The sequence below is a fragment of the Cohnella soli genome (assembly GCF_042655525.1).
Taxonomy (GTDB): Bacteria; Bacillota; Bacilli; order Paenibacillales; family Paenibacillaceae; genus Cohnella; species Cohnella soli.
Window position 1 is genome coordinate 1 of sequence record NZ_JBHSMI010000023.1, and the last position, 115,343, is coordinate 115,343.

95 protein-coding genes (1 of these 95 running past the window's edge) are annotated in these 115,343 nt (G+C 53.0%); 72 read left to right on the forward strand and 23 right to left on the reverse strand.

Annotation, left to right across the window (positions count from 1 at the left end):
- Together ACFPOF_RS10730 and ACFPOF_RS10735 are read left to right on the forward strand one after the other, a co-directional pair.
- Positions 1–204, forward strand: a 204-nt coding sequence (locus ACFPOF_RS10730; protein ID WP_378132349.1) for a hypothetical protein, incomplete at its 5' end; no start/stop codon positions are given.
- A gap of 159 nt (positions 205–363) precedes the next feature.
- Positions 364–2,727: a discoidin domain-containing protein gene (locus tag ACFPOF_RS10735; RefSeq protein WP_378132351.1), complete on the forward strand. Its 2,364-nt coding sequence runs from the start codon at positions 364–366 to the stop codon at positions 2,725–2,727.
- Positions 2,728–3,560: 833 nt separating this feature from the next.
- On the opposite strand, the gene ACFPOF_RS10740 is transcribed toward ACFPOF_RS10735, so the two are convergent.
- The 5 genes from ACFPOF_RS10740 to ACFPOF_RS10760 form a co-directional block, all read right to left on the reverse strand.
- Positions 3,561–4,559, reverse strand: a complete 999-nt coding sequence (locus ACFPOF_RS10740) for an SGNH/GDSL hydrolase family protein (protein WP_378132353.1) — start codon at positions 4,557–4,559, stop codon at positions 3,561–3,563.
- Positions 4,560–4,801: 242 nt separating this feature from the next.
- A complete protein-coding gene (locus ACFPOF_RS10745; protein ID WP_378132355.1) occupies positions 4,802–5,650 on the reverse strand; it encodes an AraC family transcriptional regulator in 849 nt (282 codons plus the stop codon).
- A gap of 26 nt (positions 5,651–5,676) precedes the next feature.
- On the reverse strand, positions 5,677–7,056 hold the full coding sequence (locus tag ACFPOF_RS10750; RefSeq protein WP_378132357.1) for an ADP-ribosylglycohydrolase family protein: 1,380 nt from the start codon (positions 7,054–7,056) through the stop codon (positions 5,677–5,679).
- A 162-nt stretch (positions 7,057–7,218) separates the two neighbouring features.
- Positions 7,219–7,641, reverse strand: a complete 423-nt coding sequence (locus tag ACFPOF_RS10755; RefSeq protein WP_378132359.1) for a nucleoside 2-deoxyribosyltransferase — start codon at positions 7,639–7,641, stop codon at positions 7,219–7,221.
- A gap of 96 nt (positions 7,642–7,737) precedes the next feature.
- Positions 7,738–8,232, reverse strand: a complete 495-nt coding sequence (locus tag ACFPOF_RS10760) for a hypothetical protein (protein ID WP_378132361.1) — start codon at positions 8,230–8,232, stop codon at positions 7,738–7,740.
- A gap of 149 nt (positions 8,233–8,381) precedes the next feature.
- Here ACFPOF_RS10760 and ACFPOF_RS10765 point away from each other — a divergent pair, with 149 nt between their 5' ends.
- A complete protein-coding gene (locus ACFPOF_RS10765; protein ID WP_378132363.1) occupies positions 8,382–8,960 on the forward strand; it encodes a GNAT family N-acetyltransferase in 579 nt (192 codons plus the stop codon).
- A 98-nt stretch (positions 8,961–9,058) separates the two neighbouring features.
- Here ACFPOF_RS10765 and ACFPOF_RS10770 read toward each other — a convergent pair whose 3' ends face one another.
- Positions 9,059–9,523 carry a winged helix-turn-helix transcriptional regulator gene (locus ACFPOF_RS10770; RefSeq protein WP_378132365.1) on the reverse strand — a complete coding sequence of 155 codons (465 nt, stop codon included), beginning with the start codon at positions 9,521–9,523 and terminating at the stop codon, positions 9,059–9,061.
- 130 nt (positions 9,524–9,653) lie between these two features.
- Between ACFPOF_RS10770 and ACFPOF_RS10775 the strand changes: the two genes are divergently transcribed.
- The 4 genes from ACFPOF_RS10775 (at position 9,654) to ACFPOF_RS10790 (ending at position 12,804) form a co-directional block, all read left to right on the forward strand.
- On the forward strand, positions 9,654–10,316 hold the full coding sequence (locus ACFPOF_RS10775) for a DUF899 domain-containing protein (protein WP_378132367.1): 663 nt from the start codon (positions 9,654–9,656) through the stop codon (positions 10,314–10,316).
- A gap of 22 nt (positions 10,317–10,338) precedes the next feature.
- Positions 10,339–11,241 (forward strand): NmrA family NAD(P)-binding protein, encoded by a 903-nt coding sequence (locus tag ACFPOF_RS10780; protein WP_378132369.1) that lies wholly within the window; start codon positions 10,339–10,341, stop codon positions 11,239–11,241.
- Between the two features lies 1 nt (position 11,242).
- Positions 11,243–11,632 (forward strand): DUF5360 family protein, encoded by a 390-nt coding sequence (locus ACFPOF_RS10785; RefSeq protein ID WP_378132371.1) that lies wholly within the window; start codon positions 11,243–11,245, stop codon positions 11,630–11,632.
- A gap of 122 nt (positions 11,633–11,754) precedes the next feature.
- Entirely contained in the window at positions 11,755–12,804 is a 1,050-nt protein-coding gene (locus ACFPOF_RS10790) for a helix-turn-helix transcriptional regulator (RefSeq protein ID WP_378132373.1), read from the forward strand.
- 48 nt (positions 12,805–12,852) lie between these two features.
- Here ACFPOF_RS10790 and ACFPOF_RS10795 read toward each other — a convergent pair whose 3' ends face one another.
- Positions 12,853–13,728, reverse strand: coding sequence for a LysR family transcriptional regulator (locus tag ACFPOF_RS10795; RefSeq protein ID WP_378132375.1), 876 nt, complete (start codon positions 13,726–13,728; stop codon positions 12,853–12,855).
- Between the two features lie 113 nt (positions 13,729–13,841).
- Here ACFPOF_RS10795 and ACFPOF_RS10800 point away from each other — a divergent pair, with 113 nt between their 5' ends.
- Together ACFPOF_RS10800 and ACFPOF_RS10805 are read left to right on the forward strand one after the other, a co-directional pair.
- Complete coding sequence (locus tag ACFPOF_RS10800; protein ID WP_378132377.1) at positions 13,842–15,239, forward strand: MFS transporter; 1,398 nt, start codon at positions 13,842–13,844, stop codon at positions 15,237–15,239.
- Positions 15,240–15,317: 78 nt separating this feature from the next.
- Positions 15,318–16,214: a LysR family transcriptional regulator gene (locus ACFPOF_RS10805; protein ID WP_378133120.1), complete on the forward strand. Its 897-nt coding sequence runs from the start codon at positions 15,318–15,320 to the stop codon at positions 16,212–16,214.
- On the opposite strand, the gene ACFPOF_RS10810 is transcribed toward ACFPOF_RS10805, so the two are convergent.
- Positions 16,202–18,292 carry a multicopper oxidase family protein gene (locus ACFPOF_RS10810; RefSeq protein ID WP_378132379.1) on the reverse strand — a complete coding sequence of 697 codons (2,091 nt, stop codon included), beginning with the start codon at positions 18,290–18,292 and terminating at the stop codon, positions 16,202–16,204. The genes ACFPOF_RS10805 and ACFPOF_RS10810 overlap by 13 nt on opposite strands.
- 290 nt (positions 18,293–18,582) lie before the next feature.
- On the opposite strand from ACFPOF_RS10810, the gene ACFPOF_RS10815 reads away from it, so the two are divergent.
- The 11 genes from ACFPOF_RS10815 (at position 18,583) to ACFPOF_RS10865 (ending at position 25,592) form a co-directional block, all read left to right on the forward strand.
- Positions 18,583–19,443 carry an AraC family transcriptional regulator gene (locus tag ACFPOF_RS10815; RefSeq protein WP_378132381.1) on the forward strand — a complete coding sequence of 287 codons (861 nt, stop codon included), beginning with the start codon at positions 18,583–18,585 and terminating at the stop codon, positions 19,441–19,443.
- Positions 19,444–19,616: 173 nt separating this feature from the next.
- Positions 19,617–20,057 (forward strand): SRPBCC family protein, encoded by a 441-nt coding sequence (locus ACFPOF_RS10820; RefSeq protein ID WP_378132383.1) that lies wholly within the window; start codon positions 19,617–19,619, stop codon positions 20,055–20,057.
- On the forward strand, positions 20,050–20,520 hold the full coding sequence (locus tag ACFPOF_RS10825; protein ID WP_378132385.1) for an EVE domain-containing protein: 471 nt from the start codon (positions 20,050–20,052) through the stop codon (positions 20,518–20,520). The genes ACFPOF_RS10820 and ACFPOF_RS10825 overlap by 8 nt, the downstream gene beginning before the upstream one ends.
- Positions 20,504–20,947, forward strand: a complete 444-nt coding sequence (locus tag ACFPOF_RS10830) for a MarR family winged helix-turn-helix transcriptional regulator (protein ID WP_378132387.1) — start codon at positions 20,504–20,506, stop codon at positions 20,945–20,947. The genes ACFPOF_RS10825 and ACFPOF_RS10830 overlap by 17 nt, the downstream gene beginning before the upstream one ends.
- Before the next feature lie 150 nt (positions 20,948–21,097).
- The gene (locus ACFPOF_RS10835) at positions 21,098–21,973 is read left to right on the forward strand and encodes an AraC family transcriptional regulator (protein WP_378132389.1); all 876 of its coding nucleotides are present in this window, start codon (positions 21,098–21,100) and stop codon (positions 21,971–21,973) included.
- A gap of 166 nt (positions 21,974–22,139) precedes the next feature.
- Positions 22,140–22,646, forward strand: coding sequence for a MerR family transcriptional regulator (locus ACFPOF_RS10840; RefSeq protein WP_378132391.1), 507 nt, complete (start codon positions 22,140–22,142; stop codon positions 22,644–22,646).
- Positions 22,643–23,092, forward strand: coding sequence for an SRPBCC family protein (locus tag ACFPOF_RS10845; protein ID WP_378132393.1), 450 nt, complete (start codon positions 22,643–22,645; stop codon positions 23,090–23,092). Before ACFPOF_RS10840 ends, ACFPOF_RS10845 begins: the two co-directional genes overlap by 4 nt.
- A complete protein-coding gene (locus tag ACFPOF_RS10850) occupies positions 23,089–23,526 on the forward strand; it encodes an SRPBCC family protein (RefSeq protein WP_378132395.1) in 438 nt (145 codons plus the stop codon). Before ACFPOF_RS10845 ends, ACFPOF_RS10850 begins: the two co-directional genes overlap by 4 nt.
- Positions 23,527–23,689: 163 nt before the next feature.
- Positions 23,690–24,241: a histidine phosphatase family protein gene (locus ACFPOF_RS10855; RefSeq protein WP_378132397.1), complete on the forward strand. Its 552-nt coding sequence runs from the start codon at positions 23,690–23,692 to the stop codon at positions 24,239–24,241.
- A 125-nt stretch (positions 24,242–24,366) separates the two neighbouring features.
- Positions 24,367–24,624: a hypothetical protein gene (locus ACFPOF_RS10860; protein ID WP_378132399.1), complete on the forward strand. Its 258-nt coding sequence runs from the start codon at positions 24,367–24,369 to the stop codon at positions 24,622–24,624.
- A gap of 68 nt (positions 24,625–24,692) precedes the next feature.
- On the forward strand, positions 24,693–25,592 hold the full coding sequence (locus tag ACFPOF_RS10865; RefSeq protein ID WP_378133122.1) for a pentapeptide repeat-containing protein: 900 nt from the start codon (positions 24,693–24,695) through the stop codon (positions 25,590–25,592).
- Between the two features lie 63 nt (positions 25,593–25,655).
- Here the strand turns inward: ACFPOF_RS10865 and ACFPOF_RS10870 are convergent, their stop codons facing one another.
- Positions 25,656–26,105 (reverse strand): LysM peptidoglycan-binding domain-containing protein, encoded by a 450-nt coding sequence (locus tag ACFPOF_RS10870; RefSeq protein ID WP_378132401.1) that lies wholly within the window; start codon positions 26,103–26,105, stop codon positions 25,656–25,658.
- Between the two features lie 140 nt (positions 26,106–26,245).
- On the opposite strand from ACFPOF_RS10870, the gene ACFPOF_RS10875 reads away from it, so the two are divergent.
- Together ACFPOF_RS10875 and ACFPOF_RS10880 are read left to right on the forward strand one after the other, a co-directional pair.
- Positions 26,246–26,950, forward strand: coding sequence for an RCC1 domain-containing protein (locus tag ACFPOF_RS10875; RefSeq protein ID WP_378132403.1), 705 nt, complete (start codon positions 26,246–26,248; stop codon positions 26,948–26,950).
- Positions 26,887–27,453: an RCC1 domain-containing protein gene (locus ACFPOF_RS10880; RefSeq protein ID WP_378132405.1), complete on the forward strand. Its 567-nt coding sequence runs from the start codon at positions 26,887–26,889 to the stop codon at positions 27,451–27,453. The genes ACFPOF_RS10875 and ACFPOF_RS10880 overlap by 64 nt, the downstream gene beginning before the upstream one ends.
- Positions 27,454–27,470: 17 nt before the next feature.
- On the opposite strand, the gene ACFPOF_RS10885 is transcribed toward ACFPOF_RS10880, so the two are convergent.
- Entirely contained in the window at positions 27,471–28,289 is an 819-nt protein-coding gene (locus ACFPOF_RS10885) for a GNAT family N-acetyltransferase (RefSeq protein WP_378132407.1), read from the reverse strand.
- Between the two features lie 323 nt (positions 28,290–28,612).
- On the opposite strand from ACFPOF_RS10885, the gene ACFPOF_RS10890 reads away from it, so the two are divergent.
- The 14 genes from ACFPOF_RS10890 (at position 28,613) to ACFPOF_RS10955 (ending at position 45,681) form a co-directional block, all read left to right on the forward strand.
- Complete coding sequence (locus tag ACFPOF_RS10890; RefSeq protein WP_465251466.1) at positions 28,613–29,470, forward strand: collagen-like protein; 858 nt, start codon at positions 28,613–28,615, stop codon at positions 29,468–29,470.
- A gap of 266 nt (positions 29,471–29,736) precedes the next feature.
- Positions 29,737–31,866 (forward strand): hypothetical protein, encoded by a 2,130-nt coding sequence (locus ACFPOF_RS10895; protein ID WP_378132411.1) that lies wholly within the window; start codon positions 29,737–29,739, stop codon positions 31,864–31,866.
- A gap of 243 nt (positions 31,867–32,109) precedes the next feature.
- Complete coding sequence (locus ACFPOF_RS10900; protein ID WP_378132413.1) at positions 32,110–33,339, forward strand: ROK family transcriptional regulator; 1,230 nt, start codon at positions 32,110–32,112, stop codon at positions 33,337–33,339.
- Between the two features lie 88 nt (positions 33,340–33,427).
- Positions 33,428–34,732: a beta-galactosidase gene (locus tag ACFPOF_RS10905; RefSeq protein ID WP_378132415.1), complete on the forward strand. Its 1,305-nt coding sequence runs from the start codon at positions 33,428–33,430 to the stop codon at positions 34,730–34,732.
- Positions 34,733–34,750: 18 nt separating this feature from the next.
- Complete coding sequence (locus ACFPOF_RS10910; protein WP_378132417.1) at positions 34,751–36,118, forward strand: ABC transporter substrate-binding protein; 1,368 nt, start codon at positions 34,751–34,753, stop codon at positions 36,116–36,118.
- A gap of 29 nt (positions 36,119–36,147) precedes the next feature.
- On the forward strand, positions 36,148–37,047 hold the full coding sequence (locus tag ACFPOF_RS10915; RefSeq protein ID WP_378132419.1) for a carbohydrate ABC transporter permease: 900 nt from the start codon (positions 36,148–36,150) through the stop codon (positions 37,045–37,047).
- Positions 37,048–37,179: 132 nt separating this feature from the next.
- On the forward strand, positions 37,180–38,127 hold the full coding sequence (locus ACFPOF_RS10920) for a hypothetical protein (protein ID WP_378132421.1): 948 nt from the start codon (positions 37,180–37,182) through the stop codon (positions 38,125–38,127).
- Between the two features lie 48 nt (positions 38,128–38,175).
- Positions 38,176–39,021: a carbohydrate ABC transporter permease gene (locus ACFPOF_RS10925; protein ID WP_378132425.1), complete on the forward strand. Its 846-nt coding sequence runs from the start codon at positions 38,176–38,178 to the stop codon at positions 39,019–39,021.
- A complete protein-coding gene (locus tag ACFPOF_RS10930; protein ID WP_378132427.1) occupies positions 39,018–40,349 on the forward strand; it encodes a beta-galactosidase in 1,332 nt (443 codons plus the stop codon). The genes ACFPOF_RS10925 and ACFPOF_RS10930 overlap by 4 nt, the downstream gene beginning before the upstream one ends.
- A gap of 42 nt (positions 40,350–40,391) precedes the next feature.
- A complete protein-coding gene (locus tag ACFPOF_RS10935; RefSeq protein ID WP_378132429.1) occupies positions 40,392–41,093 on the forward strand; it encodes a 3-keto-alpha-glucoside-1,2-lyase-like domain-containing protein in 702 nt (233 codons plus the stop codon).
- A 302-nt stretch (positions 41,094–41,395) separates the two neighbouring features.
- A complete protein-coding gene (tnpB, locus tag ACFPOF_RS10940; protein WP_378132431.1) occupies positions 41,396–42,505 on the forward strand; it encodes an IS200/IS605 family element RNA-guided endonuclease TnpB in 1,110 nt (369 codons plus the stop codon).
- 214 nt (positions 42,506–42,719) lie between these two features.
- Positions 42,720–43,088 (forward strand): VOC family protein, encoded by a 369-nt coding sequence (locus tag ACFPOF_RS10945; protein WP_378132433.1) that lies wholly within the window; start codon positions 42,720–42,722, stop codon positions 43,086–43,088.
- A gap of 763 nt (positions 43,089–43,851) precedes the next feature.
- The gene (locus ACFPOF_RS10950; RefSeq protein ID WP_378132435.1) at positions 43,852–44,592 is read left to right on the forward strand and encodes a spermidine synthase; all 741 of its coding nucleotides are present in this window, start codon (positions 43,852–43,854) and stop codon (positions 44,590–44,592) included.
- A 114-nt stretch (positions 44,593–44,706) separates the two neighbouring features.
- On the forward strand, positions 44,707–45,681 hold the full coding sequence (locus tag ACFPOF_RS10955; RefSeq protein ID WP_378132437.1) for an alpha/beta hydrolase: 975 nt from the start codon (positions 44,707–44,709) through the stop codon (positions 45,679–45,681).
- 77 nt (positions 45,682–45,758) lie between these two features.
- Here the strand turns inward: ACFPOF_RS10955 and ACFPOF_RS10960 are convergent, their stop codons facing one another.
- Positions 45,759–46,361 carry a TetR/AcrR family transcriptional regulator gene (locus tag ACFPOF_RS10960; protein ID WP_378132439.1) on the reverse strand — a complete coding sequence of 201 codons (603 nt, stop codon included), beginning with the start codon at positions 46,359–46,361 and terminating at the stop codon, positions 45,759–45,761.
- Positions 46,362–46,481: 120 nt separating this feature from the next.
- Between ACFPOF_RS10960 and ACFPOF_RS10965 the strand changes: the two genes are divergently transcribed.
- From ACFPOF_RS10965 to ACFPOF_RS10975, 3 genes are all read left to right on the forward strand, one after another.
- Positions 46,482–47,057 (forward strand): cysteine hydrolase family protein, encoded by a 576-nt coding sequence (locus ACFPOF_RS10965; RefSeq protein ID WP_378132441.1) that lies wholly within the window; start codon positions 46,482–46,484, stop codon positions 47,055–47,057.
- A 54-nt stretch (positions 47,058–47,111) separates the two neighbouring features.
- Positions 47,112–48,320: a multidrug efflux MFS transporter gene (locus tag ACFPOF_RS10970; protein ID WP_378132443.1), complete on the forward strand. Its 1,209-nt coding sequence runs from the start codon at positions 47,112–47,114 to the stop codon at positions 48,318–48,320.
- Positions 48,321–48,417: 97 nt separating this feature from the next.
- Positions 48,418–49,359, forward strand: a complete 942-nt coding sequence (locus ACFPOF_RS10975) for a LysR family transcriptional regulator (protein ID WP_378132445.1) — start codon at positions 48,418–48,420, stop codon at positions 49,357–49,359.
- Between the two features lie 35 nt (positions 49,360–49,394).
- Here the strand turns inward: ACFPOF_RS10975 and metE are convergent, their stop codons facing one another.
- Positions 49,395–51,665, reverse strand: a complete 2,271-nt coding sequence (gene metE / locus ACFPOF_RS10980) for a 5-methyltetrahydropteroyltriglutamate--homocysteine S-methyltransferase (protein ID WP_378132447.1) — start codon at positions 51,663–51,665, stop codon at positions 49,395–49,397.
- A 340-nt stretch (positions 51,666–52,005) separates the two neighbouring features.
- Here metE and ACFPOF_RS10985 point away from each other — a divergent pair, with 340 nt between their 5' ends.
- The gene (locus ACFPOF_RS10985; protein ID WP_378132449.1) at positions 52,006–52,959 is read left to right on the forward strand and encodes an alpha/beta hydrolase; all 954 of its coding nucleotides are present in this window, start codon (positions 52,006–52,008) and stop codon (positions 52,957–52,959) included.
- 71 nt (positions 52,960–53,030) lie between these two features.
- On the opposite strand, the gene ACFPOF_RS10990 is transcribed toward ACFPOF_RS10985, so the two are convergent.
- The 6 genes from ACFPOF_RS10990 to ACFPOF_RS11015 form a co-directional block, all read right to left on the reverse strand.
- On the reverse strand, positions 53,031–53,831 hold the full coding sequence (locus ACFPOF_RS10990) for an AraC family transcriptional regulator (protein WP_378132451.1): 801 nt from the start codon (positions 53,829–53,831) through the stop codon (positions 53,031–53,033).
- A 151-nt stretch (positions 53,832–53,982) separates the two neighbouring features.
- Positions 53,983–55,437 (reverse strand): aldehyde dehydrogenase, encoded by a 1,455-nt coding sequence (locus ACFPOF_RS10995; protein ID WP_378132452.1) that lies wholly within the window; start codon positions 55,435–55,437, stop codon positions 53,983–53,985.
- 15 nt (positions 55,438–55,452) lie between these two features.
- A complete protein-coding gene (locus ACFPOF_RS11000; protein ID WP_378132454.1) occupies positions 55,453–56,592 on the reverse strand; it encodes a glycerate kinase in 1,140 nt (379 codons plus the stop codon).
- 75 nt (positions 56,593–56,667) lie between these two features.
- Complete coding sequence (locus ACFPOF_RS11005) at positions 56,668–57,822, reverse strand: dihydrodipicolinate synthase family protein (protein WP_378132456.1); 1,155 nt, start codon at positions 57,820–57,822, stop codon at positions 56,668–56,670.
- A complete protein-coding gene (locus ACFPOF_RS11010; RefSeq protein ID WP_378132458.1) occupies positions 57,803–58,987 on the reverse strand; it encodes a Gfo/Idh/MocA family protein in 1,185 nt (394 codons plus the stop codon). The genes ACFPOF_RS11005 and ACFPOF_RS11010 overlap by 20 nt, the downstream gene beginning before the upstream one ends.
- Positions 58,988–59,035: 48 nt before the next feature.
- Entirely contained in the window at positions 59,036–59,854 is an 819-nt protein-coding gene (locus ACFPOF_RS11015; RefSeq protein ID WP_378132460.1) for a sugar phosphate isomerase/epimerase family protein, read from the reverse strand.
- A 294-nt stretch (positions 59,855–60,148) separates the two neighbouring features.
- Between ACFPOF_RS11015 and ACFPOF_RS11020 the strand changes: the two genes are divergently transcribed.
- The 25 genes from ACFPOF_RS11020 (at position 60,149) to ACFPOF_RS11140 (ending at position 99,700) form a co-directional block, all read left to right on the forward strand.
- On the forward strand, positions 60,149–61,006 hold the full coding sequence (locus tag ACFPOF_RS11020) for a class II fructose-bisphosphate aldolase (protein ID WP_378132462.1): 858 nt from the start codon (positions 60,149–60,151) through the stop codon (positions 61,004–61,006).
- Positions 61,007–61,456: 450 nt separating this feature from the next.
- Positions 61,457–63,241 carry a sensor histidine kinase gene (locus tag ACFPOF_RS11025; protein ID WP_378132464.1) on the forward strand — a complete coding sequence of 595 codons (1,785 nt, stop codon included), beginning with the start codon at positions 61,457–61,459 and terminating at the stop codon, positions 63,239–63,241.
- Entirely contained in the window at positions 63,216–64,880 is a 1,665-nt protein-coding gene (locus ACFPOF_RS11030; RefSeq protein WP_378132466.1) for a response regulator transcription factor, read from the forward strand. Before ACFPOF_RS11025 ends, ACFPOF_RS11030 begins: the two co-directional genes overlap by 26 nt.
- A gap of 116 nt (positions 64,881–64,996) precedes the next feature.
- Complete coding sequence (locus ACFPOF_RS11035) at positions 64,997–66,766, forward strand: extracellular solute-binding protein (RefSeq protein WP_378132468.1); 1,770 nt, start codon at positions 64,997–64,999, stop codon at positions 66,764–66,766.
- Between the two features lie 85 nt (positions 66,767–66,851).
- The gene (locus ACFPOF_RS11040) at positions 66,852–67,763 is read left to right on the forward strand and encodes an ABC transporter permease (protein WP_378132470.1); all 912 of its coding nucleotides are present in this window, start codon (positions 66,852–66,854) and stop codon (positions 67,761–67,763) included.
- A gap of 19 nt (positions 67,764–67,782) precedes the next feature.
- The gene (locus ACFPOF_RS11045) at positions 67,783–68,673 is read left to right on the forward strand and encodes a carbohydrate ABC transporter permease (protein ID WP_378133123.1); all 891 of its coding nucleotides are present in this window, start codon (positions 67,783–67,785) and stop codon (positions 68,671–68,673) included.
- A gap of 17 nt (positions 68,674–68,690) precedes the next feature.
- Positions 68,691–70,370 carry a right-handed parallel beta-helix repeat-containing protein gene (locus ACFPOF_RS11050; protein ID WP_378132472.1) on the forward strand — a complete coding sequence of 560 codons (1,680 nt, stop codon included), beginning with the start codon at positions 68,691–68,693 and terminating at the stop codon, positions 70,368–70,370.
- Positions 70,367–71,491, forward strand: a complete 1,125-nt coding sequence (locus ACFPOF_RS11055) for a GDSL-type esterase/lipase family protein (RefSeq protein ID WP_378132473.1) — start codon at positions 70,367–70,369, stop codon at positions 71,489–71,491. The genes ACFPOF_RS11050 and ACFPOF_RS11055 overlap by 4 nt, the downstream gene beginning before the upstream one ends.
- An 8-nt stretch (positions 71,492–71,499) precedes the next feature.
- Complete coding sequence (locus ACFPOF_RS11060; RefSeq protein WP_378132475.1) at positions 71,500–73,923, forward strand: GH116 family glycosyl hydrolase; 2,424 nt, start codon at positions 71,500–71,502, stop codon at positions 73,921–73,923.
- Positions 73,924–73,944: 21 nt separating this feature from the next.
- The gene (locus ACFPOF_RS11065; RefSeq protein WP_378132477.1) at positions 73,945–77,325 is read left to right on the forward strand and encodes a hypothetical protein; all 3,381 of its coding nucleotides are present in this window, start codon (positions 73,945–73,947) and stop codon (positions 77,323–77,325) included.
- A gap of 28 nt (positions 77,326–77,353) precedes the next feature.
- Positions 77,354–78,463 (forward strand): glycosyltransferase WbsX family protein, encoded by a 1,110-nt coding sequence (locus ACFPOF_RS11070; protein WP_378132479.1) that lies wholly within the window; start codon positions 77,354–77,356, stop codon positions 78,461–78,463.
- 5 nt (positions 78,464–78,468) lie between these two features.
- A complete protein-coding gene (locus ACFPOF_RS11075; RefSeq protein WP_378133153.1) occupies positions 78,469–78,621 on the forward strand; it encodes a hypothetical protein in 153 nt (50 codons plus the stop codon).
- A gap of 288 nt (positions 78,622–78,909) precedes the next feature.
- Complete coding sequence (locus tag ACFPOF_RS11080; protein WP_378132481.1) at positions 78,910–81,201, forward strand: AraC family transcriptional regulator; 2,292 nt, start codon at positions 78,910–78,912, stop codon at positions 81,199–81,201.
- A 200-nt stretch (positions 81,202–81,401) separates the two neighbouring features.
- Complete coding sequence (locus ACFPOF_RS11085) at positions 81,402–82,340, forward strand: ABC transporter permease (RefSeq protein ID WP_378132482.1); 939 nt, start codon at positions 81,402–81,404, stop codon at positions 82,338–82,340.
- Between the two features lie 27 nt (positions 82,341–82,367).
- The gene (locus ACFPOF_RS11090; RefSeq protein WP_378132484.1) at positions 82,368–83,252 is read left to right on the forward strand and encodes a carbohydrate ABC transporter permease; all 885 of its coding nucleotides are present in this window, start codon (positions 82,368–82,370) and stop codon (positions 83,250–83,252) included.
- Between the two features lie 155 nt (positions 83,253–83,407).
- Positions 83,408–84,979 (forward strand): extracellular solute-binding protein, encoded by a 1,572-nt coding sequence (locus ACFPOF_RS11095; RefSeq protein WP_378132486.1) that lies wholly within the window; start codon positions 83,408–83,410, stop codon positions 84,977–84,979.
- A 75-nt stretch (positions 84,980–85,054) separates the two neighbouring features.
- Positions 85,055–87,304 (forward strand): hypothetical protein, encoded by a 2,250-nt coding sequence (locus tag ACFPOF_RS11100; protein WP_378132488.1) that lies wholly within the window; start codon positions 85,055–85,057, stop codon positions 87,302–87,304.
- Positions 87,305–87,328: 24 nt separating this feature from the next.
- Entirely contained in the window at positions 87,329–91,027 is a 3,699-nt protein-coding gene (locus ACFPOF_RS11105; protein WP_378132490.1) for a carbohydrate-binding protein, read from the forward strand.
- A 133-nt stretch (positions 91,028–91,160) separates the two neighbouring features.
- Positions 91,161–92,885 carry a sensor histidine kinase gene (locus ACFPOF_RS11110; protein WP_378132492.1) on the forward strand — a complete coding sequence of 575 codons (1,725 nt, stop codon included), beginning with the start codon at positions 91,161–91,163 and terminating at the stop codon, positions 92,883–92,885.
- Positions 92,886–92,907: 22 nt separating this feature from the next.
- Complete coding sequence (locus ACFPOF_RS11115) at positions 92,908–94,494, forward strand: response regulator transcription factor (protein WP_378132493.1); 1,587 nt, start codon at positions 92,908–92,910, stop codon at positions 94,492–94,494.
- Between the two features lie 127 nt (positions 94,495–94,621).
- Positions 94,622–95,932: an ABC transporter substrate-binding protein gene (locus ACFPOF_RS11120; RefSeq protein ID WP_378132495.1), complete on the forward strand. Its 1,311-nt coding sequence runs from the start codon at positions 94,622–94,624 to the stop codon at positions 95,930–95,932.
- Positions 95,929–96,849 carry a carbohydrate ABC transporter permease gene (locus ACFPOF_RS11125; RefSeq protein ID WP_378132497.1) on the forward strand — a complete coding sequence of 307 codons (921 nt, stop codon included), beginning with the start codon at positions 95,929–95,931 and terminating at the stop codon, positions 96,847–96,849. Before ACFPOF_RS11120 ends, ACFPOF_RS11125 begins: the two co-directional genes overlap by 4 nt.
- Positions 96,839–97,675: a carbohydrate ABC transporter permease gene (locus tag ACFPOF_RS11130; RefSeq protein ID WP_378132499.1), complete on the forward strand. Its 837-nt coding sequence runs from the start codon at positions 96,839–96,841 to the stop codon at positions 97,673–97,675. Before ACFPOF_RS11125 ends, ACFPOF_RS11130 begins: the two co-directional genes overlap by 11 nt.
- Positions 97,676–97,709: 34 nt before the next feature.
- Complete coding sequence (locus ACFPOF_RS11135; RefSeq protein WP_378132501.1) at positions 97,710–98,609, forward strand: alpha/beta hydrolase; 900 nt, start codon at positions 97,710–97,712, stop codon at positions 98,607–98,609.
- Positions 98,606–99,700, forward strand: coding sequence for a serine hydrolase domain-containing protein (locus ACFPOF_RS11140; RefSeq protein WP_378132502.1), 1,095 nt, complete (start codon positions 98,606–98,608; stop codon positions 99,698–99,700). The genes ACFPOF_RS11135 and ACFPOF_RS11140 overlap by 4 nt, the downstream gene beginning before the upstream one ends.
- 388 nt (positions 99,701–100,088) lie before the next feature.
- Here the strand turns inward: ACFPOF_RS11140 and ACFPOF_RS11145 are convergent, their stop codons facing one another.
- Positions 100,089–100,793: a hypothetical protein gene (locus tag ACFPOF_RS11145; RefSeq protein ID WP_378132504.1), complete on the reverse strand. Its 705-nt coding sequence runs from the start codon at positions 100,791–100,793 to the stop codon at positions 100,089–100,091.
- A gap of 847 nt (positions 100,794–101,640) precedes the next feature.
- Complete coding sequence (gene bglX, locus ACFPOF_RS11150; protein ID WP_378132506.1) at positions 101,641–103,845, reverse strand: beta-glucosidase BglX; 2,205 nt, start codon at positions 103,843–103,845, stop codon at positions 101,641–101,643.
- A gap of 232 nt (positions 103,846–104,077) precedes the next feature.
- Between bglX and ACFPOF_RS11155 the strand changes: the two genes are divergently transcribed.
- Together ACFPOF_RS11155 and ACFPOF_RS11160 are read left to right on the forward strand one after the other, a co-directional pair.
- The gene (locus ACFPOF_RS11155; RefSeq protein ID WP_378132508.1) at positions 104,078–105,058 is read left to right on the forward strand and encodes a LacI family DNA-binding transcriptional regulator; all 981 of its coding nucleotides are present in this window, start codon (positions 104,078–104,080) and stop codon (positions 105,056–105,058) included.
- A 19-nt stretch (positions 105,059–105,077) separates the two neighbouring features.
- The gene (locus ACFPOF_RS11160; protein WP_378132510.1) at positions 105,078–107,882 is read left to right on the forward strand and encodes a glycoside hydrolase family 3 protein; all 2,805 of its coding nucleotides are present in this window, start codon (positions 105,078–105,080) and stop codon (positions 107,880–107,882) included.
- 113 nt (positions 107,883–107,995) lie between these two features.
- Here the strand turns inward: ACFPOF_RS11160 and ACFPOF_RS11165 are convergent, their stop codons facing one another.
- A complete protein-coding gene (locus ACFPOF_RS11165) occupies positions 107,996–108,415 on the reverse strand; it encodes a GNAT family N-acetyltransferase (RefSeq protein WP_378132511.1) in 420 nt (139 codons plus the stop codon).
- Positions 108,416–108,445: 30 nt separating this feature from the next.
- A complete protein-coding gene (locus ACFPOF_RS11170; RefSeq protein WP_378133125.1) occupies positions 108,446–109,429 on the reverse strand; it encodes a GNAT family N-acetyltransferase in 984 nt (327 codons plus the stop codon).
- Between the two features lie 162 nt (positions 109,430–109,591).
- Here ACFPOF_RS11170 and ACFPOF_RS11175 point away from each other — a divergent pair, with 162 nt between their 5' ends.
- Positions 109,592–109,852: a hypothetical protein gene (locus ACFPOF_RS11175; protein WP_378132513.1), complete on the forward strand. Its 261-nt coding sequence runs from the start codon at positions 109,592–109,594 to the stop codon at positions 109,850–109,852.
- Here the strand turns inward: ACFPOF_RS11175 and ACFPOF_RS11180 are convergent.
- Complete coding sequence (locus ACFPOF_RS11180) at positions 109,849–111,030, reverse strand: MFS transporter (RefSeq protein WP_378132515.1); 1,182 nt, start codon at positions 111,028–111,030, stop codon at positions 109,849–109,851. The genes ACFPOF_RS11175 and ACFPOF_RS11180 overlap by 4 nt on opposite strands.
- A gap of 64 nt (positions 111,031–111,094) precedes the next feature.
- Here ACFPOF_RS11180 and ACFPOF_RS11185 point away from each other — a divergent pair, with 64 nt between their 5' ends.
- The 4 genes from ACFPOF_RS11185 to ACFPOF_RS11200 all read left to right on the forward strand — a co-directional run.
- Positions 111,095–112,084 carry a helix-turn-helix transcriptional regulator gene (locus ACFPOF_RS11185; RefSeq protein ID WP_378133127.1) on the forward strand — a complete coding sequence of 330 codons (990 nt, stop codon included), beginning with the start codon at positions 111,095–111,097 and terminating at the stop codon, positions 112,082–112,084.
- Between the two features lie 96 nt (positions 112,085–112,180).
- Positions 112,181–113,674 carry a protein adenylyltransferase SelO gene (locus ACFPOF_RS11190; RefSeq protein WP_378132517.1) on the forward strand — a complete coding sequence of 498 codons (1,494 nt, stop codon included), beginning with the start codon at positions 112,181–112,183 and terminating at the stop codon, positions 113,672–113,674.
- A gap of 29 nt (positions 113,675–113,703) precedes the next feature.
- A complete protein-coding gene (locus ACFPOF_RS11195) occupies positions 113,704–114,453 on the forward strand; it encodes a GTP cyclohydrolase II (protein ID WP_378132519.1) in 750 nt (249 codons plus the stop codon).
- Positions 114,446–115,343: the 5' portion of an LLM class flavin-dependent oxidoreductase gene (locus ACFPOF_RS11200; RefSeq protein ID WP_378132520.1), read on the forward strand. 176 nt of this gene lie beyond the right edge of the window; the window shows 898 of its 1,074 coding nt (coding positions 1–898); the start codon lies at positions 114,446–114,448; its stop codon lies off the right edge, out of view. Before ACFPOF_RS11195 ends, ACFPOF_RS11200 begins: the two co-directional genes overlap by 8 nt.

Consider the following 115,343-nt stretch of genomic DNA (forward strand, 5'->3'; position numbering starts at 1 on the left):
ACCTTCTTCAATTCGGCTCTGCTCAATGTCACTGTCTCCTGTCTCATAGTGACATTATCTCAGAACAGTTATAGGGTGACATTATCACAGCACAACGACATCATTCTCACTTTTTCTCTTGACGGGATGAGATTCGGCGACTATGATAACGTGCCGGTCAACTCTGCCCGGGCAATCCCAGGGTTGTTTAGGCATGAAATGTAAAGAAGTGTATATCAAAGTAAACAACAATCTATATATTCCGCTTAAAATCGCCCCCTAGAATGAGTGGTGAAAGGGGCGTTTGGGATCGCTGGCCGGCCGGATCAAACCCATGTACCAGACTTGCGAATGTCATTCAAACCTAAGAAATGGGGATGAAAAATGAAACGGAGTCTGAAGTATCCAAGAGTAAGCTCGTTGGTGTTATCGTGTGTGCTCGTCTTTACAATTGTGTTTGCCGGTTATCCGTCAGTAGAGAAAGCATCCGCGGCGACGGGATATTTTCCGCCTAACACCGCAGCATCCGGAAACGTGAAGAATTTGGCTTTGCTGTATACCGGCTACTACGGCGGGAGAACGACATACGAGGGCAAAGAAATCGGCACGTACGACAAAAACACATTGCTGCCCTATGTTGCGCACTACAACAGCAGTAATGCGATGGACGATACTTTTTTCGACTCGTTTCTGTTCCTCGGCATCAACACGCCCGATTACCGGGACTTCGGCGACACGGCGGACCCTGCCAAATGGACGTACAAGGCGGATTGGGAATGGTATATGAATCGTCTTTTCACCGCCAACCAGCAGCTCGATGCCCTGAATCAGGCTACCCAACAAGTGGCAACGACGCTGAATCAAGCAAACTACAAGTCCAAAGTGTACATTATGGTGCCTTACCCCAACCATGAGATCACCAATTTCGGGGATGTCGATAACGACGGCATCAGCGAGAACCTGAATTCGACGCCAAGCAACTTGACCAAGGTAACCAAGTGGTATATCGACAAGGTAATAAGCAGATGGAACCAAGCCAATTACAGCAATCTCGAATTAAAAGGCTTCTATTGGTTCCACGAAGATATCGACACCGGCAATGCCGGCGAAGTGAATGCGATCAATAACTCCGGCAACTACCTCCATACGCTTGGCCTGAAATTTACGTGGATTCCGTATTTCGGCGCAGGGCAAAGCAACAACTGGAAAAACTATTCCTTCGATTTCGCCATCCAGCAGCCTAACCACTATTTTGTTCCGAGCACCGATTATTCCAGAATGACAATCACGAACGACCAAATCATCACGTACAACAAAGGCATCGAGATGGAATTCGACGAAAGGGCGATGTTCGACCCCGATTTCAGAACCCGGTTCGAGAATTACTTGAAAGCCGGCGCAGAATACGGGTATATGACAGGAGCGATCAAAGGCTGGTACCAGGATATTTTCGGGATATACAATTTCTATAAAAACAAGAACAATAGCGGCGTGAATGGGGTGTATGACGGTAGGCAGATGTACGAGGACATCTACAAATTCACGAAAGGAACGTACACGATTCCGGTGAATCTGGCGAGCGGTAAAACGGCGGCTTCCTCTTCCAACCAAAGTTCGTCCCTGACCGCTGCCAAAGCTGTCGATAATTTGCCTGGAACCCGGTGGTCGAGTCAGCAAAATTCCAACACGGAATGGATGTACGTCGATCTTGGGCAGCAGTATAATGTCAACCGTGTCAAGCTTACCTGGGAAAATGCGTACGGCAAAAGCTACAAAATCCAAGTGTCGAACGACGCAACCAATTGGACGGACATGTATTCAACAACGACAGGCGACGGCGGTGTGGATGATATCGGCATTGTGCCTACAACGGCAAGGTATGTAAGGATGTACGCAACGGAGAGGGGAACCGCGTATGGTTACTCCATTTATGAGCTACAGGTATACGGAGACAGCGTCGGGGCGGGGACGACAACGAATCTGGCGGTAAACAAGACCGCTACGTCGTCTTCCAATCAAGACGCTACCCTAACTCCGAACAATGCCATTGACGGCAACGCGACAACGAGATGGTCGAGCCAGTTTACGGACCCGCAATGGATGATGATCGATCTGGGGCAGTCGTATAACCTCAATCGGGTCATCCTGAATTGGGAGCTCGCTTACGGCAAAGGCTACAAAATTCAAGTGTCGAACGATGCGACCAATTGGACGGATGTGTATACGACAACGAATGGGGACGGGGGGATTGACGACATTTTCTTTAATTCCGTCAATGCGAGGTACGTCAGAATGTACGGCACGCAGAGAGCCTACTCGTTCTACGGCTACTCTCTCTATGAATTCCAGGTTTACGGCAAACCGAATCTGGCGTTAAGTAAAACGGCGACAGCCTCCTCCAATGAAACTTCCGCGCTCACGGCGGATAAAGCTGTGGATGGCAGTACAACGACCAGATGGTCCAGCCTGTATACGAATCCGCAATGGATCTATGTCGATCTCGGGCAGGAAACCCGCGTCAACAGCGTCAAGCTGAACTGGGAGTTCGCCTATGCCAAAAGCTATAAAATTCAAGTATCGAACGATGCAATCAACTGGACGGACGTTTACGCGACAACGACCGGAGACGGCGGCATCGACGGGATTTATTTTGAGCCGGTGAATGCGAGGTACGTAAGGATGTATGCGACAGAGCGGGGGACGATATACTGGTATTCCCTTTATGAATTTGAGGTTTACGGTAATTGATAGATAAAGGATAGGTGAGATGCCGAGGATGTTCTTAAGGCGGGGCTGTTCCATAGTGAAAGACTAAGGGGCAGCCCTTGTTTTGTGCTCACGATTTTAAGTTTGCGGAGATACATCTCTTTCTGGTTGCTGCTCCATACCGAGCGCGTAAGGCACCTCCAGCCCGGAGATACTGCGCCAAACGCATTAATTCGAGCGCGTAAGGCGCCTCCAGCCCGGAGATACTGCGCCAAACGCATTAATTCGAACGCATAAGGCACCTCCAGCCCGGAGATACTGCGCCAAACGCATTAATTCGAGCGCGTAAGGCACCTCTAGCCCGGAGATACTGCGCCAAACGCATTAATTCGAGCGCGTAAGGCACCTCCAGCCCGGAGATACTGCGCCAAACGCATTAATTCGAGCGTGTAAGGCACCTCCAGCCCGGAGATACACCGCCAAACGCATTAATTCGAGCGTGTAAGGCACCTCCAGCCAGGAGATACTGCGCCAAACGCATTAATTCGAGCGCGTAAGGCACCTCTAGCCCGGAGATACTGCGCCAAACGCATTAATTCGAGCGCGCAAGGCACCTCTAGCCCGGAGATACTGCGCCAAACGCATTAATTCGAACGCATAAGGCACCTCCAGCCAGGAGATACTGCGCCAAACGCATTAATTCGAACGCATAAGGCACCTCCAGCGAGGAGATACTGCTTTATTGCTTAAGACCTTAGACAGCCCCCAGGTTATCGGTAATGCCATCATGCGGCAAGCTCGCAAAAATGACCGTCAGGGACAAGGTGCCCCCTGACGGTCATTTTCTGCATGTCCAAAAGCGGTTTGCTTACGCATTAACCTTTCAGCATGCTCACGAACGATTTGCTGTAAATCCAGTGTCCGTAATCGTTTGGATGATTGATGTTGTTCAGAAGCAGACTTTCGTGCGTCTTGCCTGCCGCAAGCTCGGCGGTCCATTCTGCATGGGCGTCAGCGACACCGATTCCGAACTCTTCCCCAAGACGGCGGATGACGTCGGCATAGAGGGACGTCTTGCCGCTCGTATACTGCCAGTTCGGATTAGGTTCGCATGGCGTAACGAGAAGGATGTCGGTGTCCCCTGCCTTGCGGATCGAATCGATCATATACCGAAGATTTTGCTCGAACGCTTCCAACGAAGTCGTGTTGCCGACCGGCTGTTTGTTCTGGTCGTTCATCCCGTAGCCGATGGAGACCAGATCGGGCTGAAGAGGGACGACATCCTCGTTAACGCGGCTGGCGCCTCCGCTCGTGTCCTCGCCGCCGATCGACTTGTTCACGATCCGGATACGGGCTTCGGGGTAGATGCCGCTCAGCGTGTCCGCGAATCTTCCGAAATAGGCCAGACTCTCTTCGCTGGCTTCCCCGCCCGAGCTGATGCTGTCGCCGTAAACGACGTAGACGGCTTCTTCCCCCGCCGCGAGTTTGCTGGCAAGGCGTTTAAGCCATCCCGAACTCTCGATATCGCGGGCAGATAAGCTTTCGCCCTTCGTTTCGGATTCCGTCGCATAATCGACGTATACCGTGTAGATTTGATTGCTGAAATCCGGGTACTTGGTGTGGTCAAATTCGCTCACCCCGTACAGCGGATGCAGCGTCCCGTCGGGGATTCGGCTTCCCTCCGTACGGCGTATCGTCCCCTGGTCGTAATCGATGATGTAGTCCTTGCCTTCCTCATACTCGACCGAATCTCCGCTGACGGCTTTCGAACGATTGCGAGCGGAGACCGGCTCGCCGGCAATCGGTTTGTAGCGAAGGGGTAAAGCTTCCTCTTTCATGAACACGAATGCTTCCGCTTGCTGTTTGTTCGCCATCGAATGATATCTCTCCCGTTTACCGTGTTTATCCGATGATTTCTACGGTTGCCAGTTGCGAGTTCAGGATGATACCGAGGAAATCTTCGGGTTTGTCCATGCTCAAACGCCAGGCCTGCTCCGTATCTTCCGCCCGATATCCGTATGTGGCCAGGGGGCTTTTGCAGCCAGCCGTCGCGTATGCCTTCAAGGGTAGCATCGATTCGCGGCGTTGTCCATCCAGAAGAGCAGCGCAGCTTATTTCACGGGGCAAGCCCCATAGATTGCCGATAAACGATGGGAGAAATGCCGGCGATGTCCTTAAACGCGCGATAAAAGGTCGGCAAGCTTTGGAAGCCGCATTCGAACGCAATATCGGCAATCGCTTTGTCCGTTCCCGCCAACTCTCGTTTGGCGGCCTGAATGCGCAGGAGAGAGACGTAATCGGAGAAGCGGTAGCCTGTCGTTTCAAGAAATGCGCGGCTGATGCGCGATGCGCTGACACCTAGCTCATCCGCCAACACAGCCAAGCTCAGCGGCTCACGGAAGCGGCGTTCTACCAAGGCGGCCAACGACTGCGTTTGACGCACAGCCTGCACCATCGTCTTCCGCTCGTCATTGCTCAGCATCTCATTGTAATGGCGGAGCAGGCGGCCGCATAACTGGATCAGCGCGCTTTTGGCCATCGCCAAATAGCCGGGGGATTTGTCCCGCAGTTCCTGTGCGATTGCAAGCATCCAAGGCGTAAGCTCCTTCGCCAGTGGCGATCCGCCGGCAATATGGTTTCGGAAATGAGAAGAACGGTAAGAGAAGGGCAGCAACAAGCCGGGCTCCTCCGCGAGCAGCAGCGCCGGATCGAAGTTAATAAAAAGATATCGGCTTGGATCATCCGGGTCGGATTGCGCGATATGGCCTTCCTCGTTATTCACGATAAATATATCGCCGGGACAAACCGTATAGCTTTTGCTGCCGAAGTAGAAACAGCCTCTGCCCGATAGGCAGAGGCCGATTTCCAAACTGGAATGGATATGAGGCGATTGCCGATCGGTGGAAGGCGTCCACTCGAAAGCGTTGATCGGAATCGGATGATCGTAGGTGATATGCAATTTCATCTCATTCAGCGTCCCCTTAGCATACATCACTGATGCTTTCGGAAAACATTATAACTTCTGCGGGCGCATTCTGAAATAGAAATAGGGTGGAAGCCGCTGACGTCTGCGTACAAAGTATCGTTCAGGGGCTTGATCCAGGCATCGGGCAGCGCCGCCGCCCCAAGCGATGCGCCAAGTATGGAGCCGACGGTAGCGCCGTTGCAATCGGTATCCCAGCCGCCGAGCACAGCCGTCGTAATTCCTTTCTCAAAATCGCCGCCGGAATGAATAAGCGCTGCTGCGCACAGTGCGGCATTATTGTTGGTATGAACGCAGTGATAATGCTTAAAGGCATCCCAGATTTTCTCGACTAATTCGAGTTGATCCGTCGTGTTTTCTGCAATCCGGACAGCCAGTGCAATGTCTTCCGCCAGACGGCTGCGCTGCGGAATTTCGCTGAGTCCGATCTCGATGATTCGCTTCACGTCGCTCTCCACGAATGCGGCCGCAATCATAGCGGAGCAGAACATCGCGCCGTAAATTCCATTTTTCACGTGAGAGAAGGAGGCATCCCGCCAAGCAAGCTCAGCCGCAAGCTCGGGCCTGCCGGCAGCGCCGTAGGCATAACCGTCAACGCGAATTTGGGCGCCGATCCATTCGCGGTATGGGTTCAAATAGGAACGTCCCCAATGGACAAGCTCTTCCCAATTATCGGGTCGATCACCGCTAATATGCGAAGTGGTCCGGGCAAAATTCAGGTAGGCTTGCGCTTCGGCAGTGAACACTTGACCAAACGAAAGACGACGGTGCCACAACTTGCCGACGTCCCAGGAGTTAAATCCGAGCCCGCGCTCCTCAAGCATGAGCAGGCCAAGCACCGTGTAACGAATATCGTCGTCCGTTTCCATGAAGCGGATGTTCTCTCGGCAGCTGGCCAGAGAGCTCCAGCGTGCAATCTTCATGTCATATTGCGCTTCGGCGGTAGACTCCCCCGGTGTAAAGTGGCGAATCGGCCATTGTCCCGCGCCTTCGAACCAAAGTTTAATATTGTGCCAGCCGGGTCTGCCGCCCGAGCCCTGCATGAAGTCGTGAGCTTCCAGCGGCTTACCCAATGCGCAGCCGGCGGACCGGCCGAGCCAGGCGCCGTAAAACTTGTTCTGCCATTCGGCCTCGTCTAAGTTTGCGGTCATCTTGCGCGGCCCTTCCGGGCGTTCGGCGTGGATCGATTCCAAGTCCGACGGCTCGATATACTTAAAGTCTGCGCGTGGTTCAAGAGCCATTAATTCATGGTAGACCTCCATAATCGGAGCTTCGTCCGTGCCGGCCGCTCCCAGTCGTTCCGTGAAACCTGCCGTGTCGCAACCTTCCTCTCCTCGCTGCTGTATTTCATCCCGAACGATTTCCCGCAGTCCCAACCATTCCGCCATAAAGGTTTCCTCCCGCATAATGTTAAATCTTTAACCCTGATTATAGCGAGCATTGCCGTCTATGGCTTCTCAAAAGGTGGAGGCGATCTTCTCATTTTTTGCGTGCGGCACCAAATGAAAAAGCATGACCGGGAAGACGGCCATGCTCGTTCACCTTGTTCATTACAACATTTCGCCCGTATAGAAGGAGCTAGGCAGCTTATCGAAATTGTAAGTTTCCAGTTCTTCCAATGTGATGTTGGCGTGGGCACCTTCGTGGACCATCAGGTTGCTGTTCGTGCCAACATGAATAAGAATGACCGGCTTATCGGTTGCAAAAGCGTAACCTAACTCCCAAGCCGTCCCGCTGTCCGAGTAGTTGCCATGGTAAATGCCGACAACAATCTCAGACCACTTGATATATTTAATATCTTTCATGAAGGTTTCAATCGACCACTGGCGAGATCCGACCTCGACATTTTCAATGTTATTTCTAAGCGGCGAGAATACGTTCAAGCCTTTGTCGGCCAGAATCCGTTCGACCTGTTCGAGAGTAGCGAGCTCTTTCGCATTAAAAAACGGGCTGGCAAGATAAACTCTTTTCATGTGAGTTCGAACCTCCATTCATGACTGAGCTGATATTCCATATTCTCCATTAAACCTGCGATCCATGCAGATTTTTAAGTAGGTTCAAGTATTTACTTAGCGATAAGTAAAGGCATACAGAACCTCACCAGAGTTGGCATCAACGACGACATTGAATTCGTGATTTACGACCGGTTCTTGGCCGATAGAGGCATGGCCTTTTTTTGTGATCCCTTTGAAGGTTACGATGTAGACAGGAGTATCTTTCAGGAAACCCTCTTTCTGGAGTTGAGGATTCTTTTCCTTAGCTGCCTCCGAGAACAATGCAAAATGGTTGTTCGTCATGAGTTGGTACTCTGCGTTAATGTCGTTGGCTTCCTTTGCATATCCTGGCGCGTATTTCGAGGCAATCGAAATCGCTTGCTCGTTGGTGAGATTTGCAGCGGCATCCGGTTTTTTGAGCGTCACGCCATCCATTTGAAGCGCAGCCTGGTCATGAGCTGTTATCGGGGAGGAGGTATCCTGTCCTGCATTCGCCTTAAGGGCATAACTTGAAACAGTCGTCACAGCAGCGGCAAGTATAAGTACAGCAATCCCATTTTTTCTCTTCATATTCGGATCCCTCGTTCTTTCGGTTGTTGAAGGTGCCAAAGAACTAATTACAAATATATGGTACTTTAATAAGACAACTGCATTGCCGAAAATGTTGCATGGAGTTATTTGCTTTCAAATCCTACTGATTCAAAAGGGGTGTGTCGAGAATGGAAGTTTTGCCTGTAACGCTAACCGGTAGCAAAGTTGAATTAAGACCGATGGAAAAAGGTCATGCCGAAGGGTTGTATGAGGCTGGCTGCTACCCGGGGGTTTGGGAGCTCACCCAGGGGCAAATAGTTTCGCAGGAAGATGCGAGGGAATACGTACGTAAAGCTTTAGAGAGTGAACGTGCCCTGCCTTTTGTCATTATCGAACGGGAATCAGGCAAAATTGTGGGGAGCACTCGGTTTTTTGATATTTCGGTGCCGAACAGGAGTCTGGAGATTGGCTCTACTTGGCTGACACCGAGTAAGTGGAGAACGCCGCTTAACACGGAATGCAAGTATTTATTGTTGAAGCACTGCTTCGAAACGCTGCAAACGATCCGGGTGCAGCTCAAGACCGATTCCCGGAACGTGAGGTCCCAAAAAGCGATTGAACGTCTTGGCGCCAAGCAAGAAGGGATACTGCGAAACCATATGATCTTGCCTAGCGGATACATACGAGACTCGGTTTACTACAGCATTCTGGACAGGGAATGGCCGCATGTCAAAACACGGCTTGAAGGGTTTTTAGCGCAAGTTTAACAGGTGCTTGGGAGTGGATAGCCCGATTTTTCCGGGCTATTGGCCGTGAAAGCGGCCGGCCGGCGGAGCTTTTCGCTAAACCGAATCTCCCCGCCGAATTAAAAAGTCATTTCCAATTTAGCAATCACGCTGTTGGGACCGCAAAAGATGGAACCGTCGTCACGCACGGTATCTCGAATGAGCCGAATCATCGCTTCCCGATCGGCTTGTACGGCGTCGATCCACTTTCGAGGGGCATCGGTCTCCGAATCGTAATAAGCGCCCCAATGGGCCATATCGATCAGAATCGGAATTAAATTGAGCCCCTTGTCCGTAAGCGAATAAAGCTCTTTGCGCTTGTCCGCTTCATGGGGCTTCTTGACGAGAATGCCGTTCGACTCTAGCTGAGCAAGACGGCTGGCAAGAATGTTCGAAGAGATGCCTTCTTCCGACTCGAGGAACTCTCCGTATGTTTTTTTGCCGAAATAGACGATGTCACGGATGATCAGCAGTGACCAACTGTCTCCGAAAGTTTCCAATGCAAAATTAATCGGGCAATGTGACTTGTTGTTTGATCTTTTCATACACCCAACGTAACATACTTGCATGATGAAAGCAATTCAACTTGCATTATAAAAGTGAAATGACTATGCTAATGGTATTGCAACTCGCACAAAACTTTCCAATCCTCTCGCAGAAGGGACGAAATGACGAATGAGTATGGCTGCAATGACTCACATTGTGTCGGAAGAAGAATGGCGGATCGAGCGTCAAAAGTTGCTGGCCAAAGAGAAGGAGCTTACTCGGGCATTGGATGCGCTGGCCGCAGAACGCAGGAGATTGCCCATGGTTCGGGTTGATCGCGATTACGAGTTTGAAGGGGCTGACGGGAAGGCGAAATTGACCGACCTATTCGATGGGCGTCGTCAGTTGATCGTCTATCATTTTATGATGGAGCCGGGCTCCGGCCATCGTTGTCGGGGGTGCTCTTCGTTCATCGACAATATCGGCCATCTTGCCCATCTGCAGGCCCGGGACACCGCATTCGTGCTCGTATCGCCGGCACCGTTGTCGCAAATCGAACCTTACAAGAAGCGGATGGGATGGAACGTGCCTTGGTATTCGTCGAACGGGGACAGTTTCAACAACGACTTCGATGCGGGCAAGGGATTCGGTCTGAATGTGTTCCTGAGTAATGATGATGTCGTCTATCGCACCTACTTCACGACGTCGCGCGGCGTGGACAGAATTAGGGCCGATTTCAACCTGCTCGACCTAACGCCTTTTGGCCGTCAGGAGGAATGGGAGGATTCTCCCCCTGGATGGCCGCAGAGCCCGCCGTATACGTGGTGGCGTCTGCACGACGAATACGAATAATGCGGAGAAATGGAGGCGCGTGATGAAAACATTAATCGTGGGAGCAACAGGATTGCTTGGCCAGGAAATGCTTCGGGCCAGCAAGGAATACGGAAACGACGTACATGTGTTAGTAAGGCCTTCAACCGCACTTCATGCGAATAAAATGAAATCACTTCAAGCAGTCGGAGCAACGATCCATTTGGGCGATCTGGATGATTACGATAGTCTGCTGCGTGCGTGCAATTGTGTCGATAATGTCATATCGGCGGTCAATTGGCAATCCGGCGACGAAACGATCCTTGTCCGAGCCGCAAAAGACGCAGGGGTTAGACGGCTTGTCCCTTCCGTATTCGGCGTGAACCATGCCGCTGCTGCACCCGGATCTTGCTTGATTTTCGATAACTTCGCTTCCGTGTCTAAGGCCGTCTTCGATGCGGGAGTTTCGTACACGTTCATTCATACAGGCGGCTTCTTTACGTATTGGGTATCCACGTTAGGCGACATGACCAAACTTGGCGGCCACCTTCCGCCATCGGAGGTCGGCGTGTACGGGGATGGCAACGTGAAGGGCGCTTTCGCCAGCGAGTCCGATATTGCGTGTGTAACTGTTCATGCGTTGAACGATCCGGCAATGGCAAATAAAGAGATTCATGTGTCCGCGAATACAGTCACGCAGAACGAGTTGATTGGGCTTTGGGAGATGCTGAGCGGCAAAGCCGTCAAGCGAATACCCATCTCGCCCGACGACCTTGAGCAAATGATCGCGGACGCTGCGGCCTCTGATCAACGGGTCATGCAAAGCGTTGCCCAGCTTAAGAGAGCTTACTGGATTCGCGGCGAGTCCGTCATGCTTGCTCCGGGTACGATTGACGCGTCAGAGCATTACTCGCATCTGAAATTCCAAACCGTCAGAGAGGCAATGACACGATTGGAGAGGGATTGAATTGAAGTCGTTGAGATGGTTTTTCTGGTTTACGGACATCGCCTTCGTCTGTTACTGGCTGATTACCGCGTTGAAATGGATTCCGGAACAATATTTGTACCTGGACTATAAGAACCCGATTTTATACGCCTGGAATTGGTCGTTTTTCCCGCTTGATCTGTTCATTTCCTTGACCGGATTCTACAGCCTCCGCTTCATGCACAAAGGCGATAACGCATGGCAACGATGGGCGCTTGTCTCGCTGGTGCTGACATTCTGCTCCGGCCTTCAAGCGGTTGCCTATTGGACTGTCAGGCTCGAATTCGACTTGCAATGGTGGATTCCGAATTTGTACTTGCTCATTTACCCGCTGTTTTATATTCCTCGATTGCTGAGGTCGGCAACGTATTAAAACTCTTGTAGGATAGACTCAGGTAATTTGACGAAAATCAGCCGCCAACAAAACTACTGACCGTAACTGTCGGTAGTTTTATTGTATACTAGGCAAAAACGGCTTAGGGAGTGAAGCGAGACATGGCTAAAGCAGATAATATGCTGTCCATTCTCTGGCTGCTCCGTTCGGGCAAGAAGATGACGGCGCAACAGCTTGCAGATGAGTTGGAGATCCATGTGCGCACCGTGTATCGCTGCATGGACTCCTTAAGTGCGAGCGGAGCGCCGATTATTGCCGATTCCGGCCCGAATGGCGGTTACACGCTGCTTGGCGAATTCGTCGACTCCCCGCTGCTCTTCGATATCGAAGAACAGAAGGCGCTCGTTCATGCTTCCATCTTCGCCCGGGAAGCGGGGTATCCGTTCACGGACGCTCTTGCTCGTGCAGTTGACAAGCTGAAGCGTTATTCCAACGAAGACCAGCTTGAACGAATGAACAGGCATGGCAACGGGCTTGCTGTTATTCAGACGCCCACGGATGCAAAAGAGCTGGAATGGCTGAGACGGTTGGAAGAGGCTGCTGCCTTGGGAGAGTCGTTGAGTATGGTCTATGACAAGGGGACAGAGCTTGCGCCCAGTCATCGGATACTTGATCCGTATGGCATCGTCCACTGGAAAGGGATATGGTACGTCGTAGGATTTTGCCGCTTACGGCAGGAAGTTCGAAGCTTCCGCGTGGATCGCATTGTCCGGCTGGAAGCGACGGATACCCGTTTCGAACGTCCGGCCGCCTTCTCCGCGAGGGATTTCCTCTTACGTTCCTTGCTCCCGGATTCGCTCGATGCCGAGACATTAGTCCTCGTCCGCATTCAGGGACACGAACATGCACTGAACGAGCTCTGCAAACATTGGCTGTTCGGCCACGCACTGGTTGAACGTAGGAGGCCCGATGAAGCACTCTTTAAGCTGGGGGAGCACTCATTCCACACCTACGTGCCGTATTTTCTTCTTCCGTATGGAAAGTCTCTCGAGATTGTTGAGCCGCCGGCGCTGATCGACCGTATGGCAGAAGTCAGTCACGAAATGTATAAGCACTACGAGGCTATGCAAACCCAAATAAACCGTCCTCTAATCGCGGGTATCGAGCCGATCCGGCTTCGCCCAGTGGGCGGCAAAGGGTTGGACTCATAACGCGGATTAGCAGGATGAAGCAGCCGGAGTGCCGCTTCATCCTGCATTTCATTTCAATGACTTGAAGTATTCGATAACGAATTCGCGAAATTCCAGAGCAGCCCGCGAGATGTACCGTCGCTTGTTCCATAACAGAGCAATCTCCCGCACCGGCTCGTGCTTCTCTATGCGCAGATGATGAATCTGTTCCCGCGAGTTTCTTGCCGTACTTGGCATGAAGGCGATGCCAACCTCGGCTTCTACAAGCGAGCTAAGCCTCGCGGGTTCATCCCCTTCATACACATACTGAGGCTCGAATCCGGCAGAGCGGCATAAGGAATCCACGAAATCGCGAGCGCCGTAACCTTTGGCCACTCCAACGAACGATTCGTTTCTCAGTTCCTCTAGTGACACGCTGCTTTGGTTAGCTAGCCGATGCGTCTTCGGAACGGCAATGAGAATGGGGTCGACGTACACCGTCCGGCATTCGATGTCGTCCTCTTGAATAGGGGGAGACGATAGGCCGAAATCCACCTCTCCCTTATGAAGCAGCGTCGCCATATCGTTCGCGCTGACCATTTGTACATGATATTGAATAAGCGGCCGTTTCTTCCGGAATTCCCGAAGAAGATTCGGAAGTAGACTTGCGGTCGTTACCGCTAATTCAAGCGTGCCACTATCCCCGCTGGATAAGTCGCGAATCTCCTCTTTCCCTTGCTCCAATTCGTACAATGCCTTTTCCGCGCGGCGAAGGAACCGGTTCCCGAACTCGTTCAGGCGCAGATTCCTTCCCGTTCGATCGAAAAGAGGTACGCCCAGATCCTCCTCCAGGCGCTGGATCGTTTTGCTTAATGACGATTGGGTCACATGCAGACTGCGTGCAGCTTCCGTCACATGCTCCAGACGGGCGACTTCGAGAAAATATTGGAGTTGGAGAAGTTCCATTTGCGCACTCCTTTTTATTCCTTCTGATGAATGAAATCATAACATAGAATGCGTTGGAGTGAATGGAAGTTTTCCGGTACGCTATCATCAAAATACTTCAGGGGGAACGCAAAATGAATACCCGAAATAGGTGGTTGGTGATTTCGGTTGGTCTGGGGGTACTATTGAATCCCTTAAACTCCTCCATGATTTCCGTTGCTATCGCAAGGCTGCAGCAGGCGTACCGTCTCGACTTTACCGCCGTCTCCTGGATTATTTTCTCCTTTTACATCGCGAGTGCGATCGCTCAGCCGGTCATGGGCAAGATCAGCGACCTGTTCGGCCGCAGGAAAATATTCATGGCCGGACTCATCGTCTCGTTCGTATCCTTCGCGGCCTCGTGGCTGGCCTCCTTATCGCCAAACTTCGGTTGGTTGATCGTCGCCCGCGTTGTGCAGTCAATCGGTACAAGTATGCTCGTTGCGGTGGGGATGGCCATCGTAAGAGTGCATGTGACGGAAAAACAAGCTTCCGCGCTGTCCGTTATATCGATTTTCTTGTCCGGAGCGGCGGCCATCGGCCCGTTCGTCGGCGGGATTTTGCTTAAGTGGTGGGACTGGCCTTCGCTCTTCATCGCCAGTCTTCCCTTCGTGGCGGCAAGCTTTGTATTGGCCCGTAAGACGATTCCCAAGGATAAACCGGCTGTATCCGCAGCCCATCATCGGTCTCTACGTCAGTGGTTGATCTTGATTGATGCGTCGGGAATTGTACTGTTTACCGTCGGTCTAGTCGGCTTGCTGATTGGTTTACTGTCGATCAAATCAACGGGGCATGTCTCTTCCGGGAACATCATTATCGGTTTGATCGGACTCGCTGCGCTGGTCGCTTTCGTGCGGCAGGAGCTAAAGACGTCGTCGCCTTTTATCCCTTTGCGCACGTTCGCCCGGTATCCCGCCTTGGCCGGGGTGAATGTCCAGAATATGATCGTCAACCTGCTATTTTACGCGCTCTTCTTCGGGCTCCCGTCTTACTTGCAGTTGGTGCGCCATGTCAGCGAATTTCATACCGGGATGCTGATGCTGACGTTAGGCGCGTGCTCTCTCGTTGCTTCTCCAATTGCGGGACGATGGATCGACAAGTCAGGCCCTCGGCCCGCGCTAGTCGTGTCCGCGCTTCTAATGGCGCTAGGGTCGGTGTGGCTGGTAATATTGACCCCGACTTCGCCCGTAATCAGCGTCAGTCTGGCGTTAGCTGCATTTGGTATCAGCAACGGGCTGAACGCTGTGGCCATGCAAGCAGCATTATTCAGAAGCTCCCCCAAAGAAATGGCAGGCGTAGCGTCCGGTCTGTTCAATACTTCGAGATATGTGGGGACGATGTTATCCTCGCTGCTGACAGGCGTCGTTATGGGCGGCACGTTCAGCTTTGGCGGGTTCCGATGGCTGGGGGTCATCCTCACGATCATTGCCCTCATTCTGGTCGTTATGGGCTTGCGGTATCGGGAATCGGGACAATCGCAACAGCCAGTTTAATGAGTGCATTCGCATTCAAGTCAATCCATTTTATTCTATAATGAAATGGATCAGAAGGAATGCGAGGTGCATCATCCATTGGAGCTTCTTCAGCTTGAGTATTTCCGTACGGTAGCTCGCTTGGAACATATGACAGAAGCGGCGGAGCTGCTGCATGTTACGCAATCGTCGTTAAGCAAGACGATTCAACGTTTGGAAGAGGACTTAGGCGTCTCCTTATTTGACAGAAGCAGAAGCGGCCGCAGGCTGCGACTGAACGAGATCGGTCGTTCTTTTCTTCGGCGAGTAGAGAGGGCATTGTTCGAACTGGAGGAAGGGAAACGCGAAATCGTGGATTTGACGAGCGCGGACAACGGTACTTTGGCGCTCGCGGTTAACACGGCCTACATGTTGCCTGATATTCTTCATCAGTTTCGGGTGAAGCGACCGCAAGTCCAGTTCCATGTCCAACAGTTAGTCACTCATGAGATGGAAATCCAAATCAAAAAAGGCGAGGTAGACTTTTGTTTGTCTTCCCCGCCGATTCTAGGCAGCGAACTCGAGTGCGATATCGTGCTCCAGGAGCAGATTTACGTGATTGTGCCGACGACCCATCGGTTCGTGAACAGGGAACGGGTTCGATTATCCGAACTGAAGGAAGAGCGGTTTGTCAGCTTAAAAAAAGGCTACGGTATTCGCGACTTGATGGATTCTTACTGCGAGCAGGCAGGATTTGTGCCGGAGAACGCTTATGAAGGCGATGAGCCCGCAACTCTGAGTCCACTGGTTCAAGCGGGCTTGGGAATTTCTTTTATCCCCAGATCGGCACTGCAATTCCGTCCGCTGGAGAACGTTGTCTTCCTCCAAATAGAGGACCCGATATGCATACGGGAAGTTGGGCTATCGAGACATCAGAGCCGTTATTTAACGAGTGCAGCCAAGGAATTTCGCCAAGTCATCATGGAGCACTTTCAGAGAATAGCTTATTCCGGCTGATTGTTTGTTTCCCTTCCGGTCTCGAAAGGCGTAGTGATGCCTTCATACGACAAATGCATCGTCATTCCCGTTTTTGCATGCAAGAGATTATGGCAATGATCCATCCAGATTCCGGGATTATCGGCTTTAAAGGCGACTTCGTACACTTCGCCGGGAGCCACGTCCAGAGAATCCGTCCACCATGGACTTCCTGTCGTCGGTTTCCCGTTCCGAGAGAGAACGAGCAACGTATGTCCATGAAGATGCATCGGATGATGGTCCATACCGCGATTAATAAAAGTCGTTTTGACAATATCGCCTTCTTTGACCGTTAACGAAGGAGTATCGGGGAAAACGCGCCCATTTATCGTGTATAAAGCATGTAACTTGCCGTCATAGAACCCTAATCGGCTATCTAAGACGATTCTGTATGTCCGGTCGAATTTGCTATCGATGGTAAAAGGAGTCTGTAGTTTTTCCCCATAGCTGCTCGGATCAAATACAGGATTATTCTTATGGATTGCCGGGATTGCATTCGTCTCCGTCTCGCTGAAGACGATTCCCGGAGTTGTACCCGAGTCGCTTTGGCTGCTCAATCTTACCGGTGTTGAGGGCATCGTAAATAAAACATCGTATCGCCCGCCGCCGGCGATAAACAACGTCTGATTCTCTATCTGGGTAGGCGCCTGAACATCGTTGCCATCTATCGCGATGACCTTCAACGCGGCGCCTGACAATTGAAATGATTGCGGGAGGTTCTGGGCATTAATGATACGCAATCGAACAGGCGTACCCGCAGGAATCGTCTGACGATCGAGGGTGTCCTTTAACCCGTATGAAGGGGTTAATGTAGATTTACTCGACAACTGCCAAGCATGGCTTAATACGGTGATGTCTTTTGTATTAGGCTGCGGAGTATCGTTGGGTTCTACGATGAGCGAGCCGAACAGCCCTTTGACGACTTGTTTCGCCGATTGCTGATGCGAATGGTACCAGTACGTTCCCACCTGATTAGCTTGAAAACGATACACATGCGTCCCTCCGGGCGGTACGGAATCTTGAGTTACCCCGGCCACCCCATCCTCCGCATTAGGCACGTTATAGCCATGCCAGTGAATGGTGACCCCGTCTTCAATATCCTTATTCCTTAGAACGACCTCAACAATTTCGCCTTGTTTCACCCTAATCTCCGGACCGGGAGCGGTGCCATTAAAGGTCCAGGCTTCCATCGTCTTTCCGGAGCTTAATTTGACTTGTTGTTTCTGGGCAACCAGTTCGTAATGCTGGTCAACTTGCTCAGTTTGAGGACCTGTGAGCGTGGTTAGGCTTATTTTATCAACATTGTTGGAGTTGTTGCCGGAGTGGCTCATCGATTGCATATTCTTCTCATGCTGTTGATGCATGTCACCCATGTTCATGTGGTCGGGCAGAACGGAGGCCTCCATAGACAAGCTGTACCAGACGCTGACGATGACGACAAAGCAAACAAACGAGATCGTGGCGCGTATCAGTCTCTTGGTAGCCGGCATGGCATAGCCGGTTCGCATGAGCTGTGCACTGCGACGTTGCTGACTGAACCACAATGCAGCTACAATCAAGGCGAATGCAAGCCACAGGAGAGCAGCGTTGCCGACATTCAGCTCGAAGGGATACACGAAATAGAAAGTATAACAATCTACGATCGCGCTTAGCAGGGTAGCTTGAATAGGAACAACGAAATTAGGCGAAGTAAGTAACTTGCGATCCACTCCCGTAACGTTGGCTTGCAGCTCGTCGGTCATGTGGCGGGTGATCTTGCGCAGGGTAGAGAAGGATACGAGCGTCGAGATTGCCGAAGGAACGAGCAGCGGTATCGTCAGTAATGTTTTCTCCAGCATAAAGTCTAATCCGTACCCGCCTAACAAGAACAGAATGACGAACTCTGCAACGACCAACGCTTGAGCCGACACGTATAGAACGGTAAAACGTTTTATGCTTTTCTTTAACTGTTTTTCCGTACTCCGGAAGGGAAGACGGCCCATACGATTGGTTACGATCGCCCATAATACAACCAACAGAAATACTACGGCAAAATCGGTGAAATAAAGCTGTTCATACATGATGCGAACCCCTTTCCCTATGAAGGCAATGAAAAGATTTCCTGAATTCATGCCAATCTTAGGGGATATGCCGCATTTATTCAAACGCATTTGAAATCATGGGAAGATAGATTATAAGGAATGCGCCGCAACTTTATATGAGCCGGATGAGCAATAGATGGATTGAACGGAATGGCTAGGCTGCCATCTATTCGGCAGCCTTTTGTTATAATGAACTGTCCATACTAAGCACGGAAAGACAGGATTTATGCTTCCGTAATCCTTATCATTTTCCTTGGGAGCTGAGCGAGATGGCATTGGTCGAATCCTTGCAGAAGGCAATTGACTACATGGAAGTGCACTTGTTGGAAAATCTGACGATCGAGGTGATTGCCAAGCAGGCGAACCTGTCATCTTCTCATTTTCAACGCACGTTTATGATCTTGACGGACTTATCTGTCGGTGATTATTTGCGGCGACGTCGTTTAACGTTGGCGGCCCAAGAATTAACGAGCTCGGAATGCAAAATTATCGACCTTGCCTACAAATACGGTTACGAAACTCCCGAAGCTTTCACCAAAGCTTTCCGCAAACAGCATGGCGTTACGCCGAGCGAAGCCCGCAACGGGATCGGGAAGCTGCAATCTTATAACCGCCTGACAATACAGGTGAGTTTGAAAGGGGTAGAACCTATGAATTACCGCATAGTTGAAAGAGAGGCGTTCAAGGTTGTCGGCGTAAAGCGTGAATGTCCTTGCGGCGGCGAGAAGGCGGAAGGACCGGGTATTCCGGAGTTTTGGGCCGAAATGAATGCTAACGGAACGGTTAACCGCTTGATTCCATTGCTCAATGGTAAAATACATGGCGTGTTGGGCATAAGCGACAATTATAACCCCGAGAGTAACACGATGGATTACTGGATTGCAGCGGAACACGCCGGCGTCGTACCGGACGGGTTGTCGAGCATAGATTTCCCCGCGGCGAAATGGATCGCTTTTGAGGTGAAAGGGTCGATACCAACGGCCATCACGGACGCCTGGAAGCGAATCTATTCGGAATGGCTCCCGTCCAACGGGTATGCGCCAGCTGAACTCCCGTCTATCGAGGCTTACATTAGTCAGGACCTCACCAGTCCGAACTCTACGAACGAAATCTGGCTTGCGGTTCAATAAGAAAAACATATTTCAAGGTCTTATCCTTTGGGTGCTCAAAGCGATAAGACCTTTTTTTGTTGTTGAGGCGGCGGTCTTTCACTTTGATTTACCCTTCAACAGAAGATAATATTGACACATATAATATATATGCATATTATATGAATAGATACTATATGAGGAGCTGATTAATCATGTGGCAATTCGAGCATACGATTACGACCAAAGCGAAGGCAGTGACGATCTGGGAACTATACAGCGATATTACGACTTGGGTTACATGGGACAAAGGGATCGCGGGCGCTTCGCTGGATGGGCTATTTGCCCAGGGGACGAGGGGTTTCCTGCAGCCGGAAGGCCAACAACCGCTTCCTTTTAAACTGACAGAGGTCAATCCCTTGCAAGGCTTTTCGGATCTGACCGATATCCCGGATGCAGGCATTCAGGTTCAATTTAAGCACCTTCTGGCAGAAGCGAACGGAGAGACGCGGGTTACTCATCAAGTCAAGATCACAGGTCCGAATGCAGCTCAGTTGGGACCTAAATTCGGGGCGCATATGGAGACTGGGATTCCTAAATCGATGGCCAATTTGGTCGCAGTTGCACTGGAAAAGGAGCGTGAACAAAGTGAGTGAATCCGTAGAGAAATCCCGACGTTACTGGGTTGGCGTCGTCTCCGCTTCTCATGTTTCTTTGGGCGTGGCAGGTGGGTTCGCCCAGCTTTGCCATGGGAAGGCGACACCGCTCAAGCGGATGCAGCCCGGTGATTGGCTGATCTATTACTCGCCGCGTACGGACATGGTTCAGGGAGAACCGCTGCAAGCATTCACTGCGATCGGGCAGGTTGCGGATGACAAGGTTTATGAATACCGGATGTCCGATTCTTTCGTACCTTTCCGTCGCAACATTTGCTACACTGACTGTAAGGAAACGAAGATCGGCTCTCTGTTGGAGCAGCTTAGCTTTACGCGAGGCGTTAAAAATTGGGGATATCGATTCCGGCTCGGACACTTTGAAATATCGGAGCAAGACTTTCGGATTATCGCAGATGCGATGTTGAACAGCGCGGAGGGAAAGGCACATGAGTTCGGAGTTTAATACAGCAGAAGAAAGCCCGGGCTTTACGCTATGGCAGGTAACAAACTTATGGCAAAAGTCCATTCGGCAGGCTTTGGAGCCCTTTGGCATGACGCATCCGCAATTTGTGCTGCTTTTTTCCTGCAAGTGGCTTAATGATAAGAATAACCATGCGGGGATTACGCAAGTACAACTGGCCCAGCATGCCCAGATGGACGTTAACGTCACCTCTCAGGTGCTTAGGACGCTGGAGAAAAAGGGCTATATCAGGCGCAGCCCTCACCCGACGGACTCCCGGGCGAACGTGATTTCGGTCACAGAGTCCGGGGATGAGATTGCTACGCAAACCGTCATAGCGGTAGAGAGGGAGGATCGCGCTTTCTTCTCCAGTCTCGGAGAGGAGTTAGGGGAACTGACCCGTCTGCTGCAACAATTGATGCGGCGTTAATCGCTAACTTGCCGTTACTTATAGGCGCGGAGAACCGTGCAATTAAGTAACTGCAAGTTTTTTTGCTTAACCCTGCAGAATTGTGCATCCATTGTCGGGAAGAAATTTTTCGCTCCTGTTAAGTTTATTGATGAGGGGAGGCTACAGGGAATGGATACGCTGGGCAGATTCAACGAAGCGCTAAACTACATGGAGGAAAACCTGACGAGCACTGTGGACTACAAGGAGGTGGCGAGGATTGCTTGCTGTTCGGAGTACCATTTTACACGGATGTTCGCTTTGCTCGCCGGGGTCACCTTGTCGGAATATATCCGTCGTCGTCGGTTGACTCTGGCGGGTTTAGAACTGAATGTCAGCGACAGCAAAGTCATCGATGTTGCCTTGAAGTACGGATATGCTTCTCCGGATGCATTCGCCAGAGCGTTCCAGAACCTTCATGGCATCACGCCATCTGAAGCCCGGAGCCATGACCGATCGCTTAAAGCTTACCCTCGGATGACCTTTCAGTTGACCATTAGAGGAGGAAGCGAAATGAATTATCGTATGGAAGACAAACCGGCTTTTCGTATTGTGGGGACTCGTAAACGGGTGCCGCTCATCTTTCACGGAGTGAATCCGGACATTCAGGCGATGTATGAAAGGTTGACGCCCGAATGGATTCAGACCGTCAAAGGTTTATCGAATGTCCAACCTTCGGGCCTGATTAGCGCATCTACGAACTTCAGCGAGAATCGAATGGACGGGGGAGGAGAACTGGATTACTATATCGGGGCGGCTACGACGAAGGATGCCCCCGGTCATATGGTGCAGTTGGAGGTGCCGGCCTCTGTATGGGCTGTATTCACGGTTGTCGGTCCTTTTCCGAGTACTCTTCAGGAGGCATGGGGACGGATCTATGCGGAATGGCTCCCATCCATGGAGTATGAAGTAAGCGAAGGTCCGGAAATCGTCTGGAATGAGAGCACGGAAGTGGAGTCTCCGCAGTTTAAGAGCGAAATCTGGATTCCCGTGAAGAAAAGAGGCTAAGGAAGTGAACAGGGGCTGCCGCGAGGCAGCCTTTTCGACTATCGCGGTGTAGAAGCTCTCTCGGTCATTTTCAATGACTTAAAAATTTTGCTTGAACCTTACGTAACGTAATGTTTTACAATAGAGTTACCGGCAAATCGCTAGCGCCTAGGAGTGGAGATGGTTCATGAAGAGACATTGGAAGGTGGGAGATCTCGCCAAGCTGACAGGGCTTACGGTACGCACATTACGGTTCTATGATCAAATCGGATTGTTCTCGCCGTCGGGACAGACGGAATCCGGCCACAGGTTATATAACGAGGAGGACATCAAACGTCTGCATCAAATCTTGTCTCTTAAGGAACTCGGGTTATCTCTCGAGGAAATTAAGTCGGCCATAATTGGTGGGAAGATCAGTCCGCTGGAGATCGTTAACCTGCAAATCAACCAGATCAACGAACAGATCCAACGACAGCAGAAGCTACTAGATCAGCTCCGACATGTGTCCAAGCGTATGCAAGGGCAAGCAGAATTAAAGGTCGAGGATTTCACAAGCCTGCTGCAAGCCATGAAGACAGAGTATGAGAAGCCGATCCTTGAGCGGCAAGCGAGTTGGCACCGGCATTTGAATATGTTGGGAAGTTTCCTGTTCGACAAGAGCGGAATTCCGCCAAATAAGGAGGAAAAACAATGAGTGAAAGATTCGTTAAACATGGTACCTTCGTCGTCGAGCGCACGTATGCGGCTTCCCCTGAGAAGGTATATCAAGCGTGGTCGGACCCGTTAACCAAAGCCGAATGGTTCTCGAAGGCAGACGGCTTCGATTTCCGCGTTGGCGGGCGCGAGTACAGCAGCGGCGGACCTCCTGGAGGACCGATTTTTAAGTTCGACGCCGTCTATCAGGAGATCTTACCGGAGCAGCGCATCGTTTATTCGTACACGCTCGACTCGGGCGACGTGCGTATGTCCGTCTCGGTTACAACCGTCGAGCTGATTCAGGTAGAGGGCGGTACGAAGCTGATTTTCACGGAGCAAGGTGCCTTCTTCGATGGACATGATACGATGGAAATGCGGGAGCATGGCACCGGCATTATGTTGGATTCGTTGGGTAAGCTCGTAGAAGGAAAGACGGGCGCATGATTGCCGGCGAAAATGAACTGATTTCCACGCGTGAGTACGATGTTCCACAGGAACTCGTGTTTCGGGCGTGGACAAGCCCAGACTTGTTAGCACAATGGTGGGGACCGAAAGGTTTTACGAATACGTTCCTCGAGTGCGATATGAGACCCGGGGGCGAGTGGCGGTTCACCATGCATGGGCCGGACGGAACGGATTATCCTAACCGCTGCGCATTTGTTGAGATTGTGCCGTCGGAGCGGGTCGTGATCGATCATCTTCTCGGTCATGAATTTCGGGTAACGGCAACTTTCGAGAGTCTCGATGGCGGTCGCTGCAAGGTGATCTTCCGTCAACGTTTCAAGGAAAAAGAAGAGTTCGAGAAAGTGAAGATTTACTGCATAGAAGGCAACGAACAGAATCTCGACAGGCTCGGCCAGTTGCTGGCGACTTTGTAAGTCGACTCGGCAATCGTAGCCGTTCGCGTTCATTCAATGATGGATATCACGTCATTGGGTGAACGGCGAGCGGCTTTTTTGCGTAGTGGATACAATTGCCATAATATTGATAGGGTAAGAAGAAAATTAGGTCATATGATGCCTTGAAGGAGAAGCTTAGTTCATGAAAATAGGTTTGGTCCGACACTTTAAAGTGAAACAGGCTTACCCGTTCGGGAGAAGCTTAAGCGCGTGCGAGGTCGATCAGTGGTTTCGAGATTATGACGAGGCGGATATAGAAGAAGGGAGTACCGATCTCGGTGGAATCGAGTGGGACTGCTGTTACGCAAGCGATCTGCCGAGAGCGATTCGCACCGCAGAGAAAATACACGTAGGCCCGATTTATCAGATGGCGGAGCTGAGGGAGATTCCGGCCCCGACATTCGAAACAAAGTTCAAGCTTTCCTTCGTATGGTGGGCATTGCTAATCCGGATGTCGTGGCTAATCAACCGCCAAACCCGCCAAGACATTCGACATGCCAAAGCGCGCATCAACAAAGTATTGGATCAGGCAATCGCACAAAAAGAAGGCAACGTGCTGATCGTCAGCCACGCGGCACTGATGAAGTTCCTTCGCAAGGAATTACTGAATCGAGGATTCAAAGGGCCTGGTTTTGGACATGCGAAGAATGGAATGTTGTATGTTTTTGAGATGAGGAAAGGGCGGGACCTTTGAAAGAGAGCATTTAGTGTAAGAAGCATTACGCGCTGTCGAATGGGGTGCTACTCAAGGAAGCCATAGCGAAAGCCCTTTGGCTTGTGTGATATAATAATGATAATTATTTGGACGGAGGTGACGGGATGCGCTGGAAAGAAGTTCAAGATCGGTTTCCTGAGGAATGGGTGGTTTTGGAGGCCAAGAAAGCCCGTTCGGAAGGAGGAAAACGGTATATTGAAGATGTCATTGTCATCGACTCTTTCGCGGATTCTACATCAGCGCTTCACCGTTACAGCGAATTGCACAGAGAAGATCCAGGGCGCGAATATTGCTTTTTTCATACGTCTCGCCCGGAACTGATTGCCAGGGAGCGTTATGTTGGCGTTCGGGGGCCGAGATGATTCAAAGTCGTCCATTTGATGGCACCCGATCGGTGCCTTTTATTTTGCCCTTAAAGGAAGTGCACATCGTGTCAAATCACCCCAAATTACGCGACCCGAATCGTGATCATCTTCGCACGGATTGCGAGAAATGCTTCGGGTTGTGCTGTGTAGGCTTATTTTTCTCAGCTTCGGAAGGTTTCCCCGTCGACAAAGTGGCGGGTCAGCCATGTCCAAACCTGCAACCGGATTTTCGCTGCAGTGTTCACGCTAGCCTGAATAAACAAGGTCTTAAAGGGTGTATCGCGTTTGACTGCTTTGGCGCGGGGCAGAAGGTTTCACAAGTCAGCTTCGGCGGACAAGATTGGATGAAAACTCCTGAATCCACCGAGCAGATGTTCAAAGTGTTCATCATGATGATGCAGCTCCATGAATTACTATGGTATTTGACTGAAGCGCTCACTATAGAAACAACTCGACCGATCCACGGTGAACTCCGTTCCATGCTTGATGAGACAGAACGGCTTACAGCCCTCAGCCCTGGCTCGCTTCTGGAATTGAACGTGGCCGAACACCGGGTTGCTGTGAATACGCTACTCCTACAAACGAGTGAACTAGTGCGTTCCGATGCTCGACGAGGGCAGGTGAAACGTCCGGAACAAGAAGGTCGATCAAGGCCACGGATGACCCTTGGCCGAGGAGCCGACCTTATTGGCGCCGACCTCAGAAAAATGGACCTTAGAGGAGCCAACTTGAGGGGGGCATACCTTATTGCTGCCGATCTTAGAGGAACAGACTTGAGTGGGACTGATTTCATCGGAGCGGATTTGCGAGATGCTGATCTCAGAGGTGCTGATCTCTCCATGAGCATCTTTCTTACGCAGGCTCAACTTAACGCAGCCAAAGGAGATGTTCGCACCAAGTTGCCGCCATTGCTTACACGTCCGGTACATTGGGTTCGGCCTGCCGATTCCGGCGAACCGAAATAATCTAATCGCCGTATTGCAAGGAAGCCCCGCTTCGACGCCGGCGCGTCGAGCGAGGCCATGCTGTTATTGCTGCTGCCCCGCTTGCGCCATCGGTTGGCCTTGGGGCATTGATGCCGACATCTCGGTATACGTTTTCTGGCAGACCATGTTGGAAATGCGGGGAATGTATACGACTTCCCCCGATTTCAAATGGTGCGGGTTGGAGAGGTGCGGGTTCGCTTCCTCCAGAATGGGATGAGGGATGTTGTACTTATGGCATATCGCGATTAACGTATCGCCGTGTACGACTTGGTGCTGCGCGTACAGCATGTCGTCCGATTTGCCGTCCCTGAAGAAGGGGAAGCCAAACGGTGAAAAGAAGAAAAACGGGAACAGAAAACGATTCGGAAAGAACGGATGAGGGAAAGGCCGGAAAAATGGGCGGCCGAAGCCTCCTCCGAACCCGCCTCCGAACCCGCCTCCTCCGAACCCGCCTCCTCCGAACCCGCCTCCGGGGAAAAATCCGCGATCCATGAGCATGCCTCCAATTTCGAAATAGTCATTTGACTATATAACCTATCGAATCGGCGGCGATTTGGTTACAAAAACATTTTGATTTTTTTATGAGCCGGCATTTTGAGAAAGCACGAAAAATACGAACCAGGGTGATTAATGTGCACAAGATACCTAAAACAATCATTGCAGCAACCACAATTATTATCACAGCTTTGATTAGCGGTTGCGGCCAGCAACCAAATTCGCAGAATCAAAATCTCAATACGAAATCAACCCAAGAAAGCGACATAGCATTTATTGAAGCGGGTGGCTATCATTCAGTTGCTTTGAAAAAGGACGGCACTGTTTGGGCCTGGGGCCGGAATCTTTCAGGTCAGCTTGGTGATGGGCTTACGGTGGACAGATATGAACCCAGTAAAATTGACGGACTAGAGCATATTATTGCATTAAGCGGCAAAGCAGATCATACGTTAGCTGTTACTGAAAGTGGACAAGTCTGGGCTTGGGGATACAATCCAGATGGACAGATTGACGCTGGAGATGAAGTTCACTCTACTCCCGTACTCATTCAGGGGCTGAATAATATTGTTAGTGTGAGCGCTGGCGGGTCTTTCTCGCTTGCGCTTGATAAGCAGGGGGATGTGTGGTCCTGGGGAGCCAATATATATGGTCAATTAGGCAATGGTAATAACGAGGATAACCCGTTGCCGCAGAAAGTCACATCCATTCATGATGTTGTTCAAATAGAGGCAGGCGGTGACTTTGCACTTGCATTGACCAAAGACGGGGTCGTATGGGCATGGGGAAGGAATACTTTAGCCAACTTGGGAATGGAAACGATAAAAGCGAAAGTATGCCTATAAAAGTGCCAGACCTAAAGTTTGTTACAAAAGTTAGTGCTGGCGACAATCACTCTATTGCTTTGTCAGAGGACGGCTCTGTATGGTCTTGGGGGTATAATTCCAATGGCCAACTGGGAGATGGGACTGCAAACGTATACGCCGAGGATGGCTCTCTCCAAACGAATCAGAATAAAGGCAAGCCTGTGGAACTAAAAAGATTAAAAGAGATTCAAGCCATTGAGGGCGGATTCAAGCATTCAATCGCGCTCGCGAAAGACGGAAGTGTGTGGGTGTGGGGGTGGAATGAGTACGGTCAGCTAGGAGACGGTACCAATAAAGATCGGTTAATACCGTTTAAATTAGAGGGGGTTTCGGATATTCATGCATTAAACACCGGATATTATCATACGTTCGTTATTGGAAATAACGCACTTGTTTATGGTTGGGGAGACAATACGTACGGACAAGTAGGAACGAGTGCTGACCAGCTGATTATTGCTGAACCCATTCATATTAAGCTTTAAAATTGAGGATCCTCAGATTATTGGCTAAGCGGCGCCCATACTGCCCGCGTCCAGGCGATACGCATGCCGACCCGTTCCATATTGTGTTGGCTAGAGCTTCCGAAGCTTGCTTGAGCGACTGCAAGCTCGCAGTTAGCCTTGTATGCTTCGTGCATACGCCAAGACAACAGCGCAGTCTGCAATCCTTTTCGCCTGAATTCAGGGGCTGTCGCAGCCAAAGTAAAAGACGCGATATTGTTGCCGATGTGCATCACAGCCACAGCGGCAGGCATGTCGTCGCAGAGTGCGAGGAACATTTTCCAGCCCGGGCGATTGAGCAGTCCTATATTGTTGTTCACAAAATGGTGTTTATGCACGATGTCCATGCCAGATCCGACACAGTGTATGCCTGCATAGAGGTCAAAATCCGCTTCGTTATCAATGAGGCGGATTTGAACGTTTGAGGGAAGCTGAGGCGGCTCGCTGCTCGGTAGACCGTAAAGTACGGAATGAAAGCCGGTCTGGCACAATCCATTCACAGCCAATTGTTTCAACGTCTCCGAATGAACCCCAATCGGGTTAATATCCAACTGAAAGGCTCGGTCTCGCTCGCGATAGAAGGCGATCATCTCTTCTAATTTGTCCGAGTCGTCCTGCGAAAAACCTTTTACCGAGTTGAATAGCCCCCATGGCATTGTTCGGATATAGAAGGCAGTCGCGCTTCCGAACTTCCTCACCTCAACGCCTTCCGGATTGCCGTCGCGCTCGCCGATGGAGCTGATTCTCGAGATAAAATAATCGGTTTCGGACTGCACGATACGCGCGGCTAACTCTTCGTTTATCACCGGCAGTTTCATGAGCGTTCTTCCTCCCACCTATTCCTCTGAAGTTTATATTAGCACTGCATTCCAATAAAAGGCTCAATTTTTTAGCCCATTGCGTCTCCTGCGGTAAATAGCATCTATCGAAGCGGCGATAGCCTTGCGAATATACGCGCTTCGGGCAGCCGATGGCGGCTTAGGAGTTTGAAGGTAAAACTTGATTTTTCGTATAATTCTCCCCTAGCATAAACCCATCTTTCTAAAAATAGTTTATAGTCTAGCTGGTAGCAGGCTATTAGTCCACGCCTAAAAAAATTGAGCCACGTACACTGAACCATCTTTATAGGGAGGTGTCGTTGTTGAGTTGTCCAGATATAAAAAAACGGTGTAAAAAGAAAACCAAAATTGTGTGCCATCCAAAAAGAAAAACAAAGAAACGTTGTTTTCGAGTAATTAGAAAGATAATTTGTAAAAAGTGTCCCCCGCTTAAAGGACGGCAATTACTTCGAGGACTTGCGGGAGCAATTGCAGAAGTTGGGCCTCAAGGAGTCGCAGGAGCGCTTGGTCCCCAAGGAATTGCAGGACTTGTAGGAGCAATTGGCGCACTTGGGCCTCAAGGAATCGCAGGAGCACTTGGACCCCAAGGAGCAGCGGGGATTGTAGAAGCGATTGGCGCACTTGGACCCCAAGGAATCGCAGGAGCACTTGGACCTCAAGGAATTGCAGGTCTTGCAGGAGCAATTGGCGCAGCTGGACTGGCGGGACCAGCAGGACCAGCGGGACCGGCAGGCGGAGTATTAGGCTTCGCAGATTTTTTTGCCTTGATGCCTCCCAATAACGCAGCAACTGTTGCTCCCAACACGGACGTAAGCTTTCCGCAAGATGGTCCAATAAGTGGGACTGCAATTACCCGAATAAATGCGAGCACATTTAACTTGGCGGCAATTGGCACCTATCAGGTTTTGTTTCAGGTAAATGTAAACGAGGCGGGTCAACTGATGCTAACACTAAATGGCGCTGATTTGGCCTATACGGTAGTCGGACGTGCAACCGGAACTTCTCAAATAGTAGGAATGGCACTTGTTCAAACAACGGTCATTAATTCAGTACTCACAGTCCGAAACCCTGCCGGTAATTCCACGGCACTTACGATCACTCCATTAGCTGGAGGAACAAGGCCAGATTCCGCACACCTTGTTATTATGCAGATCGCATAGAGAGGGAATCGAGGAACAGTAGCAAAATAAAGGTAGGGCTGCCAAGAGGCGGCTCTCCTTGTTTTTATCGGATATGTTCGAGTTGCTACACAACATATCGCGGGTGCTGCAAAAAAACGCAACGGCAATGGTTTGAATGATCGATGATCGATCATATTGACAAATCGCCGCCTCGCCCCCTATTATATATTTAAGTTAAATAAATAAGTCGAAATCATCATGCAACAAGCAAAACTTGTAGTTAAAAACATTGGGGGGTTATATTCATGCGCAAAATGAAATCGCTTCCGCTCCTCGCCTTATCGTTGTTGCTGTTGGTTGGCTCTATCTCTCCGGCCTATGCGTATTCTCCGGCCATTCAACCGTTTCCGATCGGGGTTTTCTGGCCGCCGGCTCCTGTGGACACAACGAATGCCCGCTATCAGGAGATCAAAGATATGAACGCCAATTTGATTGTGGGCGGTAACGGCGTGAATGTTGCCTCCATCAATGATGTCGCGCTTACCCTTGCAGCGAATAATGGTCTAAAAATGCTGGTCGACGAATACAAGCTGGCTTGGCGTGACCAGGAAGTGTCGCAGACGACGAACGGCTTCGGACTGAATGTCAGCAACACTGCTGCTCTTGGCCAGACGTTCACGACGCCTTCCGGCACGGATTGGGCGCTGAATACGGTGCAGATGTATATCGATAAGAACAATTGGCCCTCGGGTGTCACCCTTACGCTCAAAGTGTACAATAGTCCAGCCAAAACGACTTTGATCTCTTCCGATTCCATCACAGGGCCAGTATCGACCTACTATCCCCAGTTTATCGTCGCAAAAGCGCTGCAATCGAATACATCCTATTACATGGAGCTGACGAGCAATAGTCCGACAAGCGTAGGTTGGGTCGTGACAAGCTCAGCGGATGCTTACGGGGGAGGTCAAGCGTATGTAAACGGGGCCGCCCAGAACATGGATTTCTGGTTTAAGCTGTTGTTCTCGCAACGGGCGTACAACGACGGAGGCCGACCGGCCGATGCCGACCTGGACGCGATTGCCGCACACTATAACGCTAACCCGGCGCTGCAAGGGTATCATGTATACGATGAACCTTCTGCACTGCAAATGACAAGGGTACAGGATACAATCCGTCGTTTGAAGACGGGGGATCCCAATCATATGTCCTTTGTGAACTTGCTTCCTACATACGCGTCGTTAAGCCAGTTAGGGGTCAATCAGTTCACCGGTGAATTCGTAAGCGCTTCTCAATCGCTGGGGCAGACATTCAAAACAAAGCCGGGGCAAACTTCTATTAACACTGTGCAATGGTGGATTGACCGGGGGACATGGGGGAGCGGCGAAAGCCTCACGCTTAAGCTGTGGAACTCCGCGGCGAAGACCAGCCTAATTGCGTCGCAAACGCTGTCGTCCACGCCAGCGAACAATTGGCCGCTGTTTACATTGAATGCGTCGGTTCAACCGAATACTACTTATTACATGGAGCTTACGCATAACGGCGGCGGCGACAATTCGATCGGTTGGGTCGTCCGGTCCAATAACGGAAGCAAGTGGATTAACGATGGGACCGGTTATGTGAATGGCAGCGCAATTGCTTCCGACTTCTGGTTTACTCTGAATCAGAACATCCAAGGCGGTACCTATGAGGATTATGTATATCGCTGGGCAAGCAAAGATCCGGATGTGCTGATATTCGACCATTATCCATTCTTGACGAATGGCGGAATGACGACGGACTACTACACGAACCTGGAAATCATCCGTCGGCAGGCGTTGGCCGCGAATATCGATTTCTGGCCGTACATTCAATCCGTCGGGTTCAACAATACGAACCGGGCTCCATCGCAAAGCGATCTTAGATATCAAATCTATACGAGCCTAGCTTACGGGGCTAAAGGGTACATTTACTTTACGTATTGGACGCCAGCTTCGAGCGGCGGCGAGTCGTTCAGTCAGGGGTTGATTCTCCCGAACGGTACGAAAAACACATCCTACACGTGGGCGTCTGCAATCAACGCCGAGGTATTGCAATTAGGGCCTGTGCTGATGTCCCTTACTTCTCAAGCGGTATATCATACCGGATCGGCATTGCCGGCTTCGACGACGGCGTTGCCGGGAACGTTCTTCTGGAAGCCCGACGATGCAAGCGCGCCGCTCATTATCAGCTATTTCACGGATGGCTCCGGGCGTAAATACGTGATGGTTGTCAACCGGGATATCGGGAGCGCCCGGACAGTATCGTTCACACTATCTCCCAAGCCGGCATCGGTCAAGGAAATTTCCAAGTCGAACGGCACGGAAATCAACACGAACTACAATGCCGCCACAGGCGCGATTTCGGCAACCTTCGCGGCCGGAGAAGGCAAACTGTTTGCGCTGCCGGTCGGTTACTAGGGCGTGTCTGAATACCCCGAGGGCAGTAGATTTTGCCGAATTTTCGTTCCATGCAAGGCGCGTTTGTGAAGGCGTACCGGAGGTACGTCAAGCAAACGGAACGAAGCAGGGGGCGAAAAGGCGGTGAAAGATGCCCCTGAGCGGGTTTTCAGACACGCCCTAAGCAAGACGCGGTGGAATTCACGGAACATATGTGATATATACTAATTAATTCCATCACTTTTGGCGAAAGCAGGCATGACTATGAGCAGTAAAGGCAATAAAGGGATTAACCATAAGCAGATCAAGGTTACGAATCAGACGCTCATCATCAACGAGGTGCGCAAGAGCGACGGGTTATCCCGTTCCGACCTGGCAAGGGCATTAAGGTTAAGCGCCCCTAGTATATCCACTAACATTGATGAGTTGATTTCCCGGGAGATTATTCTCGAGAAAGGCATTGGCTCTGCAGCCTTTGGAAGAAAGCCGATCCATATCGAGTTCAATAACGAATATGGCTATGTCGTGGCCGTTGATATGAGCGGGGGCGCCTTTCGTATAGCGCTGTCGGATTTGAGCGGTACCAACATACTGGAATACGGGCTGATCTCGGACGTCGTTCAGATTACATCCGAAGTTATCGAGCGGACGATGAACACGATCGCAGAGATGTTGGCCAGAAGAAAGATTCCGCCGCACAAGCTTCTGTGTATTTGTATCGGGTCGCCGGGATTCATCGAACCAAGCACGGGCTCCGTCGTCTATGCGCCAAGAATCGTGGGCTTTACCGGCACTTCGCTTAGGGATACGTTCGCGGAGCGGTTTAATACTCTCGTTCTGATCAAGAACGATATGAACTGTGCCGCGGTCGGCGAGCACCTGTTCGGAACGGGGCAACACTACTATAGCTTCATCAACATATTAATCGATGTAGGGATCGGGTCGGGGCTTATTTTGAATGAAAAGCTCTATGAGGGTGCTCGCGGCTCCGCAGGGGAAATCGGTCTTTGGGTGAACGATACGCAAGAAGCGGTACGTCAAAATAAAGTGACGTTAAACAACATGCTCGATTATCAAGTGTCGGTGTTCGGATTGATTTGCCAAGTGAGAGAGGCGAAGCCCGATCTGTTCATCAGCTTGGGGCAGGGTGAAGTCAACCTGCATCTTGTACCGGAATATGCGCAGATCATGTTTAACGCTGCGAGAGCAGGAGACGAACAAGTCATCTCCATTATTAGGGAAGCGGCGATCCGGCTCGGCTGCGTGCTGAAGAATCTGTACGAGCTGCTTGATCTGGAGGCCATCATCATTGGCGGGCTTATTTTGGAGATCGAAGACATTTTCATGCCGCCCCTCGAGCAGTTTTTGAATGACAACGTATCGGGCAAAGTGAAGGTACTCACATCATCTCTTGGGGATAAAGGGGTCATCTACGGGGCGATCGGTCAAGGCATTAACCACGTACTGGTCGATATCATTAACCGCATTGCCTAGATGTGTAGGACGGTTGCGAAGGCCTTTGGGCCTTCCGCCTTCCAATTATTTAGTTAACTTACCGAAAAATATAAAAAGGCGGGAAAAAATGCGAACAAGGTTAAAACGGATGCTGGGGATCGCGCTAGCCACAGCATGTCTAGGCCAGTCTGCAGCGTGTACAACGGATAAGCCGCTGGAAGAACCGCAATATTCGGCAGACAAGAAATTGACGATCGGAGCATGGGTCGCTCCTCCGCCGGATTTCATCAACGAGCAGACGTACAAGGATGTTGCGGATTCGGGCATTAACCTGATTTATGCGCTGTACGAGGATGCAGATCTGAACGCATTGAAAGCGCTTCAATTGGCGGAGAAAAACGGCATTCAATATCTGGTCCGCAGCAGAGCTGCGAGCAGCGTTCCCGAAGACGAACTGGATTTGCTGGACGGCATGTTCGATGACTATAAAAACAGCCCCGCTTTCGGCGGCGTGCTGGTCTCGGATGAGCCAGGCGCTTTGAAGTTCAAGAAGTTGGGGGCGCTTCACGAGAAGTTTAAGCAGTTGCTGCCCGGCAAGCACTTCTATGTGAATCTGTTTCCGACGTATTCAAGCCTGGATCAGCGGGATGGGCGCACATACAAGGAGTATGTCGACGAATACATCCAGACGGTTAAACCCGATTTTGTCTCGTTTGATCACTATCCGCTGATGCAGGGCGTGGACGGTCCTTATACGAAAGAAGACCATCTGCTCAATCTGGATATCGTATCGAACGCAAGCAAGAAAGCCGGTCTGCCGTTCTGGGCGTTCATTCAGTCCATCGGTTTCTCGACTGCCGGTACCCAGAACCGAGACCCGGACGAGAAGGATATCCGCTGGCAGGCGTACAACGCGCTTGCGTTCGGGGCCAAAGGCATTCAGTACTTTACCTACTGGACGCCTTCCAGCGATGGAGCGGCCAGATTCTCCAAAGCGATGGTAGATGCCGACGGCACGAAGACACCGCTGTACGACGCCGTGAAGAACGTGAATGAAGAGATTCTGAGCTTCGACCAAATTTACTTGAATTATGACAATGTCGGAGTAATGACATTCCCTGTAGACAACGCCCCGGCGAATCTGTATACGGAGAATCGGTTGGCGGAGTTCGAGACGATCAAGGAAGTCGCCAGCGAACAACCCGTCGTCATCGGCTGCTTCCAGGACAAGAACGGGAATCAGGCGCTTGTGCTGGTGAATTACACCGATCCGGCCGCTAACCAGACGAACAAGGTAAGCATCAAGCTGGACGGGATCAAAGGTGTTAGCCAGTACGACAAAGACGGCCATACGATCAGCAAAACCAGCGGCGGCAAATACGAGGTGACGCTGCAGCCGGGAGAAGGCAAGTTCATAATGCTGCTCAAATAAACGAAGAGGTGAACTGACATGATGAAAAGAAATGCAACGGTGTCGATCGCATTAGCAACGATCCTGGGCCTGACGGCTTGTCAAAGCGGCAATTCCGAACCGAAGGGAACGGGAGAAAGCGCTCCGACCGCATCCGGGAAAGTACAGGAAACCACATTAAAAGTGTCCTACTTCAAGGGAGGCTTCGGAGAGGAATGGATCAAACAGTCGGCGGCGGCGTTCGAGAAGGCGCATCCCGGCGTCACCGTCCAGCTTGAAGGCGATCCGGGCATTACGGAGAAGATGGGACCGCGGCTCGAATCCGGAGCCAACTTGCCGGACGTGGCATTTGTTCTGCGAACCGGCTGGCAAAGATGGGCGATTAAAGGCTACCTCGCCGACCTCTCGGACATCTACGCTGCGGAAATCGACAACGGTAAAACGCTGAAAGACAAATTGCAGCCAGGCATCGCCGATTACGGCCAAATTCAGAGCAAGTACTGGGTTGTCCCTTGGACGGACGGAGCAACCGGTCTCGTCTACAATGCGCAAATGTTCGAAGACAATGGCTGGAGCGTTCCGACGACAACGAAGGAATTGGAAGATTTGCTGCCCAAGATCAAGGAAAAGGGAATCGCTCCTTTCGCCTGGGGCGGTAAAGTGATGAGCTACTGGGATTTCCCTGTCGTAGGCTGGTGGGCGCAATATGAGGGCACAGAAGGTATGGAAACTTACAAGAAGATGGAGAGCCCTGATGTCTACGGAGAGCAAGGAAGATTGAAGGCGCTGGAGGAGTTCGAGAAACTGATCATGGACGAATCCAACTCGATTCAGGGGGCTGCCGCCATGGATCACATTCAATCTCAAATGGCGTTCTTGCAAGGTAAAGCGGCGATCATTCCGAACGGCGGCTGGATTGAGACGGAAATGAAAAACTCGGCTCCCGCAGGCTTCCGCATGAAAATGATGCAACTGCCCGCCATTGAAGGGGCCAAAGACGCCAAAGTGAACAACACGATGGGCGGCGACTTCGCGATTGTGCCGGCAAAGGCGAAAAACGCGGAACTAGGCAAGGAGTTTCTGAAGTTTATTTCCACGGACGAGATGCTGAAGCTGTTTACGGAAAAGACGGGATCCGTCAGACCGTTCGTATACGACGCGGGATCGGTTCCCGGCTTGAGCGAGTTTTCCAAGAGCGTCATCGACATCTGGCAGAACAGTAAAAACCTGTACCTCTATTCCGAAAATCCAATCTACTACAGCAAATTTTACGATTGGCCGCTTGCCGGAGCGCCTTACATGATGATCTATCAAGGCGACGAGACGGCGAAGTCGGCATTCGAGGGCAACTGGTCGTACGCGAAGGAAAACTGGGACTCGGTGAAAGCGGACTTGGGCATCAAGTGATTAGCCATTCTCCAAATGAGGGATAGCAGATGAGTGTAACTACAAAAAGGCGCTGGTTTATTTTCCTGATGCTTGTCGTTCCGGTGTCCCACTTGCTTGTGTTTTTTGTCTACATCAACATCAACACGATCATCATGTGTTTTCAGAAGCTGAATTTCTTCGAGAACAAAGCCGAGTTTGCCGGCCTCCACAACTTCGAGGAAATTATTCGGAACTTGAAGCGTGACCCGCTTCTCGGCAAGGCGGTCATCAATTCGCTGTTGTTCATTCCCGTAACGAATGGGATCCTGCTGCCTTTATCGATCGTGTCGGCTTACATTTTGTACAAAAAGGTATTTTTGCACAAGGTGTATCGGGCGGTTTTCTTCTTCCCGTCCATTCTGTCGATCGTCGTGATGACGATGGTGTTCTCGTTCATGTTCGACAGCACCTTCGGGGTATTTAACGATTTGCTTAAAGCGGTTGGCCTGAGCGAATGGCAGCGAACCTGGTTCGGGGATTCGCATACGGCAATGCCGATGGTGTTCGTCTACTGCATCTGGACAGGTATCGGCTTTAACGTCATTTTGCTCAGTGGGGCGATCAGCAGGTTGCCGGGCGAGGTGATCGAATACGGTCAGCTTGAAGGGATCAGCATGGCGAAAGAGCTGTGGCAGGTCGTCATCCCGATGATCTGGCCTACGATCACAACCGTGTTCGTGCTGGGATCAACGTCTGCGTTTACGATATTCCTGCAGCCGCAATTGCTGACAGGCGGGGGGCCTAACGGAAGCTCCTATACGATTGCCTTGTATGTATTGGAGCAGGTGAAATCCTCTCAATATGAGTATGCCGCGGCTGTTGGCGTATTTTTCTCCGCAATCGGCATCGCTGTTGTGATGGCGTTCAAGACGATTATGGAGAAGCTCGGTCCTACGGTGGAATATTGAAGCCTCTCGGACGGGGCCGCTGTGAAGGAGGTGGGCTTGGGCAGACGAAGCTTTGTGAGCGGTTAAGATCAGGTCGAACAATCAAATGCATGTGGCAAGGGCATAACCAATCATTCATAAGGGAGCATTGTCATGAAAAAGACGAAATTATTCTCGGTTTGCATCAGCTTGGCACTGGTTTTCACCCTGTTCGCAGGCATTAGTCCAGTAGGGGCGGCAGCGGGCGACAAAGCGTTAATGACCGATTTCAGCGGTTCTGTCAAAACGACAGATTGGCGCATATCTTCCAAACCCGATGGTACGGTTTATGTGAAAGACGGCAAGCTCAACTTCGATGGCGCGCAGGATAATTCCTTCTTCGGTCCGCAAGGCACCTATGGCGATTTCGCCTTGGCATTCGATATCGTCGGATATGAAGGCAATTCTTCTTGGCTTGGATTATCGTTCGGGTTGCCGAACCCGGACTCGTTCTTCGCCGAACCGGAGCCGTACCTGCTCCTGTTCACTAACGACAGTGTCATGCTGCTGAAGAACAAAGTGGCGGATACGGTTGCTTGGGACGATCCCGCCCAAAGATGGATTCCGGCGGATCATGCATTAGCGACGAATGAAGAGCCGTTAAACGTAAAAGTTGTGCTCAAGGAAGGCAAGTTGAAAGTGTACTACAAGCTCCAGTCCGAGGCGGCTTCCGTGCTGGATACGCCTCGTGCCGTATTCAGCAATTTGCCGGACATTGCGGGGTATATCAATTTGACGACTTCCGGCAACGACAAAGTTCAGGGCTATTTCTCCCTGGATAACGTGAAAGTGTTCAACGATCCAGATGCCGATACTTCGGTTGCCATCTCCGCTCCGGCGAAGGATAAGCCGTCCGACGGGAAAGACAAACCTTCGACAGTGCCTGCCGCTAAGAAGTTCATCATCGTTGGCGCAACTGGCTACAAAGTAGATCCGGCCACGGGGAACATCTGGAAAGGCAATACGTATATTCCGGCCGACAAGGCAAACCTGGCGAAGCTGCCGCGCGAAGTGCTGCAAGCGGCACGCGCTGCCAAAGCGGCGAATAAGGCTAAGAAGTAAGCTGTCTAACAGGATTGAGCAGCGATTATGAGGCAAGGTGTGATATTTGTGAAAAAAACAAAACTCCAAAAACTCGTCCTATTTCTATTTTTCATCTTATTCATGCTGTATGCGCTGACCCTGGTCTTCCCTTTTCTCTGGACGATGTACAACTCTCTTAAGGATAACAGGGAGTTCTTCTCCGCAGGCGGAGTGTGGTCGCTGCCTCATAATTGGCTGCTCGTCAATTACGTGAACGTATGGAAGGAATATAACATCCCGGTATATTTCGTTAACAGCATCAAGATCACCGTGATCGGGACCGCTCTGACGGTCATCATGTCGGCGGTTACTGCGTATGTCGTCGCGAAGTACGATTTTCGCTTGCGCAAAGCGATATATGGAATGGCGCTGACGGTCATGCTGTTTCCGGCGATCGGATCGATATCCGCTCTATACAAGTTCATGAGCGACACGGGTCTCTACAATACGCACGTCGGAATCATTATTTTGTATTCCAGCGGTTTCGGACTTAACTTCCTTGTTTTGTACTCTTTCTTCCAGGGAATCTCGTGGAGTTACGCGGAGGCCGCGTTCGTGGACGGGGCCAGCGACTGGCAAGTGTTTCGCAAAGTGATGCTCCCGCAAGCCAGACCGGCATTAGGGGCAGTGTCCATCATTTCGGGAATCGGTATTTGGAACGACTATTTCACGCCTTGGATGTTTCTTGCGGATAAGGATAAGTTCACTTTGGCGCTCGGACTCCGACAAATCGTGCTGGAGCAGTCCTATGCCGCCGACTGGCCTAAGCTATTCGCTGCGATGATTATCGTCACCGTTCCCGTTCTGATTGTCTATTCCTTCTTCCAAAACACGCTTATCGAGAACACGGTATCGGGGGGGTTGAAAGGGTGATCGGCAAGTCAACTTTCAAAATTCTCGTCTCATTATTGGCTGTTCTTCTTATCCCAACAGCTGCGGCTGCTGCATCAAAGGTGAATACGATGAATAACGCAAGTTTTGCTCCGCTAGGTAAAGATATTATGCCGATCGGAGCATGGGTAGCCCCGCCTCCGAAAGGAGTTTTCGGGCAAAACAATCCGAATTACATTACGAATGCAAGTTACAAGTTGGCGAAGGACGTTGGCCTCAATATGGTTTATGGCCTTTATGAGAGGATCGAAATGGATCCCAAACAGGTCATGAAAGCATTGGATGCGGCGCAAGCCAACGGATTGAAGTATATGGTGACCGATTCGGCGATTCAGGCGGGAGCGGACGATCCGGATCTGATGAAGGATTCCATGCAGCAGTATATGAAACACCCTGCGTATATCGGCAATCTGGCGATCGACGAGCCGTCAGCTTCGTCTTTCGATGCGTTGGGGGCAAGCGCCAAGAATTTCAAAAAAATCGCGCCGGGCAGCTACTTTTACGTCAACTTGCTGCCGAGCTACGCGACGAAAAACCAACTTTTTGTCGACAAAAGCGATGAGACAGGCGGAAAGCCTTCGACGGCAGACTATCAGAAGTACGTTGACCAATTCGTGTCCAAGGTGAAGCCTTCTTTCCTGTCTTATGATTACTATCCGCTGGAGGGCAAGTTTCCGTCGTTAAAACCCGGATACTTCGAGAACATGTCCGTCGTCCGCAAGACGGCGGAGAAAAACCGGATCCCGTTCTGGGTATTCATCCAGACTTCCAGTTGGTCGAGCGGCGTTAGATTGCCGAAACCTTCCGAGACATTTTGGCAGGTAAACACCGCGCTGGCATACGGAGCGAAAGGGATACAATACTTTACTTTCTGGTGTCCGTTCGAGACTGGATTTACAGGGGGGCTGGTGAGCAGAACGGGCAAGAAGACGGCCACCTACAGCGATGTTCAGAAAATGAACAAACAAATCGCGGCGATTGACCAAATCTTAATGAATTCAGTGTCCAAAGGCGTGATCGTGTACAATGCCAGCCCGGTGCCCGTTCCTACTGCAGACCAATTGAAAGAGGATAAGCAGCTGTCGATGACCGGGACTACGCCGATTCTGGCAGGTGTATTTGATTACCAAGGCAAATCGGCCTATTACGTTGTGAATAATTCCGTCGATCAAGACGGGGCTGTTACCTTGCATTTCGGTAAGTCGGTGACGACGAATGTTTATCAGAATGCTCAGAAAACGAGGAAATCCGGCAACGAGCTTAACTTAAAGCTAGCAGCAGGCGAAGGGGCGCTGGTTGTAATCGATTAATAGCCTCCAAGGCTATCCCAATCTAAAAAACGAGGTGCGGACATGAAAAAGATGACAGCTTTGATCGTCCTGCTCATTGCGGCAATGACGATGGCATCGCAAGCTTTCGGAGCGACAAAGGCAGCGACCGCGTTCACTGAGGACTTTTCCTCCGGCAAATTTACCAAGTGGACCAACGGGCATCTCGATAATGACCCGAAAACGCCGGACGATAAGGAAACGATCGACGTCGCAACCATCGAGAAGGGTCAACTGCATATCAATAACAAAGAGACGGGAGGCAGCTTCTTCTATATCGCGCCTAAAGATGTGAAAGCCAAAAACTTTACAATCTCCATGAAGATGAAATCACTCGATTTCAAAGGATCGTGGGTAGGCTTCTCCATTCGCAAAGACGTGAACGATAGATACAACGGGAGCAACAACATTCTGAATACCTTCACGTTTAACGATAAAGGTATTACTTACCAAGCGTACAGAGGTTATCCCGGTGGCGCAGGCGTTGTCCAATTAAACAAAAAGGTGACCAAGGCAGCCGCCTTCACGACGAAAATCAAGGAATGGCATACGTATAAACTTGTCGTCAAAGACGACACGGTTACCGCCACGATTGACGATAAAGTGGTCGGCGTGCTGAAATATGACAATGCGAAAGTGCAAAATAAGGGCTTTATCAGCATTAATGCTTGCGTAGCGGACGTACTGATCGACGATGTGAAAATCACGATCGACGATAAGAAGTGAGGTTGTCCTGTGTTGCGCCAAACAACCATTGCCGGCTCCCGAGTCGACAATGGTTGTTTTCGTATTTACAGGCAGTCGCCTCTGAGTGGTAAAATAAATCAAAAGGTGTGTCATTCGGAAAGGGAAAGGCGGGTACGGATGAGCGTCAAATTAATATGGATTTTATCACACATGTCGAGAAGACTCCCTCTTAAACGAAGTAAGAGGGGAATGAATCGGCAGGTTTTTGTTTTGTATATATGCGAACATACGTGCTACAATGGAGGGGGTCTATCTTCTTAAGGAGAAGGTGAAAAGAACGCATGGTGTATCATAAAGCGTTTCGCTTCCGCCTCTACCCGACGGCTGCGCAGATCACCCTCATCCACAAGAAGTTCGGCTGTTCCCGGTTCGTGTTCAATTATTTCCTGACTCAATGGCACACGTCGTACAAGGGAACGGGAACAGGTTTGTCATATTACAAGTGTGCGGCAAGCATCCCGGCGCTTAAGCAAGATTTCAACTGGCTCAAGGAAGTCGACAGCATCGCGCTGCAATCTGCTGTCCGTCAACTGGCCGAAGCGTTCGACCGCTTCTTCCGCAAGCAAAATGAGGCTCCGCGCTTCAAGAGTCGTAAAAACCCGGTGCAATCTTACACCACGAGATACACAAACGACAATATTGCCATTCGAGACGCCGAGTTGAAGCTGCCGAAGCTGGGATGGGTGCGTTTCGCCAAATCGCGGGAGCTTGCAGGCCGCATCTTGTCGGCTACGGTCAGGCGTAGCGCGACGGGCAAATACTTCGTGTCTGTCGTCTGTGAGGTGGACATCGCGCCGTTACCTAAGCTGAACACCGCTGTCGGCATCGACTTCGGGTTGAAGAAATTTGCCGTGAGCAGCCGCGGAGAACAAACGGACAACCCCAGGCATCTGCGTAAGCAGGAGAAACGGCTGGCGCGCTGGCAGCGCATGCTTGCTCGTCGCAAGCCGGGAGGCGCAAACTGGCAACGCGCCAAACGGAAAGTGGCCGCGATTCATGAGAAAATCGCGAATAGCCGGCACGATTTCCTGCATCAACTGACTACCCGATGGATACGTGACAACCAAACGATCTGTCTGGAGGATCTGCAGGTATCGGACATGTTGCAGAGCGGAAATCTGGCCAAGGCGATATCGGAAGCGTCGTGGTCGATGTGCCGCGTGATGCTGATGTACAAAGCAAAGTGGTATGACCGCACGATTAGTGTGGTAGCTAAAGACTACCCATCGAGCCAATTGTGTTCCATCTGCAATCATCGCAACCCTGAGGTGAAGCGCTTGTCGCTACGGGAATGGGACTGCCCTGTATGCGGAACGCGCCATGATCGGGATCAGAACGCCAGTGCGAACATTGAGAGAGAAGGTTTAAGATTGGCGGGCATGACCGCCTGAACTGTTGGAACGGCAGGGATCGCTTGGTCAAGTTCGGACCGGTAGGTTCGAATACCCAAGAATCCCCTACCTCAGCGGCTTAGATGTAGGTGGTGGGAGTGTTCAACGATGTTGAATTGTTTGATCGGTTCGAATTGTCGGTAGACCGATGATTTTGCAGCCTGTCGTTCGTCTTAGGTTCTGAAGGGCAAATTTATCAAATGGAGGATGACACATGCTGCAACGTTTGTTTATTTGGGTGGAAATTCCCGTGTCGGACATGGCGCGGGCCAAGGTATTCTATGAGAGAGTACTGGGAGTCGAGATGCACGCGATGCCTGTCGGCGATTCGGAATACGCGTTCTTCCCGGTTCAGGAGCAGACGAACGGAGGCGCGTTGGTGAAAGGGCCGAACCATAAACCGTCTGCGGACGGTGTCACGGTATACCTTTACGGTGGTCCGGATCTTGGCGTGATTTTGTCGCGGGTTGCCGAAGCGGGCGGACAAGTCGTGATGCCGAAAACATTCGCTGGCGATCACGCGGGATATTTGGGCATGTTCATTGACAGCGAAGGCAATCGCATTGGTCTTCAGCATTTGTAGGCTGCAAGGCTAATAGGGGGAGGCTGGAATAGCCCGATTTTTTCGGGCTATTCCCCGCGAACCCGGCTGGCGGAGCAATGTAGCCCGATTTTTTCGGGCTAATGCTCGCAAGCCCGGCTGGCGGAGGCAGAGTAGCCCGGTTTTTCTGGGCTATTCCTCGCGAAACGGGCTGACGGAGCAGAGTAGCCCGATTTTTTCGGGCTATTGATCGCGAACCCGGCTGGCGGAGCACTGTAGCCCGAATTTTCCGGGCTATTGATCGCGAACCCGGCTGGCGTGGCAGAGTAGCCCGATTTTTTCGGGCTATTGATCGCGAACCCGGCTGGCGTGGCAGAGTAGCCCGATTTTTTTTCGGGTTATTGATCGCGAACCGGCTGGCGTGGCAGAGTAGCCCGAATTTTCCGGGCTATTGATCGCGAACCCAGCTGGCGTGGCAGAGTAGCCCGATTTTTCTGGCTACTCCTCGCGAACCCGACTAGCGGAGCAAAGTAGCTCGCTAGGAGGCGTCAAGCGCCACTGCAATTGCCTTCAACCTACCCGTATTGAAATTTTCACTTCCCTCGAGCAATAAACAATACCCCCCAACATAAGGCACGCATGGCGTTTGCCGTTCAATATTTGAAGAGTCCCCTGTTAATGGTTGCCGAGATCGCTTATTTGTTGCAATTCTCGGAGCCTAGCGTTTTTTTCGATTGCATAAAGAGGTGTTTATGGGCGCCCCCGGGGCAATACAGGAAACCTTCCGCTAGAAGGAGTCGGATTTATGCGACTTGTGATCAAGGAAACGACACCGTACAACGAGATCGGCGTATACGAAACGTCCGAGCTATACGGGGAAAAAGGAAGCTATCGGATATTAAAGTTCGCGGACGAGGCGGTTCAAGGCGCGCTGGATTTGAACGATCCGGGAAGAGTTGTCCTCGCTTATCAGCAAGCCGTTATTCACTTGATGCAGACGAACGTCCCGGCGGCTTATTCGAACATATTCTTGATCGGGCACGGGATCGGCACGATCGCCCGCCATGACCCGGATGTACGCTTCACCGTTGCGGAGATCGACGGGCAACTGTTGGAAATCAGCCGTTGCCATTTCGGCTATGGCATGGACAACGTACGTATCGGAGACGGTCGCAGCCTGCTGGAGTCAGAGGCATCGGAAACCTACGACGCAATCATCGTCGACGCGTTTACCGCAGAAGGGACGCCGTCCCGTTTTACGACAACGGCTTTCTTCGAGACGGTGAAAGAGAAGCTTGCGGCTGGCGGCATCGTTCTGCTGAACCTCTTCGGTAAACGAATCAACGACAGGCTGACGGCGGCCATCCGTTCGACCCTCGGAGAGAAGTTCGCGCATACGCAAGTCTTTTTCCGTCCGACAAACGCCGCCGATGATGAAGGAAATCTCATTATAGCGGGCAGCGATGAGCAGGTCGCATACAAGGAACGACAGATGGCCGGTTTCCGGGAGATCGAGATCGTGGAAGGTCATATCATTCGGGATTAGAGCGGGTCTATTTCCGCGATATTTAAGACAGAATTAAGATTCCGTTTCCACTTGGATAAGGCAGAGCGGTTAGGATAAAAGGAGGACAACCGCGAATGAGGGAGAGTACACGAGATGAGGAAGTGGCGTAGAAGACTAGGAAAGGCGGCAATCTTCGGTTTGCTGGCCGTTCTCGTTTTATTGGGAATAGGCGCGATCTATGAACAGGCGAGCGTACGGAAAGACCGAAAGTCGTACACCCCGAGCGGCAAGCTTTATGAGGTGGACGGAAGAAAGATGCACGTTTACGCCGGAGGCCAGGGGGACGTCACAGTCGTATTCGCGTCCGGTTGGGGCACGGCTAATCCTTACGTCGACTTCTATCCGTTGTACGAGAAGCTTGCTCCGCATGTCAAATTCGCGGTGTACGACCGGTTCGGTTACGGCTACAGCGACACGACGGACAGGAAGCGAGACATCGACACGATAACGGACGAGATTCATGAAGCGCTCAAGGCGTCCGGCCAGCAACCTCCGTACGTGTTCGTCGCCCATTCGCTAGGTTCCCTCGAGACAATCCGATACGCACAGCGTTATACGGACGAGGTGAAAGGCATCGTCATGGTCGACGGCGGAAGCCCGGAGTATTATTTCGACGATACGGAGAAACCGCCGACCGGAGGTTGGCTAAGCAAGCTGTTCATTCGGACGGGGCTCGTTCGGCTGCTGTTCCAATCCGACGCCGCGGTGGAGAACTCGCGCGCGGCGCGCAACGGTTTAAAGTTCGTGCCGGATGAACTGAAGAAGATCGATCGGACGGCTGCGTTGCTGAAGCTCGACAACGCCAATATGAACGATGAGTTGCGCCTGTCGCGGACGAACGCGAAGGTTGTATTGGACGGCCTGAAGCCCTTGCCCATCCCGCTTACCATCTTGACCGCCGATTACTTCGGAAAGGCCGACAAGCGGTGGGAAGAATTCGAGAAAGCTTTCGCGTCCTGGTCCGTCCAGTCTAAGCAAGTGGTCGTTAAGAATACGGAGCACTACATGCATCAGTACCGCCCCGATCTCGTCGCCGAAGAAATTTTGGCTTTAGCCTATAAGAGGTAAGCTGGATTACGCAAATGAAAAGCGGCAGCCCCGGAGTAATGCCAACCCGGAGGCTGCCGCTTTTTCGCGTACACAAGTCAGTCGATGAACGTCAGACAAATTTGCTCCAAGAACGTCTCAGCCGAATATCCGCGCTCGTCTTTTTGGAAAGAATACGATTCACTGCTTAAAGCGAGCAGCAGCATATCGGCTTTGAAGACGCTGTTCGGCCGATGCGGCCCAGGCGGGTTCATCTCATCGAACAGATCGACGAGCAATTGGTGCAGCTCGAGATACAGAGGGCTCTGCGTCCGGGATCTGGATCGATTGGTGGAGGCAGATTCTTCGACGCCCTTCAGCAGCTGGGACTTCTTCTCCCTGAAGCGGATAAATAAAGTCAGCAGCCCCTTCAGTCGAAGCCGAGCCGGTTCCGCCCGGTGCTGTGTCAAATGGGATTCGATATCCTCGAAGAGAAGTACGATGTTTTCTTTCATTAAGTCGAGGCAAAGCTCGCCCTTGTTGCGGTAACGGCGATAGAGGGTCCCGGGGCCGATCTGCGCTTCGATGGCGATCTGGTTCATGCTGACTTGCTCGACGCCCTGTTGTTCGAATAGCCGAAGCGCCGCGTCTAAGATGCGCTGACGGTTCTCGGCGGCATCTCTGCGTTCGGAGCGGCCTGGGTTTTCTTCGATATCGTTCATCTTTTCATCACGTCCTGGGGGTCAATGGTGGGGCGCTTGACAATCGGAGACGTCTCCGTTTATGATCAAGTGGAGAGTTCTCCGGTTAATATTATCATATGAAAAAGGAGCTTACAACCGATGTCTAATCGTTCGAATGCAGCACTGCTGCTCATGGACGTTCAGAATGCGATCGCGGGGAGGTATGCGGACGCCGCCGGAGCCGACGTGCTGCACCCGTTTCGCCGGGCGCTGGAGGCAGCCCGCAACCGCGGCATTCCGGTTATTTTCGTACGGCTCGCGTTCCGAGAAGGTTACCCCGAGATTAGCCCGCGGAACAAGATGTTCTCCAGAGTCGCCGATGCATGGGGGGCGATGTCTCCCGCGGATTTCGGCGCGCAAATCCACGAAGCCGTACAACCTTTGCCCGTCGAGCCGATCGTCACGAAACTGCGCGTGAGCGCGTTCGTCGGCAGCGATCTGGAAGTCATTCTCCGCTCCCGCGGCATCGATACGCTGATTCTGAGCGGCATTGCCACGAGCGGCGTCGTCCTGTCGACGCTACGGGAAGCGGCGGACAAGGATTATGCGTTGACCGTGTTATCGGATGCTTGCCTGGACGCCGACCCCGAGGTTCATCGCGTTCTCGTGGAGAAAGTATTCCCACGCCAGGCGGACGTGCTGACCGTTGACGCTTGGATCGATGCTTTGGATTGATACTGCGGCCTGCCGAAGGCGGAAACTTCGCGTCTAGAAAGAAGGCTTGGCGCCATGCCGACATGGAAAAGAAATTTGATCGTCTGCTGGTTCGGGATGTTCGTGTCCGGCGTGGGCATGAGCATGCTCGCGCCCGTCTTGCCGCTCTACATTCGCCACATCGGGATCGACGGCGAAGGCGCGATCGCGCAGTATTCCGGCGTCGCTTTCGGGGTTACTTTTATCATTTCTGCTGTTTTCTCGCCGATATGGGGCATCGCCGCTGACAAATTCGGCCGTAAACCGATGCTGCTGCGAGCAAGCTTAGGGATGGCTATCGTGATCGGGTGCATGGGCTTTGCGACGAACGTGTACGTGCTCATCGGATTGAGGCTGCTGCAAGGCGTGATCACAGGTTACGCGACGGCGTGTACGACCCTGATCGCCACTCAGACGGACAAGGAGCATACGGGCTATGCGCTAGGTTTGCTATCGACGGCCAGCATCGCCGGTTCCCTGCTTGGGCCGTCGATCGGCGGTTTTATCGAGGAAGGCTTCGGTTTGCGGAATGTGTTCTTCATCACCGGCGGCCTGCTGTTGATCGCATTCGTAGCGACGGCTGCGTTCGTGAAGGAATCGTTCGTTCGCGAGAATAAGAAGACGATAAATTTCAAGGAAGTATGGCGCAGACTCCCCGAGAAAAATCTGACGCTGACGATGTTCGCGACTTTTTTTGTTTTGACGGTGGCTTTATATTCCGTGGAGCCTGTGCTTACTGTCTACATTACCGGTTTGACGCGCCATTCCGACCATATTGCCTTGATCGCCGGTCTTACCTTTTCCGCTTCGGGACTGGCAAACATTATCGCTGCGCCAAGGTTGGGCAAACTATCCGACAAAATCGGCGTGCACAAAATCATGCTGGTCTCCCTGATTGCGGCGGGCCTATTGTTCATCCCTCAAGCGTTCGTGAGCAATCCGTGGCAGCTGATGGGCCTTCGTTTCGCGCTCGGGTTAACGGCAGCCGGACTGACACCTTCGGTGAACGTTCTAATCAAGAAAATAACGCCGGCTTCCCTGACGGGACGAGTGTTCGGGTTCGCGATGTCGGCAGGTTATTTGGGCGTCTTCGCGGGTTCCATATTGGGCGGGCAAGTGGCGGCGTGGTTCGGAGTGCGGTATGTTTTCCTCATTACCGGAACTTTGTTGCTGGCTAATGCGGCATGGGTTTACTATCGCGTCTACAAGAAACTCAATCGGCCTGGGCAGCTTGCGGCAAGCTAGAACGGGATGCGGTACGAATAAAGACGCGCGAAATCGCGCTATTCGGCGGCAAAATCCGATATACTAATAGAATCTTCCCTTGTAAGGACGGATTCGAATGACGCTTCAGCAATTAAAATATATTCTGACGATCGTCAACCACGGCTCGATCAGCGAAGCGGCCAAGCAACTGTTCATCTCGCAGCCCAGCTTGTCCAGCGCGGTGAAGGAACTCGAACAGGAGATCGGCATCGAGATCTTCCTACGTACTTCAAGAGGCATCGTGCTATCGAACGAAGGGGCCGAGTTTCTCTCGTACGCCAGACAGGTCGTCGAGCAGTCGGAACTGCTCGAGCAGAGGTATATGAACAAGAAACCTTCGAAAAAATTGTGCTCTATCTCGACGCAGCATTATGCTTTTGCCGTTCAGGCTTTTGTCGGTCTCCTCAAGGACTTGAACACGAACGAGTACGAGTGCACGCTGCGCGAGACGAGGACACACGAGATTATTGAAGATGTCCGATACATGCGCAGCGAGATCGGCATTCTGTACCTCAATGACTTCAACCGCAAGGTGATCGAGAAAATATTGAAGGAAAGCGAATTGCAGTTCCACCCGCTGTTCCTCGCCGAGCCGCACGTCTTTATCAGTTCCGCGCATCCGCTCGCGAAGAAGTCCATTCTGGACATCTCAGATTTGGACGATTATCCGTGCCTAGCTTTCGAGCAGGGGGAGTACAACTCTTTTTACTTCTCGGAAGAGATTCTAAGCACGAGGTCGCAGAAGAAAAAAATTCTCGTGAGCGATCGAGCGACGCTGTTTAATCTGGCCATCGGGTTAAACGGGTTTACGATCAGCTCAGGCGTGTTGAACGAGGATTTGAACGGCGAGCAGATCATCTCGGTGCGGCTGAACACGGATGAACATATGGAGATCGGCTACATCACGAACAAAAAAGCGAATTTGAGCCAGCTGGCCGCGAGCTACGTAAGCAAGCTCAAATCCGTCATCTCGGACTTCGGATATCCGATCATACGCCAAGAGGATGAACTCGTGTGAGTTCATCCTCTTTTTTGTCGACGATACAACAAACCTTATAACGTAGCCCGGACCTCTTTCGCCGCTTGAACGAGGTGCTTCAGGCTGGCCCAAGTTTCGTTTACGCCGCGTGTTTTCAGCCCGCAATCGGGATTGACCCACAGCTTCGCGACGTCGATCTTATCCAACATGCGCGCCAGCCCTTGCTTCAGTTCGTCCACGCTCGGAATGCGCGGAGAGTGGATGTCGTAGACGCCCGGCCCGACTTCCGTCTGGAAGCCGCACTCGTTGATGGCGTCGATGATCGCCAGATCCGAGCGGGACGCCTCGAATGTAATGACGTCCGCGTCCATCGCGTCGATGTCGCGAATAATATCGCTGAACTGGCTGTAGCACATATGAGTGTGAATTTGCGTGTCCGCTTTCACGCCGCTGTGTACGAGTCGGAAGGCAGGGATCGCCCAGCTCAAGTACTCGGCTTGCCAATCCGACTGCCTGAGCGGTAATTTCTCGCGGAGCGCCGCCTCGTCGATCTGAATGATCTCGATGCGGTTCGCTTCCAGGTCCAGCACTTCGTCCCGGATCGCCAGCGCGATCTGCAGTGCGCTCGTCTTCAGGCTGATGTCTTCCCGTGGGAACGACCAGTTCAGAATCGTTACCGGACCGGTAAGCATTCCTTTAACGGGCTTGTCGGTCAAGCTAGTGGCGTATGCCGAATACTCGACCGTCATCGGTTTGGAGCGGCTGATATCTCCCCATACGATCGGCGGTTTGACGCATCTCGTGCCATACGATTGTACCCAGGCGTACTCTGTGAAAATAAAGCCGTCGAGGCATTCGCCGAAGTATTCGACCATATCGTTACGCTCGTATTCTCCATGAACGAGGACATCCAGGCCGATCTCTTCCTGCTGTGCGACACACGCAGCGATTTGGTCAAAGTTAAACTGCTTGTATTGCGCTTCTGTAATGGCGCCTTTCTTGAAGGAGAAGCGGTTCGCCCGCACGTCAGCCGTCTGCGGGAACGAGCCGATCGTTGTCGTTGGCAGCGGCGGCAAGTTAAACTTCGTTTTCTGAATCGATTCTCGCTCGGCGAACGCAGGCAATCTTGTAAAGTCCGCATCCGTCAAGCCAGCTAGGCGTGCTTGTACGGCATCGTTGTTCGCGAGGCGGCTGCCGTTAAAGAGCGCTTCATTGTGAATATAGGCGTCTGTCGCATAAGGATCGGCTTGCGCGATAATCGACTTAAGCTCCGCGAACTCGCGCAGCTTCTCCTCGGCGAACGAGAAATGAAGCTTGTTCTCTTCGGACAGCTTCTTTTCGTGCTTCAACGAATAAGGCACGTGAAGAAGCGAGCAGGAGGAGCTGATGACGAGCTGCTTAGCATGGCCTTTTAATTCCTGGATGAGCGCGAGCGTGTTTTTGTATTTGTTTTTCCAGATGTTCTTGCCGTTCACGACGCCGGCGAATAGCACTTTATCGTCCCCGAAGCCGAACTGCCGCACGAGGTCGAGCGATTGCTTACCTTCGACGAAGTCGATGCCGATGCCATCGAACGGAAGAGCTTGCAACTCGCTGTAGCCGTCGCGCACATCGCCGAAGTACGTCTGAAGAAGCACTTTCACGCTACCCTTGGCGGATAGAATGCGAGTATACAACTGCGAGAACAGCGCAAGGTCTTCCTTGGACACGTCTGTGACCAACTGCGGCTCGTCGAGCTGAATCCACTCCGCGCCAAGCTCGTTCAGGCGGGAGAGTACAGCCACGTAAGTGTCGGCCGTTGCTTGAACGAAATCTGCCGCTTGTTTGGCGCCTGTATATTTGGCCAGCTTCAGCAATGTGAAGGCGCCGATCAATACCGGCTTCGTTTTGACGTTCTGTTGCTGCGCTTCAAGGAACTCATCGAACAGCTTCGTGCCTGCGAGGCTGATGCTCGTGGAGTCGTCGATCTCGGGCACCATGTAGTGGTAGTTCGTGTTGAACCATTTTTTCATCGCCAATGCTTTTACATCGCCGCGTTCGCCCTGATATCCTCTCGCCATCGCGAAGTACGTCTCCAGCGGTGTCAGACCGAGCGCTTGGTAGCGCTGCGGGACGATATTGAGCAGGCACGCCGTATCGAGCAGACCGTCGTAGAAGGAGAAGTCGTTCGACGGGATGAAGTCGATGTTGTTTTGTTGTTGAATTTGCCAGTGAGCGGCTCTCAATTCAGCGGCTGTGCGGTGCAACTCATCAGCGTTAATCTCGCCTTTGAAATATTTCTCGGAAGCGAATTTCAATTCTCTTAAAGACCCGACACGCGGGTAACCGATAATGGATGTTTTCAATTCGGCAGCTCCTCATACTGAATGTTGAATGTTGCTCTCAGTATAGGGGCGCGGAGCTGTTATCGGGAAACACATAAATACTATGTTGAGGTATAGTTTTTTTCTATGGCGGGACCTGCCTGGAGGCTTCGCGCAGGAGCGTGATGATGCTCGGAGGGCGTATCACAAATAGTGTTAGACGGAGATTAGAACTACGAATAGAATCTTCAGTATAAAATCGTAAGAGTAGAGTCTGCACTATTAATGGTTTAAAATGTAAAGATGCGATGTGACCATATTGCCTGTAGAATGTTTTTGGCGAGTCCTATGTAGGCTTGGGGAGAAAGGAACTGCAAATTTCATGAATAAGTTTTCAACATATAATCAATCGTTGATCTATTGGAAACAATATCAGAAGTTTTTTCCTGAAGAAATGCAGATAAATGAAGACCATTTACCAACAGAAGAATGGATATCTTGGAACAATGTTCATATTCATCTGGATCGTATGCCTGTTCCGCATGCAAAATTAAAAATTGTTTTCATTCATGGTGCTGGTGGCAATGGCAGATTGTTGGCTCCTTATGCACGAATACTGCAAAAATACGGTTATGAAGTCGTGTCGCCGGATCTACCGCCTTATGGTTTAAGTTATACAAATTCGGGAAAATTATTGGATTATCAGCTTTGGATTGACATACTTATTGAACTGATCGATCAGGAATTAAAACGGGACGGCAAGCCTATTATCTTACTAGGCACCAGTATAGGAGGCATGTTAGCTTATCACACCGCCGTACAAAGTAAGCGAGTCAAAGGGTTAATTGCAACGACATTTGTTGATACGAGTGATTCGAAAGTTCGTGATCAGTTAGCTCCTAACAAACTCATTAGTCGGTTAGGAAAATTTTTGATGGACAATTTCCCTTTTTTATTAGATTCCTTGCCTATCTCTGTTAATCATGTATCTCGGATGAAATTGATTACGAACAACGTCGATATGACCAAACTCATTATGAACGATGCTCATGCGGCAGGCACGAAAATCCCTTTACGCTTATTAAGAACGTTCTTAAATATGAAACCGGTAATAAAACCTGAGAATTTTGATGTTTGTCCGGTATTACTCGTTCATCCTCAATTAGACCCTATGACTCCTTATAGCTTCAGTAAACCGTTTTTTGACAATATAAAATGTAAAAAAGAATATGTAGTTTTAGAGGGTGCTGGTCATTTTCCGATTGAACAACGGGGGCTGGAGCAGATGAATGTTGCTGTGCTTTCTTTTTTGAAAACAGTAGAGAATGAACTATAAGTAGCATAAACGTCAGTTAAAAGTACAGGTCAAACGCGTCAAATCAACATCGTGAGTCTAATACTTTATTTTTATTGGACACTGACTTTTGTCATCTGGCGATATTTGCTTGGAGACACCATCGTCGCGTTTTTGAAAATGCGGTTGAAGGTGGGCAGCGACTCGCAGCCAATCTCGAAGCAGATCGATACGATATCCTTCTTCGTCTCCGCGAGCAGCTTCTTGGCGACGCCGACCCGGACAACGGTCAAGTATTGCAGCGGCGTCAGTCCGAATTTGCCTTTGAAAATATTATCGCAATAACGCACGCTGATGCCGAATTGAAACGCGAGATCGGCCGAAGTAATGTGCTGAAAATAGTTCGTGTCGATATAGTGTTTGATTTTCTCGGCGCGAAGCTCGTTGGCGTTCAAATATACGGAAGGCTGCTGCGCCCGGGCTAGCAGAAGAAGAATCTGCAACAGTTGAATACGCATCGACCAGTCGCTTAGCGCGTCTTCTTTGCGCTGTTCGAATAGCAGTTTCCTGAGTAGCAACTTCATTTCGTTAGCGTTAACCGAGTTGAGCTTCAAGAGCGCGCCATGCGGAAAATAACCGCGGCTCCACTCCTCGAGGCCCGGCAACTGAGCCGGCACATCATCGAAGGCGAGCACGAGAAGCGTAAGGCGGGAGTCGGACGACACGGAATGCTCTGTGAGCGGAGGAATGACGACGACGTGATCTTCGGACAACTGGGACGTGCCGTCTTTCATCCGAATGAGCCCGTCGCCTTCGATGACGTACAGAAGCTGGTAATATTCATGGCGATGAACGTTGATGACATAACTTTCATCATGCCGGCTTTCGTACAGATGAATGCGGCAGTTCGTCATACGCGTGCCTCCGTTTTCCATTGCGGGCGCGACTACGCTTGCGCCGATGTTCTCCCCATTATAGCGAAATCGGAGTCTCCCTGTAAGGATGACGCCGCACGGCATGCCAAAAAGCCGGGAGCGCGAACGCCCCGGCTCATTTTCCAACAGGTCAATACTTGATGCAGATCGTCGATACTTCGCTGTAGAAATCGAGGCTGAACATGCCACCTTGGCGACCGATGCCGCTCATTTTCTCGCCGCCGTAAGGCGTTCGAGGGTCGCGCAGGAACCAGGTGTTCACCCAGGTCAGTCCGGCTTCGATCGCGTGGGCAACTCGGAACGCCCGGCTGCTGTCTTTCGTCCAGACAGACGCGCTCAGCCCGTAATGGGTGTCATTCGCGTAGCCGATCACTTCTTCTTCGGTATCGAACGGTTGCACGGTAACGACCGGACCGAAAATCTCCTCGCCGATGACGCGGCAATCCTGGGTTAGACTAGTAATGATCGTCGGCTCTACGTAATATCCCTTATCGGATACGCGTGCGGGTCCGCCGCCTGCAATGACCTGGCCGCCTTCTTGCTTGGCCAGTTCGATATATTCCAGCACGCGCTCGTAATGCTGTTTGCTGATCAACGCGCCGATATTCGTGTTCGGCTGGAGCGGGTCGCCGACGATCTGCTGCTTCGTGCGCTCGGCGAACCGTTCGAGGAATTGCTCATAGATCGGCCGCTGCACGTAGATGCGGGAGCCGCACAAGCATACCGCGCCCTGGTTGATGAAGCTGCTTCGCAGAGACGTGTCCACCACTTCGTCCAGATCGCAATCGGCGAAAATAATATTCGGATTTTTGCCGCCAAGCTCGAACGAAAGCCGCTTTAAGCTTGCAGCGCCAGCTTTCATGATGCTTTTGCCTGTCGACGTCTCGCCGGTGAAGGCGATCGCCCGGATGTCCGGGTGCTCCGCCATCGCTTCGCCTACAGAGCGACCCGCGCCGTTGACGATGTTGATGACGCCGTCCGGCAGACCAGCTTCCTTGCAAATCTCGCCGAGCAGCGTCGCGGTCATCGGCGTCCAGCGGGCCGGCTTCAGCACGACGGTGTTGCCCATCGCGAGAGCAGGCGCCAGCTTGGCGCTCAGCAGCAGCAACGGCAGGTTCCACGGGTTAATCATCCCGACGACGCCGAGCGGACGGCGCACGACGAAGTTCATCGCGCCTTGCTCCATCGGGTACGCGTCCGTGCCCATTGTAGAGATGAAATTAGCATAGAAATGATAGCTGCCTGCGGAACGCACCATGTCGATGTTGGTGGACAGCCACAGCGGCTTGCCCGTATCCATCGTCTCCAGCATCGCGAGTTCGTCTTTGCGATGCAAAATAATATCCCCGATTTTTCGCAAAATGGCTGCCCGCTCGCTCAGCTTCGACTGCTTCCAGCCGTTGTTGAACGCCCTCTTAGCGGCAGCCACCGCGAGGTCAACTTCAGCCTTGCCGCCTTCCGCTATCCGGCCGATCACCTGCTCCGTCGCCGGATTGATGTTGTCGAATGTCGGCGATGCCCCCAAATCGATATATTGCCCGTCGATGAAGTGCCGACAATCCATGCCTTGCGCGCCATTTCCCATCGGAGATTCCTCCTGCTAATGTAGAGTATCGCGCCACTGCGCCGTCAATCGTTCCATCACATCGGTCAGCACTTGCGCCGCATGCGCTATCGCGTAATCGGCAGTTACGCCGCCTTCTTCCGTTAAGCTGGCAATTCGGCTTACGCCGTGCTCTAGCATCACTTCTACACCGGGCCCGACGGAGCCGACGACCAGCCATGCTGGAACGCCTGCGCGCTGGGCAGTTGTCGACACGCCGAACGGCGTCTTGCCATACTGTGTCTGCGCATCGCTGCGTCCTTCTCCGGTAATGACGAGGTCGGTGCCTTCCAGCTTTCGCTCCAGCTCCGAAGCGCGAACGACTAACTCCACTCCGCTCTTCAACTCTGCCCGAAGGAACGCCATCGCCCCTGCGCCAAGCCCTCCGGCTGCGCCCGCACCGGGCCGTTCAGCCACGTCAACGCCGAGTTCCTGATGAATAACGTCGGCATAATGCGCCAAGTTCCGGTCCAGTTCCTCTACCATTTCCGGCGTCGCACCTTTCTGAGGACCATAGACAAAGCTCGCGCCTGTCGGGCCGCACAGCGGGTTCTGCACATCGCATGCGACTTGGAACGAGCATGAGGCCAAGCGTTCGTCCAAAGCGGACAGATCGATTCGCTGCAGCCGCCCGAGAGCGCCTCCGCCAGGCGACAACTCACTACTGTCCTCGTCCAGCAGTTTTGCTCCGAGTGCCTGAGCCATGCCCGCCCCGCCGTCATTTGTCGCGCTGCCGCCGATGGCAAGCAAGAAGGAGCGACAGCCGTCGTCCAGCGCTTGGCGGATCAACTCGCCCGTCCCGTATGTCGAGGCCGACAGCGGATCGCGGTGTTCGGCGGGCACAAGCGTGATGCCCGAAGCTTCCGCCATCTCGATGACGGCTGTTGTTCCGTCTCCAAGGACGCCGTATTGCGCCTGCACTGGATCACCGAGCGGACCGCGAACTGTAACCGCTCTCATTTGTCCGCCGGTAGCATCGACTAGGCACTGTGCGGTTCCTTCGCCGCCATCGGCCATCGGTACTTGTACGATTTCTGCATCGGGCATAACCCGTCGAATGCCTGTCTCCATTGCTTCGCAAGCCAATTGTGCCGTCAAACTGCCTTTGAACGAATCGGGCGCTAATACGATTTTCATAATAGGGAGCACTCCTTCGAGGTCTGGTCATGACCCTATTGTAACGTTGCGTCCGCCGCCCGTCGACTTTGCGCCTTACTCGATGCCCGCCAGCGCAAGGACGCGTTTCATCCTGACGACTGCTAGATCGGGATCGGTCAGCAGTCCGGCCTGATCGGCCAGAATGAACAGCTCCGCCAGATGCGTCGCCGATCTCGCGCCTTCCGCTCCCCCGATCATGCGGAAGTGCGGCTGATGCCCGTTCAGGTACGCCATGAACACGACGCCTGTCTTGTACGCATAAGTTGGTGCTTGGAAAATATGCCGCGACAGCGGGACCGTCTTGTCGAGAATGCTGTGAAACGAAGCGGTGTCTCCTCGATCCAGCGCCTGAAGTGCCGCAGCCGCAGCCGGCGCGATCGCGTCGAAGATGCCGAGCAGCGCATGGCTGAAACCATGCTCGTCGCCGCGAATTAGCTCCGGGTAATTAAAGTCGTCGCCCGTGTACATCTTCACGCCCGGCGGCAGCTTGCGGCGCATCGCGATTTCCTTGTCCGCGTCGAGCAGCGAGATCTTGATGCCGTCGACTTTGTCCGCATGATCTCGGATAATACGCAGGCATACTTCCATCGCTTCGTCGAGATCGCGATGGCCCCAATAGCCGCCCAGTTGCGGATCGAACATGCCGCCCAACCAGTGCAGAATGACCGGCTGCGACACTTGCCGCAAAATGTTGCCGTACACGCGCTCGTAATCTTCCGGACCGCGAGCACAGGCACACAGCGCTCGGCTAGCCATCAGAATGATGCGCCCGCCGTGGCCTTCGATGAACTCGCATTGCTCCCGATACGCTGCTTCCACTTGATCCAGCGTCACATTTGGCGACGGAGCCAAGTGATCCGTCCCTGCGCCGCTGGCGATCTTGCCTCCGACGGCGCGCGCTTCCGCGATCGACCGGGCGATCAGTTCCTGAGACCGGCTCCAGTTCAGCCCCATGCCCCGCTGCGCCGTATCCATCGCCTCGGCGACAGCCAGCCCGAGCGACCACAGGTGGCGGCGGTAAGCCATCGTCGCTTCCCAGTCGATCGGCGCATCGTTCAGCGGATCGGCAGGGGAGAGCGGGTCGCATACAACATGCGCGGCCGAGAACGCGATCCGGCTGGCGAAAGGCGCCCCCGTCGGCCGTTCGAACGCCGTCGTACGGCTCGGCGCATAGTCGGTCAGGGTGCCGTCACTTCTGGGCAGCAGCATGAGCGGTTCCCCCTTGAATCGTCAGCTCCGGCACGTCGATCCAGCGTCTTTCTTCCCACGATTGCAACGCCAGCTCCGACAGTTGCGTACCTTTGGCGCCTTCCAGCAAGTCCCACGGGAACGGCGTATCTTCGACGATGTGTTTCAGGAACATTTCCCATTGCACCTTAAAGCCGTTATCGAACAATTGATTGTCCGGCACTTCGTCCCATTGGGAGCGGAAGTCGAACGGGTTTGGAATGTCCGGGTTCCAGACCGGCTTGCACGTATTTACCCTGTGTTGGGCTTTGCAATCGCGGAGCCCGGCGACGGCGCTGCCTTCCGTCCCGTCGACCTGAATCGTCAACAGGTCCTCGCGGTTGACGCGCACCGTCCAAGACGAGTTTGCCTGCACGACGATGCCGCCTTCCAGTTCTAAAGTCGCGTAAGCGGCGTCGTCCGCCGTGCAGTCGTAAGGCTTGCCGGTTTCGTCCCAGCGCTTCGGAATATGCGTGACGCCGAGGCAAGAGACGCTGCGAACTTGCCCGAACAAGTTGTCCAGCACATACCGCCAATGCGCGAACATATCGACGATGATGCCGCCGCCGTCTTCCTTCCGGTAGTTCCAGGACGGTCGCTGCCCCGGCTGCCAATCGCCTTCGAACACCCAGTAGCCGAACTCCATGCGCACGGACAAAATTTTGCCGAAGAAGCCGGAATTGACTAGCCGTTTCAGTTTCATCAAGCCGGGAAGAAACAGTTTGTCTTGCACGACGCCGTTTTTCACGCCAGCCTCCGTCGCCAAACTCGCCAGCTCGATCGATTCCTCGAAGGAGGACGCCGTCGGCTTCTCGCAATAAATGTGCTTGCCTGCCGCGATAGCTTTGCGGATGCTGTTGACGCGGAACGTCGTCATCTGCGCGTCGAAATAGATAATGTTACTCGGATCGGCCAGACAGGCGTCCAGGTCCGTGCTCCAGCGAGTCAGCCCGTGTGCCTCAGCCAGCCCCTTCAGCTTGTGCTCCTGGCGGCCGACCAGTACCGGCTCCGGCATAATCGCGTCTCCGTTCGGAAGCTGCACGCCTCCTTGCTTACGAATGGCGAGAATCGAACGAATCAAGTGCTGGTTCGTTCCCATTCGCCCCGTTACTCCGTTCATAATGATGCCTACTGGAATGATTGCCATATGAGAAAAAGCCCCTTTCATTATGTGAGATGCTAAATGTGATCCGATCTAAACGTGCTCAACATACCGCTGCTTCATCTGAGCAAGCACGATGTCGCCCGGCGTATACCAGATGATCTGGTTAAAAATCTCCACTTCAATCGGCCCGCCGTAACCTGCCGTTTCCACCAATTGCCGGATGCCGCGAATATCGATTTTTCCATCGCCCATCATGCCCCGGCCCATCAGCAAGTCCGGAGTCGGCACGATCCAGTCCGATACGTGAAAACCTTTGATTCTGTCGCCCGCTCGGGCGATCTGCGCTTCCAGGTCGGGGTCCCACCATACGTGGAACACGTCGACGATGACGCCTACCTCGTCGGCCGGATAAGCTTCCGCAAGGTCGAGCGCCTGAGCCAGCGTCACCACGACGGACCGTTCTGCCGCGTACATCGGGTGCAGCGGCTCGATGCCCAACGTGATTCCTCGATCCTTCGCATAAGGTGCAAGTTCCGCAATCCCTTCCTTAACCCATTGGCGGGCGCTGCCGATATCGCGATCGGGCGCGGCTCCGCATACGAGCACGAGCACATCTGCCCACAGTTCGGCGGCTTCATCAACCGCCCGACGATTGTCGTCCAGCCTTGCGGCGCGTTCGGCTGCCGTGGCGGCGGGGAACATGCCTCCTCTGCACAAGCTGGACACTTGCAGCCCCGCGTCTCGGACGAGACGTTTGCTCGACTGAAGCCCGGCCTCGGCTACCTTTTCACGCCATAGCGCTATCCACGGAACGTCCGCGCGCACGCAGCCTTCCACTGCTTCCTGTACGTTCCATCTCTCGGTTGTTTTCTGATTAAGGCTAATTCGCCGTAAACTGCACGGTTGCACACCCGTCCCTCCTTGTCGATCGCCTGAAAGCGTATACAGCGTACGGGATTATCATACTTGGGCGGGGTGTCGCCGTCTTATCAAACAAGGAACAGTTTTCTTATAATCGGAACTAACTTTCGGCTTCACCGCGCGGCGATTTTCACATGATTTCCAGCTTATTGGTCGGGGATGACATGATCTGCCAGTTTCACATGCGATTCGCCGGCGAGAGAGCCGAAAATGTTGACTGAGGGCGTCAAATCGGAGATGATAGTCTGTAGGGATTTGAATAGGTGTAGGAGGCTGTTAAAGATGGCATTAGTATCGATGAAAGACATGCTGAACAAAGCGTTGAAAGAAGGATACGCGGTAGGTCAGTTCAACATCAACAACCTGGAATGGACGCAGGCGATTCTCGCCGCTGCCGAAGCGGAGAAATCCCCGGTCATTCTGGGCGTATCCGAAGGCGCAGCGCGTTACATGGGCGGCTTCAAAGTCGTTACGGCGATCGTTACTTCCCTCGTTGAAGAAATGAAAATTACAGTTCCTGTCGCGATCCACCTGGACCATGGCTCGAGCTTCGAGAAATGTAAAGCGGCGATCGATGCCGGATTCACTTCCGTTATGATCGACGCATCCCATGATCCGTTCGAAGAGAACGTCAGAATTACGAAAGAAGTCGTCGCTTACGCGCATGAACGCGGCGTATCCGTCGAAGCAGAGCTCGGCACGGTTGGCGGCCAAGAAGACGACGTTGTTGCTAACGGCGTAATCTACGCAGATCCTGCGGAGTGCAAAGAACTCGTAGACCGTACGGGCATCGACTGCCTCGCGCCTGCGCTTGGTTCCGTTCACGGTCCTTACAAAGGCGAGCCGAACTTGGGCTTCAAGGAAATGGAAGAAATCTGTAAAACGGCCGGTCTTCCGCTCGTACTTCACGGCGGGACAGGCATCCCGACGGAACAAATCAAGAAGTCGATCTCGCTCGGCACGGCGAAAATCAACGTGAACACCGAGAACCAAATCGAGTTCACGAAAGCCGCTCGCGCTGCGCTGGCTGCAGACCTCGAAGTATACGATCCGCGCAAATTCTTGACGCCGGGCCGCGACGCGATCAAAGCAACCGTCATCGGCAAAATCCGCGAGTTCGGTTCTTCCAACAAAGCGTAATAAATGCATCGCATAAAGCAACAACCTCCTCGACTCGGTCGGGGAGGTTGTTTTGCGTCTGAAGGCGCATAAGTCAAAAATCGCTTTGTCTGTGCCGCGTGAAGAGGAAATAACAACGATATCCAACTATGTGGTACGGATTTCGCAGTCCTTGCGAGAATAGTAACGATATGCAGTTATTTTGTGGGAAAAGCCACTGTTGTGCGGATTTTGCGCGAAATAAGTGGAGTTTCGTTGTTATTTTTACCTTTAGCACCCGGTTGACTGAAAAAAGTGGAGATATGCACTAATTCGACCGAAGGACTCCCTCACTGTTCTTCTTGCGGGTTGAACCTCTGAAACGTAAACCAATAATAGCGAGGGTAAAGATAATATAAGAGATAGTCCGGGCGGCATTCGTTATAATCGAGATAGCCACATACAGCTATGTAAAGCAGAGGAGAACCGAAAATGAAAAGCGCTTTCATCCTGTGGAGAAAATCGATTTTCACCCGGCTTATCGCAACGTTTCTATTGATCATCTCGCCGATTTATCTGGTTGCCTTTTTTATTTACAACTGGGGCATCAACAGTGTAAAGGATGAATTGAAAAGCACGATGATGTCCCAGGTAGGCTTCTATGCAAGCAATTTGGATACGGAAATCCAGCGCGTTAACGCTCTGCTGTTCAATACGCTGTATGACAGCAACTTAACGGATCTCTCCAATCTGATCACCAAGCTGTCCGATTACGACGTGTACCGCTCCGTCAATAATCTTCAGCAGCGGTTGCTCGTGCTGCAGAACAGTAACTTGTACGTCAAGAATGTAACCGCGTATATCCCCTCCGCAGATATGACCGTCTCTTCCAACACCGGCATCGGCCCGCTGAACCCGGAAGAGCTCCGCTTCTTCAACGGCGCGCGAACGGACGCAAAATCGCAGCTGCTCTTCTACCAGGACGACATTTATTTGCGTGCGCTGCTCCCACTGGACATCAACTATCGGCTGGAAAAGAAAATGCATCTGCTTACGGTGACGCTGTCGATCGATAGAATCCGCGCCGCGCTCGGGCAACTGGAGACGCGCCAGGGCAGCGGCGCCGCCCTGCTGCTGCCCGACGATCGCCTGATCGCGCCCGGAAAGATGAAGGGCGACTTCGCCGCCCGCCTGAAAGCCGAGCTTGACTCCCGGCTTGAGCGGGGCGACAGCAGCGGATCGATCCTGCTGAAAGATGAGGGGAACAGCTATTTTGCTGTCTATGTCCGGTCGGCGTATTTGAACACGACAATGGTCCAGTATGTTCCTCAGGAGGCGCTGACGGAAAAGGCCGATCGTTTCAAAACGATATTTGTCCTATTTTCATGCGCGGCCGTGCTGATCGTAGTTCTGTATATGCTGTCCTCCTTCAAATTTATCCAGCAGCCGATGCTGAAGCTGATTCGGGTGCTCAGACAAATGGAAAAAGGCAATCTGAACGTGGAGGTCACGCATGCGCGCAATGATGAATTCGGCTTTCTTTTTCAGAGAATCAACGGCATGATGCGGAATCTCAATCAGTTGATCGACCAAGTGTATAAGCAGCAAATCCTGACGCAGCGGGCCGAGCTGAAACAGCTTCAGTCGCAGATCAACCCGCACTTTCTGTACAATACCTACTTCGTGCTCTATAACATGGCGATGACCGATGATTTTGACAACGTCAAGCTGTTCACGCATCAGCTCGGCTCCTATTTCCAATACATCACCCGCAACGCCGCGGAAGACGTGCCGCTGCATGTCGAATGTGATCATGCCCGCACGTACTGCGACATCCAGAGCTTGCGTTTCTACAATCGCATCGTCGTCGATTTCGGCGATATTCCGCCCGGATACCGGGACAAGCTCGTGCCCCGGCTCATTCTGCAGCCGGTGATCGAGAACGCGTTCGAGCACGGCCTGTCCGACAAGAAGGACAGCGGGTTGCTCACGATTCGATTCGAGGAAGAATATGAAGGCTTTGCGATTACGGTTGAAGACAATGGGCCGGCTTTATCGGATGACAGAGTGAGGGAATTGAACGAGATGCTGCTGCTCGAAAGCTCCGACGCGGCGGAAATGACGGCTATCGTGAATATCCACCGCCGGCTTCGGCTCAAGTTCGGAGGGGGAAGCGGCATTGTTTTCCGACATGGCGGCAATGGCGGTCTTAAGGCGAGCATCATCGTTCGGGACAAGGAGGCGGGCACGGATGAAGAGATTGCTGATCGTGGATGACGAGCCCTTTATCGTAAACGGTCTCTATGAATATATGCTGCTCGGTTCCGGGCTGGAGCTTGACGTGTACAAAGCGTTCTCCGGCGACGAGGCGATGGAATGGCTGCAGCGGACGAAGATGGACATCGTCATTTCGGATATCCGGATGCCTGCCATGAGCGGATTGCAGTTGCTCGAACAGATCCGGAAGCGGTGGCCGCACTGCAAAGTGATACTGTTGACGGGATATAACGAGTTCGACTACGTGTATCAGGCCATTCGTTACGACGGCGTTCGTTATATGCTGAAAACCGAAGGCTACGACAAACTACTAGAGCTGGTCCGCAGTGCCGTAGCGGAAATCGACGAGGCACGCAAGTCCGAGGATCTGGTCGCTACGGCCCAACGGCAAATGAAGCTGGCGCTTCCGATTATGCAAAAGGACATGTTGCTGGCGATTCTTCGGGGTGAGCGATACACCTCTGAGCAGCGTGCCAGTCAGTTTCGCCAGTTGGGTCTTTCCTTAGATGGGGAACGGGAAGTATTCCTGATCTTGGGCAGGCTGGATTGCACGGATCGGGCAGAGGGCGCGTTTCGGGTCAAGATGGCTGTCGAAAGGTATATGGGAAGTGCATACGAGGCGGCTTTCCTGACGGGTGAAGACGCCATGCTCGTCTGGATCGTTCAGCCGGCGATCGGCGGGGAGGCGGACAATGAAAACGAAGAGGGAGACGGGGTCGTTCCGCAGCTGAAAGGCAATCTGGAGCTCGCGCTGGAAATGTGCGAGGAAACGTTCGGTTTGTCGGTTCATTTTATCGTCGACGGCCAATCCGTGTCTTGGGATCGAGCAGCTGGCCGCTATGCGGCACTTCGAACGGAATGCGGCAGCCTGCCGGACATCGGCGGAAGGGGAAGCATTATCGAGTATTCGTCCGCGAAGCCGTCCCGTCCCGTCGCGCTCGAGAGCGAAACGTTGGAATCGGCCGTACGGCAAATCAAAAGAATGGACTTGCTCGGCAGCTTCCTGGAATCAGGGCGCAAGGATGAATTTCTCGAACTGCTGGAGGAGCTGCTGCAAAGCGCGGAACAGGCGACGGAAAGCCGGCTACTTCATGCGGCGCTGAGCATCTATTATCCCTTGTCGCTGCTGCTGCTGTCCCACATTCATGCCTGGCGAATGGAGGAACGCATGAATGAGGTGGACGGCATCCATACGCAAGCGATCCGGGATCCCGCTCTCTCGCCGAATCAGGCGGCGGGATCGTTCCGTTTCATTGCGCCGCTCCTCTTCGAATGGAGGCAGAACGCGCAGATCAGCCATGCGCATTCGGCCATTTCCCACGTTCAGGATTATTTGCTGGCCAATCTCGACAAGGATTTGTCTCTCGTGCGTCTCGCGGAGGTCAGTAGGCTGAATCCGTCGTATTTGTCCCGTTTGTTCAAACAGGTGACGGGCGTCAATCTGAACGTCTACATCCAGGAGGCAAGACTGGATAAGGCGATGGAGCTGCTGCGCGATTCGGAATTCAAGGTATACGAGATCGCCAGGCTGGTAGGGTACGAGTACGCCCCCTATTTTACGAAGATATTCAAGAAACACGTCGGCATGAACCCGCAGGAATACCGCGACCGTCATTCCAACAATGTCAACAAACTATAAGCAAGTCAAAAAGTTATGCGTTTTCAGCAGAAAGCGCTTTCGGTCATAATTCGGTTCATGGAGCCTCGGATACACGGAACACATCGCTCCAAATCATCCAATGTGGGGGACTGAAGTTGAAGAAGGGAACATGGAGACAGGCAGCAGCGCTTGCGCTGGCCGCGGTAACGCTCGCGTTAACGGCGTGCAGCGGCAACGACGGGAAGAGCGGGGAGGCGTCTCCGGCGCAGAGTGAATCCGCCAGTCCGGCGGGAACGCCGCAAGCTTCCGGGACGGCCGAAGTCGATAAGGAAGATCCGCTCGGCAAATACGATCCTCCGATCAAAGTGACGACCGTCAGGTCGCTAGACGACGGCTCGATGAAATTTCCGGAAGGCGAGACGATCGACAATAACTTGTGGACGCAGGGCTTCGAGAAAGATCTGGGCATCAAGCTGAAGGTCGACTGGCTGGTCCCGGATAATCAGTACGATCAGAAGTTAAACGTCATGATCGCGTCCGACGATCTTCCGGATGTGACGATGGTGAATGCCGTGCAGCTCAAGCAGCTTGTCGACAACGATATGATCGCTGACTTGACGGACGTATACGCGCGGTACAAATCCGAGCTGACGGATCAAATCATGTCGGCCGACGGCGGCGTCGGATTGAAGCAAGCGACCTTCGACGGAAAGCTGATGGCGATTCCCCAGATGAACGGGGCCGCGGATTCCGCGCCGATCCTATGGATTCGCAAAGATTGGCTCGATCAATTGGGCTTGTCCGTTCCCAAGACGATGGACGAGCTTTACAACGTCGCGAAGGCGTTTACGGAGAACGATCCGGACAAGAACGGCAAGAAAGACACTTACGGCCTTGCGCTGGAGAAAGGGTTGTTCGGCGGCGAATTCGTGCTTAACGGCTTCTTCAACGGTTACCACGTCATGACCGGAACCCCGGGCAATCTGCTCTGGAACAAGGGCAGCGACGGCAAGCTGATCATGGGTTACGTTCAGCCGGAAGCGCAAACCGCGCTGGGCAAATTGGCGGACATGTATAAGGCGGGGTATATCGAGAAGGATTTTGCGGTGAAGGATGTCGGCAAGGTGGGCGAGTCCGTCGTATCCGAGAAAATCGGCATGTTCTACGGGCTGCACTGGAACGTCTTCTCTCCGCTTCCAAGCGCCGTGCAGAAAAATCCGGCGGCCGACTGGCGGCCTTACCCGATTCCGTCTGTGGATGGTACGATCACCGCGGAAAATCTGCTTGGCGTCACGAGCTTCTTCGTCGTGAAGAAGTCGGCGGCTAATCCCGAAGCGGCGGTCAAAATACTCAACTACTTCCTGTACAAGCAAAATCCGATGAGCGACCACTATGATCCGAAGTACCACAACGGGCCTCAATATCCGGAAGGATCGAACAACGAATACAAATATTCGCCGATCTTTGTGTTCCACCCGCAGCAGAACATTTTGATTCACAGAGGTTTCGTCGAATACGGCAAAGACCGCGATCCCAACGTGCTCAGCGCGTGGAACCGCGGAAGTCAAGCTGACATCGACCTGCTGGAAAACGGCTATAACGGAACGGACGGCAAAGGCAAGGCGGCCGGCGTCAAGACGGAAGTGTGGCCGGGCTGGATGTGGTCCGGGCCGATCGGCGCCTACAGCGTCGTGAACGGTTATCTGGAGAACAAGCAAATCGTTTCGCCGGTGTTCTACGGAGCGCCGACTCCAACGATGACCGCTAAGCAGTCAACGCTTGAAAAGCTTATTTTGGAAAATTACACGAAGTTCATCATGGGCGCCCGTCCGATCGGCGAATTCGAGCAATTCGTGAAGGACTTCAATTCGCTCGGCGGCTCGGATATCACGAAGGAAGTCAACGATTGGGCCGCGGCGCAATAAGTTAAAGAAAGCCGGTGGGCGGACGCCTGAGCCGGGCGGCATTGCCGGCACGGGCTCCCCCTTGACCGGGAAAAGGATGTTGAAGATGAAGAAGGGCCATTACGGAAGAAGCCTGACACGCGAATGGCCGATGCATCTGATGATGCTTCCGGCGGTTGTTCTGATCGTATTGTTCAGTTACGTGCCCTTTGCCGGCTTGGCGATCGCGTTCGAGCGGTTCAATCCGAGCAAGGGCTTTTTCGGCTCGACGTTCATCGGGTGGGACAACTTTCAATACGTGATGAAGATGCCGGGCATCGGCCAAGTGCTGTGGAATACGGTTTACATTGCTTGCATGAAAATGGTCGGCGGGCTCGTCGTGCCTATCGCGTTCGCACTTCTGCTGAACGAGGTGGTCGGCAGCAAATTCAAGCGCACGGTGCAGACGCTCATATATTTGCCCCATTTCCTGTCCTGGGTCATTCTGGGCGGGGTGCTGACGGATATTTTGTCTCCGTCAGGCGGACTCGTTAACAGCGTGCTCGGCTGGTTCGGCGCTGAACCCGTTTTTTTTCTCGGCAGCGAGAAGACGTTTCCGTACGTGCTGGTCGTGACGGATATTTGGAAGGAGTTCGGCTTCGGCACGATCATTTATCTGGCGGCGATTACTTCGATCAATCCCGTATTGTATGAAGCGGCGCTCTGCGACGGAGCCGGACGTTGGCGACAGACTTGGCATATTACGCTTCCGGGCATGACGCCGATTATCGTGCTGATGATGACGCTCAGTCTGGGCAACGTACTGAACGCTGGTTTCGATCAGGTGTTTAATCTGTATAGCCCGGTCGTCTATCAGACCGGAGATATTCTCGATACGCTCGTGTATCGGCTCGGGCTCATTGACGCCCAATACGGCGTAGCGACCGCCGTCGGCCTGTTCAAGTCCGCCGTGTCCACCGTATTTATCGTCATTTCTTATATTTGCGCGTTCCGTTTCGCGAATTACCGCATTTTCTGAAGAAGGGAAGATGAACCGCATGATCCGGGCCGGCACGGGGAGACCCCTGTTTCAACTGTTCAATTACACGCTGCTGGCACTTATCTCATTCGCCTGCGTGGCGCCGCTGATCAACGTCCTGTCCGTTTCGCTGAGCGAAAGCGCCGAAGCTGCGGCCGGCAGCGTGAAGCTGTGGCCGGTGCATTTTACGATAGAATCTTACGCTTTCGCCTTCAAGGACAAGCTGCTGTTGTCCTCTTATTGGGTATCCATCCAACGCGTGACTCTCGGCGTCGCGATCAATATGTTTCTGACGATTCTCGTCGCTTACCCGCTCTCCAAGGAAACCCGGGATTTTCGTCTGCGCACGTACTACGCCTGGTTTCTGTTTGTTACGATTTTGTTTAACGGCGGCCTGATCCCCTGGTACGTGACGATCCGTCAGCTGCATCTGATGGATTCCATATGGGCACTGATGCTGCCGTCCGCCGTTCCGGTGTTCAACTGCATTCTGCTGCTCAACTTCTTCCGTCAGCTGCCGCGAGAGCTGCAGGAGTCGGCGCACGTGGACGGGGCGGGCCACTGGACGATTTTATGGCGCATTATGGTACCGCTATCGAAGCCCGCGCTGGCGACGCTTGTGCTGTTTGCCTGCGTCAATCATTGGAACTCTTGGTTTGACGGACTCATCCTGATGAAGCGCCCGGAGCATTATCCGCTGCAGACGTATTTGCAGACGAAGGTTATCAGCTTCAACGCCAACGCGCTTGCGGGCGCGACGAAGGAGGAGCTGCAGGCGCTGATGGCGGTGTCCGACCGTACGCTGAAGGCGGCGCAGATTTTTCTGGCGGCGCTGCCGATCATGTGTATCTATCCGTTTCTGCAAAAATATTTCGTGAAGGGCATCGTCATGGGTAGCGTAAAGGAATAACGGGAGGCTAGTTAGAGATGGAGCATCGTGAAAAAAATGAGCGGAAGGACGAAGCCGCCCCGCGTTTGTTTCGGGCGGCGGACTTCGGCGCGCGCGCGGACGGCGTCACCGACGCGGGACCGGGCATTCGCGCCGCCATCGCCGCGGCGATCGCGTGCGGAGAAGACGCGGAAGTGAGACTCGATCGGGGGCGCTATCGCATTGAGGGCGGCACCGGCAACGAGGCGGCCGTAGTGATTGAGGGCGCTCGCAAGTTGATATTGTCCGGCGAAGGCGATGAGACGGTGATCGTCGCGGGCAACCCGCTGGCCGGTGGAATCGAGGTCGCGGACAGCGAAGACGTGCGGGTGCAATGCCTGGCCGTCGATTACGATCCGCTGCCGTACACGCAAGGCACTGTGATGGAAGTCCACGCGGCGGAAGGCTGGTTTGTCTTTCGCGTCGACGCGGGGTATCGGGAACTGGACGAAAGCTATTTTCATACGGTAGAGGCGAGGTTCGGACTGGTCGTCCGCGGGGCGGGCGGTGCGAAGCCGCGCTACGGCCAGTATCCGCTGCTGGATCTGACCTGGGAACGGGCCGGAGCCGGGGAATGGCGCGTGAAGGTGCCGAACACGGAGATGCTGATCGCCTCGCGCATGCAACCGGGTGACCGGTACGCGCATATGGCGAGAAGGCACTCGGAGAGCGCGATCAACTTCTGGCGCAACGGGAAAGCCGCCGTCCGGGACGTTACCGTCTATGCCGGACCTTCGCTGGCGTCGATATGGGGGCAGAACGGAGACGTGGACATCAACGGCTTACGGGTCGAGGTGCTTCCCGGCTCGGACCGTCTCCTGTCCGCCAACGGCGACGGCATCCACAATCTGAATACGCGCGGCAAGCTGGTCATCGAGAACTGTTCCTTCTCCGGCATGGCCGACGACGCGATCAACATTCATGTGCGGGCGGGAACGGTTCGTCAGGCTCCGGCCAAGAACGTCCTTGTCGTGCACGGCAGCTTGTTCGAGGCGAGGATCGGCGATGACATGCAGATTTACAGCCCGCGCGAGGGGCGCATCCGGGCCGAGGCGAAGGTGCTGCATGCCGCGAAACGACCGGATGGAACCTGGGAGATCGAGCTGGACCGCGAGATTGAAGGCTCGGTCGTCGCGGGCAGCGGGCTGCACGATTCCGATCACGTCTACAACCTGTCGGCCTGCGGCCGGGGTTTCGTCGTGCGCGGCAACAAGTTCGGCCGGCATCGGGGGCGCGGCATTCTCGTCCGCAGTTTGGACGCCACGATCGAGGGCAACACGTTCGAGAACGCCGAAGGCTGGGGCGTCGCGGTCCAGCATGAGCCGGATTGGGAGGAAGGGCCGCTCACGCGGGATCTGACGATCTCCGGCAATACGTTCATCGGGGAAGACGACAACGAGATGGCATCGGTCTATATCGCGACCGGCATTCCGCCCGGGACGCCGGCAGCGGATTGGGGGCGGCCGATTACGGGCATCACGATCGCGAACAACCGGTTCGTACGTCCGCACTACCCGCTCGTTCACGTTCAAGCGGCGGCGGACATTGTCGTCCGGAACAATACGGTGGAAGGAATTTTGCCGGAAGCGGCAGCGACAGCGGGGGCGGGATCGACCGTTCCCGCGATCACAACCGAGAATGCGTTGAACATACATGCCGAGGAGGCTTGGCGCTCATGAACGGAGACATTTGGCGGCATCGCGCTCCGCTCGAGAAATTCAGGCGGAAGCTGGAAACGGGAGCAGTGACGATCGGCTTCCTGGGCGGCTCCATCACGGATGCGGCGCCGGGACATAACTGGCCGGAGAAAGTGCTGGCTTGGCTGACGGAAGCGTATCCTGGCGTGCGCTTCACGGTCGAGAACGCCGCGATCGGCGCGACGGGCAGCGACCTGGGCTGCTTCCGCGCCCGGAGGGACATCATCGACCGCGACTGCGATCTCGTATTCGTGGAATACGCCGTTAACGACTATTACGGCGACAAGGAAAACCGAAAGCGGTCGCGCGAAGGTCTGCTCCGTCAATTGCTGGCATGGGGCGAAGCGGATGTCGTGCTCGTCTATACCTTCTTGCAGGCGATGTATCAGGAGATGGCCGAAGGCGGGGTGCCGGATTCGGTCGCGGAGCTGGAATTGCTGGCCGAGCATTATGGCATCGGTTCCGTTTGGGTGGGGTTGTATGCCTTCGAGGAAGTGCGCCTTGGCCGGATGGATTGGGACGAATGGCTGCCCGACGGCTTGCATCCGACTCATCGGGGGAGCCTCAGCTACGCGCAGTCGGTCATTGCTTTTCTGGAGAAAGAGCTGCGGGAGGAAGGGAGCGGTCGTCCTGCCGCAGCGGATGAACGGATCGAGGATGGAAAGGCGCTGCCCGAGCCGATAAACGCCGCGCATTGGGGCAGCGTCTCGCAGCTGCCGTTCGCGCAGGTTGCGACGGAAGGGCCATGGACGATTCGGCGGAGCAGCCGAATCGTCTGGATCGATCAGATGCTGGCGACGTCCGCGGTCGGAGCGAGGTTAAGCTTCCCGTTCGAGGGAACGGGGCTCGCGCTCGCCTTCGATTTCGGCAAGCGCTCCGCAGGGTTCCGCTATCGGATCGACGGAGGAGAGCCGGCCGTTTACGTCTTCGATCGACAGGACTGGTGCCCGGACGAAGGCATGTTCCATCTGGCCCTTGTGGCGCGCGATCTACCGCCGGGCCAACACCGGGCGGATCTGGAAGTCGTGCACGGCGACGGACCGGGTTGCACGGGAACGCGGTTCAAGCTGGCTTTTATCGGCGTTATTCAGGAATCGAGGTGAAAGCGGGTTTGGCATACGAAGGGAAAGTTTACGGTGAAGAAACGAATGCTAGAATTGCTTACCCGCTTGGCGGACTAGGAGCCGGGATGATCGCTCTGGAAGGTACGGGAGCGCTGTCCCACTTCTCCCTCCGCCACAAGCCGGATTTGCGCAACAGACCGGTGACGTTCTCGGCAATCACGATCTGCGGCGAGAATCCGGTAGCGAAAGTGCTCGAAGGGCCGGTTCCGACGCGAGCGGTATACGATCTGCGGCACGGTCCGCACGGCGGGGCCGCGGGCGGACAGAACGGCCGGAATTACGGGCTTCCGAGGATGGCCGAGAGTTCGTTCGCGGCCCGTTTTCCTTTTGCGGAAGTGCGCATGACTCATCCCGGCCTTCCGGTAACGGTCGAATTGACGGGCTGGAGCCCATTCGTTCCCGGCCAGGCCGACGACTCCTCGCTGCCTGCGGCGGGGCTGGAATACCGGTTCCATAATGAGACGAATGAGCCGATCGAGCTCGTCTATTCCTTTCACGCCCGGAACTTCATGGCTTGCGGGAAGGGAGGGGCATCCGTTGATCGTATGGATGGCGGTTTCGTGCTTTCCCAAACAGGTACGCCCGACGAGCCTTGGACGGCAGGGGAATTCCGGGCCGCGACCGATCATCCCGGAGCGGTGACGGATACGGCGTGGTTCCAAGGCGATTATTGGTTCGACACGCTGACGATGCTCTGGCGGAAAATCGAGAGAGCAACCTTCGGCGGATTGCCGCAAGATGTCGGACAAGGAGGGCCGGGCGCCAGCTTGTACGTCCCGCTGTCGCTGCAACCGGGCGAGAGCGCGACCGTGCGGCTACGGCTCAGTTGGTTCGTGCCGGATTCGGACCAGCGGCATGGATTTTTCGCCGAGCCCGAGGCGTCCCAAGGTTTCTACAAGCCATGGTACGCTTCGGCGTTCGCGGACGGCGCGGAGTTGGAGCGGCACTGGCAGAACGAGTATGATCGGTTGCGGTCGCAATCGGCGAAGTTCTCGGACGCGCTGCATGCCTCAAGCTTTCCCGCGGAAGTGATGGAAGCGGTCTCCGCCAACTTGCCGATTCTGAAGTCGCCGACCATTCTGCGACAGCATGACGGCCGGCTTTGGGCGTGGGAAGGCTGCTTCGACGAGGAGGGGAGCTGCTACGGCACCTGCACGCATGTCTGGAACTATGCGCAAGCGCTGGCGCACCTGTTTCCCGGGCTGGAACGCGACATTCGCCGTACCGAATTTACGGAAGGCCAGAACGAAGAAGGGCATCAAAGCTTTCGCGTGCCGCTTCCGATCGCGCCATCGGCCCATCTGGAGCAGGCGGCGGCCGACGGACAGCTGGGCGGCATCATGAAGCTGTACCGGGAATGGAGGATCGGAGGCAACACCGAATGGATGCTCTCGCTATGGCCGAAAGCGAAGATGAGCCTGCAATATGCCATTGCAACGTGGGATCCCCGGCGGGCCGGCGTGCCGGAGGAGCCGCATCATAACACGTACGATATCGAGCTATGGGGGCCGAACGGCATGAGCGCTTCGCTTTATTTGGGGGCGTTGAAGGCGGCGGCGAAGATGGCGGAAGCGGCAGGAGAATCGGAAGCGGAATACGAGAGTTTGTACGCCAAGGGCAGAGCTTATACGGAATCGGTGCTGTTCAACGGGGAATATTTCGAGCAGCGGGTGCGTTGGAAAGACCTGGACGCGGAGAAACCGACGGCCGGGCACAAGGCGAACAACGTGGACTATTCCGAGGAAGCATATGCTTTGTTCCTGCAAGAGGGGCCCAAATATCAATATGGGACCGGCTGTCTCGCGGACGGCGTGTTCGGCTGCTGGCTGGCCGCGACGTGCGGGCTTGGCGACATTCTTGATCCGGCCAAGGTTGCGAGCCATTTGCTCAGCGTATACCGCTACAATTTCAAGGCCGACTTGTCGGAGCATGCCAATCCGCAGCGCCCGGGCTTCGCGCTCGGCCGGGAGAGCGGCCTGCTGCTTTGCACCTGGCCGCGGGGCGGAGAGCCGACGCTGCCGCTGCAATACAGCAGGGAAGTATGGCCGGGCATCGAGTATCAGGTCGCTTCCCATCTGATCTACCTGGGCTACGAGCAGGAAGGGCTGTCCATCGTTAAGGCTTGCCGGGCCAGATTCGACGGCCGCGTGCGCAATCCGTTCTCCGAATACGAATGCGGGGAATGGTACGGCCGATCGCTGTCTGCCTATGCGCTGTTGTGGGCGTACGGCGGCATTCGCTACGACGCGGTCGACAAGACGCTGTACGTGAAGCGTGCCGCGGCCGATCGCGATTTCGCCGGTTTTCTGTCGACGGAGACCGGATACGGTACGGCAGGGGTGAAGGACGGAAAGCCGTTCGTCGCGTGCGCGTCGGGAGAAATCCCGATCGACCGCATGGTATGGGATTGAAAAAAATCGGGAGCGTGATGGATGATGTTGATAACCTGGAGCAAAGGTTTCAAGAGCAGATGGGCTGTTGCCCTGTTGCTGACATTGCCGCTTGTGCTTTTCCTGATCTTATCGAATGCGAAATCCGCTTACGCCGACACATCGGGAGACGCTTATGTGAACTACGATGCCGGTACAGCCACTTGGACGATGGGAACCGCAGCCGTGGAAAAGAAAGTGAGGTTCACCGGGACAAGCCAATTCATGCAAACGAGCTTCAAAAACAAGCTGACGAACCGCGAGTATGTGCAGGGAACGCAAAATTCCGACGAATTCCAAGTCAAGATCGGAAGCACGACGTACAACGGCTCCTCCGCCGGCTGGGTTTACGATACGCATGCCGTGTCGACGCTGTCCCAGGGAGAGCTGCAGCTGAAAATTACTTTTCATAACAGCGTCGTAAAGGTGAATCGCTATTATATCGTTTTCCCGTCTACAGGCGCCATCCGCGAATGGTCGGAATTCCAGAACGTATCGGGCAGCGCGCAGAACTTCTCTTCGCCATATATGTTCAAGCAGCGGCTGATGCAGAACGACAGGGCAAGCATCGACCTGCAGTATATGACCGGGGGCGGCAATTTCACCGGCTCGGGCATTCTGAAGACGGTATCCATGACGGGAAGTTATAATCGCACGTTCGATTCCTACGATGCGCCCGAAGTGATCACGGTGGACGGGCACAACCAGAACGCGATCGGCACCTACGAGCAGGGCACTTCGGTATACGACTCGCTTTTCGTTCTTCGTAACCACTCCTTGTCCGAGGGAATCTGGCTGTCGTTCGATTATAACGGCCATTGGCTGACGCAAGTCAGCGAGAGCGGAACTCCGATCAACCTGAGCGGCTATGCCAGCATGACCGACTACGCGGTAGCGAACAACGCATCGATCACGGGGCCCAAAAGCATCATCGGCGTATTCAGCGGGGATCTGGACGATATGGGGAACGCCATTCTGGATTACACCTATCGCTATTTGTGGGATTATACCCGCGGATCAGGCGGGGGTGCTTGGCAGAACCGGATCAGTCCGCAAATGCCGAGCGCATACGAGGCGACTAACTATGCGCGTTATGCCGGCGGATCGGTCGTGCATGTGGACGACAACTGGTATGACCGTAAAGGAGACTGGAACGCGGCGCTGGCGGGCGAGAGCTTCGCCGAACTGAACGCATACGTGCAGAAAAGCGGCATGAAAATGCGGGTTTGGTCTCCTTTCTGGCATGCCGATTATGGCTCGGATGTGGTGAATAACCATGCCGATTGGCTGGTAAGCGGCGACACGGTGACCTTCTACGGTTTGCATCTGAATTTGGCGAACGAGAATGCTTACCAATGGATTCTCGCCAAAGCTTCCTCGAAACAGGTGGAATGGGGAGCTTACGACTGGCGGTACGACGGGGCTCCCGCTTGGAAGTCCGGCGGCAGCGACAACGACATGCTGAAGCAGTCCGAGAACTTCTTCCGTTTGTTGAAGGAGTTCAAGGACGCCAATCCGCTGGCGACGATTCATGGTTGCGCGTCCGGCGGGGAAATTCTGTCGATGGAAGCGGTGCGATATGTCGACGCCCAGCAGTTGACGGACGGGCTTGCCTATCACTACGCGGGTTATTATCAATCGCTCAAGCTGCCTTTGTCGAAGCTCGGCCATAGCTTCTATTCTGAGCCTGACATTGACGCGGACTTCACCACGTTGGTGCCGAAAAGCGCGGCTGCGAAGGAAAAGTACCGCAAATTCGTGGAAATGCAGCGCTATATCGGGTCGCAGGGCGTAAACGGCAGGTGGAGCAAGGTGTTCCGTCCGACGATGGCGTCCGGCGACGCGACGTACTTGATGCAAACGACGAATTCCGATCGGACGAAAGCGATGATCATGTTTAGCGGTTATGCGCCGTACTTCAACACGAACGTGACGGTCTATCCGAAAGGCTTGCTGGATGCAACGAACTATACGCTCAGCTGCCCGAAAGGCAGCTGCACGTCGCAAACCCGCACAGGCGCTTATTGGAAGGCGAACGGCGTAGCTTTGACGAGCCTGAAGCCGGGTGAGACGGTATTTTTCAACATGACGGATTATCCGGGAGCGGGAACGGATACGACGAATCCGTCCGCGCCAAGCGGAGTCACGGTTAAGAAAGCACAATACATGGGGCATTACGGCGTCGAATTGAACTGGAGCGCGGGAAGCGACAACCGATTCCTGTCCTACTACGAAATCGAACGCAACGGCGTCGCCATCGACAAAGTGTCGCAAGGCACGTTTTACTTCCTGGAGAACGGCGCTTCCGGCGATACTTATCGGATCAGAAGCGTTGACGGCGATGGCAATGTCTCCGCTTACGCGACGTCGACCCTTCTTGCGGGAGGTCCAACGGCGCCCACTCCGCCTGCGATTGCGGACCGATATGAATTCTCGACCGGCTTTAGCTCGTCGCAGGGCGGGAACCAATGGGCTTATCAGCAGCAATACGCGCCGTTCCCCGGATACAACTACTTAACGAATCTGTTCTGGGACGCGGCGAACGGCAGGTGGAAAGGCAACGGTACTTATCCGATGGTTGCCGCGGGTTGGGTCCATCCCGACGACGCGTACAATCCGGTCATCAAATGGATCGCGCCGAAGGACGGCACCGTCCGGGTCAGCGGCACCGTGTCGCTGAGCCAGTCGGGACAGGGCGGCGACGGCATCGTGGCGCGCATTAAAGGTCCGACGGAATCCCCTTACACGAACGGGGATCTGTGGGGACCCTACACGCTGGGAGGCAACGATACGGCCGGCATCAACCACGATCTGATCGTGGAAGTGAAGAGGGGGCAGGCGCTCTTCTTCATCGTCAACAAGAACGGCAACAACTACTTCGACGGAACCTACTGGAATCCGGTTATTGCCTATGGATCCTTCCAATCCGCGTCGTCCGGATTCTCCTCTACGCAAGGAAACGGAGGCTGGTACTACCAGGAATGGAACGGAAGCGCCTATAGCAATCTAGCGACTTACAACACCGTGTCGTCAACTTGGCAAGGAAGCGGGCCGGATCTGCTGGTCGGAGCTGGTTTCCAGCATCCGGATGCGAACGATTCCGTACGCAAGTGGGTGGCGCCATCTGGCGGGTCGATCGACGTCACCGGTACGGTCAAGATGTATCAAACCGGCGGGGACGGCGTTATCGTCACGATCAAGAAAAACGGTACGACGATATGGGGGCCGCAGAGTATCGCGGGCAGCGATACGACAACCGGCGTCAGCCATAACGTGCACACGACGGTAACGGCGGGCGACGCGATCTACTTCATCGTCAACAAAAACGGCACCAAATATTTCGATTCGACCGTCTGGGATCCGATGATCAGTCTTTATCCGTAGAGGTAAGAATGAAGAAGGGAACGACGCAATGGGACAAAAATATGACGTCGCTGCCTATGTATGGCCGGCATATTCCGGCGACGATACGAGATCAAGAATCTTCTGGCCTGAAGGGTTCGGCGAGTGGCAGTCCGTAAAGAACGCGGTCAAGAAATTTCCCGGGCACGATTGGCCGAGGAAACCGCTATGGGGTTATGTCAACGAAGCGGACCCGTACGTGATGGAGATGCAGATCAATGCCGCGGCGGATCATGGCGTGAATGTTTTTATTTACGACTGGTATTGGTATGACAAGCATCCGTTTCTGGAAAATTGCCTGAACGACGGATATTTGAAAGCGAGGAACAATGACAGGGTCAAATTTTATTTGATGTGGGCCAACCACAATGTCAACTATACGTGGGACATCCGTAATTCCCATCTCGAAGACGCGCTTGTCTGGGACGCTTCAGTCGATCGCTCCGAATTCGAACGGATTGCCCTCAGACTGATCGAGAAATATTTCAAGCACCCCTCTTACTACGCGATTGACGGCAAACCGGTCTTTATGATCTACGATTTGAACAATCTGATGAAAGGGCTGGGCGGCGCGGATGGGACCAAGAAAGCTTTCGACTGGTTCAGAGCGCAGGCGGTCGCGGCCGGCTTGCCCGGACTTCATCTGCAGATGACGATGTGGGGAGAGATGAATTTCAATCTAAGCGGCGTAGATGGGGAAGCGACCGTGACTTCCGGCGAGATCGCCCGGTTGCTCGGTTTCGAGAGCGTGACGCATTATCAGTTCGCTCATTTTGCCGAGATCGACCGCGACTACAACGAAATCATGCAAGATGTCGTTCGGGAGTGGGCGCGTATCGAGCAGACGTACGACATTCCCTATTTTCCGCATATTTCGCTAGGCTGGGATAACAACCCCCGTTTCAAGGAATTTCGGCCTGGAATCGTGAAGAACAATACTCCGGATAACGTACGTAAGGCGTTCGAGCAAGCCCGGCAATACGCCGACGCCCATCCCGTTCAAGCTCCGCTGATTACAATCAACAGCTGGAACGAGTGGACGGAAACGAGCTATCTCCAGCCTGACGACCTTAACGGCTACGGCTATCTGGAGGCGGTTAGAAAGGTGTTCGGAGGTTGAGAAGGTTGAGCAAAAAGTACGCGATCGGCGTCGATTACGGAACAGAGTCGGGAAGAGCGCTGCTCGTCGACATCGAAACGGGGGAGGAAGCGGCGACGCATGTCGCGAATACACGGGGCTTCACGATTATTTCGGCCGTAGCGGCAACGAGGTGTTGAAGCGTCTGAAGGCGATCAAGTCCGGCGACTGACAGGCGAAACGTTGACTCTTCTAAAGCTGGCGAGCAACCTGGACAAGGCATCAGCCGTTTTCAGATGTAACGCAACCGAATAGAGACAGTACCCCAAGGCGGAAGGTTCCTTCCGCCTTGTTTGCCTTTACAGTAAGGTGACATTACAATAATTCAACAGGATGACAGATTTATTGTATTGTCAATCGGGGTGAATAACGGATAGATTAGGGTTAACATTTGCATGCCTACGCGCCTAGAGGAGAGAGATGATGTCATGGCCTACAAATATATCCCCTCGGTAAAACGAAACATCGTCCTCGTGAAATTATGGCTTACGATCCTCGGTTTATCCGCCATTGCCGTCATGGTCATTTCCATGGCGATTTTCTACGTATTCAGGGACAATACGATCCAGGATATCGAGGCTTCCGACCGGATGATGCTGACGAATGTCGGCACGATGTTATCCAACACGATCGATACGACGGAGAACACGATTATTAACACGTACAAAAACCCTTCGGTTAAAAGACTCATTTACGAGAATAGCGGCGAATGGAACGATACGATGATTGCGACCGTTAACAATACGCTGAGCACGTTATCGACATACTCGTTCCTGAATTCCATCTACATCCTCCGCGAATCGGATATTTTGTACAAAGCGTCCAACAAAGGGATTCCCGAGGAGCACGAGCCGAGTTTAAAGCAAATCGTACGAAGCGAAAGACCCGGCAAACCGATACCGTGGACATACCGAGCGAATTCGGGCGAAGCGACCCACCTGCTATCGATCTTCATCGGCGAGAAGTCGAACAAATCCGACGGATATGAAAGCGTTGCCATCGGCAATGTGGACATGGACATGATTCACCGCTCCATTTTCCCGAATGCATTCGGCGACGATCAAGAAATGTTTGTTCTGAACAAGGACGGAACGGTCATCTTGCACAATGACATGGATCAATTCGATTCGGATGCGTCCTCGAAAACTTATATACGGAAAATATTGAATAGCGAAGCGGATTCCGATTATTTCACGATGAACGATAAAGGCAAGAAGTACAACGTCGGTTATATGTACTCGCCCAAAGGCAATTACTACATCGTCCATAAAATCGAATACGGGTTAAGCGTCGCCAAACTGACGGAAGCCCGCAATACGACGCTGCGCTATTGTTTGCTTGTGCTGTTGTTCGTTCTCGTCGCTTCTTTATATTTGTCTTATCGGATTTACCGTCCGATCAATACGATCTTCAGCAATATTCGCGGATTATTCGCCGACGTGCCTCAAGTGTCCGCGCCGACGGACGAACTGCAAGCGATGGCGAACGCGACGGCGAAAATCATCGAGAATATGAACAACTATGACAAGCATATCGAGAACAAAGCGGCGATCGATCTGTTTAATCTATCAAGGAACGCGATCAAACCCGATGAAGTCGAAGAAATTTTGCGTAAAATGAAGCTTCAAACGTTGATCGGCCAGGATTATGCGATCGTCGTGCTGCGGATCAGCAATTTCAAACCATTCGAAGAGCATAACACGCTGCAGGCGATCGAATACCAATTGCGTTCGGTCGGCGAGCTCGCGTCAGAAGGGTTAAGCGTCCAAGCGACTTCGTATGCGTATCCGATCAACAACGAACATGCCGTACTGATCGTAACGGACGGAGATAAGAAATTGGGCGATATTGCCTTGCAAGCGAGCGTGGAAGGCGCCTGCGAAACCATTTTCCAAGTGCTTGGCCTCGAGATCGCGGCAGGGATCAGCTCCGTATGCAACGATTCGGCCCGAATGACGCAACTATATAAAGAAGCGTTTCAATTCACCAATTACCGTTTAATATTCGGCAGACGTTCCGTGATCGACGGGGAAACGATCCGCACGGAAACCAAAAACGATGAACTGGCAGCTTGTTATATGGCTGCGATTGAAGCAGTGAAGAAAATGTCTGCATCCGATTTCGACAAGGCATTGGATCGATTGTTCGCTGTCTGCGTCCGTTTTCCGTACGAGGGCATCATGAAAGTTTGTACGGAGCTGGCCATCGCGATCGCCCGAATTCCTCGCGAGATCGGAGGGAAAGGAGCGACGGACAAGGAGCCTGACTACCATGCGATCTACGTGCAGTTCGAACGGTTCGAAGATTTTGCCGACATTCGCCATCAATTCAAAGCGCTGTACGAGGACGCGTCCTTGATTTTATCCGATCTGAACGGGTCAAACGTAAGCGCGATCGTATCCAAAGCGATCCACTACTTGGCGGATCACTATAACGACCCTGACTTGTCGGCGAATGAACTGGCAGATAAGCTGGCGATCACGCCGTCCTACTTCAGCAAGATTTTCAAAGAATATACGAATGCGACGTTCCCGGAATATATCGCGCATATGCGGTTGGAAAAGGCCAAAGAGATGTTGCTTGCGCATCCGAACGTGGAAATTCTCGAAATCGGATCGAAAGTCGGGTATAACAACGCGTCTTATTTCGCCGCCGCCTTTAAGAAGAAATATGGCATTACCCCTTCCAAGTACAGAGCGAACAGTCTTGAGATGGAATAGAAACGAATGAGCTGAGAAACCGCGAGCCGCAAGCATTCCGATGCCTGCGAATTGCGGTTTTTGTTAGGATTGCGAATTATTGATACCGGGAATTGCGGATATTTCAAGGGGATTTCAAAAATGTCGGATTGCCGCAGCAGCTGCGCGGATGGTTAGATGGGGATGCAAACGCTCTCATTAATCCGCAGGAGGCATGACCGATGCAATCGGAATCTTTAACCGTAACAAACAAGAAAAATCGCATTGGCGGCAACGGAATGTTATACGTTCTCGCGCTGCCGGGACTGATCTACCTATTGCTCTTCTGCTACCTTCCTTTGGGCGGGCTGATCATTGTTTTCAAAAATTACAACTTTATCGACGGCATCTTCGGAAGTCCGTGGGTGGGACTGGACAACTTCCGGTTTTTCTTCTCCAGCTTCGATAAGGCGTGGAGAGCGACCCAGAACACGGTCATTCTGAACGGCATGTATATCGTATTCGGCACGATCGTTTCCGTTGCGCTTGCGATTATGTTTAACGAAATCCGCCGCAAAAAATTTCTGATGATTACGCAATCCATCTCGTTCTTCCCTTATTTCATCTCATGGGCGGTTGCGGGCGGCTTGCTGCTCACCGTCATCGACTTCGACAAAGGGACGCTGGAACAGTTGATCGCGTGGCTGGGCTTCGAGAAAATCGACTTTTTCACGGAAGCGAGTTACTGGCCGGCCATCTTGACCGTCGCTAACGTCTGGAAATTCGCCGGCTACAATTCGATTATTTATTTCGCGGTACTGACGAACCTCGATCAATCGTATTACGAATCGGCCTCCATTGACGGAGCCTCGCGCTTGCAGATGATGTGGCGCATTTCGATTCCGTTGCTGAAGCCGACCGTCATCATCTTGACGCTGCTCGCGATCGGCAGAATCTTTTACGGCGATCTGACGATGATGATGGGTTTGACGAATTTGAATCCGATGCTGTTTCCGACGACGGACATTATCGATACGTTTGTCTACCGCACGGTGATCAAAAACGGCGAATTCGCCATGGCATCCGCAGTCGGACTCTATCAATCGATTTTCGGATTCATTCTCGTGTACGTGTTTAACTACGTGTCGGGACGCTTCGACAAGGAATACAAGCTCTTCTAAGCCGCTTCGAGAAAGGAGGGACTTCGTTTGAGGACGAGTCTGTCAGACAAAATCTCATTAGGGATCATGTACGCGTTAATCCTGCTATTCGTAGCCTTCTGCATTTATCCGCTTCTGCTCGTGCTTGCCGTGTCGTTCTCCAAAGAAAACAACGTCATGACGTACGGGTATGCGCTCATTCCGAAGGCGTTCAGTCTGGATGCTTACTCTTACGTTTTCAATAGTCTGGGCAACAAGCTATTGCGAGGCTACTCGGTTACTTTGTTCGTGACCGTCATGGGGACGGCGCTCAGCGTCTTCGCGACTTCGACTTACGCGTACGTCGCATCGGTCAGGGGTTTCCGGTTCAGCAACCTGTTCAGCTTCTTGGCCTATATTCCGATGGTGTTCAGCGCCGGGATTTTGCCGTGGTACATTTTGCTGACGAAGTATTATCACCTGATGAACAATATTTCCGCGTTGATTGTTCCGATGACGATCAATTTGTTCTACTTCTTCTTGCTCCGCAATTTCTTTAACGCCGTGCCGGCGGAAATGGCGGAAGCGGCGAAGATCGATGGAGCCGGTCATATGACGATACTCTTTCGCGTGTACTTCCCGATTGCCAGAGTCGGGATCATTACGATCGGGTTGTTTTATGCGCTGACGTACTGGAATGATTTCTATCTGGCGCTTATGTTCATCACGGAACCGAAGATTTACCCTTTGCAGTTCTACTTATACACCGTTCTCGCCAATCTCGATTTCCTGAACAGTCACGGGGGAACCGCGATGGGGAATTCGGTAAAGGCTCCGCTGGAGACGACAAAGATGGCTTTAACTACGATTACGATCGGGCCGATCATCGTGCTCTATCCGTTCATGCAGCGCTTTTTCGTTAAGGGCGTCGTCGTCGGCGCCGTGAAGGGTTAACCAGCTATAACGTAGGTTGTTAGGCGGCGAACACGCTAAGGGCGGGCCTTTTCGAAAGGCGCCAGAAAATCGCTCCCCTTTGTCGAACCGCATGCCTTTACAATATAGAATGACGCCTTGCCGCTAATCGACAAAGAAAACAGGGAGGCATTACTGTGAAACGTTTTGTAAACATGGCTTTAATGATCGGGGTTGTTATGCTTCTGATCGCCGGCTGCTCGTCCAACAAAGAAAACGGTACGGCCAGCGATTCTCCTCCGGCTTCTTCATCATCCGCTTCGGCGTCGACCGCGGAGCCGTCAGGTAGCTCATCCGAGGCCCATCCGGGGAGACCGGCGGAATTCAAGAAAATCAAAATGCTGTCGCTCGGCGACGAATCCGCGCGGATGAAAGAGTTTCTCGCGGATATCAACGTGAAGCTGAAAGAAGAAATCAACACGGAGCTCGAAATCCAGTACGTGCCTTGGTCTGCTTACGGCTCCGGTCAGCAAATCGATCTGATGCTCGCATCCGGCCAGGATTTCGACTTTACTTTTACCGATCCGACTTGGTTGAATCAACTCGTTCAGAAGAAAGTCGCATACGATCTCACGGATCTCGTGGAGCCGTACATGGCCGATCTCAAGAAAAACTTGACGCCGGAACACTTCGAACAATTTACGATCGGCGGCAAGCTGTATGCCATTCCGATGGGATACTCTCCGTTGTCCGCCAACAGCTATTCGATTAGCGTCCGCAAAGACCTGATGGACGAAGTCGGCGTCAAGAGCATCTCGACGATCGACGAACTGTATAATTTCGCAACGCTTGTGAAAGCGAAACACCCGGACATGTACGCGACGCCGAACACGCCGTCTTTCGTGCAACCGTACATTCGCGGCTTGTCCGATCAGAATTACACGTGGGATGAAGTGTCGAAGTATTTTCTGACGGACGAGAACTCCGCAGAGGGCAACCTCGTGTCTTTCGTAGACAGTCCGGAATTCAAAGCCCAAGCGGATTTCTTCCGCAAGATGTACGAGAACAACTTGATCTCCAAAGATATTTTGACAAACAAAGCAGCTACGAAAGACTTGTTCACGTCCGGCAAATACATGTGGATGCAAGGGCGCAGCGGCGGCAATAACCTCATCGAAGTGCTGCCGCAGCTGAAGGAAAACGTGCCGAACGCCGAGCTTTACGAGGTTATGTTCGCACCGGAGAAGCCGAAAATCAAAACCGGCTACGCAAGCACGGCGGTGATGGTGCCGGCTTACTCCAAGAACGCAGACCGCGTAGCCATGCTGCTCAACCTGATGCAGAAGGATCGCGAGAACTTCCTGTTCTTCGTGTACGGCATTCAGGACAAAGACTACAAAATCGTGAACGACAAAGTCGAGAAGATCAACAAGGACGAGTTGATGTTCCAATGGGCGCTCTTTAACGTGAACTACCCGGTATATGAATCGACGTTGCCGGACGATTTTATCGCGATCAACAAGTCGTGGGATGAAGGCGCGGTCGCGTCGAAAATGTTCGGGTTCTCGCTCGTTTTGGAGCCGGTTAAAGTGCAGAAGGTGAAGCTGGACGCTGTGTTCGATGAACGAATCAAGCCGATTCTCGCGGGCGTCATCAGCTACGACAAAGGTTTCAAGAAAGCGAAAGCGGAAATGGAAGCCGCGGGATGGAACGAGTACTTCGCTGAAGTACAGAAGCAATACAAGGCGTTCCGCGCGACGAAGCAATAACGAGATCAGAACATCACGAAGAGAGGGTTCCGTTGCGAGACGGAATCCTCCCGTATAGACGGAGGTTTATGACGAATGGCGCATCATTTGCTGGCTGGCATCCCCGACGAGCTGACGAGATTTACGCAGTTGCCGAACGAAAGGGGACATAATGCGGCCTGGGATTTCCGACGTTCCAAGGAAGGCCGATTTTTCGTATCGGTATGCGGAGAAGGGGATGACCCGGTGTCTTCTTTGCTCTGCGAATACGTTCCGGAGACGGGGGAAGTCAGGGAAATCCTCGATGTCGCCAAGGCGTGGATCGTCGATCCGGCCCAAATGCCGCCCAGCAAAATCCATACCTCGATCGATTTTCTGCCCGACGGCAAGCTGATTATGGCGACTCACAATACGGCGCCGGCGCCGAACCACCCGAGATGGCTGTATGAACAACATTACGAGCACGTCTGGGAAGGGTATGCGGGATCGATCGTCATGATCGTCGATCCGGATACGAACGACGTGCGCGTGCTCGGTACTCCCGTGCCGAGGGAAAGCATCTACGGGGGCATTCTGGGAGACGATCCGCGTTATTACTACTTCTTAGGCTTTATGCGCGGTCATTTCTACCGGCTTGATCTGCTCACGAACGAAGTGAAAGATTACGGCAAAATCAGCGAATTCGCGTCGTGCAGACTGATCAAGGACGCTCGTGGACGAATTTATGGCGGCGCTTACACCGGCGAGCTGTGGCGGTTCGATCCGGAGACGGAGCGCATCGAGGATCTGAAGATCAGCTTCCAATCCGAATACGGCACCCGTTACAGAAGGATGATGATTTTCGCGCTTAACACGCCTCGAAACACGCTGTTGTTCATCTCCAACATCGACGGGGACGTCATCGAGATCGATCCCGAGACCCTTGAAGTGACGCGGCACGGTTTCGTGCATCTCAGACCGCGGCAGCCTCAGGCGAAATATTTAACGCATACGATCGGCGGCGTGGCGGCGGATGACAATTTCGTGCTGTATTACGCGCTGGAGTCTCACCACGACGCGGAACTGATGCGTTTGGTACGGTGGGATATTTTGAACGGGGGAGAGCCGGAAAATCTCGGGTTGATCTCGCCTGGCGGCAAGCAGGCTTATTACATTTGCGAGATGGAGTTCGACAATCGCGGGCTGCTTCACATGGTGGAAGTGTGCGGCGAGTATTCTCCGTATATTCTGACCGTAGATACGAAACGATTGCAGCCTCCGGGTGAAGACGCTCCGCTTGCTCTGATCAAGCCGCAGCAGTTGCCTAACATGCACATGGTCGAAAACCGGGCCTACGATATGCACATCGAAGCGAACGTGATCCGCACGTTTCCGCTGCATCAGTTCGTTCCATGGAAACATACCCCTTTCGTGCATTTGGTTAAAGGCTCCGACGGGCTCGTCTACGGCGTGACGGGAAGCGAGAGCGTCTGCATCGTCCAGCTCGACTTCACCTGCATTGCTCCTCTCCGTTTCGATGAGTTGTATGCGGGCGGGGCGGCTGTGTCTTGCTTGGACGGCGAAGACGATGAAATTCTCGTATTAACGTCCGATCTTCGGTTGCTGCGCGTAAACCTGCTCTCGATGACGATCTCAAGCAGCCTCGTGTTGGGAGATGAACGCTATAGCCGAATTCAAGGCAAGCTGCGGAAGGACAAGCTGCTGCTCAGCGATGCGGAAGGTCAATTATTCGTGTTCGGTCTGAACGACTCGAAGACTGAACGGCTTGCGAACGTCAAACTTCAAGAAGCGTACGGTCACGTTGCGATCGTCGATAAAGACGAACTGCTACTCTCCGGATGGGCGGACGAAATATTATCGTACCGGATATCCGAGAAGCGGGCGACACCGCTCGGTGTCAGGGCCGCATCGATCAAGGGACGAGCTTTCCGCGCGACGATGACGACTTCGGCCAGACTGGACGACGGCACGTATGTATTCGGTACCTATGACGGCGTCTTGTTCACGATGTCTTCAGACAGGTCCTGCACGGTTGGCTACGGCAGATTGTATGCGACGGGAGAGCTGAGAGGGTTAATTCGTATTTCGGGAGACCGGGTAGCGGGCATCTACGGCGGGGAAAGAGATGCCGGGCACGTCATCCTGTACTCCCGGAATGCGGGATTGCAAGATCTCGGCAGACCGCGGGTCGTCAAGGAAACGAGAAGTTTGGAGCACATCGATTCGGAATGGGCGAGCATACACGAGATATCTTGTTTGCTCTACGAGGCTGAAGGGGATCGGCTGTACGTGGCTTCGGGCGAGCAGTTCGGCTGTCTGATCCGGTACGGGGAATTCACAGTTTGATAGACGATGAGGAGGAACGATTGCATGAAGAAAATCAGTTATGCAGTTGCACTTGGCTTGTCCGCCATCGGAATGGTATTTGTCTCCGACAAGGCGCACGCAGCGGAAAAGACGGTTTATTTCTCCGACACCCACGAAATCTTGCATGGCAATCCCTATTCGGGAATGGCTTTCGATATCAACTCGTCCCAACCGGGCGGGGGGCCCGGCTATACGTTCACGAACGATCCGGCGATTACGGATTTTATCAACGGCGTGAAGACGATCCCGCAAGATGCGGACATCGTTCGTCTGCAGATCGCCTGGGCGGACTTCGAACCGACCGACGACGGTTTTACTTGGGATCGCTTGGATGCGTTCATGAAACGGATTAACGAACAGGGGAAAACCGTCGAATTCCAATTGCTCATGTCCGAAGCGCCGGATATCGCCAACGATCCGAGCGTATTCGCGTATGAATATCCCCCGTCATGGCTCTTCGATGTGAAAGGCGCATCGTACCGTCTCGCGCCGTATAACGGGATCTATCACTCCAAGCAGCCGATCTATTACGATTCGATCTTCCTGGAAGAGCTCGAAGAAGCTGTTGACGCGTTCGCTGCACGATACGACACCAATCCGGGCATGGCCTGGGTCGATCTGAGAGCGTTCTCGCTATTCGGCGAATGGTCGGGCTGGAACGATGCGATGAACTTCCCATGGCCGGATAATGCTACGCGCACGAATACGCTGCGCAGCATTATCGACATCTACAAGAACGCTTTCACGCAGACGATGGTCATGATGCCGAACCCGGGCGCGGATGTCGTCTCCTCCGACCCCGACGCGGACACGCAAGAGAAGCGCTACAAGGCTTTCGGCTACGAGTACGCGGCGGCTAACGAGAATTGGGGATTCCGTTCCGACACGGTGAACAGCGCGTTCCCGTGGATGAACTACGGGACGGGAAGCGAGAACGTATGGATCAACCGCTTATTGCGTCGCGATCACATTCAAGTATCGGAAGGCGCGGGCTGGGACAGCGGCATTATGCTGAACAATCCGCGTATGGTCGTGAAGAACGCGATTGAAGCGTACCACGCGAATTTGCAAGGCATCAACAATACGAGCTTCGCCTATTGGGAGCCGATGAAGGCGGCTTACGGGGAATGGTTCACGACGTTGGCGCGATATTCCGGCTACCGGTTCGTCATGCCGAGTGCCGAGTATAACGACAAGGTGGCGGCGGGCGGCGATTTTACGCTGACCCAGAAGTGGATCAACAACGGAACCGGGTTCAGTCCGAAAAACTACGCGTTGAAAGTGTATTTCACCGATCCGTCCACCGGTGCCGTCGTATGGAGCGGAACAGACGCTTCGTTGAATCAGCGAAAGTGGTTCAAGGGTGACGTGAATCAGGTGCAATCTTCGTTTGACTTGCCGAGCACGCTGGCCGCGGGCACTTACGATCTCGGAATGGCTTTCGTAGATGCGAACGGCAATCCGATCATTTCGCTTGCTATGCCGAGCGGCAACGGCAAAATCTACAAGATCGGATCTGTCGAAGTCGCCGCCTCGGGCGATTCGTACGCGAATCCGGCGCCGCAAGCGCAATTCCGCATCGAGAACGAAGATTATACGGGCTCGCAGGGCGCATACGGAGTCGAGCCACCTCCTGAAGGCGGATTCGGGTCCATCTACATGGACGAGACGGGCGAGTGGGCGGAATACAGCAACGTCTACGTGCCGACCGCCGGCAACTATCGAGCTGAATTCAGAATCTCTTCGGAAGCGGGCAACCATTTCCGGGTGCTGGTCGACGGAGTAGATGCGCTCGGTTCCGTGGCAACGCCGGATACGGGCGGATACAACAAATATCGGACGATCGAAAGAACGATCGCGCTAACCGAAGGACGGCACACGATCCGCATCGTCAGAGACGACGGCAGATGGTTCTTCATGAACTGGATGCGGTTTACGTTAAGTAATCCCGACGAAATCCTGATTCAGGCCGAATCGCCAACGCTTCAGGACGGCACTTGGTTGTTCGCGAACGATGCGATCAACGACGACGGCACGCCGGGCGTATCGGTCATCGATACGGGAGATTGGCTGCAGTACGACAACATTCCAGTGGCGAAGTCCGGCAACTATTTGCTCCAATTCCGTTATTCCACGGTGAATGCGGACCCGCTTAAATTCAAAGTCCAGGTGGACGGCGCCGATGCAACGGGCGAGTTGAGCTTGGGAGATACGGGCGGCATCAACGCCATGAAGACGGAGGACTTTATCGTTCCGTTAACCGCCGGTACGCATTCGATCAAGATCGTATGGACGGAAGCTCATTCGAGCATCGTCTGGAACTGGATGAAGCTGAACGTACAAGGCAACTTCTCGCGGACGATCGAAGCCGAAAATTATAACATGCAGTGGAATATGGGCAAGGAATACGCGTGGGAAGGTAGCGACACGGGTGTGGTTGTCGGCTCCTATAATGACAACGGCCAGGCGGTGAAAGCCGTTGGACGTTTCGATCAAGGAGACTATGTCCGGTACGAGAACGTATACGTCCCTTACACGGGATTCTACAAATTCGAATTCAAAGTCGCTTCCGACGAGTCGCAGAACTTCCGCTTCGAAGCGGACGGGGACGCTTATCCCGTCACCGTGCCGAACACGGGCGGCGACGGCCATTTTACGACCGTGTCCAAATGGTTCAAATTAACGGCAGGCATTCATCAATTCCGAATCGTGCATGAGAGTCAACCGGCGGGTACCGGCTTGCTGCTTGATAAGTTTACGATGACCGCGGGCGCGACAAGCGTGAAGGCGGTCGTGCCGAACGGCGCCGCATCTTTGCAAGTCGGTCACTCTTCGCAAGTGACGGCGAAGGCCATCCTGATGAATGGCAGTCAGCAGCCGCTGACGACGGGCGTTTCCTTCGCCAGCTCGGATCCATCCGTTGCGACGTTAAGCGCGAATGGCGTTGTCACGCCATTGAGCTGGGGAACGACGACACTGACCGTTAGCTACGACGGGGTGTCGGGAAGCTACGAACTGAAAGTAACCGATCCGTCCGTCTATCTGTATTACGTCAACGATACGGACCCTGGTATTGTGTACAGCGGTCAAATCGGCAGCGATAGTCACCGCGGTCTGGGCGACTACGGAGACGATATCCATTATTCTGTGGCGAAAAACGATTATTTCGAATATCGTTTCCGCGGCACCGGCATTGCGTTCTTGACGGAGAAATATACGGACATGGGCACCATCGATGTATACGTTGACGGCATCCTTCGGCAAACGATCGATTGCTTCGCTTCGTCCCGGATGGCTCAACAGCAAGTGTTCCGGCTCAGCGGACTTCCGTTCGGCGAGCACACGATCAAAGTCGTGAACCGCAATACGTATTCGGAGTCCGGCAAAATCGCGATCATGGACGCATTCATCGTCGAAGTGCCGAACCCGTGGACGGCTAGCAGCAGTTTAACCGCGCCGAAGGTTGCGGCCAAGAAGCTTGACCTGAAATGGACCGCGGCACTCGGCGGCGCAGACGATTACAAAATTTATAACGGATCCGTCGAGATCGGTCATGTGACGGGCGGCGTAACGAAATTCTCCGTCGACAACCTAACGCGAGGAACGACGTATACGTTTAAGGTCGAAACGAAGCTGCCTGACGGCACCTGGTCGACGAACGGTCCGTCGCTGACCGTGAGAATGAACGGAGCAACGCCATAACCATAATAGAGAAACCGCTGCCGACGCTTAGGATCGGCAGCGGTTTTTTAATGAGCCCTGCACGTCGCGGATATTGTCCATCTCGAGAAAGATGGTGTATGGTTAATTGCAATAAGGACGTCTGTCATGGAGTGTGATTCGCATCCATCTCAAGTTCAGGGACATGCCCCTCAAACGTAAATTGTATTTGTGCATTATTCTATTGATCGTGGTGCCGCTGATCATAACCGGATTTTATTTGAACAACCAATTTGCCAACCTTACCCTTAATAAGTCGAGCGACATCGCTTTGCAGACGTTAAAACAAACGAGGCAAAATTTCGATTCCCTGCTCGCGGACACGAACGATCTTTCGCTCCGAATTCTTTCGAACGCTCAAATTCAAAAATTCATCAAAGAGGATTACAACAAGGCGCTGGATTACGATAGATATTACAGGGACATCTTCTCTTGGCTGAATGATCTAAAAGGATCCAAAATGGTTTTCGATACGATCAGCATTATCCATGGCAATAAAGTTCTTTTTCAAATGGGGACTCTCGATTCCAACGTGAATTCCGAGCATGTGGAGCGAGCTTTGGCGTTAAAGGGGAAGCTTTATTGGGCCGTCGAGGGGGACAAGCTTTATGCATACCGAAGAATAATGGACTTTAGTAAATACGGAAATGACCTCGGCGTCGTTAAAATCAATATTTCGGAAGAGGCCATCTATCATTTTTACCAAGGAATAAACGCTTATGATGCCTCCAATCTGACCCTGGTAGATTCCGCCGGAACGGTCTTGTCCTCCTCGTTGAAAAATAAGATTGGGCACAAATACGAGCCGTTCGATGAGATGAAGAGGAGGATTTCCAACCGAAGCGACGGTTTCTTTAGCGAGAAGATCGGAAACACGAACAATATCGTTTTGTTTTATCGAATCGCTCCTACGAATTGGTTCCTCATTCAGACGATACCGGAAAGCTCGTTTACGCCGCTGAAAACAACGATCAACACCTTGCTCCTGATCGCGATCGCGCTTTGTATTCTGTTTGGTTTTCTGTTTTCACTTATTCAGAACAGTTATTTGATTAAGCCATTGGGCAAGTTGCGGACGGAAATGGCCAAATTGAGAACGGGCAATTTTAACATTCATCTCAACACCGAGTCCAAAGACGAGATCGGGGAAATCAATCAAGGCTTTATCCGCATGACGCAGCAACTGAAGGAAACGATCGACGACGTGTATATTAGCAAAATCAAACAAAGGGAAGCGGAATTAACCGCATTGCAGGCGCAGATTAATCCTCATTTTCTATACAACACGCTCGATTCCATCCATTGGCTAGCTATGAAACATCGAAATTACGACGTCAGCGAGCAGATTGAAGCTCTTTCCGAAATATTCAAACACGTCCTGAGCAAAGGACAACCGATCGTAACGATCCGAGAAGAGCTTGATTTCCTGGAAAATTATATGTTTATTCAGAAAGCCAAGTATGGACAACGAATCCGATTAATGATTAGCGCGGATCCGACTTTAATGGACTATAAAACGCCTAAACTCATTTTGCAGCCGTTAGTTGAGAATGCGATTTTGCATGGGCTTGAAGAAAAGCTTGAAGGCGGCACGATTGATGTTCGGATCGATATCATCGACAACAATGTCCGATTCGTCGTATCGGATGATGGGATCGGGACGGATCAAAAACGGATTAACCGAATGATGAGCGGCGGAGATGGAATACAGGACGTGTTTGCTTTGAAAAATATCGATGATCGAATCAAGCTGAACTATGGACAGGAGTATGGTTTGAAATTCCGCAGCAAGGAACGGGAGGGTACGGTCGTCGAAGTGCTCATTCCGCTGATGACATAAGCTGGATAAAGGGGTGGGAGCTATGAAATTGTTGATTGCGGATGACGATCGGCAAATCCGGGAAGGCATTAAGGATGGAATCGACTGGTTTGCCATTGGAATCGACGAAGTCATGACGGCTTCGAACGGGTTGGAAGCACTCGATATGTTCACTGAATCCCTTCCCGAGATCGTCTTGACGGACGTTAAAATGCCCGGGATAGACGGCTTGGAATTGCTCAAGCGGGTGAAAGAAATCAGGCCGGCAACAAAAGTCGTCATTTTAAGCGGGTACAATGATTTTGAATATTTGAAGAAAGCCGTTCAACTGGACGCGGTCGATTACGAAATGAAGCCGGTCCGCGCCATCAATCTCATCCAGCTCATAAAGAAAATCAAAGAAGATATTATCCGCGAGAAAGTTTCGGAGGAAACGTTCAATAAGTATCGGGAATCGTATAAGGATCTTTTTCTGGACCAGCTTTTCAGTGGGCAAATTAACGATCGGCTGATTATTCTTGAGGGGCTAATGAAGTATTATCGGTTTGATGCGAAAGGGCCTTTAGTATGCGTCTGTTTCGAATGGGATCGGGCTGCCGGCGATTCGGTAGAGGGGCATTCGGCGGCCATGGACAAGCTCCAGGATTTTCTGGACAATCCAGCTGAGGAAGCCAAGTCTATTGCATTCCGAACCAAAGTGGGAGAACTCATCGTCCTTTTCAAATTGGAAACGTCCTCTTATCTTTATTACCGGCACTTTATTCAGGAGATGAGGAACCGATTTACGACCTGGATTCGCGAAATGGCAGCGATGCACGGTGTTCATGCGTCGGCAGGAATAAGCGCGATAGGGAGTGCGTCCGATTTCGCCTCATTGCTTGCGCAAGCGCATGAAGCGCTCGCTTTGAAGCTATATACCGGCCGCGGCTCTGTCCATGGCTACGAGGAATCGCCCAAGCTTGAGCATTCGCCGATTGCGGGTCTTCTCGAGAATGAGGAGTTCAACTCCCATATTCCGTTCGCCCGGAATGACCGCCTGTCCGAAATGATCGGTATCGATTTCGAACAAATAACGGCTGAAAGGAAATATAGCCGGAGAAGCCTGCTCGTCTACTGCAAAAGCTTGATTCAACTGCTCGCCATATCGTCGAGCGAGCCGTCCGTGGAACTGTCGGAATTTCTATGGAATCAATCCGAGCGGCTCGAAGAAAGCTCGTCATTCCACGCCGTTGGCGACTACAGGGATTTTGTTCTTTCCGTGTACCGGGAGGCTTGCGACACCTATTTAAGGCCTAAGAATGCGAACTTAAGCGCGATTATCGTTCGTGCCGAGGACTATATTCGGAAACACTACACTCAGGAAATATCCGTTGAGATGGTAGCGGAGTACGTCGGCAAGACACCGAATTATTTTAGCCACCTGTTTAAGAAAGAAATGGGCGTTTCATTCCGCGAATACGTGAATCGGCTAAGGATCACGAAGGCGAAAGAGAGGATCTATCATTCAACCGATCGCATTTACGAGATAAGCGAACAGGTCGGCTTTTCGGATTACGCTTACTTCACTCAAGTGTTCAGGAAGCTGGAAGGCTGTTCTCCGACAGCCCTTCGGAAATCGAAGATTAACTAAACATTTCGTAGTTTTTTAAAATAGTGGCGACCACAAGAGGACCGTATAATGGGTTTTGTAACGAAGCGCGCTCGTTACGAATGCCGATACGGTTTTTTACTTTCGTGAATATATGGGAGGTCATCACATGTTGATCTATAAAAAAGCGGGCCTATTACTGACAGCGGCCATCAGCACGACAATGTTGTTGGCAGCATGCGGCAATTCGAATTCAGGCTCTAACGGGAGTCCGTCCGCGGGAACCGAAACGGCTTCCTCGTCGCCCGTTCAATCAAATAGCACGGAGCCTGGCGAGAAAATCAAGCTTACGCTCATGATCGCTCCCGTAGATGATCCAAGCGGCAAGAAAGAAGAGGAAATGGTAGCCGAGCACTTTAAAGATAAATACGACATTACGTTCAAGCCATGGGATGCTAACGCGGAGAAAACATTGAAAACGACGATTGCGGCCAATGAACCGATCGACGTAGCGATGTATTGGCCGGCTGCGATGGAGACGTTCGTCGATTCCGATATGGCGTTGGACCTTACTCCGTATTTGGATGAGAACGGCGGGGAATGGAGAAACACTTTCGTCGGGAATGCGTTAAATGCGGGCGCTTATGATGGAAAAGTATATGCGGTTCCTTACGCGGCGGTGTACCCGTTGCTGGAAGTGAATAAAGACATCACCGACAAAGCCGGCGTCACGTTCCCCGACGGACCTCTTAGCTGGGATGATTTTATGAAGGCGCTGGATACGATTCAAGTAAAAACGGGAGTTACGCCTCTCGGCTTGTACAAAGATTGGGGACCGTGGGTGTCGAGAAATAATCTGATTACGATTTGGCCGGACGACGCCAAGAGGAGCGAGTTTGCGTCAGGGAAAATCCCTTTTACCGACCCTCTCGTATTGAAAGCGTTCGATGCTTCGAAAGAATTGTACGACAAATACGTTTATCCGGGCAAAGGCGCGCTGTCCACGACATTGGAACAAGTGAACGTCGCATTTAAAGCGGGCAAAGTCGCGATCAAAGCAGACGTCAACATCCTTGCCGCTCAATCGGTGAAAGAATCGGGCTTAAAAAACATTCAAATCGTAAGCTGGCCGAATATGGGATTGAATTATGTGCTGGGAGGATCCAACGGATATATGGTTCCGGCTAACGTTCCCCACCCGGAAGCATCCGTTGAAATCATTAAATATTTGACCAGCGTTGAAGTGTTGCAAAAACGCGTGGACACCGGAGCGCCGGTAACGATCAACGGAGTCCAATCCGATGACCCGAACTTTGCGCTGTATGCCAAAGATATTGCCAACATTCAACCCGAAGAGATTATCCATCTGTCGCCGAAGATTAGCGATATTCTAAACACGAAGATGCCTGCCAACTATATTTTCAGCGGAAAATCTTCATTGGATGAATTGGAGAAACTCAGGACAGAAGCGACGAAATGAGCACGCTCGAAATGAATATAGCCAAGCAAAAGCCGTTATTGAACGTTAAAACCAGGTGGCTGGGGATTGCCTTCCTTGTTCCGGCTCTGCTGTTCATTCTATTTACGATGGTCGTTCCGATCGGATGGAACGCGGTGATGTCCTTCACGACGTGGAATGGGATGGGCGAGATGAAGGCCGCCGGGTGGAATAATTATGTGGAGCTATTCCAGGATCGGGTTACGTTAAAAGGATTTTATTACTCGGTTTTCATTGCCGTCATCTCGACGGGGATTGCGGTATTGACGGGACTGCTGCTCGCATTGTTGATTAATCGAACGGGGCCCAAAGAGGGTGCGTTCTACCGGCTCATTTTCTTTGCCCCGGCCATGATGCCATTTGTCGTGATCGGCTTGCTGTTTACGTTCATTTTGAGCCCAGATACGGGGTTGTTGAACCAGATTTTCCAAGCCGTTGGTCTTCAGAGTCTTGAGCATGCTTGGCTGGCGGAACCCGGCATCGTGCTCTGGACGATCGCCGTCGTCGGCGGTTGGCGGTTTTCCGGATTCGCGATGATGTTGATGTACACCGCGATCGTGACGCTTCCGGCTTCGATGTTCGAAGCCGCGAAGCTGGAGGGGATGAGTTATTTTAAGCAAATTCGTCTGATCATTATCCCCCTGATCATGCCGACGATCAGTTTGGTTACGATGCTCATGTTAATTATTTCCTTCAAGACCTATGATGTCGTATGGGCGATGACCAAGGGAGGGCCGGGCGATTTCTCCAGGACGGTGCCCGTCCGGATGCTGGATGTCGCTTTCCGTTACAACGAATTCGGTTACGCGGCCGCCATCTCGGTGGTGTTGACCTTGTTGGTGTCGTTGATTATTTATTTGTCTCAGAAGCTGACAAGAGGGAGCGTATATGAATATTAGAAAAGGAGATTCGGGACTGCTCATTCGTCTATTTCTAGTCTCGTTTACGATCGTTAATATTTATCCGCTCTTGTTTACCCTATTTACCTCATTCAAAACTTCCGAAGAGTTTTTCGCGGATATTTGGGCGTTGCCGCAAAAATGGTCGTTCGACAACTATAGTCAAGCGTTCGAGGTCGGCCGGCTGGGCGAATACTTCTACAATAGCGTCGTCATCGCGCTAGTCTCGCTCGTATTAGTGACCGTTATGGGGACGTTCGCGGCATACGCGCTTGCAAGGCTCCATGTTCCGTTTAGCGGTGCTATCGTCGGGTTACTGCTGGTCATTCAAATTTTGCCGACGGAGTCCATGATTTTGCCTTTGTATATGTTGATGTCGAAGCTGAAGCTGCTGGGCGTTACCTATGTCCCGATCACGTCCGCCTATTTAGGGTGGTTGCTTCCAGGAACGATCGTCATTTTGCGCAATTTCTTTCTATCCGTCCCGTCGGAGTTGCTCGAGTCCGCGCGAATAGACGGAAGCGGCGAGATTCATACGATGTTCCGGATCGTCTTTCCTTTATCGGGAGGGGCTATCGCGACTTGTACCGTATTGAACTTCTGTTTCGTATGGGGCGAGCTGCTATGGGCGCAAATCTCGACGTTGACGACGGAGAAGGGGATCCCGATTACGGTCGGTCTTCTTAACTTTCAAGGTCAATACGCTACGAATTGGGGACTCATGACGGCGGCGATCTGCATGATCTTAATTCCGCTTGTTCTGCTCTTCGTATTCCTGCAGAAATACTTTGTTCAGGGACTGACATCGGGAGCGATTAAGGGATAACAAAGGGCCATTGGGAGTGTGGAGGTGAGAGCGAATGATGAATGCGGTTGCGATCCCGTTGTACGAGCATAACGAATATGTTCGACTAGAGGCTTATCTATTGCATAGCTCCAATGAGTTTCAAGTCGGCCGGAATCGTCCTGCTGTCATTGTTTGTCCGGGTGGCGGATACCTCTGCACCTCAGACAGGGAGGCGGAGCCGGTTGCCTTACGATTTGCCGCCCAGGGCTATCAAGTTTTCGTATTGAGGTATACGACTTATTTCAAGGAGTACGTACCGGATCTTGCGGAAAGTCCGCCGGGCAATCCCGATTCGGCTTTTCCGCAGCCGCTGTATGATCTGGCACATGCGTTGCTTATGGTGAGGCGGAATGCCGTGAAGTGGCAAGTTGATCCGGATCGCATTACGATCGTCGGCTTCTCCGCCGGCGGTCATTTGGCCGCGAGTCTTGGCGTTCATTGGGCTGACGATTTTCTTCATGAGAGGTTTAACGTGGATAGAGAGCTTTTGCGGCCTGACGCTCTTATTCTCGGATATCCTCTCGTCGATCATTCGCTTGCGATGAAAGCGGAGAAGGATGAGTCATTCAGAAAGCTGGTCTATCAAGCCCACTTCGGACATTCCAATCCTACGCCAGAAGAACGGAAGGCCAGAAGTCCCGTTCATTTCGTTACTGCTCGAACGCCGCCCACTTTCGTATGGCACACCGCGGACGATGACCTTGTCGACGCTCGCAACGCCATGAAGTGGGCGCTCGCTTTAGCCGAGCATCATGTTCCGTATGAGCTGCATGTATTCGAAAGCGGCGTTCATGGATTGAGCTTGGGGGATGAAACCTCGGCGGCCGAAGAAGTGCATGTGAATGCCGGCTGTAGCATATGGTTTGAACTAGCATTAACTTGGCTGAGAAGAAAGGATATATTTCTAAGATGACTCTTAGCAGATTTAATCGGATAACAGCGTCTATTGAGCAGCGTATTCAAGATCGGAAGCTGGCGGGTGCCGCCTCGCTAGTCGCGTGGAATGGCCGAATTGTGCACAATGAGGTGCAGGGTTTCGCCGATGTGGAATCAGGGAAGCCGTTGGAACGGGACGCGATTTTTCGGCTCGCCTCGATGACAAAGCCGATCATAGGAGTGGCCGTTGTGAGGCTGGCGGAAGAAGGCCGAATAAAGCTGAGCGACCCGCTTGGCAAGTTTGTTCCCGAATTTGCCGAATTTGCGCGAGATTCAACCGACAGAGGAATCATCATTCACGACCTGCTTACCCATAGCTGCGGATTGGGGCAAGGGCCGAACGGATTCACAGAGCTGCTCATGCCTGGGCCAGGTGATACTTTAGCCGACCATATTCCGAAGTGGGGGAACGTGCCTCTGGATTTTCAACCGGGATCGCAAACGGGATACAGCCCTATCGCCGCCTTCGATATTTTGGGAAGAGTGATCGAGATTGTTTCCGGGATGCCGTTAGATCGATACTTGCAGCAAGTTCTTTTTCAACCTTTGAGGATGAAAGATACCACATTTGCGCCAACGGATGCACAATGGCAGCGAGTCGTTACGATGTATGAAAGTACGGATGAGGGGCTTGCGAAGTTTAATGATCAGCAAATATTGTTCCATCCTCATTATTTCTCCGGGGCGGGCGGTTTGTTCGGTACGCTGGATGACTATTATCGCTTCGCGCAGATGCTGGCGGGCGGAGGGGAAGTTAACGGATGCCGGATTCTAAGCGAGACGTCCGTGCACGCGATGAGGACAGCGCAGTTGGCGGATACAATCGCCGGTTTCCCGGACGGGCAAACATGGGGGTTAAGCATGCGCGTCATTACCGATCGGGCAGCAGCGGGAACGTTTTTGTCGGAAGGAAGCTACGGTTGGAGCGGGGCATGGGGAACGCACTTCTGGGTAGATCCTACAGAGAATCTGGTGGCCGTGCTTATGATGAACCTTGCTAACGCCGGAGGCGCCGATGCTGAAACGGCTCGCGAGTTTGAAGAGGCTGTTATGCGATCAATACAATGAAGCGTTGTGAACCAAGGGGTTATCTCAAACTACCATGGCCAAGCGGCTACCACCATGAATGAAAATGTACTTGGCCTGTGATACTGTTTGTTCCATACTGGAACTGCAGGTCACAGGCCGATACTTTTTTGGTAGGACATACTCCGGTCCACTGTATCCCGCGAGCACACCCAATTGTGCAATGAGCACGTGTATAAAAATTCTTTTACACCGAGGTGTTCGGAGAAAATACAGTATTAGACACGTAGCCCTTACCCCTTGAATTTTATACTTTCTAATATCCGAAAAAAGGTACAGACCCTCAAAATAATGAGAGTCTGTACCTTTTCATTCAAACGACTTTCTAGTGGCTTCTACAATCTTCACCTGTCTACCGAAGGGGAGCATATCACAGAGAGACGTAACCTGAATCGTTCCACCAGCGGGTAGAACTATATGGAGTAGTTCCCGATTTGTAAGAGAAATCTCCGCCAATATATGCGCTCACATAGACAAAGGCGCCTCCTCCATTTGCACTAAAATGAGCAGAAGAGGAGTCAGTGCCCTCTGTACCTTCATATAGTTTCTGTTCCATAAAAACTTGAGTTCCTAAGACGACTCCATACATGTTCACCTGCAATCTAGATTTAGTTTTCAGGTTTGTGGCCGTTTTACCGGAAAATGGCGTTTGATAAGTGACGACGTCCGCCAATACTTTCCAGGATAAATCTTGGATAGTTAATGATTGCCCATTATGGCCTACTATTTGCATCATGATGTTGTTATCATTCCAACTCCGAGCTTCTTGTGCTGTAGGTATGCTCATAGGCACCACATTATTGCCCAGCTTGCTATATGAAAATAACTTTTCATCTGATTTCTTTTTTTCTTCCTCAATACGGATAAGATTTTCCAAATCTTCAATTCCGCCTGCAAGCTCTTTTCTAATTGTGGTGACTTTTATACCATTTTCCAAGTATTCAACTTCAGTAGTTTCATTTAATACTTTGAGACCATCGAATTGTTTTTCTTCAACTTGCTGCTTTGCAGATACAGTTCCCATAGCAAATGCAAAAAATAGTACGATTGACATCAAAAACTTGACAGACTTCATTAAAAATCCCTCCAAATGTGGTAAAATTATGTTGATTCTTGATACTATCATAGATTCGCAAAAAAATGGAAGTTTAGGTTGGTTTTTAATTTAATGGATTATAGAGGAGTGTGGTTAGGTGGTGCACGGATGGGGATTTAGTGGTATAGTGCTCATTCTGCTTATTATTATTGTTCTTGTTAGACTTTTGAACTATTTTGTGAGTAGCGCAATTAATAAATCGGAATTTAAGAAATCAGTAGATAGCGATCTCAAAAGGATTAAGGAAGACATTAATAACATTGTTGAAATATTGAAATCACAAGACAAATAAACGAATTGTAAGAACCTTTGGCGTAAACAGAACAACAAAGAGGACATCCCCTTTTTAGCGAAATTGACGGTATCGGAGCCAAATTTCGAAAAAAGGGGATTTCCCAATCCTGTCAGAGGAAGGCAACCATAGCGACAGCTCATCTCATCCTGAGAATGATATTCCGTATGCTCAGGGACAAAGTGCCTTTTACCGTTAAGATAGAATCCGTTGAAACCTCATAAAAAATGACTAACGCGCTCTTAGTGGGGAGTGTCTTTTTGCGCTTTTTAGGGACTTACATTTTCGTAAAAAAAGTTTCCCATGACTTTCATACTCGAAAGGACCTCAAATCCCACTGCAAAGCGTGTGGGGATTGAGGTCCTTTCTCTACGAAGGCCAATCGACGAAAAAAACGCAATTGTGCCGCGAACGAGTCGGCCGACTACAAGATCCGGAGGATCGGCAACTGGGCGGACGAATTTGGGTGGAAGTTCATACAAAGTCGTACCGGCAATTGGCTGTTGGCGCCCCTCTTGTGTATGGATGCCAGTTTTATTTCACCAGTCGGAACGGAAGAGCGGCGTTATCCCGGCTGCTGGAGCCGACGAACGCGACGAACGAGCCCGCATCGCTGCTATGCGACAGATCGGAATGATAGTAACGAAGTTGTTCCTCTGTCAGCTTGAAGACGACCTCGCTGCACTCGCCGGGCTGAAGCGTCACTTGACGGAAATCTTTCAGCTCCTTCACCGGACGTACAACTTCGCCGGAGACGTCCCTGACGTAGAGCTGAACGGTCTCTGTGCCTGCGACGTCTCCCGTATTTGTCACCCGTACGGTGACGGAGAGAGTTTGCTCGGGCGTCATCGTGTCGGCGGAAATCGATGCATCCGCATATTCAAAAGACGAGTAGCCGAGGCCGAAGCCGAAAGGCAGCAACGGCTCGTTCGGAATGTCCAAATATTGCGACACGTAGCGGACTTGCGCATCCGGTGCGCCTTGAGGGCGTCCGGTGTTGAAGGCGTTGTAATAGACCGGCACTTGGCCGACGCTGAACGGGAACGACATCGTCAGACGACCGGACGGGTTCACGTCGCCGAATAGCAGGTCCGCGACGGCCAGACCGCCTTCAGAGCCTGGGAACCAGGCTTCGAGCACGGCGTTCGTCTCGTCGTAGATGCCGTGCAGGTCGAGCGGACGCCCGTTGAACAGCACGGAGACAGTCGGCTTGCCGAGTGCACGGACGCGGCGGATGAGTTCGAGTTGTGCTTGCGGGAGCCGAATGTCCGCCCGGCAGCCGGCTTCGCCGCTCATGTCGGAGTGCTCGCCGAGCGCGAGGACGATGACGTCGGCAGCTTGCGCGGCGGTTGCCGCTTCGAGCCATAGCGTCTCGTCGAAGGCGTCGATGCCGCAGCCGTCGGCGACGGTCATGTCGGCAGGGGCGAGAAGCTTGCCGCGGATCGCTTCGGACAGACGGACGACGGCATCCTGCGAGCCGGTCCACGACCAAGGGCCGAGCAGATCGCCGCTGCGGGCGAACGGTCCGATAACCGCGATCCGCTGGGAAGGCTTCAGCGGCAGGACGCCATAGTTCTTCAGCAGCACGCAGGATTTGTGTGCCAGATCAAGCGCAGCGGCACGATGGGCGTCGCTGAACACGATTTCCTTCTCGCGCTCCGGATCTGTGGCACGATAAGGATTGTCGAACAAGCCTAGCTTATCCTTCAACTGCAGAATGCGAAGCACGGCCTCGTCGATAAGCGCCTCGTCCACTTCGCCGCTGCTAATGAGTTCGGACAGATGATGCGCGTAACACGCGGTCATCATCTCGATGTCGACGCCGGCTTTCATCGCCTTCAGCGCCGCTTCCGATTCATCGGCGGCGATGCCGTGCGCAATCAGTTCCTTCACCGCGCCCCAGTCGGAGATCAGGATGCCGTCGAAGCCCCATTCTTCCCGCAGCAGCTTGCGCATGAGCGGGGCGTTGCCTGTGGCTGGAATGCCGTCGACCGTATTGAAGGAAGTCATAACCATCTCGCAGCCTTCGTCGAGAGCAGCTTTGTAGGCGGGCAAGTAGAATTCCCGAAGCTGGCGGGCGGACATGTCCACGGTGTTGTAATCGCGGCCGGCTTCCGCAGCGCCGTAGGCGGCGAAGTGTTTCACGCAGGCGGCGACGCGATCGAGGTCTCCCGTCAAGTCGGTTCCTTGGAAGCCGCGGACGAAAGCCCGTGCGTATAGTGAGTTCAAGTAAGGGTCCTCGCCAGTCGATTCCATCACACGGCCCCAGCGAGGGTCGCGCACGAGGTCGACCATCGGCGCATAGGTGACGTGAACGCCGGAGACGGACGCTTCCTTGGCGGCGATCTCCGCGCTGAGCTCGGCAAGCTCCGGATTCCAAGAGCATCCAATCGCAAGGGGAACGGGGAAAATCGTCTTGAAGCCGTGGACGATATCCGCCATCATCAGCAGGGGAATGCCCAGCCGATTATGCTCCAGATGCTTGCGTTGAACATTGATCGTCTCTTGCGCTCCCGCCATGCCTAGAACAGATCCGGCGTTATGGACCGTCCTCTCGGTAATGCCGAGCGAGGCCATCGGGCCGGTAATTTGCCCTGCATCCGAAGCGCCTTCGAAGAAGGGGACAGCGAGCTGGATCAATTGGGCGATTTTCTCGTCCAACGTCATTCGTTCCAGATATTCGTGTAAAGACAGCTTCTCATGCGAAGAAGCGGATGGGTGCGAAGTAGAATCGGACATCGTGGTGTACCTTCTTTCTATCGAGTTGTCGATCGGATGTTGTCGAAACGTTTCTACGACGATTATAATTCCGGCTATCGCGTGCGTCAAATGCTCTTTTCCAGTTGAAAACAGTGCGATTATCCGATAGAATGGGACGTAATCGACTGGTAAGTTGAATTTTTACGGCCTTTTTTACAATATATAGCTTCGAATTGAAACGTTTCTACAAATCAAAAGGGAGGGGCAAGCCGTGGTCAGCATTAAAGACATCGCCAAGAAGGCAGGCGTCTCCATATCGACCGTATCCTATGCGCTGAACGGCAGCGATCGGATCACGAAAGAAACAACCGAGCGAATCACGGCGATCGCGGCGGAGATGGGGTACGTTCCAAACGGGGCGGCCCGAATGCTGAAGAAGCGGGAGTCCATGCTGATCGGCATGTACTTGACCGGCTATGGCGGCCATTTCTACGGGGATCTGCTTCAAGGGGTCAAAGAGGAACTGAACCGCAAAGGTTACGATCTGATCGTCTGCAGCGGACGTCAGTCGCACCGGCTCATTCCGGAGCGGACTTTCGACGGAGCCATTATTCTCGATGCCGCGTTTTCCGATGAAGAACTGATTGATTACGCAGACCGCGGGCATAAGCTGGTCGTGCTGGACCGGGAGCTGGCGCACGTCAACGTGAACCAGGTGCTGCTCGACAACAAGGCGGGCGCGTCGCTGGCGATGGAGTATTTGCTGAGCCAAGGTTATGACCATATTTACGTCGTGAGCGGGCCGGAAAATTCTTACGACGCCCGGCAACGCATGCGGGCGGTCAGGCAAGCGATCGAACGGGCGCCGCACGTGAGCTTCTCGGAAATTCCGGGTGCCTTCGACAAAACCTCGGGCTATGAGGCGGGAGCATTAATCGCGGCGGAGTACGATCGGCCCGTCGGGGTATTTTGCCTGAATGACGAGATGGCGGTAGGTTTGTTCGATTATATTCAGAGCCATACTTCGCTCACCGTCGGAGAGCACATTCACCTGATCGGCTACGACAACATCGAGCTGGCGCAGTATATGCGTCCGAGATTGGCGACGATCGATTACTCCATGCGGAAATGGGGGGCGCTCGCGGCCGAGCAGCTGCTGAAGATGATTGGCGGTGAACCGGTCGAAGCCGAGCGAATATACGTGAAGCTGATCGAAGGGGATTCTGTGAAGGGCATATCAAACGAGGGTTAGAATAGAGAGGAGAAACGGCATGAACACTCAGACACAACAGATCGGCGTCCCTTTGGAAGGTTTCGCAGCGTTTAGTCGTACGGTAGCGGCGGAAGGCGCGGTGTTGCTCCGGAACGAAGGGCAGGCGCTTCCGCTTCTCGGCGGAGACAACGTTGCGATTTTCGGCAGAACGCAAGTCAATTACTACCGCAGCGGCACGGGTTCGGGCGGAAGCGTCCACGTTGCGTATACGACGAACTTGCTTGACGGCTTGCGCGGCAAGATAAATATAACCGTCAATGACGAGTTGGCTGCCGTATACGAGAAATGGATCGAGAGCCATCCGTTCGATAACGGAGGCGGAGGCTGGGCGGCGGAACCGTGGCATCAGCAGGAGATGCCTCTATCGGATGAGCTCGTGGCTCGCGTCAGAAAACGGTCCAACAAGGCGATCGTCGTTATCGGCCGCACGGCGGGGGAAGACCAGGACAACGCGGACAAACCCGGCAGCTATCGGTTGACAGAGGACGAGCAAACGATGCTGAAGCAAGTGACGGCCTTTTTCGAACAGACCGTCGTTGTACTGAACGTATCCAACATTATCGATATGAGCTGGCTGGAATCCGAGACATACATTCATCCGATTTCATCCGTTATTTACGCTTGGCATGGCGGCATGGAAGGCGGGAATGCGATCGCGGACGTGTTGGTCGGGGACGTGACGCCGAGCGGGAAACTCACCGATACGATCGCCCGTTCCATCGAGGACTACCCGTCAACGCGCAATTATGGCAACGAGCTGGCGAACTTGTACCAGGAAGATATCTTTGTCGGCTATCGCTATTTCGAGACGTTCCGCCCGGACCGCGTGCAGTTCGAGTTTGGCTCCGGTCTCTCTTATACATCGTTCCGTCTCGAGCCTGAGGCGGCTCAATTGACCGAAGTGAAAGGCGAACAAGTCATCTCCGTCGACGTCGTCGTCACCAATAGCGGCGCTGTCTATTCGGGCAAAGAAGTCGTGCAAGTGTACTACGAAGCGCCGCAAGGCATGCTGGGACAACCGGCAAAAGTGTTGGCGGCCTTCGGCAAAACAAAGCTGCTTAAACCCAGCGAATCGCAGCGTCTGACCATCAGTTTTCCTGTCCGTTCCATGGCTTCGTACGATGATGCCGGCGCGACGGGACATCGCTCCGCTTATGTGTTGGAAGCCGGAACATATCTGCTCAATGTCGGAACGAGCGTGAGGAACGCGGCGGCGGTCGGCTTGCAAGATCAAATGGGTTATGTCGTCGAAGAGTTGCGGATCGTCGAACAGCTTGAAGAAGCGATGGCGCCGACGACGGCTTTCGCGAGGATGAAGCCTGGTGCACGTCGCGATGACGGTTCGTATGAGCTCGTCTTCGAAGAAGCGCCGCAGCGCACGATTTCGATGGCGGAGCGGATCGAGAGCCGTCTGCCGGCCACACTTCAGCAGACGGGCAATCAAGGCTACAAGCTGAGAGACGTCCATGACGGCAAGATCGGCTTGGAAACTTTCGTCGCGCAGCTAAGCGACCAAGATCTGGCCGCGATCGTCAGAGGCGAAGGCATGAGCAGCCCGCTTGTGACGCCGGGAACGGCTTCGGCTTTCGGCGGCGTCAGCGACAGCTTGCTTGGCTTCGGCATCCCGGTCGGCTGCACGGCGGACGGACCGTCAGGCATCCGGATGGACAGCGGGCAGAAGGCAACCCAAGTGTCCATCGGCACGTTGCTCGCAGCGACGTGGGATACGGAACTGGTGGAACAGTTGTACGTCATGGAAGGTCAGGAGCTTGTCCGCAACAACGTGGATACGTTGCTCGGACCCGGCTTGAATATTCGGCGCAGCCCGCTGAACGGGCGCAACTTCGAATATTTCTCGGAAGACCCGCTTATTTCCGGGGCGTTCGCCGCGGCGTGTACGCGAGGCATCATGAAAGGCGGCTCTAACGCCACGCTGAAGCATTTTGCCTGCAACAATCAGGAGAAGCACCGCAGCAAAGTGGACGCGGTCGTCTCCGAACGCGCGCTTCGCGAAATATATTTGAAGGGTTTCGAGATTGCGGTGAAGCAAGGCGGCGCGAATTCGATCATGACCTCCTATAATCCGATCAACGGACATTGGGCGGCTTCGAATTACGATCTGAATACGACGATTCTTCGCGGAGAATGGGGTTTCCAAGGCATCGTTATGACAGACTGGTGGGCGGTGATGAACGACGTCGTCCAAGGAGGCGCCCCGGATCGGAAGTATACTAATTGGATGGTCCGCGCGCAGAACGACTTGTACATGGTCGTCAGCAACTACGGCGCGGAGATTAACGCTTACGACGACAACACGCTGAAATCGCTGGCGAACGGGACGTTGACGAGAGGCGAACTGCAACGCTCCGCTATGAACATCTGCTCGTTCTTGATGCGTGCGCCGGTTTTCTCGAGAGATCAGGCGATTGTAGAGTCTGTCGAATCGTTTAAGGCGAACGGGGCGCTTTCTGCTTCTGCAGAGCAGTTGCAAGTCCAATCGTTGTCCGACAACGCTCAGGTGAAGCCTGCCGCCGCCGGATCGACTTTCATGAAGGTCGATCAATCCGGGCAATACCGGATTATCGTGTACATCATGTCACCGGAATCCGAATTGGCGCAAAGCGCCTGTAACGTGTCGCTGAACGGGCAACTGATGACGACTGTTCAGACGAACGGCACAGACGGCAAATGGATGATGATGAAGCTCTCGAAAGTCGAATTGGAAGAGGGGCTTTACGAATTGGAATTGGAATTCGTAAAGCCGGGATTGCAGATCGATTGGATCGAATTCAAGCGGGTTTAGAAACGTGAGCAATTAACATTAGTTCGGCGAAAACGGGACTGCCCCATATGGGACAGTCCCGACTGATACCAAAAGACGGGGCCTCGGACGAACGTATAACGGTTGTCTTCATTTTAGAGATTCTTTTTCAAATAGTAATGAGTATACCCGCCGGCATTCTCGAGGGTTCCGAAAATCTCGTATCCTTCTTTCTGGTAGAATTCCAGCGCTTGAAAGCTTAATGTATCCAGCTTGATGAAGTCGCATTGCTTCAGCCTGGAGATGCGTTCGGCTTCCTTCAATAGATTTCGGCCGTATCCCGAATGACGAAAGAGCTGGTCCACGAATACGTAATGGATCTCCAGCCAGTTCCAACAGAACTCCCCGATAACTCCTCCGCGGATTTGATCCTCCGAATCGAGCAGGAATAAATTCAACTCGGCGAATCTTCCCTTCAAACTGTCCGGAAAATGCAGCGAATTGAACTCGAACATTTTGTTTCGTAAGTACTCTCTATACTCCGACTTAGACTCGTTAAAGATTCTTAGCGACATCTTCTTCTCCTTCACTCAAACCTCAATTACCTAAAGCTCCCGTACCATTTTATAACTGCCCGGCTCCGCGCGGAAACCGATCAAATCGCGGTTAATACGCAACATCGGGACGTTCATGGAGTCGTTGTGCGTTTTCAAGTACGGAGCTTTGTTCGCAATCGCGGACCGTATGCCGAGCATCTTCAAGGCGAGCGCTATCCGGCGCCCACGGTATTCCGGAAGCACAGCGGTGTACTCGTGATACATCGCTTGCGTCTGCTCATTGTGCTGCAATGTGACAACTCCGACGTAGCGATCTTCGTCTTTGGCAATATGAATCCATTCGGGGCGTATGCCCGGGGGATCGAGATTCCATTTCTTCCACTCTTCGAACCAGGGGAAGTCGCCGGAATAACCCGGAATATCGGGATGCGTCACCCGGTAGAGTTCGTGCAGTTTCCGCTCGTTCTCTTCCCCTGGCTCCTCGGCTAACGTGACGAATCGGATGCCGGATTGCTCTGCTTTCTCGACGGACGAATTCAGCTTATCATCGGGCACGAAGGCATCCAGGTTCAGTACAGATTCGAAAGCATGACGCTCCTTGACGTAGCCGTGACGTCCCGCGAAAGCCAGCGATCGTTCGTCCGTTTCCCACAAATATTCGATAAGACGCGAGGCTTTGACTTCCCGCGCCCAGTTCAGGACAGTCGCATAAAGAGCCGTACCTACGCCATTCCCGCGAACGTCCGGCCGGACGACGAGCGTATGGATGAGCGTCCCGGCTTCCGTCCATGGCGCCCGCCAGGCGATCGCATAAGCGATCACCTGGCCGCTTTCGTCTTCCGCGACCCATTTGGGGCGATCCCACCCCATCAGCAAACCTTCATCGTTATAATGGAGCTGGCCCGGAGGGATGTTCTCTTCGTCGCGCTGCAGTCGCTCGGCCGTTGTCGGTTCAGCCCAGATGAGGTTGACGAGCGACGCGACAGCGGCGAAATCATCGGGATGGCGCAATTTGCGAATCGTAAAGCGCATCAACTTCAACCTCTCTCTCCTATATTTTTACAAGTATATTATCATAGATCCACGCCCGAGCGATGTTTTAAGCTGTTTTTTACCTATTTTTTACACAAAATAGACATCGCGATAATGGGAGTCGGCTATGCTGATAACAGTGAGAGGGAGAGGAGAGCAACGATGTTAACGATACCTAGACACGAACCTGTAAAATGGCCCGAATTCCGCATCTCCAACAGCGAATCGATGCAGAACAAGCTGCAATATCGAATTCGCACCGGGAGTATGAACGAGGCCGAGTTGGATCATCTGCAGTCTCAATGTACGAATGAGCTTCATACGCTTCGTTCCGAGCTTGACCTGTTGTTGCAAGAACTTCGCCAGAGCTTGGCCATGGATTCAAACACAAACCGTATCCCGAGGAAACGCATCGCTGCCTAAGAGGGCAAGGGTGCGTTTTTATTTGCCCGGCTTCCGAAAACGCCGCTGGCCAGAAATGTCGCAAGCGAGAGCGCGAGGCAAATCCCCGAGAAGACCCCGATCGAGGCATACCCTCCGAACTGAACGTATAGCACGCCGGCAGCCCACGCCCCTAGCGTGTTCGCGCCGTTCATTGTCGCGTTGGCCAAGCTGGAAATCGTGCCCCGGATTGAAGCGTTCAGCGAAGTGAGCGCCCCCATGATAAGCGGAAAAATGCTCCCGAGAAACGTGCAAATGACAAAGTAAACGATTGTTGCCGCGGGCAGGCTCGCTAACCGAGACATGACTACATACAATACCATCGGAGCGACCATTCCCACCGCGATCGCGTTGGCGGTTCCGAGCTTCTTGGCTGCATACGCACTGACAGTGCTGCCAAGCAGATTACCGAGTCCGAGAAAAATCATGACGGTTCCGAGCTGTCCGATCGGAAGCTCGAAACGGTCGGACATCCACTTCCCGACAAACGCGAACGATGTGCCGCATCCCAGATGGAGGAGCAAGTAACCGAAGAAACCTCCCCTAGCTTTGGCGCTTGCGACCAAGGGGACGTAACGGCTCAGAATCGATACCCCGCGTTCCTTAGCTGCGGTTGGCCGGATATCGGGCAACAAGCGGTGGGCGATGATGCCGAGCAGCAGTGACGCGGTGCCGATCGTCCAGAACGGCACAGACCAATGCGAGCTTGCTAGCCAGCTTCCGAGAGGCACGCCGAACGCTTGGGACGCGGCAAGTCCGGCGAAGGCGATGCCCATCGTCTTCGCGATTCGCGGTGCCGGCATGACGACGGGGATGGAAGCCCATATTTGCGGGGCTGTGAACGCAGCGCTGACACCGGCCAGGAAACGGAACAGACACATCGTCCAGAAGTCGACCGCGAAGCCGCATAGCATCGTCGAGACGGAGAAGCCAAGCAATCCGCAGAGCAGCACTGTTCGGCGATTCCAGCCGTCGGACAGCGGTCCGGCGATCAAGGCGAAGACGGCGGAGCCGAGCGTGTAAGCTCCGAGCATCCATCCGGCGATCGATGTCGATACGTCGAATTGCGCTTGCAGGGTCGGGAGGAGCGGTGAAATCAGGAAAGTATCGGTTCCGATCATGAACATAACGAGGAAAAAAAGCACAGTGTATTTGCGCACGGTGGATCACTCCTAAGGGTTAGCGTTGCTTGCGTTTTCTAGCGTAAGCTATAATAGTGACACGATTTGTCATGAACTTGAAAATAGTTTGGAGAGGATGATTTCGAGGATGCCGAAGTCCAAAAGGCTGATGGAACTGATGATGACCGTCAACCGTAAGCGTCGGTTTAAGGTGAAGGAGCTTGCGGACGAATTCGGCGTCTCCTCGCGGACGATTCTCCGGGATTTGCAAGAACTGAGCGAGCTCGGCGTGCCGCTGTATTCGGAAGTCGGGCCGAGCGGAGGGTATCAGGTCGTCAGGGAAAGGGTGCTTCCCCCCATCGCGTTCACGGAGGAAGAGGCGGTGGCCATGTTCTTCGCCGTACATGCGCTGCGCCATTACTCTTCGCTGCCGTTCGAGGCGGAATCGGCATCGGCGCTGCGCAAGTTTTACCTTCATATGCCCGGGGACGTTCGGGATCGGATCGACCGGATGAAGGACAGGGTCGATTTCGTGACGCCGACGAGACGAGGGGAAGCGCCGAGTCTGGCGCTGCTTCTTGATGCGGCCGTACACCGGAAACTCGTCGTCATCGACTATGAGTCGAAGGAAGACTGGGCGGACAGTCGGCTTATTCAGCCGGTGTGCATCTACGCGAATAACGGCTTCTGGTATTGCACGGCGTATTGTTTTTTGCGGGAAGGCTTTCGGGTGTTTCGCTGCGACAGGATTCGGGAAGCGAAGGCAGATGAGTCCGGCACGGAGCCGCACGATCTTGGCGACGTCCGTCTTAGCCGGAGGGAGGCGGCGGAGCCAAGAGAACCGATACGCCTCCGTGCCGAGTTGACCCGGGCAGGCGTTCAGCGCTGCGAATCCGAGCTGTGGCTGGCGCCAATGATGGAAGTGCGCGAAGACGGCAGCGGCGCGATCGATCGGGACGTTTCCCGCGGGGATATTCTGTTCTACGCGGATTTCTTTATCGGTCTAGGGGCGGAGGCATCGCTGGAGGGGCCGGCGGAATTGAAGGAAGCGATTCGGAGGAAACTGACGGAAATGCTCGCCCGATATGAGTGAGCGGATGGGTGAACTGGGTCGGTACGATCATGTCGTGGAATAGATGAAACAGCGGTATAATATAAAAATGTCACACGCTAGGAAGAAGGGGATCTGATGAGCGGCAATGATGAAAGACCGTTGACAGGCTGGCGCTTCGACAATAGTTATGCCCGGCTTCCGGCGTTTTTGTATACGAAACAAGGCCCGACACCGGTATCCGCACCGAAGCTAGTCGTTCTGAACGAGCCGCTAGCGGCCTCACTAGGCTTAAACGCCGAGTTGCTACGCGGAGAGGAAGGCTCCGAGATCTTCGTAGGCAACCGAATACCGGAAGGGGCAGAGCCTCTCGCTCAAGCTTATGCCGGACATCAATTCGGCCACTTTAACCGACTGGGCGACGGAAGAGCGCTCTTGCTCGGGGAACAGTTAACGCCTTCCGGCGAACGGTTCGACATTCAGTTAAAAGGCTCGGGGGCGACGCCATACTCCCGCCGGGGAGACGGGCGGGCGGCGCTCGGGCCGATGCTGCGCGAATATATCATCAGCGAAGCGATGCACGGGCTCGGCATTCCGACGACCCGCAGCTTGGCGGTAGCGAGCACGGGCGAAACGATCTACCGCGAGACTGAGCTGCCCGGCGCGGTGCTGACACGCGTCGCAGCCAGTCACATTCGCGTCGGCACGTTCCAATTTGCGGCACAATGGGGGACGGAAGATGAGCTTCGGACCCTTGCCGACTACACGCTTGAGCGACATTATCCGGAAGCTTCGGCGCTGGCGGAAGCGGACAACAACAACCGCTATCTCGTTCTGCTTCGCGAAGTCATCGCCCGCCAGGCGGCGCTTATCGCACAGTGGCAGCTCGTCGGTTTCATCCACGGCGTCATGAATACCGACAATATCGCCATAAGCGGCGAGACGATCGACTACGGGCCGTGTGCTTTCATGGATGTCTACGATCCGGCGACGGTGTTCAGCTCCATCGACACGAACGGCCGCTATGCGTTCGGCAACCAGCCGAACATCGGGGCATGGGATCTCGCCCGGTTCGCCGAGGCGTTGCTGCCGCTGCTTCACGAAGACGAGGCGCGGGCGATCGAGCTTGCGCAAGAAGAGCTTGCCGAATTCGCCCGGTTGTTTAATCGTCACTGGCTGAACGGGATGAGAGCGAAGCTCGGGCTGTTCGGAGAGGAGCCGGAGGATGCGGCGCTTGTCGATACGCTACTCGACCTGATGAAGCAACATGGGGCGGACTATACGAATACGTTCCTAGCCTTGACCTACGACACGCCGATCGGTCAGGAAGCTTCGCTGTTCTCTACGCCGACATTTGCCGATTGGCGGCAACTGTGGCAAACGAGACAAAGCAAGCAACCGCAATCCAAGGCCGAGTCGGAACGTTTGATGCGTAGCAGCAATCCCGTTGTCATTCCACGGAATCACCGGGTGGAAGCCTCGCTCGAAGCTGCCGTGCATGGAGATCTCGGGGTGATGGAGAGTTTGTTGGACATCCTCGCCAATCCTTACGAGCTTACGCCGGAGAGACTGGAATACGCCGCGCCACCGGGAAGCTCTTCGCGTCCTTACCGCACTTTCTGCGGAACATAAACTCATTACGAACATGAAGGAGTCACCTTATGCCAGAACTTCAAGAGAAAGTCGTTGCCATACTGGAGAAAAAAATCAAACTGGTCAGAAGCGGTGCAGATGCTCTCTATATTGTTGGCCCTATCCAGTTGCCCGTGAACCTGGATGGGGAAACCGTCCAATTTCAGTGGTATTGTTGGTTACGTTGCAACGAAGTGACGGAAAATTACGAACGGATCATCGAGAAGTTGTCGTCCGTCAATCTGGCTGAGATGCAGCAATCTAGCGTTCTTGCTTACGGGGACTTCTCGGACAACGAAGACGCGCTGATCCGGATGCATTCTATTTGCCATACGGGGGACATTTTCGGCAGCAAACGTTGCGATTGCGGCTATCAGCTGGAACGCTCGCTCAAAATGATCGTGGAGCATGGGGCGGGCGCTCTCTTCTACTTGGCTAATCATGAAGGCAGAGGCATCGGGCTGTTCAGCAAAGCGATGGCGTATGTGCTGCAAGAGAACGGCTTCGACACGGTTGAAGCGAATCTGGGCCTCGGTTTCGTCGATGATTCCCGCAACTACGCGGACGCGATCGAAGTGCTGAAGTCGCTGCGCGCTAAGCCGGTCAAGCTCATCACGAACAATCCGAAGAAGCTGGACGCTTTGAAGAACGCGGGGATGGACTTGGCGGGCAGAGTGCCTTTGTGGGGCAGCGTCTCCGAATATAACGAGAAATATTTGCAGACGAAGATCGACCGATCCGGCCACTTGGCTACCGCAAGCGGATGCCCGAATGACTGACAGCATGATCGGAAAAGACAATGCCGGAATCGAGATCGGACTATATACGTTAGGAGATATCGGCAACGATCCTCGGTCCGGGCAAGCAGTCAGCGCACGTCAGCGATTAAAGGATATCGTGCAGGCGGCCGTACTGGCAGACGAAGCCGGTCTGGATCTGTTCGGTGTCGGCGAGCATCATCGCCTCGACTACGCCGTGTCCGCGCCGCCGGTCGTATTGGCTGCTATCGCGCAGGCAACGAAACGAATCCGGTTAACAAGCGCGACAACCGTTCTGAGCACCGTCGATCCGGTTCGACTGTTCGAAGACTTCGCGACGCTCGATCTTCTCTCGGACGGACGCGCTGAAATTATTGCCGGAAGGGGTGCGTTTCTGGAGTCTTTCCCATTGTTCGGTTATGATCCGGGTGATTACGATGCGTTGTTCGCGGAAAATATGGAGCTGTTCCTGAAGCTGGACGAAGCGGATACGGTGACTTGGCGAGGCAATCATCGCCCGTCCTTGGCAGATGCCGAAATCTCGCCGCGTCCGATCCAAGCGCGATTGCCGATGTGGCTCGGCGTCGGCGGTTCACCGGAAAGCGCGATTCGCGCTGGCGAGATGGGCATCGGTATGGCGATCGCGATTCTGGGCGGCGATCCGAAGCGGTTCAAGCCGTTCGTCGACCTGTATTACAAGGCTGGCGCCGAGGCTGGGCACTCGCGAGAAGAGTTGAAAGTCTGCATCACCGGACACGGGTATTTCGCCAAGACGACGCAGCAGGCGCTGGATGAATTTTATCCGTACTATGCGAATTATTGGTCTTACGTGAACCGGCAGAGAGGCATTAATCGCAGCTTGACGAGGACGGACTTCGAAGGCATGACGGGGCCGGATTCCGCGTTGTTCG

Excerpts from the sequence above, each read along its gene's own strand:
- ACFPOF_RS11020 (WP_378132462.1), top strand. The coding sequence starts at position 60,149 with ATGGCATTAGTATCGATGAAAGACATGCTGAACAAAGCGTTGAAAGAA.
- ACFPOF_RS10755 (WP_378132359.1), bottom strand. The coding sequence starts at position 7,641 with ATGAAAAGAGTTTATCTTGCCAGCCCGTTTTTTAATGCGAAAGAGCTC.
- ACFPOF_RS11175 (WP_378132513.1), top strand. The coding sequence starts at position 109,592 with ATGTTAACGATACCTAGACACGAACCTGTAAAATGGCCCGAATTCCGC.
- ACFPOF_RS11030 (WP_378132466.1), top strand. The coding sequence starts at position 63,216 with ATGAAGAGATTGCTGATCGTGGATGACGAGCCCTTTATCGTAAACGGT.
- ACFPOF_RS11085 (WP_378132482.1), top strand. The coding sequence starts at position 81,402 with ATGCAATCGGAATCTTTAACCGTAACAAACAAGAAAAATCGCATTGGC.
- ACFPOF_RS10885 (WP_378132407.1), bottom strand. The coding sequence starts at position 28,289 with ATGAAACTGCCGGTGATAAACGAAGAGTTAGCCGCGCGTATCGTGCAG.
- ACFPOF_RS11120 (WP_378132495.1), top strand. The coding sequence starts at position 94,622 with ATGTTGATCTATAAAAAAGCGGGCCTATTACTGACAGCGGCCATCAGC.
- ACFPOF_RS10770 (WP_378132365.1), bottom strand. The coding sequence starts at position 9,523 with ATGAAAAGATCAAACAACAAGTCACATTGCCCGATTAATTTTGCATTG.
- ACFPOF_RS10910 (WP_378132417.1), top strand. The coding sequence starts at position 34,751 with ATGATGAAAAGAAATGCAACGGTGTCGATCGCATTAGCAACGATCCTG.
- ACFPOF_RS10985 (WP_378132449.1), top strand. The coding sequence starts at position 52,006 with ATGAATAAGTTTTCAACATATAATCAATCGTTGATCTATTGGAAACAA.
- ACFPOF_RS11005 (WP_378132456.1), bottom strand. The coding sequence starts at position 57,822 with ATGCTGCTGCCCAGAAGTGACGGCACCCTGACCGACTATGCGCCGAGC.
- ACFPOF_RS10780 (WP_378132369.1), top strand. The coding sequence starts at position 10,339 with ATGAAAACATTAATCGTGGGAGCAACAGGATTGCTTGGCCAGGAAATG.
- ACFPOF_RS10855 (WP_378132397.1), top strand. The coding sequence starts at position 23,690 with ATGAAAATAGGTTTGGTCCGACACTTTAAAGTGAAACAGGCTTACCCG.
- ACFPOF_RS11170 (WP_378133125.1), bottom strand. The coding sequence starts at position 109,429 with ATGCGCTTTACGATTCGCAAATTGCGCCATCCCGATGATTTCGCCGCT.
- ACFPOF_RS10810 (WP_378132379.1), bottom strand. The coding sequence starts at position 18,292 with ATGTATGAACAGCTTTATTTCACCGATTTTGCCGTAGTATTTCTGTTG.
- ACFPOF_RS10760 (WP_378132361.1), bottom strand. The coding sequence starts at position 8,232 with ATGAAGAGAAAAAATGGGATTGCTGTACTTATACTTGCCGCTGCTGTG.
- ACFPOF_RS11130 (WP_378132499.1), top strand. The coding sequence starts at position 96,839 with ATGAATATTAGAAAAGGAGATTCGGGACTGCTCATTCGTCTATTTCTA.
- ACFPOF_RS10815 (WP_378132381.1), top strand. The coding sequence starts at position 18,583 with ATGGCATTGGTCGAATCCTTGCAGAAGGCAATTGACTACATGGAAGTG.
- ACFPOF_RS10955 (WP_378132437.1), top strand. The coding sequence starts at position 44,707 with ATGAGGAAGTGGCGTAGAAGACTAGGAAAGGCGGCAATCTTCGGTTTG.
- ACFPOF_RS10745 (WP_378132355.1), bottom strand. The coding sequence starts at position 5,650 with ATGAAATTGCATATCACCTACGATCATCCGATTCCGATCAACGCTTTC.
- ACFPOF_RS10960 (WP_378132439.1), bottom strand. The coding sequence starts at position 46,361 with ATGAACGATATCGAAGAAAACCCAGGCCGCTCCGAACGCAGAGATGCC.
- ACFPOF_RS11010 (WP_378132458.1), bottom strand. The coding sequence starts at position 58,987 with ATGGCAATCATTCCAGTAGGCATCATTATGAACGGAGTAACGGGGCGA.
- ACFPOF_RS10880 (WP_378132405.1), top strand. The coding sequence starts at position 26,887 with ATGGGGAAGGAATACTTTAGCCAACTTGGGAATGGAAACGATAAAAGC.
- ACFPOF_RS10920 (WP_378132421.1), top strand. The coding sequence starts at position 37,180 with ATGAAAAAGACGAAATTATTCTCGGTTTGCATCAGCTTGGCACTGGTT.
- ACFPOF_RS11065 (WP_378132477.1), top strand. The coding sequence starts at position 73,945 with ATGATGTTGATAACCTGGAGCAAAGGTTTCAAGAGCAGATGGGCTGTT.
- ACFPOF_RS10945 (WP_378132433.1), top strand. The coding sequence starts at position 42,720 with ATGCTGCAACGTTTGTTTATTTGGGTGGAAATTCCCGTGTCGGACATG.
- ACFPOF_RS10800 (WP_378132377.1), top strand. The coding sequence starts at position 13,842 with ATGAATACCCGAAATAGGTGGTTGGTGATTTCGGTTGGTCTGGGGGTA.
- ACFPOF_RS10870 (WP_378132401.1), bottom strand. The coding sequence starts at position 26,105 with ATGGATCGCGGATTTTTCCCCGGAGGCGGGTTCGGAGGAGGCGGGTTC.
- ACFPOF_RS10895 (WP_378132411.1), top strand. The coding sequence starts at position 29,737 with ATGCGCAAAATGAAATCGCTTCCGCTCCTCGCCTTATCGTTGTTGCTG.
- ACFPOF_RS10830 (WP_378132387.1), top strand. The coding sequence starts at position 20,504 with ATGAGTTCGGAGTTTAATACAGCAGAAGAAAGCCCGGGCTTTACGCTA.
- ACFPOF_RS11070 (WP_378132479.1), top strand. The coding sequence starts at position 77,354 with ATGGGACAAAAATATGACGTCGCTGCCTATGTATGGCCGGCATATTCC.
- ACFPOF_RS10975 (WP_378132445.1), top strand. The coding sequence starts at position 48,418 with ATGACGCTTCAGCAATTAAAATATATTCTGACGATCGTCAACCACGGC.
- ACFPOF_RS11040 (WP_378132470.1), top strand. The coding sequence starts at position 66,852 with ATGAAGAAGGGCCATTACGGAAGAAGCCTGACACGCGAATGGCCGATG.
- ACFPOF_RS11125 (WP_378132497.1), top strand. The coding sequence starts at position 95,929 with ATGAGCACGCTCGAAATGAATATAGCCAAGCAAAAGCCGTTATTGAAC.
- ACFPOF_RS11145 (WP_378132504.1), bottom strand. The coding sequence starts at position 100,793 with ATGAAGTCTGTCAAGTTTTTGATGTCAATCGTACTATTTTTTGCATTT.
- ACFPOF_RS10915 (WP_378132419.1), top strand. The coding sequence starts at position 36,148 with ATGAGTGTAACTACAAAAAGGCGCTGGTTTATTTTCCTGATGCTTGTC.
- ACFPOF_RS10965 (WP_378132441.1), top strand. The coding sequence starts at position 46,482 with ATGTCTAATCGTTCGAATGCAGCACTGCTGCTCATGGACGTTCAGAAT.
- ACFPOF_RS11140 (WP_378132502.1), top strand. The coding sequence starts at position 98,606 with ATGACTCTTAGCAGATTTAATCGGATAACAGCGTCTATTGAGCAGCGT.
- ACFPOF_RS10995 (WP_378132452.1), bottom strand. The coding sequence starts at position 55,437 with ATGGGAAATGGCGCGCAAGGCATGGATTGTCGGCACTTCATCGACGGG.
- ACFPOF_RS10935 (WP_378132429.1), top strand. The coding sequence starts at position 40,392 with ATGAAAAAGATGACAGCTTTGATCGTCCTGCTCATTGCGGCAATGACG.
- ACFPOF_RS10735 (WP_378132351.1), top strand. The coding sequence starts at position 364 with ATGAAACGGAGTCTGAAGTATCCAAGAGTAAGCTCGTTGGTGTTATCG.
- ACFPOF_RS11105 (WP_378132490.1), top strand. The coding sequence starts at position 87,329 with ATGAAGAAAATCAGTTATGCAGTTGCACTTGGCTTGTCCGCCATCGGA.
- ACFPOF_RS11080 (WP_378132481.1), top strand. The coding sequence starts at position 78,910 with ATGGCCTACAAATATATCCCCTCGGTAAAACGAAACATCGTCCTCGTG.
- ACFPOF_RS10740 (WP_378132353.1), bottom strand. The coding sequence starts at position 4,559 with ATGGCGAACAAACAGCAAGCGGAAGCATTCGTGTTCATGAAAGAGGAA.
- ACFPOF_RS11025 (WP_378132464.1), top strand. The coding sequence starts at position 61,457 with ATGAAAAGCGCTTTCATCCTGTGGAGAAAATCGATTTTCACCCGGCTT.
- ACFPOF_RS10775 (WP_378132367.1), top strand. The coding sequence starts at position 9,654 with ATGAGTATGGCTGCAATGACTCACATTGTGTCGGAAGAAGAATGGCGG.
- ACFPOF_RS10790 (WP_378132373.1), top strand. The coding sequence starts at position 11,755 with ATGGCTAAAGCAGATAATATGCTGTCCATTCTCTGGCTGCTCCGTTCG.
- ACFPOF_RS10905 (WP_378132415.1), top strand. The coding sequence starts at position 33,428 with ATGCGAACAAGGTTAAAACGGATGCTGGGGATCGCGCTAGCCACAGCA.
- ACFPOF_RS10990 (WP_378132451.1), bottom strand. The coding sequence starts at position 53,831 with ATGACGAACTGCCGCATTCATCTGTACGAAAGCCGGCATGATGAAAGT.
- ACFPOF_RS10840 (WP_378132391.1), top strand. The coding sequence starts at position 22,140 with ATGAAGAGACATTGGAAGGTGGGAGATCTCGCCAAGCTGACAGGGCTT.
- ACFPOF_RS11190 (WP_378132517.1), top strand. The coding sequence starts at position 112,181 with ATGAGCGGCAATGATGAAAGACCGTTGACAGGCTGGCGCTTCGACAAT.
- ACFPOF_RS11195 (WP_378132519.1), top strand. The coding sequence starts at position 113,704 with ATGCCAGAACTTCAAGAGAAAGTCGTTGCCATACTGGAGAAAAAAATC.
- ACFPOF_RS11165 (WP_378132511.1), bottom strand. The coding sequence starts at position 108,415 with ATGTCGCTAAGAATCTTTAACGAGTCTAAGTCGGAGTATAGAGAGTAC.
- ACFPOF_RS11100 (WP_378132488.1), top strand. The coding sequence starts at position 85,055 with ATGGCGCATCATTTGCTGGCTGGCATCCCCGACGAGCTGACGAGATTT.
- ACFPOF_RS11115 (WP_378132493.1), top strand. The coding sequence starts at position 92,908 with ATGAAATTGTTGATTGCGGATGACGATCGGCAAATCCGGGAAGGCATT.
- ACFPOF_RS11135 (WP_378132501.1), top strand. The coding sequence starts at position 97,710 with ATGATGAATGCGGTTGCGATCCCGTTGTACGAGCATAACGAATATGTT.
- ACFPOF_RS10795 (WP_378132375.1), bottom strand. The coding sequence starts at position 13,728 with ATGGAACTTCTCCAACTCCAATATTTTCTCGAAGTCGCCCGTCTGGAG.
- ACFPOF_RS10850 (WP_378132395.1), top strand. The coding sequence starts at position 23,089 with ATGATTGCCGGCGAAAATGAACTGATTTCCACGCGTGAGTACGATGTT.
- ACFPOF_RS10765 (WP_378132363.1), top strand. The coding sequence starts at position 8,382 with ATGGAAGTTTTGCCTGTAACGCTAACCGGTAGCAAAGTTGAATTAAGA.
- ACFPOF_RS10970 (WP_378132443.1), top strand. The coding sequence starts at position 47,112 with ATGCCGACATGGAAAAGAAATTTGATCGTCTGCTGGTTCGGGATGTTC.
- ACFPOF_RS10860 (WP_378132399.1), top strand. The coding sequence starts at position 24,367 with ATGCGCTGGAAAGAAGTTCAAGATCGGTTTCCTGAGGAATGGGTGGTT.
- ACFPOF_RS10845 (WP_378132393.1), top strand. The coding sequence starts at position 22,643 with ATGAGTGAAAGATTCGTTAAACATGGTACCTTCGTCGTCGAGCGCACG.
- ACFPOF_RS10820 (WP_378132383.1), top strand. The coding sequence starts at position 19,617 with ATGTGGCAATTCGAGCATACGATTACGACCAAAGCGAAGGCAGTGACG.
- ACFPOF_RS10750 (WP_378132357.1), bottom strand. The coding sequence starts at position 7,056 with ATGGCGGAATGGTTGGGACTGCGGGAAATCGTTCGGGATGAAATACAG.
- ACFPOF_RS11045 (WP_378133123.1), top strand. The coding sequence starts at position 67,783 with ATGATCCGGGCCGGCACGGGGAGACCCCTGTTTCAACTGTTCAATTAC.
- tnpB (WP_378132431.1), top strand. The coding sequence starts at position 41,396 with ATGGTGTATCATAAAGCGTTTCGCTTCCGCCTCTACCCGACGGCTGCG.
- ACFPOF_RS11000 (WP_378132454.1), bottom strand. The coding sequence starts at position 56,592 with ATGAAAATCGTATTAGCGCCCGATTCGTTCAAAGGCAGTTTGACGGCA.
- ACFPOF_RS11050 (WP_378132472.1), top strand. The coding sequence starts at position 68,691 with ATGGAGCATCGTGAAAAAAATGAGCGGAAGGACGAAGCCGCCCCGCGT.
- ACFPOF_RS10950 (WP_378132435.1), top strand. The coding sequence starts at position 43,852 with ATGCGACTTGTGATCAAGGAAACGACACCGTACAACGAGATCGGCGTA.
- ACFPOF_RS11160 (WP_378132510.1), top strand. The coding sequence starts at position 105,078 with ATGAACACTCAGACACAACAGATCGGCGTCCCTTTGGAAGGTTTCGCA.
- ACFPOF_RS11055 (WP_378132473.1), top strand. The coding sequence starts at position 70,367 with ATGAACGGAGACATTTGGCGGCATCGCGCTCCGCTCGAGAAATTCAGG.
- bglX (WP_378132506.1), bottom strand. The coding sequence starts at position 103,845 with ATGTCCGATTCTACTTCGCACCCATCCGCTTCTTCGCATGAGAAGCTG.
- ACFPOF_RS10835 (WP_378132389.1), top strand. The coding sequence starts at position 21,098 with ATGGATACGCTGGGCAGATTCAACGAAGCGCTAAACTACATGGAGGAA.
- ACFPOF_RS10900 (WP_378132413.1), top strand. The coding sequence starts at position 32,110 with ATGAGCAGTAAAGGCAATAAAGGGATTAACCATAAGCAGATCAAGGTT.